Origin of the sequence: Geoalkalibacter subterraneus (assembly GCF_000827125.1) — a bacterium.
Taxonomy (GTDB): Bacteria; Desulfobacterota; Desulfuromonadia; order Desulfuromonadales; family Geoalkalibacteraceae; genus Geoalkalibacter_A; species Geoalkalibacter_A subterraneus.
In genome coordinates, this window is the sequence record NZ_CP010311.1 from 1,088,913 (window position 1) to 1,203,098 (window position 114,186).

Consider the following 114,186-nt stretch of genomic DNA (forward strand, 5'->3'; position numbering starts at 1 on the left):
ACGCTGTGGTGCTGCTGCCGCACGCTGTCGCCGTGGCAGGTGGCGCAGGTGATATTTGGGTCCATCTGCGTGTGGCAGGCAACGCAGTTGAGGTCCGGGTTGGTGGTCAGTGCTTCATGGTGCGGGGCGCGGATGCTGCCTTGGTGACAACCCAGGCAGTCACCGAGTTGCTTTACCCCGGAATGGCATTGCACGCAATCGCCGGCCAGAGCTTCGGTTGTGCCGTGGTGTGCGTTTTGCTGCGGTACAAATGTATGGCAGCTTGCGCAGTCCCCTTCGGTGGTAATGCCGCTGTGGCATTGCCCGCACTCTCCTGCGAAGTACAGGTCGGATTCATGGTGGTTGTTGTTGGAATGGCACTGCGAGCAGCCCTGCTGGGCAGCGAGGATCGATGCCGGCAGCATGAATATGCTGATGAGCACGATCGTCGCCAAAGCAATAAAGCGTGTTTGTGTCATGGATTGCCCCCATCTAGATATGTAGAATGACTCCCTTGAAACCTGTAAAAGCAATAGCAGTGATGCTGAAAGTGGCAGTTTTGGAAAATATTGATGTTGAAAAATTTAAGTCAGTTAATGGTCCGATGATTTGATCGTAATTTATTCGAAATCGCGCGATGCGAAATTATTGCAATAATCACACCCGGCAATTAACCTTTTGATTTGTAACCGAAAGGGTTTGACGGAAATCTGTCCATTTAGCAAAAGGGTTGCTGAAAAATTATTTTTTTTTCAGGTTTTCCCCCAAGTAAAAGGCTTGTTTTTATCATTAGAAAAATAGTCTTATGGCGGAATCGAGCCAATAGGATTTCGTTAAATGCCGTAATTTGTCCATGACCTTTTTATGGCAGGTTTTTGTGAACAATTCGTGATTGGATGTGAGCCAGTAAGGGAGCGATGTTTTGATACATGAACCTATGACGGTGTTGACCGATTATCTGCTCGGGATGTGGGTGCTGTGGCTCGGGGGGCGTCTGTGGCGGCAGGGGCGAAGACTCCATGACCGGGCGATCGGTGACTGGAGTCTTGTGTTTATCTTTTCCGCAGTGGCGGCGTTCTGCGGGGGGACCGTCCACGGTTTTCCAAACCTGTTGGGCGGAATCGGCAGTGCGTTGCTGTGGAAACTGACCGTGCAGGCGGTGGGAATCGCCAGCCTGTGTTTTCTGGCCGCTATGATCCGCAGCATGTTCCGCGGGCGGGTGCGGCGCATTCTACTGGCGGCGGCGTTTGTGAAATGGGCGGTTTACGCCTGGTGGATGACATCTCACGACGCCTTTTTGTATGTAGTGCTCGACTATCTGCCCTCGCTGCTTTTCGTCGGCGGATTGCAGGCCTGGTGCTGGTTGCGGCAGGGCCGGGCGGCCGGGCGCTGGATTACGCTGGGTGTGGTGATTTCACTGGTTGCCGCGGGCATTCAACAGTCCGGTTTCAGTCTCCACCGGCATTTCAACCACAACGACCTTTATCATGTGGTGCAGATGGCGGCTTTTTACCTCCTTTACCGGGGAGGGATACTGTTGCGGCAGCTCCCCTGAAATGCATCAGTCGTCGCGGTAGCGCCGGGTCAGATCGCCGTAGGCGTCGATGCGGCGGTCGCGCAGAAAAGGCCAGATGCGGCGCACCGACTCGCTGCGTTGCAGATCGACAGTTGCCGTCAAAACCTGCTCCTTCCCATTATCTGCCCGCGCCAGCCACTCGCCCTGGGGGCCCGCGACAAAGCTGCTTCCCCAGAAGAGAGCGCCCGGTGATTGATTGCCCGGGTCGGGTTCGAATCCGACCCGGTTGACGCTGATCACCGGCAGGCCGTTAGCCACGGCGTGGGCGCGCTGAATGGTCAGCCAGGCTTCCCGTTGGCGCTGCTGTTCATCCTCCGGGTCGCGCGGGTCCCACCCGATCGCAGTGGGATAGATCAGCATCTGTGCACCGGCCAGGGCCATCAGGCGGGCCGCTTCAGGGTACCACTGATCCCAGCAGACCAGAACGCCCAGGCGACCTACAGAGGTGTCAATCGGAGTGAATCCCAGATCGCCGGGGGTGAAGTAGAATTTCTCATAGTAGCCGGGATCATCAGGGATGTGCATTTTGCGGTAGCGGCCGGCGATGGAGCCGTCCTTTTCAATGACCACGACCGTGTTGTGATAAAGACCTGGTGCCCTTTTCTCGAACAGGCTGGTGACAATGACTACTCCCAGCTCGCGTGCCAGCTTGCCGAACCGCTCGGTGGATGGTCCCGGAATCGATTCTGCCAGGTCGAAGCAGTCCGTGTCCTCGATCTGGCAGAAATAGGGGCCGGTATGCAACTCCTGCAGGACCATAAGTTGTGCGCCCTGGGCGGCGGCGTCCCGAATCCCCTCGATGCTTTTGCGGATATTGGCTTCACGGTCGAGGCTGCAGGCATGCTGTATCATGCCGACGGTCAGAGTACGGGCTGCGGTCATGGCAATACTCCTTTGGGCAGCTGCATGGTGACACAGTGCAGGGAGCCGTGCTGAAGGATGAGGGGGGAGCAGTCGATACCGATGATTTCTCGCCCCGCAAAAGCCTCGGCGATGCGCGCCATTGCCTCATCATCTCTCGGGTCGTTGTAGGTGGGCACCAGCACGGCATTGTTGATGACCAGGAAGTTGGCATAGGTTGCCGGCAGTCGCTGGCCTTCGTCGTCGAAGTAGGGGCGCGGCCAGGGCAGGGGAATGAGGCGGAACGGGCGGCCGTCGCGGGTGCGCAGCCCGGCCAACTCCTCGCCCATGCGGCGCAGCTCCTCATAGTGCGGATCTGTTTCATCGTCACACATCACATAGGCAATGGTATCGTCCGGGCAGAGTCTCGCCAGGGTGTCAATGTGCGAGTCAGTGTCGTCGCCTTCAAGGTAGCCGTTTTCCAGCCACAGGATATGATCGGCTCCCAGATTTTCCTTTAGAGCGGCCTCTATCCCCCGCCTGTCGAGGTGAGGATTGCGGTTGGGCTCAAGCAGGCAGGCGCTGGTGACGAGCAGGGTGCCGCAGCCGTCGCTTTCGATGCTGCCCCCCTCGAGAATCAGGCCGGGGGTATGCAGCGCGGTTTCACCGAAGGTGCCGGCACGTACCAGATTGCGGGTGACCTGATTATCGAAGTTGCTCGGGAATTTCAAGCCCCAGCCGTTGAAGCCGAAATCCAGCAGAACCGGCCGGTTGTCCCGATATATGGTAATGGGCCCGAAATCCCGCGTCCAGGTGTCGTTGGTCGGGATTTTGAAAATTTCGATTCGATCAAGACTTACCGGGGTGTCTTGCAGGGCGGCCCTGGTTTGATCCGGTTCCGGGGTGACAATCAACACCTTTTCGTAGCGGCTGATCCTGTGGGCCAGATTGCAGAAAACGGGGACGACGCGATCAAGGATCGGAGCCCAGTCGGTCTGTGCGTGAGGCCAGGCCAGCAGCACGCCGTCCTGATCCTCCCATTCTGCAGGAAGTCGAAGAGTCATGGCAGCCGTTCTCCAGAGTAAGGATTGTAAAGACGCGCATCCTAATGCAGCCGCACGCTTTGAATCAAATCAAATTTTACAACATGTCACTGTTTCTTCAGCCCAGACGCACAATCAGCAGAGTGATGATTGCCGCGGTGGCCAGCAGAGACAGCAGCAACAAAGCAAATCGGCGCCTCGGGTTGTTGCGGAGAGTATTGCGACGGTCCGTATGGGCGGGAGAGGAGATCGATTTTACGGCGATTTCCCCTGCGGTTATCAGCGCGGCAAGCCAGCATCCGCCCAGGACCAGACCGCCCAGAACATCGCTGAGCCTCTGCATGCCGAGGTAAATGGGGCTGAAGGAGATCACCAGGACAAAAAAGCTGCCACCGAAGACCAGATAAAAACGGTGCTCCGCCGCACGCAAAGATCCGAGCAGGAAATAAACGACAAGCCCATAAAAAACCAAGCTGTTAAAGGCTGCTGCGCTAGGAAAAACAGAGATCGCAGCTTCGAAGCCGAAGCCCGTTTCCTGAAGCGGCGGGCGCTTGAACAGCCACTGCAGCACCACCAGGAGCGCCTGTCCGCACCCCAGCCCCATAATCAGCAAAAAGGCGAACAGGCGCTTTTTACCGATCAGCAGCCAGAACAGGCACAAAGTGCCAAGGATCACGACCGCTGAGACACCACCAAACTGCACGATCCCCTGGAAAAAAAGATCGGCTTCAGGCTCCCTCAGATCCTGCAGCATTTTGTGGAGGGCCAAGTCGCTGCGGGCAAAGGGAGTCTGCGTCAGGACCGCACGACTGATCCAGAAGAAAAGAGAAGCGAACGTCAGCGTTAGAAAAAATCCTACCGAAAGAGCCAGCCCCGCTCTATGCTGGGTGGAAAAACGGTTGTAGATGAATCGGTAAAGCCGCGGATGGCTCTGCTCCCATTGCCGTGTGACGGCTGTCTCCGTCAGCCGATCTGAAACACCGAGTGCAGAACGCAACAACCGTGCAGCCGACCGTTGCAGCAGCGGAAAGATATTTCGCCAGAACAGATGGTTGAATACAAGAAGTACCAGCAGCAGAAGAAGAATCAGGCTGAACCGACCGCTCCAGACCTGAACCTGCCGCCAACTGGCCGCGAAGAAGTATCCCAGACCCGGGTAGGCGATTCCCCAAAGGATGCCGCTGATCACGGCGTAGGCGCTGAAGCGCGGTGGGGACATGTGTGCACTGCCGGCGATCAGGGGAATGAACGGACGAAGAAAGCCGAGGAACCGTCCGAAAAAAACGCTCTTTCCTCCATGTTTGACAAAAAAATGCCGTGCCCTGACAACCAGATGCTGTCTTTTTACCAGCGCCGGACGTTGCAACAGCGTCGCGCTGAAGCGTGCGCCCAGCCAGAAACTGACCAGGTCGCCGATAATGGCGCCCAGGCCGGCAAAGATCATGATGGGTGCAATGGCTCCCTGGCCGTTAGCCGCAAGAAAACCAGCCACGACAATCAAAACACTGCCCGGCATAAAAATACCGACGATTGCCAGCGACTCCAGCAGTGAAATGAGGCCGAGCAGCAGGTAGTAGGGCGCACCGCTCGGCAGCCAGTTGATTGTCGTCTCGATCCAGGGCTCCATCGGGCATGTTACCGCAGTGTTCCAAAGGATTTGATCATATCCTTGAATTGTTTCTGATATGTCGCAAACTGGTCCGGTAAGGCTGAATACAGGATAATATACCGTACGAAGGGATCGCCGAGCAGGATAATGCGATACTGCCGGAGGGGATTTGTGCCATAGAGGTCTTTCCCTTCCAGCCCCGCGACTTCGATGTCCGCTTCCTTTCCGGGAGTGAACCCATCAACGTGACGCGCGATTTCAGCTTTTGCCTGGGAGAAATCCAGCTTTTCGTGGGGGATAATCACCGCCATGCGCGCAATGGGGGCGCTGCCCTCTGTCTCGGGCGACTGCCAGCCCACCGCGTCGGCCCCGGGCAGTGTGTCTGAATCCGGATCCAGAAATTTCTCCCAGTCGCCGGGGAACTCCACCGCGAAGTTGCGTGTTGCGTCGATGTACATTTTCTGCGGCGGGCCGTCGGCCCCCGATATCTTGCCCATCATGCCCGAACACCCGGAAAGCAGCACCATCAGAGTGCTACAGATAAAAACTGCCGTCCCGATTGCTTTTCTTTGCATCATCATGAAGGCTCCTTTCCGGGGGTGAGTTCTGCCGGCTCATTGGTTATCGAATGGATGAAAATGATCACAGCCGGTACAAGAACCAGTATCATGACTATTCCAAGAAACAAGAAAGCGGTGTTGAGTCCCCACCGGTCGGCTGCCATGCCAGCCAGGGGGCCGGTGCAGAAAAAGAAAAACCGGAACAGGAAGGATTTGATCGACATGATGCTCGCTCTTGTGCCGGTTCGACTCTGCTGCTGAATACAGTTTTTGAGCATTGGCCCCTGCAGGCCGCGCATGGCGGTGAGCAGGTAGTAAAAGAGAAAGCTCAGGCTCGCAGCAGTCAACGCCAGCCCCAGGTACCCCGCCAGGACGAGACCGACCAGGGTTATCGCCATCATGCGTGTGCCCAGCACAAACGCCACGCGGTGGCTGAGCCAGGAAAAAATCGCCACTGTGAGGTTGGCCCCGGCCCAGATGGGGCCGAACCAGGTCAGAGGCACGCCGGTTTCCTGCATGAACGGTTGAATCAGCCACACAGGGTAAAAAGAGGCGAGACCGAGAAAAACAGAAAACAGCAGGGCCGCCCGCAGTCGCCGGTTCTCCTTGAGGGCATGGCGAATTGTGCCCCATGCCTGGCTCAGATGCGATCCGCCATGCGGGGCATGTGCCCGCTGCGGCTCACGCAGGGAAAAGGTCAGCAGCAGAATCAGAACCCAGATCGCCACCTGGATAATGAAGGGCAGCAAGGGAAGAAACGCATAGAGGGTGCCTGCAAACAGGGCCCCCACCGCTTCGCCGGTCTGGGCCAGCCCCAGCATGCGTCCCTCGAACTGTGAATACAGATGGGCCCTGTTTTCGCTGTCGAGAGTTTCGTAGAGCAGCGCGCTGTCGGACCCGCTGATGAAGGCGAAAGAGGCTCCGAGGATCAGCTCCGCCAGCAGCACCGTGCCGAAACTGTCCGCCCTGAGATAAAATCCCCAGCCGATGATGCCCAAAACCGCCGCCATATTGAGGCACAACTTGTAGCCGAGCAGGTCGCTGAGATAGCCGGAAGGGTATTCGAAGAGCAGTGTCGCCAGGGAAAAAAGCCCCTGGATAAAAAGAATCTCGGTCAGGCTCAGGCCGATGTGGTCCTTCCAGAACAGGGTGATGATCGCCATGGGAAACAGGGTCATCTTCAGGAAGGAGAAGGCGTACAGGGCGCGGATGTTGCGGGAAAGAGTCACCGTCGGCACCGAAAATCAGTTGGGGAAGGGGGGCGGCGATGCGTTTCGCAGCCCGACCTCAGGACCAGTAAATACAGGCGACCGGGCAGTTGTCCATCGCCTCTTCGATCTTTTTCGCCGGTGCCCCGGTCGGGTTGTAAACCACCGATTTGTGGTCATGACCATGGCCGGAACCGGCCACTTCTTCCATACGGAACACTTCTGGACAGATCTGGGTGCAGACCTCGCAGCCGATGCAGGCCTCCTGATCCACGACGGGAATGGATGACATGAATAATTTCTCCTTGAGATGGATGAGTCGGGTTGAGATTCGCCACTTATACCAGCAAACTGCGCTTTTGCCAATTTCTCAGAAAGGACGGCCTGTTGATTTACCGGGGTACCGTGTTGAACCCGGGCGACCCAGCGGGTCGCTCCTACGGCCCGATATTTATCCGCCGGTGTGGTAGGGGCGCACCGCGTGCGCCCTGGTCCCGTCATCCATCCCGCTTCTCTGGAATCGCCCATGAAAATCATGGCGTTGCAATACCAGATATGCTATTAGTTTAAATTAATTACAACGTCAAGCGAGGACAGCAGAAATGATCATGGGATTGCGTGCCCAGATCGTACTTACCACAACCCTTCTGGTATGTGCCGGTCTGCTTCTTTCGAGCGTTTTTCTCCTCAAGGTACTGGAGGAATCTCTGCGACAGGAGAGGGTGGATCGTGTGGTGACCCTCCTCAGGGTAGTGTCCTGGCAGGGCCTGACGGAGAGCGCCGGCAGGCCCCCTGTCGACAATGTGCTGCAGCGTTTTTCCGGGGAGATGGATCTGCTGGAACATGGCCTGTTCGACTCTTCCCTGCAGAAGCGCAGCGGCGGTTTGTCGCCCGGTGAGAATGCTACAGATCTACGGCACGTCCTTGCGTCCGGTACAATGATGACCCGCATCGAGACGCCCCGAGGTCTGCGCGCCCTGATGCCCGGTGCGACCGGCGGATTTTTCGATGTGATTCTGCCCCTGCACGGCGATCAAAACGGCAGGAGCGTCCTGTCGGCCCGTTTTTCCCTGGACGGTGTCGCGCAGCGCGTGGCCTTGGCTCGCAACGCGGCTCTTTTGCTGGTTGCGGGTTTTAGCGTAGTTCTTGTCGCCTTCGGTGTCTACTTGATCGACCGGTCGGTGATCGGGCCCACCCGCCGTTTGATGGAGGCGACTTCGGCAATCGCAGAAGGCCGCCTTTCCCACCAGTTGGATGTGCAGGGACCCCGTGAAATCGCCCAATTGACCTCCTCGTTCAATTCCATGACGGAAGCGCTCGAGCACAGCCGTCGCCAGGCGGACCAGACCATCGAGTCTCTGCATCAAGCCAACCGCGAACTCTCCGAAACACAAGGTCATCTCGCGCGTTCGCAGAAGATGGCTGCCGTCGGGCATCTGGCTGCCGGAATGGCTCATGAAATCGGCAACCCCCTTGGCGCGGCTATGGGGTATTTGGGGATGATCAAAGGCGAATCCGCTGGAACGCAATTCCTGGACCTCGTCCAGTACACGCAGAATGAGCTGGAGCGCATCGATAAGCTGGTGCGCGATCTGCTCGATTTTGCCCGTCCGGGTGAGGACGCCTCGCAGGCCATTTTCGATCCGAGCGACGCTGCCCATGAAGCCGTAACCCTTTTAACCCACCAGGGGCTGTTCAAGGGATCGATGAGGTTGGTCGATGAAATCCCCGAGGAGCTGCCTCCCGTGCGAGCCCAGCGGCATAAACTGGTGCAGATTTTCACCAATCTGCTGCTCAATGCTCGTGATGCATGCAGCAACGCGGGAACTGTCGCTGTGAAAGGGCGAGTTGAGGCATCCTGGATCGTTTTCGAAGTCGAAGATGACGGACCGGGGATGAACGAAGAGGTGGCGGCACAGATCTTCGACCCGTTTTTCACCACCAAGGAGCCGGGCAAGGGGCGGGGACTTGGCCTGTTCTTCTGCCATAAGGCTGTTGAGCAGATGGGTGGGCGCCTCGATGTGGTATCCGAGACAGGTTGTGGCAGCCGGTTCGTTCTGAGGCTGCCGGTACACGGAGAGGAGGGGGCTGCATGACTGAACCGCTGCACATCCTTGTCATCGACGACGATGCCTCCATGCGTCACATGCTGCGTTTGATGCTTGAGCGCGCGGACTACCACGTGAGCGAGGCCGTGGATGGACGTGCCGGCCTGCAGCACCTGAAAGATGAATCCACCGACCTTGTCCTGTGCGATGTGCGCATGCCGGAGCTGGGGGGGATGGATTTTCTGCAGGCGCAGGCCGAGATTCCCCATGACGCCACCATCATCATGATGACAGCTTATGGAAGCCTTGATCTGGCGATGGAGTGTCTCAAGCTTGGGGCCTACGATTATCTCTCCAAGCCCTTCAAGCCGGACGAGGTGGTGCTGACGCTGAAAAAAGCACAAGAGCGCCTCGGCCTCAAGCGAGAGAACAGGCGCCTGCACGAGGCTCTGGAAGCCCGGGATCAATCCTCTGAGCTTGTTTTCCGCAGTGAGGTCATGGCCCAGGTCATGCGTTTGGTGGCACAGGTCGCCCCGGCCTCTTCTCCGGTTCTGATCAGCGGCGAAACCGGCACCGGTAAGGAACTGGTGGCGCGCGCCCTGCATCGAAGAAGTTCAAGAGCGGACGGACCTTTTCTGTCCCTCAACTGTGGAGCGATTCCTGCGGGTTTGATCGAAAGCGAGCTGTTCGGGCACGTTCGTGGCGCCTTTACCGGTGCGGCACGTGATCACCAGGGGATGTTTCCCGCCGCTCACGGCGGGACCCTTTTTCTCGACGAAATCGCAGAGCTGCCCATGGAATTGCAGCCCAAGCTGCTGCGGGTTCTGCAGGAGAAAGAAATCCGCCGGGTCGGAGAAACCCGCAGCCGCGCCGTCGACGTGCGCATCCTGGCCGCGACCGCCGTCGACCTCAAACAGGCGGTGGAGCAGGGGCGGTTTCGGGAAGATCTTTACTACCGGCTCAACGTCATCGATATTCACCTGCCGCCTCTTCGTGAGCGACGAGAGGACATTGCCCCGCTGGTTTCCCATTTCCTGGCGCACTATGCCCGCAAGGAGAAGCGCCCGGCTCCGCAGATGGATCAGGAAGCCCTTGAACGGCTTGAAGGCTACGATTGGCCTGGCAATGTGCGTGAGCTGGGCAATTTTATCGAGCGCACGCTGATTTTCTGCCGCAGCCCTCGCATCGGATTGAAAGACCTGCCCTGGGAAGTCCGTCGCCGCAACCGAGATCAGCTGGACGATTTGTCTTTAAAGAAAGCCATTGTTCGCATGGAGCGTGAATTCATTCAGCGTGCCCTCGCCCGCACCGATGGAAACCGCACCCATGCCGCAGAGTTGCTCGAAATCAGCCTGCGAGCGCTTCTTTACAAGATTAAAGAATATAACCTGCAGGGATGAGGGGTTGTGAATTGACGTAGAGTATGCAAAATTTGCACGGTTTTCGACGCTTGAGCTATGCGGTGCCCACTGTTTCCTCGTTGGGACCCGTGGCGTGAGAATTGCTTAAGTATTCCTGTGTTTCTAAGGAGGTTCACTGGGAAAATGGGTATCTTTGATTTTATGGCGGACTGCAAGTGAATAAAAAATCCTTCTTTTCGATAACAGGCAGCCCTGCAGGGTTCACTCTGCTTGAACTCCTGATTGCCGTCACCATCTTTGCCGTCGGTCTGCTGACGGTGGCCGGCATGCAGGTCACGGCGATGCAGGCGGGGACCACGGCACAGACCCAGACGGTTGCCACCGCTCTGGCCCAGGGGGTGTTTGAGGAGTTGATGTCTCGTGATCCGGGCGATGCACTGTTTAATGACGTTGCCGACGAAGAAGAGTATGCCATCGATCAGGATATTCTTGATCAATTGAAAGGGGGAGATAATTATCAGGCGATTTACAGTATCACCCCCGACACCCCCGCCAGCGGACTGGCGCGCGTCGACGTGCGTGTCACCGGCAACAATCGCACCGTGCGGCTCTCAGGGTTCAAGAGAACGCTATGAATCAGTTCAGTCGCTATCTGAAAGACTCCCGGGCCTTCACCCTGATCGAGTTGCTGATTGTCTCCGGCCTTGTCGGTATTGTCATGGCGGCGGTGTTGGGGTTGGTCGTGACCACTCAACGGCACACCTATACCTCGGAAGAAGTGGTTGATGTGCAGCAGAACCTGCGGGTGGCGCTCGATTTCATGAGTTGCGATCTGCGGCATGCAGGGCTGGGGGTTGCCGCTGATGCCATTATTCTGGAAGCGCCTGCGGGGTTGCGCTGTGAAGATGGAAATGGTGACGGAGATTGTCTGGACTCAGGGGAAAGTGATTTTCTGCATTTTCAAACAGTGACCGCCACCGGTGAGATCGCACGAATTGGTGTTGACGGTGGAGTCACAACAACGTCTGATGAACAGACTATTGCCCTGTCCGACCAAAAAAGTGCGCGATTGTTGCTTCCGGAGGGGGAGGATTCGGCGCCGGTGTATGTTCGCATCTTCAGGCCGTCGAACCGTACTCAGCCTCTGGATCGGGTTTTTAAAGTCAAAGCTGTTGACCACGAAGCGGATCCGCCGACTCTGACGGTGACCGGTTTTATCGAGAGTACAGTGCTGCGCCCGGGGGATCTGCTGGTCAGGGTTGACGATCCCGACCTCGACGGAGACGGCGACCCCAATACAGACCCGCCCCAGCATCCCAATCAGGTTGATTACCGGTTGGTCAAGGCGGATACGGATGATCCCGATCAGTTTGACCTGGTGCGCGTGCCCACCGGAGTGGACCCCGATGACGAAACGACCTTTCAGAGGGTGGCCGGTAAAATTGTCGACGTCCAATTTCAATATCTGCTGGAAGACGGCAGTGAAACCGCACCGGCCGTTGGCAGTGACCTTGAGCGGATTCGTGCAATCCGCATCACGCTGGTCGCCGCCACAGACGCCACTCGCACCGGCAATGCCAATTTCAACCCCGGTCAGGGTGACAATGTCAAAACGCGTACGCTCTCGACCGTGGTGGAGTTGCGCAACCGCTGATTTTTGTGAACCGACAGGGAGCCACATATCATGCGTAAATACGTTTTTGCCCCAATGACCAATCAGAACGGTGCGGCGCTGGTCCTGGTTCTCACCATGCTGGCAGTGCTGATGATCCTGTGTTCCTTCGCCCTGGATACCTCAACCCTTGAAGTCAAAATCGCCAACAACGACCGGGCCGCCCGGCAGGCGCTTTATGCCGCGGAGCGCGGTGTGTTTTATGCGCTCGATAATTTAAACGACGGCTTGAACTTAAATGACCATGTAGCACCAAGCGGTAATACGTATGCAGAGGATATCCGCATTGACCGCAGCGCTCTCTTTAACCCCGATCCCGATGAGGATGAAAAGAGTGGGGCCACAATTCTCACCACCGGGCCACCCCCAACAGGTTCGGGGATGGATGCCACCACCGCCAGTGGTTTTCAGATGGTGTACTATGCGGTCGAAGCCTACGGGGTTTTTCCTGAAGGTGCGCCCAACCCGTCGCGTGCCGGGGTTGAAATGCAGGTGGGGCGCATCATTTCAAAATAATCGGAGACCTCTCGCTTTTTTGTTGTGATAAGGATTCGGGAAGGTGGATTTCATGTTCAGACTTTCGGCAAAAATAATCGCACTTCTGATTCTCGTTCTGTTGTCTTTGAGCGGGTCGGCTCTGGCCGCGGATAGGGCTGCTGCGTTGAAAGATTATGATGCGGGGCGGGTTTACGTCGGACAATACCCGGCGGACGGGCTGTTCATGCGGCGGTCGGTGAAAAAGGCTTATGCCCCGCACCACGCCCTGGCGCGCCTTGATCAAGTCCACTGCCCGGAGGCGCACCGGTCTCTTGCGGAACATGGGCGGTGGCAGGGCAACCTCAACGTCAATGGGTCTTGTGGCGATCCCGCGGACCCCGCTGTCTGGGTCGTCGGCAACTATCTCAATTTCATGACAGGTCGCTGAACTCGGTCCGATTCAGCGAAGGGGGTTCGATGAAGTCATTTTCCCGGTTTATAATCTTGATCTGTGTTTTTCTGGTCATTGCTTTGGGTCCACTGACCGTTGCCGCCGCACCGGACGATTACGTGGGCGACAGCGCCATTTTTGGCGGAGCCACTGCCGCGGTCAGGCCCAACGTGCTGATTATTCTCGATACTTCGGGCAGCATGAACGACCATATCGAGGTGACCCTGACGGACAGAGGGGAGATCGACACCTATGACTCGACCACCAACTACCGCGACACCGATTCCTGCGGGAGCGATCGCAATGACGACTGCCGCCGCGATACGATCTATAAGTGCTGGGAATGGGACGGGTCCCGCTGTGAAGAGTGGCGCACGACCAGCGCCACTCTCAACTCTCTCGAAAATTCCTGCGGCAACGGCCCCGGGGTGCTTTCCTCCGAGGGCATCTGGCAGACGTCCCAGTATGATATCGGCGACAGGGGAAGCTGTACGCTGAATATTTTGGCCAACAATACCTACGCGACGGGAAACTATATCAATTGGCAGCGCGGTGGGGGGGCCTCTGATGACAATGTGGTCAGAATGGCCAAGATCGACATTGCCAAGCGCGTCCTTTCCGACCTGATTGCCAATACCGCCGGCGTTGATTTCGGGTTGATGAAATTTCACTACAAGCGCAACGCTCGGGGGGAAGATGCCGCCAAAGGCGGTGAATTCGTCTCCGATGCCGGTTATGTCACAACGATCAAGGATATGGACGCCACTCATGTCCCGCCGCGCACCAACCGCGAGAAATTCCTTGAGGTTATCGGACGCATCACCGCTGAGGGATGGACGCCCCTGGCCGAATCCCTTTATGAGGCTGGGCGCTACTTCCGTGGCGAGCCCAGCGCTTTCCATGACAATGTCAGCTACAGCTCACCGATCAGTGCGCGCTGCCAGGCCAATTATGTCATCGTCGTTACCGATGGGATGTCGCGTCACGACCGCCACCCTGTGCTTGCGGAAAATATCGGCGATCAGGACAATGACGGCTTTGAGCCCCGCAATGACCCGGATAAGGATTACGGTTCCTACCGGGCCGAAGAATTATATGGTTCGGACTACCTCGACGATGTCGCCAAGTACCTGTTCGAGAATGACCATTCCGATCTGCCGGGAATCCAGAATATCATCACCTACACCGTCGGTTTCGGGGAGGTCGGCGCCGACGCCGGGGCGGTTAAACTCCTGAACGAAACCATTTTTCACGGTACCGGCGGAGCGCTCAGCCAGGCTTATCTGGCGATGGACATGGCAGATCTGAAAAAGGCCCTTACGGATATTCTGACCGACATTAAAAAGGCCAATACAGCTTTCGCGGCCCCCGTTGTTCCCGCGGCCCCGCAGAACCGCAACGCCAGTGGACAACGGGTCTATTTTGGACTGTTTCAGCCGACCAATGACGGCCGCTGGCACGGCAACCTCAAGAAATACGGCATCAACCAGAAGGGGCAACTTCTGGAGAGCGATGACAGAACAGTCGCTGTTGACGCCGATGGTCGGATCAGGGACAACGCTACATCCTTCTGGAGTCATTCCGCCGACGGACGGGAAGTTGCCGAAGGCGGCGCCGGGCATCTGTTGCCCTTGCGCGACCTGACCTCCAACCATCCTGTTGACGGTCGCCGCCGAATTTTCACCAATCTCGGCGACAGCCCGTTGCTGACCGATGCCGCAAACGCTTTTGAAGTCGCAAACCCTAATCTGCGAGAGGAGCTATCTGCCCTTGGAGATGCGGATTTTTCCAACCTGATCCGGTTCGTTCACGGTGTCGATGTTTTTGATGATGACGATGATGGTCAAATCACCGACAATCGCCCCTGGATTCTCGGTGACATTCTGCATGCCTCACCGGCTGTCGTTCATTACGCCGATTACGAATTTACCCTCGCCAAAGAAGCTGATCCAACCCTCAACAAATCGGTTATTTTTCTCGCTGCCAACGACGGCCAGCTTCATGCTTTTCGCGACGCGGACGGCAAGGAGCTCTGGTCATTTATTCCCAATATTCTCCTGAAGGATCTTAAATATCTGCGCGACGGGCATCACACCTATTTCGTCGATATGGCCCCTTCCCTGTTCATCTTCAATCCCGGCGAAGATGACCTTTCAGTGGATGATGGAGATAGAGTGATCCTTCTGTTCGGGCTGCGTCGCGGGTCAGGCAAGGACAACCTGCTGGCAGCTCAGGAGAGAGGCGCCTATTATGCGCTGGATGTCTCGGATCCGACTGCCCCGCGCCTGCTCTGGGAGCTCACCCGCGACGACAGCGGGTTCGAAGAACTGGGCGAAACCTGGAGTCAGCCCTCGCTGGTGCGGATGCGGATTCAAGAGGACACTGTTGTCCGTGATTTGTTGGTCGCGGTATTCGGTGCTGGTTACGACAACAATGAGGATTTGCGTTTTGGGAGCACTCAGGGCTTCCCCATTGTGGATGATGACACGGACACGACTCTTCCCACAGGTGATGCCGGCGATGTGATCAGCAGCGCAGACGGCGCTCAGCACAATCCGAGAGGTCGTGGGTTGTTTGCGGTCACGGTAGGAACATTCGATAGCAATGCTGTCGGTGCTTTTTTCAATCCGGCGGAATCGGTTGAGAAAATCTGGAGCCACACCTTTGCCGAAAATGAAGAGATGACTTTCGGCATCCCATCTGAAGTGGCTGCCCTCGACGTCAACCATGACGGCTATGTCGATCGTTTTTATGTCGGAGATACCGGCGGGTTTCTCTGGCGCATCGAAGCCCGCAATATCAACCCTGATGCCTGGCGGGTTGACCGGATTTTCGATGCAAACGGGGCAGACCCCTCCGAAGTGGGGCGCAAATTTTTCCACCGCCCTTCCGTGACGGTGGAACGCAACGGCCAGGCGATGATCTTCATCGGCAGCGGCGATCAGGCCCATCCACTCAATGAGGGTGTTGTCGATCGGCTTTACGCCATCAAAGATCCGGTCCCTTCAGTGCCCGATGCAGACCACATCTATACCCGGGATGAATCTGATCTTGTGGATGTGACCAAGAACCTGCTGCAGGAGGATGACCCCGACGTCCCCGTCACCGATATTCTGACCGCCCTATACGCTGAAGACGGCTGGTTTATCCGTTTGAATGAAAACGACGGTGAGAAAGTGCTCTCTTCCCCGCTGGTGTTCAATCGCGTCGCCTACTATACGACCTTCGCCTCAGAGGCCCCGGTGGCCGATGACCCCTGTGACACCGGCAATCTCGGTGTCGCCCGCGTCTACGCCGTCAATTATCTCACCGGCGAGGCGGTTTTCAACTATGATCTGAACAATGACATAGATGAAGATATGGTTAACAATGACCGTGCGCTGAATTCCGCCGGCGAGGTGTTGCGACGTTCGGATCGGGTCAAAACCCTCGGGTCCGGCATCCCCAGCGGGGCGAGAGTGATGATCACCGAAAGCGGAGAAGTCAAGGTCGTTATCGGCACCGATGGTGGACTTCAAATTGAAGATACCTTGCCGGGCGGTGGCCTCATTCCCCTTTACTGGAGACAACGGTGAGGAGCCAGGAGCGATCTTTAACATGCTGATACGTCGCCGGGGAGGTTTCGCCCTCATCGAAATGATCGTGGTCGTCGGCCTGATCTCGCTGCTGACCTATATCGGCTATCCCTATTACAAGGTTTTTATGCGCAACGCGGCGTATCGGTCCGCCGCACGTGAGGTGGCCTCGTCTATGCGTACAGCGCGCACCGAGGCAATTACCCAGAATCGTGAGCAAAGCCTGGCAATCGATCTAGGAAGTAACCAAATCCGATATCGGGGAAGCGAGAAAAAGGTTTCCTCCCTGGTTGATCTGCGCGCGGCCTCAGACCCCGGCGATGAAACAGACTGTTCACAGACGGACGGAGAGATCACTCTGCGCTTTTATCCCAACGGAACGGTCAATCGTGCTGCCTCCATCTGTATTCTGAACAAGGCCAAAGACCCCGACCACAAATTCACCACCCGCCTTCTTTCCCCGACCACCGGCAGTGTAGAGGTTGTTCGCCCCTGACCCTGCCTCCTGACAATTCCTGTCTGATCACTTCGCAAGACCGCGCAAATTTTGCATGGTTGCCTCCTCCCCAGGAAAAAATTTTTGTTTGTCTTAAAAATAAATGCGTATTTTCGACATGTTAAGAGCTTCTCTGTCTGTGGAGCTTATTTTGCATAAAATGTTTTAGCAGCATGTTTTGTCGTACATTGCGGGAGTCTTTTATGAACCAGAACGGTTTTACCCTTGTCGAGATGTTGGTGGCGGTGACCATCCTGGCCGTCGGTCTTCTGGCATTGGCGGGGTTGCAGGTCACGACCATCCAGAGCAACAGCCAGGCTGCCGACCTAGTTGAAGCGACCAGCCTTGCCCAGGCTGCTATGGAGCGGTTCCAATCCATTGACGGAGATCGGCCGTGGCTGAGAGCGGAGGACCTGGAAAATGTTGCACTGGATGATCTGAATGATTCTTCCCTGGATGATCTGATCCAGATACTCTCCGACAGCGGCTACCAACTCACACTGGACCTTACAGTTGATGCAGATGGTGTCGATCATGTGTCGCGTATTGACATGCGTGTGGTGTCTGATCAGTTCAGACAGAGGGTCGGCGGCCGGCATGCACCGCGAGCCGTCAATGTCACGGTTCTGAAACGCTACTTCTGAGGATTTGTTTAATGATCGCTGATGTTTTACGAAATGAACGCGGTTTCAGCCTCCCGGAATTGATCGTTGCTGCAACCGTCATGCTGGTGGTGATGAGTGCTTCCATGACCCTCTATATCGGCAGTCATCGCACTTCAAAGGTTGAAACCGATTTCGGCGATGTTCAGGCCAATTTGCGGCTGGCGCTGGATCAATTGAGTAAAGATGTGCGTATGGCAGGTTTTCTAACCGTGGAACCGCCGATTATCGATATTTCGCCCACGGAGTTCACTATCAGCACAACATCACCTTCACGTCGCTATGCGCGCATCACAGGTCCTGATCCCTCCATAGGAGTACAGAAGACCTTTGTTATCTACTCTTCTTCAATGGCGGAAAGATTCAGCACGGGTGATACCGTTCGTATTATCCGGCCGCCGAACCAGGAGCAACCGGGCGAAGGGAATGTTGCCGACCCATCCGATCTGGTATTTACCGTGCAGTCGGTAGACGCGCAAACCGACCCTGACAATCCCGAAATAACCCTAGCAGGGTTCAATGGGGGGATTGATTATTCCTATGCGGCCGGCGACATGATTGTGCGTGTGGTGGCTGGGGCGCCGTTGGTGAACGAGGTCCGTTATCGGTACCTCTCTGCCCCGGACAACGCTTTGCAGCGCATTGTCAATAGCGGGCCTCCCCAGACGCTTGCCCGTGGGTTGAAGGATGTTGTGTTTGACTACACGCTCAACGATGAAGATTTGGTCGTTGCGGTCAATATGAGGATCGAGGGTATTGCGGGGCCTGACCCCGATACCAACCCAGAGGCTGCCAAAAAGATTAGACCTCGGCAAAAAACTTTCCGCACCAGTGTGGCGGTGCGGAATATCTGAGTTCGCAGAAAGAAAGATGAGGTGGAGCATGGATTTAAAAAAAACAGGAACTAGTGCTTCGCGATCGCTTGGGGTGCGACGTCTTCTACGTACCCGTTTGTCCGATGAACGTGGTATGGCGCTAGTCCTGGCTGTTTCCATGCTGTTGATCCTGACGGTCCTTGGCATGGTGGCGTGGAATTCATCAACCAGGCAGCTTGTTCCGGCAGGGCTTCAGCAGGCGGAATACCAGGCTTTTTTTGCTGCCCAGCGTGGCATTGAGTACGCCCTCAATCGCGACATCCTGCTGAACATGAGCGGCTCGGTTGATCTCGCTTCGAATGCCCATAAGCCTTATATCGACGCCGGCAACACCAAGGCCGCCGGTCGGGGTGAGATTACGGAGGGGGAGATTGCCGATGGCGGAGCCGGTGTGGTGCCGCTGCGATTGAGGTCCCGCTACGGTTCAGAGTTTGGCGCCAATTACTACTTCATCTCCGTGCGTGGCGAAGGGCCGGGCGGACGGAGTCAGGACGTAGAAACCCAGGTGGTGCGTATGTACCGCCATGACGACGATTCGATTTTCCGGACCTCCGGGGGAGGCTGATGGTTATGGTCAGACGTTTATTCTTCGTGTTTACCGCAACTTTTTGTCTGGTGACAGCAGCAATCACATGGGCCGGAAGCGACACCTACCTTGGCGACACAGCCATCTATACTGGCGATCCGGCCAAGGTCAAGCCCAACATCCTGTTCATCATTGATAACAGCAAAGCGACACTGAATAAGGCTGCAGGGCAGGAATATTTCTTTGACGCCGATTCCCCCTATCCAGATCCCGACACCGGGGTGCAGGGCTCCCCATGGGATATCTATGAGGGAGACAACCAGGGTAATTTCACCGCTTTGCTTCTGAGCAATGACAGTGTCGTTGAAAGTGGCGGAGAAGTTGTTAACTTCAACAATCTTGCCACCTTCAGCAACTGCCCCGACGTTGTTGCCCACGACTTGGTCGCCTACGGGACCTATACCGCCGACGGCACGGCAGAGCGACCGATCATAAAAGCCAACCAGAATAAGTGCGTGACGGCGCCCAAGGGGAGTGTCTATGCCCTCAATAACTATATCTACTACACCAAAACTCCTCCAGATACGCCCGTAGTGGAGGTGGATGGGGAGCATTACAAGCTTTTGGCCGAGCACACATCGACTGAGAGCAACAAGCCCGGCTTTGGCGATGAGTGGCAGGACTATTGGGCTGTGACCGATTTCGAAGGAGCCGCCGACGCCTGGGCCGTTGCCATTGAATATTCTCTCGGGGGCGATGCCCTGAACCAACGCGAAATCATGTACAACGCACTGGAGCAGGTGTTGAAATCGACTTATCATCTGGCCAATTTCGGAGCCATGATTTACGGCGCCAACAACAAGGGCGGAACGATTATTCAGGACGTCACCGATTTCGGATCGGATTCGACCGATAGCAACAACAACAAAATTCCGGATGTGATCGAGGATTTTCTGGCTGCGCTTCCCGGTCCGGGGGAGAATGACGGCCCGGCAGCAATTACCGCCGGACCTCAACGACCTCAGTCCGAAGCGTTGTATGACGCTGGCGCCTACCTGGGTGCCGACTGGACTCCAATTACGGAAACCAGCTCAATCCCGGCAGATCTGGCAATCGATTGCAATACCCATGTGATCTTTCTGACCAACGGTTTATCCAATTCGGAGGGCGATCCCAAATTAGCTGCCAATATTGGCGATGCCGACAACAACATTGAGATTACTTATCGAGGAACGGTTTATCCGGATGTGGATGACGAAGGCGTCTATGGTCTCGGGGTGCATTACCTTGACGACGTGGCCTTTAAACTCTGGAATGAGTATGAAGTCGCTACCCACATGATTCTGGCGTTTCAGAAACAAGATGGATTGATCGTGCGTGCCGCAGTCAACGGCAAAGGCGAATTTCACAATGTCTTCAACGCCAATGAATTGGTGGCGGCGCTGCAGGGTTTGATTTTCCGAATGGTGCTTGAAGAAAATACCTCGTTCGTGGCGCCGGTAGTGCCTGCCAGCACCACCAACCGTACCCTGAGCAGCGACCGGGTGTATCTTGGCCTGTTCAAGCCTCAGCAGGGAAAACCTTGGCTTGGAAATCTCAAGAAATACAAAGTCAATGATCAAAACGAGCTTGAGGATATTAATAGCGATTCCGCAACCGAAGAAGATGGTGATTTTATCACGGCCACCAATTCTTTTTGGGGCGTCAACAATGCTGGAGATATTATGGCGCTGTCCAACAGTGATAATGGCGGTCTGGCAACCCGTCCGGCCAGTTCCGGTGATGGCGGTCTGATCGATGCCGGCGGTGCCGCAGGCACCATGCTTGCCCGTAAACTGGCGGGCGAAGATCGTAAGGTAGTGACCTATCTCGGCCCCAGCACCAGCCTGAATCACACTGACAATAAGATCGACACGGCCAACCTCACCGCAGAAAATACCGGGATTGCCGATTCCGAAGAACGTGACGACCTGATTGCCTATCTATTGGGCGACCTCGATCTTTTCGACCACGATGATGACGGCATCATTGACGAACCCCGCCCTTGGTTGATGGGAGATATTCTGCATTCTCGACCGGTCGTGTTTCATTATCAGGATTTTGACGCAGATAAAGAGCAGATCTGCTATCAGAGCGATCCCTCCGGCAATCGCAGCTATATTTTCGTAGGCAGCAATGAGGGGATGATTCACGCCATCCGCGACTGTGATGGCTCTGAAGCCTGGGCGTTCATCCCGCCCAATCTCTTGCCGAAATTAAAGCATTTGCAGGACCCCGCCCATCAATACATGGTCGATTCTTCGCCGACCCTTTATGTGCACGATCATAATGAGAATGGCAAAATCGAAGAAGGCGATTTGGTTCTTATGGTGATAGGTCAGGGGCGCGGGGGTGGCTCGAATCGTCTTCTGGAAGACGATTCTCGCGGAGCCTACACCGTTCTGGATGTGACCGACCCTGAGGCCCCGGTCTTTCTTTGGGATATCGACAATACTCTTGGTGCATTCTCTGAAATAGGCGAAACTTGGAGCCAGCCTCGGCTGACCAAAGTCAAGGTAAATGATGGCGGTACGGAAAAAACCAAAGTTGTCGCATTTGTTGGAGCCGGATATGACAATAATGAGGATCTGCGTTGGGGAGCAACGCAGACTTTCCCTGCCTCTACAGATGACACAACCGATCTTAACGGAATAAGCGCCGGAAGCGCCAATGTGACCTCCAGTAATGGTGCCGCCCCCCACAACCCGAAAGGACGGGGACTTTATGCTTTTGAAGTGGCGACGCTGAACAAGAACATCAATGGGCAATACGTTCCCAGCGTTCCAAGCGAACCGACCCTTATCTGGGCTTATACACCAACTGAGAATTCTGATCTGACCTTCTCGTTTCCGACGGACCTGGCTGTGCTGGACGTTAACGCCGATGGTTATGCAGATACCATCTATGCAGGAGATACAGGTGGGCGCATGTGGCGATTCAAGCTTGCGGGCAATAATCCAGCAACCGATTGGACCGGCAATATCATTTTCAATGCCAATACTGGTGCTTTGGATGTCGGGCGCAAGATTTTTTATCGCCCTTCGGTGACCTTCGATCGCGTTAAAATCCAGGAGGGCGATCAGGTGGTAAATCGTATTCGGCCGATCCTGTATTTTGGAACGGGGGATCGCTCACATCCCCTCAATACTGCGGTAACCGATCGGCTCTACAAAGTCGTAGACAAAGGGCAGGCGACAGCTGATGCCATCAACCATACGGATTTGATGGATGTTACAGGGAACGAACTCCAACTGGCCGACACGACTCCGGACCAGGCGCAGGCCATCCTTGATGGAATGAACGATGCGAACAATTATGGATGGTATATTGACCTGGAAGATGACGGAGAAAAAGCACTGGCGGGAACGGTGGTGTTCAACAATATCGCTTTATATACCACCTATACTCCCAACAATCTGATCGCGCCGGATCCATGCAACCCCAACCATCTCGGTACTGCCCGGGTTTACGGCGTCAATGCCAAAACCGGTGAAGCGATTCTCAACTGGGATCCCGACAATGACGGTGAAAATACCGATGGGAATGAACGCGCTGAAAACACGGATGGATATGTTCTGCGCAAAGCCGACCGTGTCAAAACCATCGGGCAGGGGATTCCTTCAGGGATTGTCACCCTGATCGATGCCAGCGGTCAGGCGACCCTTATGATCAGTTCGAGCAACCGTGTCAACACCATCGAAGGGATGGGTGCTCGGCTTATCAACCCGGTTTACTGGATGCAATGGTAAAGCAGGAAAACTGAACAAGGACAACAGCGGTAAGGGGTAGGGGCGCAGCATGCTGCGCCCCTGCGTTATCCTGCCCTCCAGAACCGCCGCCAAACCTCCCGGATACTCCCCGTTCCGAACTGTGCCGGCAGGCGACAGCGCATCTCTCCTTCCACCAGCGTCTCAAATTCAGGGATCAATGCCCTGCACTGCTCCGGCCTGTCCTCAGGTGGCAGCCGACAGCCGTGTGCCCCCAGATGAACGCAGCCCCATGGGGCGAATCGCGGAGTAGGGATCGGTACGCCCCGCACATCGCGCAACTCCATACCAAGAAAGGGCAGGGTGAAGCGCAACTGTTCGGGAGTGACTCTCTCCCCGCCGAAATAGCGCCTGACAAACCCCTCCGGGTCAGAGTAAACTCCCGGATGCCCTTGGCAGCACAAACCACGACACTGGCGGCAGATCTGCGGATCGCTGGGGAAATCACCCATGTAGCCCTCCCGGCTTCGACCTTCTGTTTGATTTTACAGTTTTTTTATAACCTGAACGATGTCATCTGCAAAAATCTGGTGGTATTTTTCTCCCGTGTAAGCCCCTTCACGCAATGGCTGACCAAAACCGGCATCCCCAAGCAGTGGTTTGATTTTTTTTGCGGTCACCCGCCATTGGGAGGCAAGAACCAAAGGCTCTTGGTTGATCAAGCCCGGGTTGGATATCTCTATCCAAAGAATCTCAAGAGCCCGGAACAATGCAATGGACTTGACCCATGGAGTCGGCCCTTGAGGCCGCAGCAACTGGTCGAGGATTCCAGGCGTCAAGGCATAGAATTTTTCGCGAGCATCGCTGCGCACCTGTATTGCGCCGGAATGAACCATTTCCGCCAGTATGTTTTGCGTTGAGCGCGGGCCGAAGCCCGTCACTTTTGCGATTTGTGACGGATGCATTTCGTCTGTCGAGCCGAGTACGCTGAGAATTTCACAGCGGTGGCTCACACCAAACAAAGCTCGCAAGCGAAGCAGTAACGGCGGCATGCCGTTGCGTGGGAAAGGTCTGGAGAGCTTTCTTCTCTGATATGGGGGGCGTAACAGCCCATGGCGGCGAAAGATTTCGTCGCATTCTTTTGGAGCCGGCAGAGGGTTTCCGTTTTGCTGGAAAAAGAGAGGTTCTTCCTCCTCGCAGACGTATTTTGTTGCTAGTTTCTTCCATTTAAGGGCGACTGCAGTTTTTTGCCCCAGTATTTCGGCGACGGAGCTGAGCGCTGGTCCACATTGGAATTCGAATTTTTGGGTAATGTTCTGGAGTCGCTGTATGTTCAGGAAATCTCCGTTGAGTTCAAGCCAGTCCATGACCTGGTCGAATAAACGGGGGTCGTAGCGGGCAACCGTTAATGTGAGCAGAAGGAGTGCTTCCGGATCGACAACTTTTGTTTCCTCCGAACTGCCGTATCCGGAAACTCCGATCGCCGTCCATTGACGCCACAGAAAGTCGAGGAGCTTTTCCAGTACAATCTGTTTAAATTCTCTCAACGAGGTGCTCATATCCAAACTCCCTGAAAAACATCATGAGGCCTTCCAGGTAGCCCTGAGAAGGATCGTGTGTCCGGGTCCATGCTGCTGCATCGAGCAACTCCGTATCTGTCGGTTTGAGCGCCTGAAGATCGGCCGCATGGTAACTGCCGAATTGATCTACTGCTGCATAGAGCTTAAAGAAAATCTGATCTCTTCGCCCGATAAAAGCAACGGTTAATTTGTCCCCGAATCTGGTCCACTCCAGACGGTCAATGAATCCTTGAGGGAGCCCGAGACGAAAGAGTCCGCCTTCTCCCTGGCTTGGTCCATTATTCAACCAGTCTTCTGGAAGATTCAGGTCTTCGGCCACCTGCAGTGCTTCTTGAATCAAAGGAGGCGGCAGAGGTGCAGGATCGATCAGACAACCCTGATCATCGGCTAAAGCGACGACATCGACATCTTTGGTGACCCTGTGAACAAGACCGGTGGCGATTAAAGCTGTCCCGCCGCAAACTACGAGATTGTAGTTTGGCGCGTTACTGATGGCGAGTCGCCGGTCCAGCAGATACAACGCACGAGAAAATTGTTCATATTGGTACGACATTGATCCCCCTTGTTCGCTTTGCGCGAACTATAGAATGCATTATTGGGTTTTTCAAGAAATTTCCTCTCTCCCTTTCCCAAAAACAAACACTTGATCCAATCTGAGTGTCCGTTTAGGATGAGACTTCCGAAAATTTCCTCTCAAGGAGACTTCCGATGGCTAAAATCGCTCCCTTTCGGGCGCTGCGGTACAACGCCGAAAAAATTGCTGATCTCAATAACGTCATGGCGCCCCCCTACGATGTGATTTCCCCGGCGCTTCAGGGCGAACTCTACCAGCGCGATCCCCACAACGTGGTTCGCCTGATCCTGGGCAAAACTGACGAAAAGGATACCGAGGCCGACAATCGCTACACCCGCGCGGCGCAGGATTTTTCTCAATGGCGGCAGGAAGAGGTTCTGACGCGGGATGCCGAGCCGTCCATCTATCTTTACGACCAGGAGTACCCGCTGGAGAACGGGGAGGTCGTGGTTCGCCAGGGATTTATGGCCCTGACCCGCATCGAGGACTTCTCCTCCGGCATGGTCAAGCCGCATGAAAAGACCCTCTCCGGGCCGAAAACGGACCGCCTCAATCTCACCCGCGCCTGCGGCGCCAATTTCAGCCCCATCTTCTCTATTTACAGTGATCCCTGCTGCGCGCTTGAATCCCTCAGCCGCAAGGAGCGCGAACGCGCACCCGACGTGGCGGTGACCGATGATGATGGCGTCAAGCACCGCCTGTGGCAGCTGTCCGACCCGGATCAGATCGCTAAAATCCGCAGCCTGATCGACAACAAGCCGCTGTTTATCGCCGACGGACATCACCGCTACGAGACCGCGATCAACTATCGCAATGAAATGCGCGAAAAGCACCCGGATTACAGCGGCAAAGAGCTTTTCAACTACGTGCTGATGTATTTCTCCAACATGGATGACAAGGGCATGCTCATCTTTCCCACCCATCGCCTGGTGCACGGTCTGCAATCGTTCAACCTTCCCGAACTGCTCGATGGACTTAAAACTTATTTCGAGGTCGAGGCGGCCGATTTCAACCCACTGGATACCACCGAGCGCCGCCGGGTTCGTGAGCGGTTGCAGGAAAAAGGCAAGCAGGCCCATGCGCTGGCGCTTTTTTCCGGCGGCGGCAAGGTCTATTACCTGACCCTGCGCGATGAGAGCATTATGGATGAATTTTTCGACGAGAAAAGCCCCAAGGCTCTCCGTACCCTGGATGTTTCGATTCTGCACCGGCTGATCTTTGAAAAGCTGCTGGGGATTGACCCGGAAGCGCAGGAAAAACAGACCAATCTCAAGTACGTCAAAAACTTCGATGAACCTTTTGAGTCCGTTGTGTCGGGGGAATTCCAGGCTGCTTTTCTGATGAATCCGCCGCGCATGTCCGAAGTTCGCGACGTGGCCAATGCCGGGGAAAAGATGCCGCAGAAATCGACCTATTTCTACCCCAAGCTGTTGACCGGCCTGGTAATCAATCCCATTGAAGAAGATGAAACGATTACCGAATAAAGACCTCTCTGGTATTCTGTATAAAAAACCCCGGCATGGATCTCTCCACCGGGGTTTCACCGTTCCCTTCATTTAAGGTCGGAGAAGGTCGTTATGAAAGTCACCGCACAGGAAGTCATTGATTTTTTCTCGGGTCGTGCTCGTCTGCCCCTTACGCCCGCAGAAATCGCCAGGCAGCTCGATGTGCCCAAGGGCGAGCGCAAGAAGCTTATGGCTCTTCTGGACGACCTTGTAGCCCAGAGCGCTTTGGTGCAGCTCAAAGGGCGGCGTTACGCCCTACCGCGCAAGGTCAGCCTGGTGACCGGCACGATCAGCATCCACCGTGACGGCTACGGTTTTGTGACGCCGGAGGCCGAGGAGGATGAAGAGCGGCGCAAGGATATCTTCATCCCCGCTCGTTTCGCCCGCGAGGCCATGCACGGCGACCAGGTTCTGGTCCGGGTGGAGCGCGGCGCCCGCACCGGCAAGCCTGAAGGGCGCATCGTGCGGGTTGTCAATCGCGCCCATCACACCGTGGTCGGGCGCTTTGAGCAGAGCCGCAAAATGGCGTACCTGATCCCCTCCGATCCGCGTCTGACCCAGGATGTCTTCATCCCCCGTGCCGCGCGGGGCAAGGCGAAGACCGGTCAGATCGTGGTGGCCCGCATCGATTCCTTCCCCAGCAAGAACCGTAACCCTGAAGGAACGGTGATCGAGGTGCTGGGCGAGGCCGGCGATCCGGAAGTCGAAGTGATGACCATCATCCATCAGCATGGCCTGCCGCATCGCTTTCCTGCATCGGTGCTGGCGGCGGCGCAGGAGATTCCGGACCAGGTCTCGCCGGAGGAGTTTGGCGGGCGCGAGGATCTGCGCGAGTTGATCACCATGACTATCGACGGTGAAACGGCCAAGGATTTCGATGACGCTGTTTCGGTGCGCGATGAGGGGGGAGGGCGGGTCCGCCTGTGGGTTTCCATCGCCGACGTGGGACATTACGTCAAACCGGGCAGCGAAATCGACCACGAAGCCTATGAACGCGGCACCAGCGTCTATTTCCCCGGCCGCTGCATCCCCATGCTGCCGGAAAAGCTCAGCAACGGCATCTGCTCCCTCAACCCGGATGTTGAACGTCTTGCGATGACGGCGGAGATGCTTTTCGACGGGTCCGGCAACCGCATTGAAAGCCGTTTCTATCCCTCCGTGATCCGCAGCGATGCCCGCCTGACCTACACCGAGGTGCGCGCCGTTCTGGAGGAGAACGGCTCTGAGGTCCTCAAGCGACATCCCGGCATCGAAGGGCCGCTTGCAATCATGAAGGTTCTTGCGCGGCGTCTGATGGACCGGCGCCGCAAACGCGGCAGCATCGACTTCGACCTGCCCGAAGCGGAGATCATTCTCGATCTGCAGGGGCGCATCGAGGATATCGTGCGCAGCGAGCGACATTTCGCCCATCGCTTGATCGAGGAGTTCATGCTGGCGGCCAACGAAGCCGTGGCGGGCTATCTCAGCGAGCGCGAACTGCCGCTTCTGTATCGCGTCCATGAAACGCCCGATCTTGAAAAATTGAAAAACTTTCAGGAGTTTGTGCGCCATTTCGGATTTGATCTCAGCCTGCGCGACGAGAAGGTTTCGCCGCGCGATCTGCAGAAAGTTCTCGACGCGGTGGAAGGGCGCCCTGAAGAGCGCATGATCAACCAGGTTCTGCTGCGCTGTATGAAGCAGGCCCGCTACGCACCTGAAAACGTCGGTCATTTCGGCCTGGCCGCCGACGATTACTGCCATTTCACCTCCCCGATCCGTCGCTATCCCGATCTTGTCGTGCATCGCATCCTGCGCGATGCCCTGGCGCCCGGCGGCCTCAGCGAGAAAAAGCGCGGCAAGCTCGAGCGCAACCTGCCGCGCATCGGCGAGCAGACGTCCGCCCGCGAGCGCAGAGCCATGGAAGCCGAACGCGACATCGTCGATCTGAAGAAATGCCAGTTCATGGTTCAGCATACCGGCGACAGTTTCGAGGGGATCATTTCAGGCGTGCAGGCGTTCGGGTTCTTCGTTGAGCTCAAGGAGTTCTTTGTGGAGGGGCTGGTTCATGTGTCTTCCCTGCACGATGATTTCTACCATTTTGAAGAAGAGATCCACCGCCTGTTGGGCGAAAACCACCGGCGCGTCTACCAGATCGGTTCCGAGGTGCGGGTGCGCGTCGAGCATGTGGACCTGGAGCGCCGTCAGATCGACTTTGTTCTGGATGCAGACGCGACTAAGGACGCGGACGCTGCGGACGATGATAAACCCTCCTCATAACAACGGCTGTTCACGATGAAGACCATTACTGATTTGTCCCGCATTAAAGAGCCGTTCCCCAACGCTGTGGTGACTCTTGGCAATTTCGACGGCGTTCACCTTGGGCACCGGGAAATTTTCCATCATGTGATCGATAAGGCGCGCGAAGCCGACGGGACCGCGATTGTATTCAGTTTCCATCCGCATCCTCTCAAGGTTCTTGATCCCCGGCGGGAGTTGAAACTGCTCAACACCTACGACGAGAAAGTACGCCTGGTCGCCGCATCCGGGGTTGATGTGCTGATCTGCCCGACCTTCACCAGGGAATTCGCGGCCATGCGCCCGGAGCAGTTTGTTCATGACATCCTGGTTGAACGCATCGGTGCGCGCCGCATCGTGGTCGGCTACGATTACCGTTTCGGCCGTGGGCGACAGGGAGACGCGGATTTTCTTGAACAGCTCGGGTGTCGGCTCGGCTTCGAGGTGGATGTCCTCTCGCCCATCTCGCGCGACGGTGTCATCTACAGCTCCTCGCGAATCCGCGAAATGATCGCCTGCGGCGAGGTGGATCAGGTCGTTGCTCTTCTTGGCCGACAGTACAACCTGGAAGGGCAGGTGGTCCATGGCGACCACCGCGGAAGAGAGCTTGGCTTCCCGACCGCCAACCTGGTGACGGAGAAGGAGATGCTTCCCGCGCCGGGTGTCTACGCGGTGAAAGCGCGCCATGGCCGGCGTCTCTACGATGCGGTGGTCAATATCGGTCGTAAACCCACCTTTGAAGGTTCGGCTCAGACCATCGAAGTGCATCTGCTCGGTTTCGAAGGCAGCCTTTACGGGGAAAGGCTGCGGATCTATTTTTTCCAGAGATTGCGCCCGGAAAAGAAGTTCTCCGGTGTTGACTCCCTGATCGAGGCCATTCGCCAGGACGTCGCTCACGCTCGTGAAGTGTTGAAGAATGAACGGGTTATCGGCTACCGCGAATATCTGAGGCGCGAGCGATGAACGGGACAACCGAGGAGATCTGCATTCGCGGAACCACCCGCGTTTTCGGGATATTCGGGGACCCTGTCGCTCATTCGCTGTCTCCGGTCATGCAGAACGCCGCTTTTGAAAAGGCCCGGATCGACGCGGTCTATGTGCCTTTCCACGTGCGGCCACACCAGCTTGCAGCTGCGGTGGCCGGTTTGCGGTCCCTCGGCATCGCCGGTCTCAACGTGACCGTTCCGCATAAGGAGAAGGTCCTTGACCTGCTGGATGACGTGGATGCCAACGCGCGGCTGATCGGAGCGGTCAATACCATCCTCCATCGCGACGGTCGGCTTTTTGGCTATAACACGGATGGAGTCGGATTATTGGAGGCTCTGCGCACGGAACTCGATTTTGATCCTGCGGGCAGCCGCGTGTTGCTACTGGGGGCCGGTGGAGCCTGCCGTGCTGCAGCAGTGGCCCTTTGTTACGCCGGAGCAAAACGCATTGACTGGGTTAATCGCACCGCACAACGGGCACAGAAGCTGGCGGATGAATTCTCGGCGCATTTTCCAGGCACAGCATTTGCAACATATCCCTGGGATTTTCAGGAACCGTCGACATTCCCGGCGGCGGCCCTGGCCGAGGTCGATCTGGTGATCAACACCACGACTCTCGGCTTGAAGGGCGAGCGCATCGCGCTGCCCTGGCATCTGCTGTCCCCCCAGGTCCGCATTTACGATATGGTGTACGCTTCCGAAAAGACGCCCCTGTGCGAGCAGGCCGGTCTCCATGGCTGCCGGGCCGCTGACGGATTGAGCATGCTGGTGGGGCAGGGCGAGCACGCATTTCGGATCTGGACCGGCGTCCCCGCGCCTGCCGGCGTCATGAAAAACCGGCTTTTGGCGGTGCTGCATGACAAAAAGCATCCGTCTTGACAGTTGACAATTAAAAATTTATTATAATATGTCGAAAATTCAAAGAGGGGCAATTTTAGATTTATGACCCGCAATCGACTTGGAGAGCTTCTGGTTCGCAGCCAATTGATCACCGACGATCAACTGGCTCAGGCCATCGAGGATCAGAAAAAACAGGGAGGGCGCCTCGGCTCCTGCCTGATCAAGCTCGGTTTTATCCAGGATGATGAACTGGCCTCCTTCCTTTCGAAGCAGTACGGGGTTCCTTCAATCAACCTCGAAGAGTTTGATATCGACCCCGTCATTCTGCGCCTGATCCCGCCAGATGTTGCGCAGAAATACCAGGTCATTCCGGTCAACCGTGCCGGAGCCACCCTGATCGTCGCCATGAGCGACCCTTCCAACATCTTCGCCATTGACGATATCAAGTTCATGACCGGCTATAACATCGAAGTCGTGGTGGCGCCTGATGCCGCCATCAAGGCGGCGATCGATCAGTATTACGATCAGAGCGCCACCCTGGCCGATGTTATGGAGGGTCTCGACGATATTGATCTTGAGGTGGTTGATGAAGATGACAAGTTCGATGTGCGCGAGCTTGAAAAAGCGACCGAAGATGCGCCCGTCGTCAAGCTGGTCAATCTGATCCTCACCGACGCCATCAAAAAGAAGGCCTCGGATATCCATATCGAACCCTACGAAACAGTCTTCCGGGTGCGCTATCGCATTGACGGTGTGCTGTATGAAGTGATGAAGCCGCCCATGAAGCTCAAAAACGCGATTACCTCCCGCCTCAAAATCATGGCTGAGATGGATATCGCCGAGCGGCGTCTGCCCCAGGACGGCCGCATCAAGATCAAGCTGCCCGGCGGCAAGGACATGGATTTCCGGGTCAACTGCATGCCGACCCTCTTTGGGGAAAAGGTTGTCCTGCGTCTGCTTGACAAGGGCAACCTTCAGCTCGACATGACTAAATTGGGCTATGAGGAGAAGGCGCTTAAATGGTTCAAGAAAGAGATCCACAAACCGTTCGGCATGGTTTTGGTCACCGGGCCGACGGGTTCCGGCAAGACGGTTTCTCTTTATTCTGCGCTGAGTGAACTCAACAAGGTCAGCGATAATATCTCGACCGCCGAGGATCCGGTGGAATTCAACTTCGCCGGTATCAACCAGGTGCAGATGCATGAGGAGATCGGCCTCAATTTCGCCGCGGCGCTGCGCGCCTTCCTGCGTCAGGACCCGGACATCATCATGATCGGTGAGATTCGCGATTTCGAGACCGCCGAGATCGGGGTCAAGGCCGCGCTGACCGGTCATATGGTGCTCTCAACCCTGCACACCAACGACGCGCCGAGCACCATCAACCGTCTGCTGAATATGGGGATTGAACCATTCCTGGTCGCGTCGGCGGTTAATCTGATTACCGCACAGCGCCTGGCGCGACGGGTCTGCCCCGAGTGCAAAGAGCCTGAGGATATCCCCAAGCAGTCCCTTATCGAGGCGGGTGTCCCCGGTGATGAAGTCGACGGCATCGTCTGCTACCGGGGCATGGGATGCTCCCACTGCAACAAGACCGGCTATCGCGGCCGGGTTGGCTTGTACCAGGTCATGCCCATGTTCGAGGAGATTCGCGAAATGGTTCTGGCTGGGGCCAATACCGCTGAAATCAAGCGCGAATCCATGCGGTTGGGGGTCAAGACCATGCGGCAGTCGGCATTGACCAAGCTGCAGGAAGGGGTGGTTTCTTTTGAAGAGGTCCTGCGCTGCACCATTGCCGATGACTGATGGCGTCGCAAAAATTCCGCCCTACGGCGTTACGGCGTTTTTTCAGGACCTCGACATACTGATGTATGCCTTCGCCCCTGAAAAAACACCAGGCCTTGCAGGACGAAATTTTTGCTTAGCCATTTTCTGAATTTTCGTGAGTACATCATGATTGATCGGGGCCGTATTGATCAACGCCAATCTCCCTCACCCCGGCCATCTCCCGCTGGGAGAGGGGGAAGTGCGGCAGGGGCGAACGGGAGAGATCACATTCATTCAATGACACAGGGAGTGCCATGTCCGCCAATATTCATCAATTGCTGAAAACCATGGTCGAGCAGGGCGCGTCGGACCTCCATATCTCGACCGCGACCCCGCCGCAGCTGCGCATCGACGGCAAAGTGATGCCCATGAAATTGCCGCCTATGACGCCGGCGGAAACCAAGCAGTTGTGCTACAACATTCTGACGGATGCCCAGAAACGCAAATTCGAGGAGGAAAGCGAACTCGATTTTTCCTTCGGCGTCAAGGGATTGTCCCGTTTCCGCGGTAATCTGTTCATGCAGCGTGGCGCAGTGGCGGGCGCGTTCCGCATGATTCCCTACAAGATCCTCACTTATGATGAACTCGGCCTGCCGCCGGTGGTCAAGGAGATCTCGCGCAAGCCGCGCGGACTGATCCTGGTCACAGGCCCGACCGGCAGCGGCAAGTCGACCACCCTGGCTTCAATGATCGATCAGATCAACGAGGAACGCCAGGATCACATCATCACGATTGAAGATCCCATCGAGTACCTGCACTCCCATAAGCGCTGCCTGGTGAATCAGCGTGAGGTCGGTGCCGATACCGACTCCTTTAAAAAGGCCCTCAAGCACATTCTGCGTCAGGATCCGGACGTCGTGCTGCTGGGGGAGCTGCGGGACCTTGAAACGATCGAGGCCGCTTTGACCATTGCCGAAACCGGCCACCTCTGCTTCGCCACCCTGCACACCAACGGCTGCGTGCAGACCATCAACCGTGTGATCGACGTCTTCCCTACCAGCCAGCAGACCCAGGTGCGCGCACAACTGTCGTTCGTACTCGAAGGCGTCATTTCACAGACCCTGCTGCCGAAAGCCTCTGGCCGCGGCCGTGCTCTCGCATTGGAAATCATGGTGCCCAACGCGGCGATCCGCAACCTGATCCGCGAGGACAAGGTGCATCAGATCTATTCGCAGATGCAGATGGGGCAGGAAAAATACGGCATGCAGACACTTAATCAATCCCTTTTCATGCTTTATCACAAAAAAATCATCACTCTCGATGATGCTCTGAACAGGTCGTCCGATCATGAGGAGCTGCGCCAGATGGTGGCCAACCCCGCCTCCGTGCTCAAACGCATGGGGCCCGGCTCCGCACCGCGGGCGAACGGATGACGACAACATCGATCATCATGAGGTCGGACAATGGCTAAATTTGCCTGGGAAGGAAAAACACGGGCCGGACAGGTCCAGAAAGGCGAAATGGAAGGGCCGAATCAGGCCGCCGTTTCTGCAACCCTGCGTCGCCAGGGGATCATGCCCTCCAACATCAAGGAGCGCGGCAAGGGACTGGACCGCGACCTCAAGATCCCTGGTATGGAGCCCAAGGTCACCACCAAGGACCTGGTGGTATTCACCCGCCAGTTCGCCACCATGATCGATGCAGGTCTTCCGCTGGTGCAGTGTCTCGATATCCTGGGACGCCAGCAGGACAACAAGACCTTCAAGAAGATGCTGGTCCAGGTCAAGGAGGATGTCGAAGCCGGCTCGACTTTTGCCGATGCCTTGAAGAAACATCCCAAGGCATTCGACGAATTGTACGTCAACCTGGTGGCGGCCGGTGAGGTCGGCGGTATCCTCGATACGATTCTCAACCGTCTGGCGGCTTATATCGAAAAAGCCCTCAAGCTCAAGAAACAGATCAAGGGAGCGATGACCTACCCCGCGACCGTTGTAGGAATCGCATTTGTCGTGATTGCGGTCATCCTGGTATTCGTTATCCCGACATTCGAGCAGATGTTCGCCGATTTCGGCGGCGCGCTGCCTGCCCCGACCCAGTTCGTCATTAACCTGAGCAATTTTGTGCAGGATTATATCCTCGCGATCATCGGAGGCATCATTATTTCGATTTTCGCCTTCAAGAGGATCTACCGCACCCAGAAGGGGCGTGCGAAGATCGATGATTGGGCCCTGAAGCTGCCGATCTTCGGCCCCTTGATCCGCAAGGCGGCGGTGGCTAAATTCACCCGCACCCTGGGCACCATGATCAGCTCAGGCGTGCCGATTCTCGACGGCCTCGACATTGTGGCCAAGACCGCAGGCAACAAAACCGTTGAAAAGGCGATCTACAAAGTGCGCCAGAGCATCAGCGAGGGCAAGACCATTGCCGAGCCTCTTGAGCAATCCGGCGTCTTTCCTCCCATGGTGTGCCAGATGATCGCGGTCGGCGAGCAGTCGGGCGCCATCGATACCATGCTCAACAAGATCGCCGATTTCTACGACGATGAAGTCGATGATGCCGTTTCGGCGCTGACCTCCATGCTCGAACCGCTGCTCATGCTGTTTCTCGGCACGACGGTCGGTGGCCTTGTCATTGCCATGTATCTGCCGATCTTCAAACTGGCCGGCACCGTCGGTGGTTGACAGCGGAACCTGTCATGGATGATGCGGTCCTCGCGACGGGTCGGCCCGGGCCGACCCGTTCGCAGTTGAGCTGGTTTCTATTTCTGCGCGTTGTCGTCATCTCGCTATTTCTCGGCGGGATGATCGTTTATCAGCTCAGCGCCCGTCTTGCCGTCGACCATCCCACTCTTGACATCCTGTTCGCGCTGGTGGGGCTTTCCTACCTGCAAGCCATCGTTTCGGCACTGCTGCTGACCCGTGTGCGCCGTCTGACGACTTTCACCCAGGTGCAGATCGTCTGGGACCTGCTGTTTGTGACTGCCCTGATTTATCTCAGCGGCGGGCAGGACAGCATTTTTTCATTTCTGTATATCCTGATTATCATCGGCAGTGCGTTCCTGATGGCACGGCGCGACGCCTTTGTGGTCGCTTCCGCCGCCTCTATTCTTTACGGCAGCCTGCTCGATCTGCAGTATTTCGGCTACCTGCCGGAGCTCGGCGGGCTGCATTTCCCCGCTCAAGGGGACGGCCGCCAGATTTTTTTCGCCCTGTTCGTCAACGTCGTCGCGTTTTTTCTGACCGCTTTTCTGGCAGGTACTCTTTCGGAGCGGTTGCGCCTCAGCCAACAGGCGCTGGTGCGGCGCGAGATCGATTATGAGGAACTGGAAAACCTCAACCGCGCCATTCTCGCCAACATCGGCAGCGGATTGCTGATGGTCAACCGCCAGGGGCGGATCCGCTCCTTCAATGCGGCGGGCACGCGCATTACCGGCTATCGGCTGGAAGAGGTCTATGACCGGGATGTTCGCCAGGTCTTTCCAGCCCTCGACGTTTTTACCGGCGAGATCAAGCCGGTCACGCGCGGAGAATGCCTTTTAACCGCTAAAAACGGCAATCGGCATACCATCGGCTACGATGCCGCCTACCTGCGTGATCGCAGCGGGGCGATCCTTGGTCTGCTGGTGACCTTTCAGGACCTGAGTCACGTCAAGGAAATGGAAGCCCGCCTGCAGCGCGCCGATCGGCTGGCGGCGGTGGGGCGGCTGGCGTCGGGCATGGCCCATGAGATTCGCAATCCCCTGGCTTCCATCAGCGGCTCCGTGCAACTGTTGATGGAAACCGAGGGCCTCTCCGAGCCGGACCGGCGGTTGATGAGTATCGTGGTGCGCGAAGCCGACCGCCTCAGCGGGCTTCTGACCGATTTTCTTCATTATGCCCGCCCCGGCAACCCGCTCAAAGAAAAGGTCGATGTGGCGCAACTCTTTGATGAGTTGGCCGATCTTCTCATGGCGGATGAGCGCTTTTGTGATATAGAGATTGACGGGCAGTATCCCCGGCCTTGTTTTTTTGAACTCGATGTCAAACAGATGCGCCAGGTGTTGTGGAACCTGAGCGTAAATGCCAGTGAAGCCATGGAGCGACACGGCCGGCTCACTTTTCTGGCTGATTCGGAAAAAAGCCTGATCGCTATCGAAGACACAGGCCCAGGCATCCCGCAGGATATTCGGCAGAAGATCTTCGACCCCTTTTTTACCACCAAGGATTCCGGCACCGGCCTCGGCCTGGCGACCGTGCATGCCGTGGTGGAGAGTCACGGTGGAGAAGTGTTGGCACTTGAAGGGAAAGCGGGCGGCGCCCGCTTTGAAATTCACCTGCCGCAGAGAACCGGGCACGAAGCGAAACTGTGAATTCAATTCCACTCTCAGGGTGGTGTCATAAACGGAGACATAACTTTTGGAAAAGCAGCAGTACCGCATACTGGTCGTAGATGATGAAGAAAGTATTCGTGAAGTTCTTTCCATCATGCTCCATCGTGAAGGGTATGGTGTCGACGCCGTTGCCGATGGTGCCCAGGCGCTGGCGCGACTGGCCGAGCAGAGCTACGACCTGATTATCAGCGATGTCAAAATGCCCAAAGTGACGGGTTTTGAACTGCTCGCCCACGTCCGCGAGACCATGCCCGATACGGTTGTGATCATGATCACCGCTTTTTCCTCCACGGAAGAGGCGGTCGAGGCCATGAAAAAAGGGGCCTACGACTATATCACCAAGCCTTTCAAAAATGAGGAAATCCGCCTCATCGTCAAGAATGCCCTGGAGCGCAAGGCTCTGCGCCAGAGCCGCAAAGCGGGGGCCGCACAAGATCGTCGAGACGGGTTCGGCAACCTGGTCGGGCGCAGCCGCAAGATGCAGGCGCTCTACGACCTGATCGAAAAAGTGGCCGGCACCCGCGCCAACATTCTGATTACCGGGGAAAGCGGCACCGGCAAGGAAGTGGTCGCCAAGGCCATTCACTACAACAGCGACCGGCGCGACATGCCGTTTATTCCCATCAATTGCGGCGCCATCCCCGAAAACCTGCTGGAAAGTGAGCTGTTCGGCCACGAAAAAGGCTCGTTCACCGGTGCCGTCAGCCAGAAGCCCGGCCTGTTCGAGATCGCCAATCAGGGCACGCTATTTCTGGATGAAATCGGCGAATTGCCGGCCATGATGCAGGTCAAGCTGCTGCGGGTCATTCAGGAGAGAGAATTCCGAAGGGTCGGCGGCACCAAGGATATCCGCTGCAATGTGCGAGTGATTGCCGCGACCAACAAGGATCTGGACGTTGAAGTTGCAGACGGCCGTTTCCGCGAAGACCTTTTTTACCGCCTCAATGTCATCCGCATCGAACTGCCCCCCCTCAGGGAGCGCCGTGATGATATCCCGCTGCTGATCACCCACTTCTATCACAAGCTGACCGGGCGGGAAAATCCCGAGATAGAGGAAAAGGCCATACGCCGGCTGGTGGAATACCACTGGCCGGGCAATATCCGTGAACTTGAAAACGTCATCGAGCGCTGCGTGGTGCTAGGAGGCTCCGAACGCTTAACCGCCGATATGCTGCCGTCCCAGTTTCAGGGTGGAGTCGTCCCGGGCAGTGGCACCGGCGGGGGAGGGCGCCTGTCGGAAATCCCCGATTCCGGGTTCGATATCGACGCCTACCTGGGCGAAATCGAAAAGGACATCCTCCTCAAGGCCCTCGACAAAACAAACGGCGTACGCAAAAAAGCCGCCGAACTTCTCGGCATCTCCTTCCGCTCCATCCGCTACCGCCTGGCCAAATTCGGTATATCGCCGGATGATGAGGGTTAGGGGGGAATCCCAAAAACCTGAAAAACCTTGAACCGTCCGTTCACATCGTTCACTCGAGAGCGCAGAGCACGCGGAGGAAAGCAGAGGAGGGTGGGGCAACATTTGGTAAGGGCGCAGCATGCTGCGCCCTTACATCCAAATACGCACCGGCGGGTCGCCCTTTTCGGTTATGCACCCCGTTTCCGTCAACCGTGCCATGCGGTGCCCTGCCGACATGGCCTGTTGATTCACCGGGATACCGTGTTGAACAAGGGCGACCCAGCGGGTCGCCCTGTTCCCGTTATGCACCCCGTTCCCTTTTCTGTGATTATATGGTACTGTTTCTGGTACCTTATTTTAAAATCCGCAAGGTCCACAAAGGAGTCTCGGTATGAATACCGTCCCTGCTCAGGAAGTCAAACGGCGAGGGTTTGCCGCTGTCGATGAACTGCTGGAAAAGGGTGACGTGCATGTCATCCGGAATAACAAGCCGCAGTATGTTGTCCTGACGGAAGAACGCTATCAGGAGTTGGTCGCGGAGGCGCAGGAAGCCTATCTGTCACGCGTGCGTGCCTCGCTGGAAGATGTGAAAGACGGGCGCGTCCGCAAGTTCGCCAACACGGATGATCTGCTGCAAGCGCTGGATACCGAGGAGGATTAGGGTGTACACCATTGTGACCCCGAAGCAGTTTCTGCGGCAGGCGCGAAAATTTTTCAAAAAGCATCCCGATCTCAAGCCAAAATTTGCCCAGGTTGTTCAAGACCTTCAAACTGACCCTTTCAATCCCCGCCTTGATCTGCATCCCCTAACAGGCAAGCTTTCCGGTCTACATGCCGTGCGGCTCAACTATAGCTACCGGATAACACTGACATTGCTCGTTTTGGAAGAGGAAATTGTCCTGCTTGATATCGGCAGTCATGATGAGGTTTATCGTTAGGTTGCGCTGGGGCCGGGCTGAAGGAGGGCGCAGCATGCTGCGCCCTTACGATGCAGAAAAGGTCTTTTCCAGAAACTCCCGGGGAGTCAGGATTTTTGTCCCCGGCGGAGGGTTTTCAAGAAGCAGTCGATCCCCGGTCACCAGCGTGGCATTTGGATGGCAGGCGAGGAGTGCCCACAAGTGGTTGTCGCCGGGGTCGGGCGCTTTGGCCTCCTTGTCGGGTTCGCGCCAGACGGCGCCGGCAGCCAGGTCTTCCAGAAGATCGTCAACCTCCTCAATCGAAAGACCATGTCGTGAGATTATGGCAGGGCGCAGAAGAACCAGGCGGTATTCAGCGAGGAGATCGGGCGACAGAAGATAAATGAAACGCCCGCTGAGCATACTATCCAGGATTCGAGCCGGGGGTGATTGATTGCCGGCGGTAAGCAGTCCGGCCACAACGACATTGGTGTCAATCACGACCGAGATCATTGGGGTCGCCGGACTTTGCGGGTCTCCGCGATCGCCAGATCCATCGCGTCCTGCTCTCTCATCTGCGCCTTCTGCCGTGCTTTCTCAACCAGTTTGGCCGCCGAAGCGCGATCACGGATTCCCCGGAAAATCAGGCTCTCTTCGATAATGGAATTGATTGAGCGCCCCTGGCGCGCAGCCGTCTCCTTGAGGGCGCGGTGCAGGTCGTCATCGAGGGTGATCGTTAGTCGGGACATGGCAGAACTCCTTTTTGTATGCACATAAACACCATAGCACATTTGTGCATAAACGGAAAATATCAGAATGGACAATCTCTCTTGCCATTGACAAATGCATCAATTGTAGGGGCGCAGCGTGCTGCGCCCTGTTCCCGTTACCCGATGGCTGTCGTGCCGCATTGATTTACCTGGGTGGCATGTTGGATCAGGGCACGGCGGTGCCGTGCCCTGGTTCCGTCATGTACCCCATTTCCGTCAACCGTGCCATGCGGTGCCCTGCCGACATGGCCTGTTGATCCACCGGTGTACCGTGTTGAACCAGGGCGACCCACCGGGTCGCCCCTACAATCCGGTATTAGCCAAGACGGTGACGTAGGGGCGCACCGCGTGCGCCCTTTTCCCGTTATGCACCCCATTCCCGTCAACCGTGCCATGCGGTGCCCTGCCGACATGGCACGTTGATCCACCGGGATACCGTGTTGAACCAGGGCGCACGTCGGTGCGCCCCTACGATCCGATATTCGAACCGGCAGTACCGTAAGGGCGCAGCATGCTGCGCCCCTGCATCACGGTCGGTGACAAATTGCGTCACCTCAGGTTGTCGCAAAATGTTTCCCGTCACCGTCTGCCGACACCACCGTTTCCCCGCCTTATCCTCTCTAAAACCCCTATCTCCCCGAAACACCACAAAAAAATATTATTTATGAACCTCTCCTTACGCCTTGGCACACCCATTGCTGATAGGTAAACCAGTATCGCAAGCAAGGATCGAGGTGCTCCGGACGCCTCGGGCTTTATTGGACGCAGCATTTAACAGCAGGACGGATTTTCAACCCAGAAAGGAGTTCAACCACATGTTGAAGAAATTCAGACTCAACAGAAACCAGAAAGGTTTCACTCTCATCGAGCTGCTGATCGTCGTCGCGATCATCGGCATCCTGGCCGCCATCGCCATCCCCCAGTTTGCCAGTTATCGTGAAAGGGCGTTTCACTCCGCTTCGCAAAGCGATTTGCGCAATTTCAAGACATCGATGGAAGCGTATTATGCTGAAAATCAAGAATACCCTGCCGCTTTTGTTGATGGGGCCAACTAAAAGAATTCAAACTACAAAGTGCTGGAGGTTATTAGTATGAAAAAAACATTGTTTTCCATAATTACGCTAGGGCTGCTTCTCCCGGGTAGTGTTTTTGCAGTAACACATACTATTGGGGGGGATGGTGATAAACAGTCCGCATATCTTGGCGATAAGACAGGTGAGCTGTTCCGGGTTTCCACCAATGTGGTCCTGGAGATAAACTCTACTACAGCAGATTACGCCGCTACTTCTGGACATTTGCAGGGCACAAAACAATATGGCACTACCAGTAGATTTAATGCCATCTTTGAAGGTGCGAAAGACAAAGGGTCCGGGCCAACAGAACCTAAAAGCGAGGTTGCCCTAGATACCTCTGTATTTACGGAATTCCCACCTGAAACTGATACCAACGGGGAATAACTAATTGAATGCTGGCAAGGTAAAGTTTATTTTCACGAATCCTAGATAGATTATTTCAAAAAACCCCCTGTCTTCACAGACAGGGGGTTTTTTGAAATTCTTTGTGGTATCGAATTTAGTTGGCTTTACTTAAACTTGGTGTAGCATTTTTTGATCCTAGGAAAGAACCTATGCCGCACATTGATTTTTTGCGCGTACATAAAACCTATAAATCCGGCTTGTTTAAAAAACCTGTTCAAGCGGTCACAGGCTTAACTGTTTCCATCGCACGGGGTGAAGTTTTTGGGCTTGTTGGGCCCAACGGTGCCGGGAAAAGCACAACAATTCGTATGTTGCTCAATTTAATTCGGCCGGACCATGGTGAGATCAGGGTCAACGGCGCGGCGACTGGACCCCGATCTTTTTTGCGTGATGTAGGCTACCTTCCTGAAAATCCATATTTGTACGATCACCTCACCTTACGCGAATTGCTTCTGTTCGCCGGGACGACAAGTGGGCTGAGACGATACCAGTCAGTCGAAAGGATCAGAACTCTGCCGCAGAAAATCGGTATTGGGTATGCGCTAGACAAACCATTACGAACTTTCTCAAAGGGAATGAGGCAGCGCGCGGGCTTATGTTTTGCACTTTTACATGATCCCTCCCTGATCATCCTTGACGAGCCGATGAGTGGGTTGGATCCGCTGGGCCGGCGGATGGTATGCGAACTTATCCTCGGGTTGAAAGAACAAGGCAAGACCATTTTTTTCTGTTCGCACATCCTGAGCGATGTAGAACGATTGTGTGATCGTATTGCCATTCTGGATAAGGGGCGGTTAGTGCGCAGTTTTACCGATTTAGAAATGGCGGTCTTTCGCAAGGGGGAGTCTGATTTGGAACAGGCCTTTGTAGAAATTGTGTCCGGGGGAGGGGGGCAATGATGCGGCGCGTATTTGCTTTGGCTGTGGTGACCTGTCGTGAGGGCCTGCGTGACCGGTCGCTGTATGGTATATTGCTCTTTTTACTGTTTACTCTTGGTTTGAATATCGCTGTCGCCGGGTTCTTTATGCGAGATTTAGGCAAGGTGACAGTGGACATGAACCTTGCGGCACTCTCGTTCGCCGGACTTCTGATTGTATTTTTTATCGGCATCAATCTGATGGCGAAGGATATTGACAAAAAAACCATTCATCTTGTGCTTTCCCGGCCTTTTTCGCGCGGGGAGTACATCTGGGGCAAGTTCGTCGGCCTTGTACTTCTGGTGCTGGCAGCCCTGGGGATTCTGCTTGTCTTTTCCATTTGCACCGTGGCGGTCGTGCGTGGATTGTATCCGGATTATTTCGGGGGTTTTACTTGGGCCATTTTCTTCTGGGCTGTTTTCTTCATTGCGATGCAGTTGGTTCTGCTTTGCGCCATCGTTGTTTTTTTCAGCGCAATTACAAGTTCTTCTTTTGTCACGCTAATTTTTTCCATGGCCAGTTACCTGGTAGGTATCTCGCTAGAAGAGGTTTTGTTTTATCTGAAGTCTCAGTCCGCCCAGGAACTCGAGATCTCAGAAAACCTTTTGCGGCTGCTGGAGGTGGTGAGTTGGCTAGTGCCAAATTTTGCCGCTTTTGATTTTAAATTAGAAGCAGCGCATGGATTGGGGCTGGAGTGGGCACGACTGGGAGTCAGCTGCGCCTATGGCTTGACCTATGTTGTGGTACTTTTGACTTTGGCTGCCATGCTTTTCAATCGGCGGGAGTTTAATTGATGCGTTGGCGCGGAACTGTTTTTGCTTTGTTGTTTCTAACGTTCATCCTGCCTATATATTTTGCTGCACAAAAAGGTTCCTGGAAACAGCAGGCCGAAGAGCGGCGCAGCATACAGGCAGGCTATGTAGTGCCGTCGGCTTTCAGCAGAATTCTGGCTTTTGGCTACCAGGGGCTGTTGAGTGATTATCAATTTTTGCGCACGATGTCTTTTTTTGGCACACGTGCAGTTGATCAGCAGCAAATGAGTGATGAAGACTGGGATTATCTTGCGGCTAGCCTTGATACGGTGACCGATCTCGACCCCTATTTTCTCGACCCCTACGTTCTGGGACAGGGGCTTCTGACCTGGGATGCGGGGCGGGTCGAGGCGGCCAATCGGCTGCTGGAAAAAGGGATGGAGCACCGCACCAGCGATTGGCGGATGCCGTTTTATGTCGGCTTCAACCATTTCTATTTCCTCGAAGATTACGCTAAAGGCGGCGAATACATCATGCGCGCCGCTCGCATGGAGGGCAGCCCCGGTTATCTGCCGACCCTGGCCGGGCGCCTGAGCTACTACGGCGGCCAGTCCAAAACCGGCCTGCTGTTCCTGCGTGAATTGCTGGCCGAATCCAACGACCCGCGCATGCGGGCGCGGCTCGAGATGCGGCTGACCGCGCTGGAGCGGGCGGTGATGCTGGAAGAGAAGCTGGCGACCTTTCGTGAAGAGCAGGGGCGTGCCGCCCGATCCCTCGACGAGTTGGTGCAGATCGGCTATCTCGACCAGCTCCCCCCCGACCCCTATGGAGGCCAGTGGATCATCCTCGAGTCCGGACGCGTCTTCAGCACCAGCCGCTTCGTGCCGATCGAGAAGGAATAACTGTTCCGATCCGCCTCCCCGCGCTTGACATCCCTCCCCAGCCCCTCTAAATTCAGTCCAACAGGCTGATTCCATTGCATCTTAATTCTAAATCTTAGCTCTTTCTATGCAATCTGCTCAGCTCAATATCTGAGCATGATGTGAAGGATACCCCCCAATGCCCCACATGACCCCGTTTATACTGTCCTCCACCGCGTTCGTCTTTATCCTGGGCGCTGTGGTGGGTTCGTTTCTCAACGTCTGCATCTATCGCATTCCCGCCGGGCAGTCCATCGTTTCGCCCCGTTCGCGCTGCCCGCGCTGTGAAACGCCGATACGGTGGTATCAGAATATCCCTGTTTTGAGCTGGCTGCTATTGGGGGGCAAGTGTGCCAACTGCAAAGAGCCCATCTCCTGGCGCTATCCTTTCGTTGAATTGCTGACGGCTCTCCTTTTTGCCGGCATTTTTCTGACGTTCGGTTTTCAACCGGCTACGCCGATTTACTGGATTATGGCGGCGATTCTTGTCACTGTCACCTTCATCGACCTCGATCACCAGATCATTCCCGACGTCATCAGCCTGCCGGGGATCGTGGTCGGCTTTCTCAGCACCTTTTTTATTCCCTGGATTACCTGGTTCGACTCGCTGATGGGCATTGTCGCCGGCGGCGGGAGTTTGTTGCTGATTGCCCTGACCTACGAATTCCTGACCAAGAAAGAGGGGATGGGCGGCGGAGATATCAAGCTGCTGGCGATGCTGGGGGCGTTTCTCGGCTGGCAGGCGATTTTTCCGGTCATCTTCATCAGTTCCATGGTGGGAACGGCGGTGGGCGTTCCGCTGATGCTGTGGCGCAGGGCCGACTCCAGGCTGGCGCTGCCCTTCGGGCCGTTTCTGGCGTTCGGGGCGATGTTCTATCTGATCTGGGGGCGGGCGCTGGTACGCTGGTATGTGGACCTGGCTTTTCCGGTTGGGTGACCTTTTAACGGAAAGACGGAGAGGGGAGGGAAGGGCACGGAGAGGAAGACCTCGTTTTTGTGTAAACCCTTATAAATCCTTGACATTTGCAGTATTTAACCTATACTTCTTCTAATTTTTCGTTTTTTTGAGTAAATTCATTGAAAAAATCGCCACAGGCGGGCATAGTCTGATTCTGAATTCCAAGAAAGGGTGATTTTTTTGTTATTAAAATGGCCTGTTGGTATGCGGGTTGCTAGAAAGACAAGGCGGGCGCGTCTTGATGATGCGATGACATTCAACCTTTCAGGGTGATCAGGAATCGGACCCATGCTCTTCAAAAGCAAAAAAGATATTGTCGGCATCGATATAGGTTCCAGCGCCGTTAAGCTGGTGCAGCTGCGCGAGGTCAAGGGCGGGTATCAGCTGCAGAATATGGGTATCGTGCCGCTGCCGCCCGAAGCGATCGTTGACAATGCGATCATGGATTCCACCGCGGTTATGCTTGCGCTGCGCAATCTGGTGGAAAGCCTTAAACTCAAGACGAAAAATGTCGCCACATCCATCTCCGGCCATTCGGTCATCATTCGCAAGATCACTCTCCCCATCATGACAGACGAAGAGCTCGAGGCTTCCATTCAATGGGAGGCTGAGCAATACATTCCTTTCGATATCAACGACGTCAATATCGATTTCCAGATTCTCGGCAACGACGATCAGGACCCTTCCCAGATGAACGTGATGCTGGTGGCGGCGAAGAAAGACTTTGTCGATGATCATGTCGCGGTCTTCACGGAAAGCGGCATGAAGCCCGTCGTCATGGATGTCGACTGCTTCGCCGTGGAGAATATGTTCGAGATCAACTACGGCGGTGCGCCGGAGGATATCGTCGGACTGATCAACATCGGTGCCGGGGGGATGAATGTCAATATCCTCAAAAAGGGCGAGTCGGTGTTTACCCGCGATATCCAGGTGGGCGGCAACATGATCAACGAGGAGCTGCAGAAGCGGTTGGGGCTCAGCGGTGATGACGCCGAAAGTCTCAAGCTCGGCGGAAAGGTCGAGGATGTCGACCCTGACGAGGTGGAGGCCGTTCTTTCCGACGCCTCTGAAAACCTTGCCCAGGAAGTACAGCGTTCTCTTGATTTCTTTTCCGCGACATCGGCAGATGAGAAGGTTCAGAAAGTTTATCTCACGGGCGGCGTCTCCAAGTCGGAGCGCATTCTGGCTGCCCTGGAAGACCGGCTGGGCATTCCCATCGAGGTGATTGACCCTTTTGCCGCTGTTGCGGTCGATGAGAAGGATTTCGATTCCGACTACGTCAAGGCGGTTGGCCCCCTGATGTCTGTTGCTGCCGGTCTTGCTATGAGAAGAGTGGGGGATAAATGATACGCATCAACCTTTTGCCGGTCAGGGCGGCTCAGAAAAAAGAGGCGCTGCGGACCCAGGTTTCGGTGGTCATTCTCTCGATCGTGGCGATGCTGGTGGCCTGTGGCGCCGTTTATTTCACTCAGTCGATGAAGATCGCTGAACAGAAGGATGAACTGGCGCGCATCGATCAGGAAATTCAGCAGTTGCGCAAGCAGATCGGCGAAGTCAGAAACTACGAAAAACTCAAAAAAGAGCTGACCGCCAAGCTGGACGTGCTCGACCAGTTGAAAGCAGGGCAGAGCGGCCCGGTCCGTTTGCTCGATGAACTGAGTGTCGTTCTGCCGCAGAGGCTGTGGCTCACATCGTTCAAGGAGTCCGGCGGATCTGTGGCGATCAACGGAGTCGGCATCAACGAAAATGCCGTTGCGCGATTTATGCAGAACCTGGAAAGCTCGCCCTTTTATCGTGGCGTTGAGCTGCAGGTGACGGAGCAGGTGAACCAGGACGGGATGAAGCTGCAGAAATTCAGCGTGTCCGCGGCTACGGATGTTACGGCCGGAACATCTTCCCCGTAGCGAGGCGCCCGGTAGGGCGCACCCACAGTCGAAATCCCCTTCAACCCATGGCGAAGGCGTGAATTCATGAATGCCCGCATTGAAAAAATTTTCAGGCTCCCACTCTACCAGCGCTTGTTGCTGCTGGTGGTATTGCTGGCGTTGATCGGCGCAGGGTTCTACTTCCTTTTCTATGCGCCGCAGCTCGAGGAGTCGGCTCGGTTGCAGCAGGATATCGAACAACGCGAAGTCCAGCTTCTCAAGGATCGTCGCATCGCGCGGGATCTTCCCAAGTACCGTGCGGAGTACGAGGCATTGCAGGCCCAGTTGGAAGAAGCGCTGGTCGAGCTGCCCAATGAAAAAGAGATTCCCTCACTGCTGACCAATATATCAAACCTCGCCAAAGAGCAGGGGCTTGAGATTCTTCTGTTCAAGCCGATCCCTGAAATCAATAAAGGGTTTTATGCCGAGGTGCCCGTCGATATGCGCCTGCTCGGAACCTATCACGATGTCGCGATGTTCTTCTATCAGGTCGGCCGGTTGCCTCGTATTGTCAACATCAGCAACGTGCAGATGGAAAATGCGCGCAAAGAGGGGAAATCATTGCTCAATGTCAACTGTCGGGCGACCACGTTCAGATTTGTGGAAAACCCTCCGGAAAATAAAGGACGTTGATTATGGCCGCGAGGTATTTTCGATTGTTGTCTCTTGCGGCGATTCTGATGCTGGGACTGTGCGTTGCCGCACTTGACGCTTCTGCTGAGGATTCGCCGTCAGCGAGTGTCAGCGGCTCCGCATCATCGGCAACGGATTATGTTTATGATCCGGCCGGCAAGCGCGACCCGTTCCAGAGCCTTCTTGAAATCCGCAAACCTGTGGTTCCCGACGAGCCGCAGACTCCATTGCAGAAATTTGACCTCGATCAGCTGAGGCTGGTCGGCACGATCGTCGGGATGAAGGAACCCCGGGCTATGGTGTCGGCCCCGGACGGCAAATCCTATATCGTCAAGATTGGAACCAAAATAGGCAAGAACAACGGTGTGGTGGTTAAAATTTTGAATGACCGGATCGAGATCAAGGAATCTTTTTATGATTTTACCGGAGAGGTTCGCACCGGCATCCAAACCATTCAACTTCCGGAGCGGGAGGGAGTCTAATACAATGCGTTGCGCTGCGAGCAGATTGGCACGTTTCGGTTATCTGATTGTTGTCTGTGCGGTTTTCTGCGGCTTTTCGTTCCCGCTGAATGTGGCGCGAGCCGAGGAGCAACCGGCTGAAAACAGTGACGTCAACCGGATCGTTTCAGTGACGGTGGATGCTGACGAAAAGAATCCCAAGGTCAATATTCGCACCGAGAACCCGGTCGGCTACCGCTATACGGTTTATGATACGACTGACCCCGCCCGGGTCGTCATCGATTTTCCGCGTATGGATGTCTCCGATATCGAATCGCCCCTCCCTGTAGATGTCGGTCCGATCCAGGAGATCCGGGCGGTCTCGTTTGATCTGACTCTTGGGAAGCTGGGGCGAATCGAAGTTCTGGTGGACCGCAAGACCGATTATCGCGTCAAAATCGACGGCAACGATTTTGTGATGACTTTTGCCGAGCCTTCGGCACCGGTTGAAGCCCCGGCGGCACCGCAACAGGTTGAAAAAACCGAAAAGACCGACAAAACTGAGCCGGTCGCCAGGCAGGATTCCGTTTCCCTACGTGCTCCTGCCCCCGCTCCTGCCTTGGCAGATGCTGTTCAGGTGACTGCCGTTGAAATCCGCGATGGGCGCGCCGCTATTTTGACCAACGGTCCCATCGACAAGTATCGTTATTTCAACCTCAGCACCCCGCCTCGCCTGGTGCTCGACATTTTTGGCGTCAAGCCTTCTTTCCGTGAACGCGAGCTGCCGGGGGCCAGAGGTTTCGACCGTGTCCGTGTCGGCACCTATGACGACAAGACCCGCTTTGTATTTGACGCAGGAGGCAGTGACCTGCCTTCCTACGAAGTTTCCCCTGCAGATGAGGGGCTCATGGTGACCTGGACTCCCGATGAAAGGGTGCCCATGGCGGAGCAGCCTTCTCCGGAGCCGGAAATCGAAATGGTGGAATCCACCCGGGAGCCGCAGGCGGCGCAAAGCAGGCCTGAGCCTGTTGCTGCTCCGACAGAGGAGCCTGAGCCCAAGTCTGAACCTGTGGTGTCATCCGAACCGGAGGTGGGCGAAAATGACGCTCCGAAAGCAGAGCCAAAACCGGTTTCCGCGCGTCAGGTCGCGGAGGTTGAGGTTAACGCCAAACCCGCTCCGGTGACCGAACGTATGACACAAGCGCCGGTACAGGTAGAAGATATCTCTTTTGCCATCGAAGGAGATCTTTCCGTCCTGACCGTAGATCTCTCCGCCCCCGCCCAGGTCAGCAATCCCATCAAGCGCGGCAATGTCGTCCTGTTCGGCCTTGATCACGCTACCATCAAGCGGTCTCTGCGCCGCGTGATCGACACATCTGCGTTCCCCAGCGCACTTGAAATGATCACGCCCTATACCGTCAATCGCGGAACGGTACAGGATGTGCGATTTGCCGCCCGTCTCAAAGGGGATGTGCCCTATCGCCTCAAACAGCGTGGGGATCAACTTATTTTCGAAGTTGAGAACGGTGAATTTGCGAAGACGGGCGAGGCGGCAGCTCAAATTGAATTGAAGGGGGCGCAATCGTCCACCAGAGTTGTGGCCGCCCATGCGCCTGTCCCTGCAATTGACAGCGGGGAGAAGACGGCCCCTAAAAGCCTCGCAACCCAGGCTCTTTTCGGGGAAGAATCACAGGTTTCTGCGCCGTCTTACAGCGGCGACCGGATCTCCCTGGTGTTTGACAACGCTGATGTACGCAATCTGCTGCAGCTTATCGCCGAGGTTAGCGATCTCAACATCATCGCCTCTGAAGAGGTCAGCGGCAACGTCAGTATCCGGCTCATCGACGTTCCGTGGGACCAGGCCCTCGATGTGATTCTCGATATCAAGCAGCTCGGGATGATTCGTGAAGGCAATGTAGTGAGGATCCTGCCGAAGAGCAAGATCCGCGAGATGGAAGAGGCGGTGCTCACCGCCGCACGCAACAAGAGCGAACTTGAACCGCTGGTGACCCGGGTTTTCAGTGTCAGCTACACTGACCTTGCGAATGTAGCTGCCCCCTTGCGCGATGTCATGAGTGAGCGGGGCCGATTGACCCAGGATCCACGCAACAAGCAGATTATCGTAAAAGATACCCCTTCGGTTATGGAAGAGATTGAAGGTCTCGTTGAGATCCTTGATACTCCCGAACGCCAAGTGATGATTGAGGCGCGGATTGTTGAGGCCAGTTCCGATTTTACCCGTGATCTTGGAGTCAACTGGGGAATCAGCAGTGCAAGTAACCTCGACCCTGGAATCAACCGTGAATCTTTTAATGCCGGGATCGGCGGTAATTTCCTTGTGAATCTCCCGACGGCGGGTGATCCTTCAACAACCGCAGGTCTTGGCGTACGATTCGGTGAAATTCTGATCGATAATACGGTTATCGATTTACGCCTCAGCGCCCTTGAATCCTCGGGGCACGGCAAGATTATCTCCCGCCCGCGAGTATCAACCCTCAATGGTCAGGAAGCGGTGATTACCCAGGGGACGACGATCCCTTACCAGACTTCAGGTGCTGATGGGCCCAAGACAGAGTTTGTTGATGCCACCCTCGAACTTAAAGTAATCCCCGTCATTAATCCTGATAACAGCATCATTATGGAGATCGAGGCCAGCAACAGTACTCCAGGGCAGACCTTTACAAATGCCGATTTGCCTGGGATCAACAAAAAAGAGGCCAAGACCAAGGTGCTGGTTTACGACGGGGACACCACGGTATTGGGCGGGATCTTTGTTGAAGACGACAGCGAAACCGAATCCGGTGTCCCTTGGTTGATGAATGTGCCGTTTTTAGGACGTTTTTTCAAATCGACCAATGTCGAAAAGCGTCGCTCGGAATTGCTGATCTTCATCACCCCGCGTATTCTTGAATAGGGCCGACCGGCATCTTTTCGCATACGCGATAAAATGACAATACAGAAACAGGACAGGTCCTCCCCTGTCCTGTTTCTGTATTCAGAGATCAGGATACAAATGTCTTCAACCAGAAGGGAAAATCTTTTTTTGATCGGATTTATGGGGGCCGGCAAGACCACCGTCGGGAAGGTTCTTGCCGAGAAGCTGGGTTGGTGTTTTATGGATCTTGATCAGGTCATCGAGCAGCGCTCGGAGAAAAGGATTTCGGAGATTTTCGCCGAGCAGGGCGAAAGGTTTTTTAGAGACATGGAGTCGCAAGTGTTGTCCGAGGTGTCGACAAATGCCCATACCGTGGTTGCGACAGGCGGTGGCGTGATCGGTCGTGAAAAAAACAGGCACCTGATGCGCAATACTGGTATTGTGGTTTTTCTCGATGTGCCCTGGAAGCAGTTGCTTGAGCGCATCGAAGAAGGGCAGGGGCGGCCGCTTGCCGAGGGAGAGGATGCCATGCAGCGATTAACCTCCCTGTTTGAGCAGCGCCTCCCCCTTTATCGGATGGCCGACCTGGTGATCGACTGCAGCGGGCAATCGCCGCAGGATCTGGCGGAGGGGATTGTTTCCCGGCTGAACGAAACGAAGTTATTCCTGAATTGATGTGATGGGTTGATTCGATGTCGAATGATAACGGAGTAAAATTGATCGAAGTTGGATTGGGGGAGCGGTCCTATCCGATCTGGATCGGAAGCGGTGTCCTTCCGAGGCTGGGCGAAGCTTTGAAGCGGGTTTCTTTTCCCCGGCGGATTGCGGTGGTGACCAACGAAACCGTCGCCCCGCTTTATGGTGAGCAGGTCCTGTCGGCATTGCGCCAAAGCAGCTTCGCCGCGGAGTTGATTGTCCTGCCGGATGGGGAAGAGCATAAAAATCTCGAATCGCTCAATTTTATTTTCGACGAACTGATTACGCGCGGCTTTGATCGAGGAACCGGCCTGATCGCCCTGGGGGGCGGCGTGATCGGCGATCTGGCCGGCTTTGCCGCCGCCACCTACCTGCGTGGTATCCCTTTTGTGCAGGTGCCGACCACGCTTCTGGCTCAGGTCGACAGTTCCGTGGGCGGGAAAACCGCCATCAACCACCGTCTCGGTAAAAACCTGGTCGGCGCCTTTTACCAGCCGCGTCATGTTCACATCGACGTCGACACGCTGGCAACTCTGCCGGAGCGCGAGTTCAGGGCCGGTTGTGCGGAGATCGTCAAGTATGGCGTGATTCGCGACGGAGACTTTTTCGAATGGCTCGAAGACAACGCGCAGCGTATTGGTGAACGCGATCCTGCCTGCCTGATCCATGCCGTTCGCATTTCTTGCCAAATAAAAGCGGATATTGTAGAAATTGACGAGAAAGAAGGCGGTCTCAGGGCGATTCTCAACTACGGACATACCCTGGGGCACGCCGTCGAACTGCTCAGCGGCTATGGAAAGGTGCGGCACGGCGAAGCCGTGGCCATCGGCATGGTCGCGGCGGCGACGGTCTCATCCCGGTTGGGGCATTGCAGCTCCGCGGATGTGGAGCGAATCAGGCGGCTCCTGAGCGCTCTGGGTCTGCCTGTGCGCCTGCCTGATTTTGCCGCGTCCGATTATCTGGCTGCGCTTTCCCGCGACAAGAAGGTTCAGGACGGCAGGCTCCGCATGATTTTCAATCGTGGTATCGGTGACTGTCTGATTGAGGATGTCGCCGACCCTGAACGGACAATCGCTCCGGTTCTCGACTCCCTCAGGAACGAGGTGGATCAATGAGCACACGCAGCATGGAGGAAAGCTGGTTCCAGGAACTGGCTCGCAAGCTGGTGTCCCTGGCAGATAACCCGGATGATGCATCTACTTTTGAGAGCCTGGCAGAAAAGCTGGTCGAGGTGGAGTGTCGGAAGGAAGCGTTGGAACTGACCCGCGCCGGATTGACCCGCGTCCCGCAAAGCCCTGGACTGGCATTTCTTGAAGCCCGGCTGCTTTCTGAAGAAGGGGATGTACAGGGAGCCTGGAACGCCGTGGGGCGCTTGCTCGAGATCGATCCGAAGAATACCCGGGGGCTTTGGCTGAAAGCCCGGCTGGGCCTTCGCCTGGAGAAGAAGGATGAGGCGATTCGGGCAGCACGAATGTTGCTGAGCCTCGAGCCTGACCACCCGGAAGCCCGCGCCCTGCTTTCGAAGATGGCTCCCGAGGAGCATGAAAAAAATGTGGCTGGGGGCAAGGGGGGCGCTGAAACGGGGCGCCGCACCATTACCACCGCAACCCTGGCCGAAATCTATGTCAAGCAGGGATATCTGAATAAGGCGGTTCATGTCTATCGTGAACTGTTGGAGGCCGAGCCTGGCAACGAGCGGTTGGCGCAGCGGCTCAAGGAGTTGGAACTGCAGATCGCCGGACCGGCTCCGACCAGCCCGACGGAACCTTCTGAGCCGGCGCCTCCGGAACTTTCCCGGGAGGAGAAACTCCTGAACGTATTTGAGAGCTGGCTTACCGCTATTGGCCAAAGGAGATCGCATGTTCACTGATATGCTGCGCCGGTTCGTCGAGCAGTGTCCCGGAGCGGTCGGGGCCGTTCTGATGGGTTATGACGGTATCGCCGTCGATCAGTATTATCTGCCGGTGGAGAGGGTTGATCTGGGAATGGTGGCTGTGGAATACGCCAACGTTCTCAAGGAGATCAGAAATGCCGCGGAAATTCTGAAGACCGGAGAGCTGCGGGAAGTTTCCATCGTCTCTAAATCCTACCAGGTTCTGATTCGCACCCTGGGGGATGAATATTTTATCGGGTTGACCCTCAAACGTGAAGGCAATGCCGGCAAGGGGCGCTACCTGCTGCTGCGCGACGCACCTGAAATCCAGGCCGCCCTGGCTTGAAAAGAGATGGAATCCAATGAAAATTCTTGTCGTCAATGGGCCTAATCTCAATCTCCTCGGCACTCGGGAGCCTGAAATCTACGGGACGAAAACTCTCGATGATGTGATGGAGAGTCTCCAGAAAACCGGCCTTGACCTGGGGGCTGAAGTGCGCTGGTTTCAATCCAATCACGAAGGGGCCTTGATTGATCGCATTCAGGCTGCACGGGATGATGGAACAGAGGGGCTGATTCTCAACCCCGGCGGCCTGACGCACACAAGCGTCTCTTTGCGTGACTGCATCTCTGGCGTCAGCCTGCCGACGATCGAGGTCCACCTTTCGAATATCCATGCCCGCGAAACCTTTCGCCATCATTCTTTCATTGCTCCGGTCGCTGCGGGTCAGATCGTGGGACTCGGAGCACTGGGTTATGAACTGGCACTGCGTGCATTGATCCAGGGCGTACGTTAATTCTTTGCCGGACAAGGCCGTTTCATGATAGAAAACAGAATCCTTTCTCTTCGGCAGATACTGCGTGATGAGGGGGTTGACGCTCTTTTGTTGTGGAGTCTGCCCAACATCCGCTATGTCACCGGTTTTACCGGTAGCGACGCGGTGGTTGTGGTGACTGCGAAGAGTGTTTTTTTTCTGACGGATTCGCGCTATGTTTCCCAGGCTCAACAGCAGGTCAGGGTCGATGAAATCCGCGAGTACAAGGTTAAAACCGACGGCGTCGGTTCTCTGATAGCAGAGATTGGCTGTCCCCGGGTAGGCTTCGAGGGCGAAGCTGTTTCCGTCGCAATTTTTAACAAGTTACGCAGCCAGAGCGCTGACAACCTGGCATGGGTTCCTCTGGATGAGCGCTTTTCCCGTCTGCGCGGGATCAAGTCTTTATCTGAGCTTGAGTTTCTTGAAAACGCGGCAGGGCTTCACCAGGAGGCGCTGGAGGAGATTCTGCCCCGAATCCGTCCGGGTGTCACCGAGCGTGATGTTGCCTTTGCGCTGGAAATCGCCCTGCGCCGCCGTGGAGGCGAGGATCGGGCGTTCGATTTCATTGTCGCGTCCGGCCCTCGAGGGGCGTTGCCCCATGGCGTTGCGAGCGACAAACAGCTGGCGTCCGGGGAGCTGGTGACGATCGATTTCGGTACACGTATCGGTGGTTACTACTCGGATGAAACAGTGACCCTTGCTCTTGGCGAGGTCGACCCGAAGCTGCGTCGGATATACGATTGCGTACTCGAGGCTCATGATCGCGCCATTGAAGCCATTCGGCCCGGTGCTGAACTCAAGGTTATTGACGCCGTTGCACGCGAGTATATCGCCGAGTGCGGTTACGGCGACTATTTCGGGCATGGTCTTGGCCACGGGGTCGGTTTGCAGGTGCACGAATTTCCCACTCTGTCGCCGCGATCGCGCGACCGTGTCGAAGAGGGAATGGTTTTTACCGTAGAACCCGGTATTTATGTGCCGGATCTGGGTGGGGTCCGAATCGAGGACATGGTGACGGCGACGGCAGGCGGTTCACGGCGGCTGACGCGCATCTCCAAAGAATTTCGGACTCTGCCTTTCGACTGACCGCTTTTGCGGAATCTATTTTTTTCAAGGAGGACGTGTGGATGGAAATTAAAGATCTTAAAGCTTTGATCAAGATGATCACCGATACCGACATTACCGAGTTCGAAATGGAGAACGAGGAAGAGAAAATACTGATCAAACGCGGCAAGGAGCAGGAAGTGATTCATGTTTCAAGTCCCGCCGCGCCTCAATATATGCAACCCGCTCCACAGGCACCTGCGGCACCCGCTTCGGCTGCCGCTCCTGTTCCTGAAGAGGCCGCCTCTGCGGCTAAGGACGCATACGAAGCGATCACCTCTCCGATTGTCGGGACCTTTTATCGCGCACCTGCGCCGGATGCCGATCCTTATGTCGAAGTCGGATCCATTGTTGAGAAAGGGCAGGTGCTCTGCATTGTTGAAGCGATGAAGCTGATGAATGAGATCGAGGCCGAGTTCAAGTGCAAGGTGATCGAAATCGCCAAGCAGAACGCCGAGCCGGTTGAATTCGGAGATGTCCTGTTCCGGGTGGAGCGACTGTAGGCCGTGAGCAGTCAGGTCTAACCTCCGTGTGTCATTGATCACTGGTCAACGGGAGACTCCAATGTTCAACAAAATACTGATCGCTAATCGCGGCGAAATCGCCATCCGTGTGATCCGGGCCTGCAAGGAACTCGGCATCAAAACAGTGGCCGTTCACAGCGATGTCGATAGCGAATCACTGCATGTTAAGTTGGCCGATGAGAGCATCTGCATCGGCTCTGCACCCAGTGCGCATAGTTACCTCAATATCAAGGCCATTATCAGCGCGGCCGAAGTCACAGACTCCAGTGCCATTCATCCCGGCTACGGGTTTCTGTCTGAAAACGCCGAATTCGCAGAAATCTGCGGGAATTGCGGAATTACCTTTATCGGTCCGTCGCCTCAAAGCATGCGGCTGATGGGGGATAAGATCAGCGCCCGGCAGACGGTGACCAAAGCGGGCGTGCCGATTCTGCCCGGCACGACCGAAGGGGTGAAGTCGGCAGATGAAGCGAAGAAGATCGCCGCCGAGATCGGTTACCCGGTCATTATCAAGGCCACTGCCGGCGGTGGCGGACGCGGCATGAAGGTGGTTCATTCGCCGGCATCCCTGCCCAATGCTTTTGCCACGGCTCGCGCTGAAGCGCAATCCGGCTTCGGTAATCCGGACGTCTATATCGAGAAATTCTGCGAACGTCCGCGCCATGTTGAAATCCAGATCATGGCCGACAAGCACGGCAACGTGATTCATCTGGGCGAACGCGACTGCTCCATTCAGCGCCGCCACCAGAAACTGATCGAGGAAGCGCCCTGCCCGGTGCTGACCGCCGACTTGCGCAAGCGTATGGGCGATTGCGCTGTGGCGGCGGCCAAGGCGGTGGATTATTCCAGCGTCGGCACCATCGAGTTCCTGCTCGATCAGGACAAAAACTTCTACTTCATGGAAATGAACACCCGGGTACAGGTTGAACATCCCGTGACCGAGATGGTGACCGGGGTCGATATCATTCAGGAACAGATTCGCATTGCCGCCGGTCAGCCTCTGCGCTACAAGCAGTCGGACATCAAGATCAAGGGGCATGCGATCGAATGCCGCATCAACGCGGAAGATCCTGAAAAATTCACCCCCTGTCCCGGCAAGATCGACGGCTATCATCCCCCCGGGGGGCTTGGAGTGCGGGTGGACAGCGGCGTGTACGACCAGTATAAAGTGCTGCCCCATTATGATTCGATGATCGGCAAGCTCATCGTTCATGCCGATACGCGCGAAGAGGCCATTCGCCGCATGTCCCGCGCACTCGATGAGTACATCATCGACGGGATCAAGACCACGATCCCCTTCCATCAGAAGATCATGAAGAGTCGTGAGTTTATCGAGGGTGATGTCGATACGGGATTCCTCGAACGCGTGATCCTGTAACATTCGCAGAACAATTAAGGGCCGGCACTGCCGGCCTTTTTTTATCGACGAGGTTCGCTTTTGCAATCATGGCGGCTGATTCGCAATGAACCCATGAGCGGCGCATTGAATATGGCCGTTGATGAGGTGCTGCTTGATGAGGTGGCACAGGCGCGCAGTGCACCGGTTGTGAGGCTCTACCGCTGGCAGCCTGCGGCGGTCAGCCTGGGCTATGCTCAAAGGGGTGAAGGGCAGGTGAGTTTCGAGGCCTGTCGTCGGCACGGCATCGATGTGGTCAGGCGCCTGACCGGCGGACGTGCCGTCCTGCATCAACGGGAAATCACTTATGCGGTGATCGCGCGAGAGGATACGCCTCCATTCTCTTCCTCGATTCTCGATAATTATCGTTTGATTGCTGATGCTCTTCTTGCTGCTTATAGGAGCCTTGAGGTCCAATGTACCCTTGAACCCAGGCGTCGACGGACCGAATATGTGCGTGAGGCGTCCAATGTCTGTTTCGCGGCCCCATCAAGCTACGAAATTGTTCGCAGCGGGCGCAAATTGACCGGAAGTGCCCAGAAGAGGCAAGGTGGCGCTTTTCTGCAGCATGGTTCGCTGCCCCTGGAGATGGACCTGGATTTGCTGTGGGAGGTTCTTTCCCCTGCGGAGCAGGACCCAGACTCGGGAGAAAAGGGGCGCAGGGTTCTGGAAGAAAGTGTGGACTGGATCAATCGTCTGCGCAGCGAGCCTGTCAGCGACACACAGGTTGAAAAGGCACTCATCCATTCATTTGTCGATTGCCTTCCCATTCGGCTGAAGGAAGATTGCCTGCGGGAGCATGAATGGGCGCGTGCCGGCAATCTCGCTTCAACAAAATACGCAAAGAGCTGGGAATGAAAAATACTTTGAAAAAGCCCTGTCGCCCGCGCTATCATTTTGCGGTTGAACTCTCAACCTTTCTCTGGTGAACGCGATCTGTTTGATGCCCGCAGAGCTTATGATGACGCCCTCGATCAGATTGCGCTTCTGGTCCGTTATGACCAGCCAGTTGCCCCGGAGGATCCCGAATTGGAACGAAAACCTGTTTATTTCAGTGAAGAGCCGGGCTTTGCCGCTGCTGTGCGGCAAAGCCCGGAAATTATGCAGCAGCTGCGGCGCATCGAACGGCTCGATATCGAGGGGGAGGTGGCGCGCAACCAGGTTCTGCCCCGTGTGGACCTGGCCGCCGAATATTCTCATCGAGGGTTTGATGAACGCTACGCCGATACGGTCGGTGATCTGGCCGATGACGATCTGGCCAACTGGCAGGTCGGGGTTGAGTTGTCCTGCCCGGTTGCCAATCGCGCGGCCCGTAATGAATTGACGCGGGTCCGTCTGCTTAGAAGGCAGCAAAGCGTGCGGCTCAACCAACTCAAGGAAGAGGTTCGCACCGAAATCCGCGCCGCGCTGGCCGACTACAACAATGCTGTGACCGATTATCTGCGGGTCAGCGGTCTTTTGCTTGAGCAGGCGGGGGTGCGTTTTATTGCCCAGGTTCGCAAGGATGAGGATGGCCCGCTGCTGGGAATGGAGACACCATGACCCTCAACGTCGGGCACATCGCCTATCTCAACTGCGTTCCTTTCTTTCATTACCTGCGTGAGGTCGGTTTCGACGGAAACATCGTGCAGGGCGTCCCGTCCCAGCTCAATGCCATGCTGGCTGAAGGAAAGCTCGATCTCAGCCCTTCGTCCTCCTTTGAATACGGACTGCACTGGCAGAAGTATGTGCTGCTTCCCGATCTGTCCATCAGCTCCAAAGGCCCCGTCCAGAGCGTTCTGCTGTTCTCCCCATGCTCCCTGGAAGAATTCGAGGGCTGTCAGGTCGCTCTAACCGGAGAGTCGGCCACCTCCGTCAACCTGCTCAAAATTCTTCTCAAGGAGTTCGTCGGTCTGCGCGAAGTCGATTTCCAGGTGCCGCAAAAGCCGGTCGAAGAATGCATCCAACAGAGACAACCGGCCCTTCTCATTGGCGACCGCGCCCTGAAGATGAGCAAACGCTGCCCACCGGGGTGTCGGATTTATGACCTGGGTGAACTCTGGTATCAGTACACAGGCAAGCCTTTTGTCTTCGCGCTGTGGATCGTGCGGCGCGAAGCGGTGGAAAACAAGCGCCGGGAGTTGAATCTTTTAAAAGAAAAATTGAAGAGATCCCTTGAAAAATCCCTGAAAGACAAAAAGCCTCTGGCGATGGCTGTCTCCGACAACTTAAGTTTGACCGTCTCTGAAATAACCGAATACTGGACAATCATGGATTACAGGCTCGAAAAAGACCATATCGAAGGGCTCGAGCTTTATTTTGATTTGTGCCATTTGCATGGGCTTTTGCCGGATAAGCCTCAGATTGATTTTTTCTGCTGACTACAACAGGAGCAAAAAATCTCAAACTCCTTCATTTTGAAAATCTTTTTCTGTAATCCTCCAGAATCTGCGCATGGTCAAAACACAACGGTGCGGGCAGGTCATCAAGGGAAAACAGCCTGGCCCTCGCCGCATCGTCTCCTCCATAGGGCGTGCCCTGCGCATCGGCAATAAAGACGAAAGAGATGTTGTGCTGGCGCGGGTCGCGCTGCGGGTCGGAATAGGCGCGAAACTGTCGGAGATTCTCGACCTTCAATCCAGTTTCCTCCAGCGCCTCGCGTTCAGCAGCGGTCTCGAGACTCTCACCGTAATCGACGAAACCGCCCGGCAGCGCCCACCCTCGCGGTTCATTGGCACGTTCTATGAGAACAATCTGGTCGTCGATGCGGATAATGATGTCCACGGTCGGAAAGGGGTTGCGAAAAGTCTTAACCGCTGCACCACAATTCGGGCATGTCAAAATTTCACCGGCCATGCTCTATTCTCCTCATTGTCAGGTTTTTTGTTGACAGTATAAAACCAATCTGGTTCAAATAACACCCTGTTGGGCCCGGGTGGTGGAATTGGTAGACACAAGGGACTTAAAATCCCTTTCTATTATTAGAGTGCGGGTTCGAGTCCCGCCCCGGGCACCACCGAATAAAGCAGAATCGGACACTTAGCTGGTTCTGCTTTTTCTTTTTTAGTTTGAAGTAGAAACCCACACCCTGTGGGTGTGGTGATGTGGACTGGCTACGCCGGTCCCGAATGGGTATGGCTGAAAGCCGCTCACTGTTATTCTTTCTTTCGAGTTGTGCCGCAACATCGAAAAGAAAGGAGAAAACAGTGAGCAGCCGATTTCGTAAGTTATCACACTCGATATGGCACTGCCAGTATCACATCGTTTGGGTCCCAAAGTACCGGTTTCGGATTTTGCAGGGAAAAGTGAAAGAGGCCGTTGAATCAGGTATTCATGCGATATGTGGCTATTCCGGTTGTGAAGTCGTGGAGTTGAATGTTCAGCCCGATCATGTCCATCTGGTTGTGATGATCCCGCCCAAGGTGTCGATCTCGAACTTTCTGGGGCGGTTAAAAGGGCAGACGTCGATGAAACTGTTTCAGCAGTTTCGGCATTTGCGGAAGAAACCCTATTGGGGCAACCACTTTTGGGCCAAGGGCTATTGCGTTGATACCGTCGGCATGGATGCGGACATGATACGCAAGTATGTCCGCTATCAGGACAAGCAAGAGCGGCAAATGGAGCAACTTCAGTTGGGAGATTGAGGACAGGACCGCGGCACAACTCCAGCCCGCCCCCTTGGGGGCAGGGCCAGCCCCCCTATGGGGGGCGAACTACAAAGCCACGTCCTGTGGGCGTGGATTCTTTACTTATTCAATTTTAACCACAAACCCCGAAAAGCGCCGCGATTGTACCCCGTAGTGTCCCAAAATTCCCCCCCATTATTTCTTGTTACTTTCTATTAGCACCCCACTGCGGCCCAAAATTCAGATACTTACAGACATGACACATGGTCAACGAAATCTGACTGAAGAACAGGTTGGCGGCCAACCCGACTGTGGTGATATGCATCAGGATAATCATGCCGGGGATGTAGGTCCCGATCGAGACCCAGAGCAGATATGAAAGGCGAACCTGTACGGGAAAGGCGTCAAACCGGAAGCGGAACAACCCGAGGAATAAGAGAGCGTGGAAAGTTGAGAGAAAAACCACCCAAGGATAGAAAGAGCGGTCGAAGAGACCACCGAGGAGGAGGAGTCAGGTGAGCAGCCAGGGCGGAGCATAAAATTGCTTGAGCCGGAAAAGTTCACCGTTCTTCCCGGCAAAGGCGTCGATGCCGTAGTCGGGGGCAAAGAAGTCACCATAGGGAATCGCTCCATTCTGAACGACCATGGCATCTCTCTGGATTCCTCTTTTATCAACCTTGTCGATCAACAGAACGAGGCCGGCCGCAGCGTGGTGCTGATGGCGATGAACAAAAAGGTGGTCGGGGCCCTGGCTCTGGCCGACAGGTTGCGGCCCGACTCCCGGGAAATTGTGGCACGTCTGGCAGGGTTCGGGAAAAAGATCTCCCTGTTGACCGGCGACTCGCAGGCGATCGCAGGGAAGATATCTCGGCAGGTCGGCATCGATGACTACTGCGCCAACCTTCTGCCCGAAGGCAAGATGAAGGCGGTTGAAGAGTATGAGAGACCAGGCCAGAGGGTCTGCATGGTGGGGGACGGCATCAACGATGCGCCTGCTCTGAAGGCGGCAAGCATCGGTATCGCCATGGCAGGAATCGGCAGCGACATCGCAGCCGATTCCGCCGACATTATCCTGGTCAAGGATGACCTCTCCAAGCTGCCTTACATCACGGCGCTGGCCACGGCGGTTTCGCAAAAAATAAAACAGAATATCGTCCTGTCGCTCAGCATGAATTTCGGTGCCATTGCCCTTGCCGCCGTCGGCATTCTCGGGCCGGTCAGCGGTGCGCTGATGCACAATGTCAGTTCCGTGCTGGTCGTGCTGAATGCCGCCTTGCTGTTGAAAGGCGTTAAAGAAGTCAAGAACACGAAAGAAACCCGCCTCGCGCCGTGTGCGACCTAAGAAAACATAATCCAGGAGTCGAAAATGAAGGATATCCCGCAATGGGTGCAGAATATCCTTCAATGAAAACTGTAAGGAACCAAGATATGTTTCTTGGCCATACCTTACAGAATCGCTTTGATTTCTGGTTGTGAGCGATTAAACTCTTTTTCAGGCCAATTGGCATATATTGTGTTTGTTGATCTGGTAGATCGGCTTTGCAGGAGAAGAGTTTTCTTTTATGGATAACGGGACAACCAACCCTCCAAAATGGATTGAACCACTGCTGTTCGTGGCGGCCTCCGTTCTTCTTGGCGCAGTTGCATTTGTTCTCATAAAAGGCGGGTCCGAAATCGACCACCAGGGCGGACCGATCGCGGATATCACCGTCAACCTCAACGGAGAGCCTGTGCGCGAACACTGTGTGACCTGTCACACCGAGGGCGGAAGACCTCTGCAGGAAAGTGGGGTGCGGGCCAGTGCCCCGCACCCGGATATCGCCCCTCACAGAATCGATCTTCTTGGTTGCACAAGCTGTCATCTTGGCGAGGGGATGGCCCTTGACGAGCGCATCTCACACGGGCTGCCCGGTTTTGGCGCAAGAAAGATTCTTTCTGGTCAGCAACTGCAGGCGCGCTGTTTTGCCTGTCATCCTCTTAAGCCGTTGCCTGGCGCTGATGAGGCCTGGAGCGGATACGTTCTTTTTCAGGAAAAGGGGTGCGGCCTGTGCCACCGTATCGCTGGTGCACAAGCCGGCGGGCGGTTCGGGCCGGACCTGAGCGACATTGGATCGCGTTTTGGGCTGGAAAAACTGGCTGAATCCATCAAAGATCCCGACCTCTCGCCGCCCAATTCCATCATGCCGCGCTTTCCCCTCTCGAGTTCTCAGGTGCGAAGCCTGAGCTATTTTCTCAAGAGCCGGATCGCAGACCCGTATTTGGGCAGGTGCGGCCATGAATCGCAGGCAATGGCTGCAACGGTTTGCACTCTGGACCATGGCCGGCAGCGCCTTTGCCATCCTGGGGGGCATCCTGCTCGATGTCTGGCGGGCTGCGGGTCTCTTTTCGACCAGCCACTGGCGTGAAGTGGGGCGTCTTGCCGATTTTCCCCGCGACGGCACCTATCCCCTGCCTGCCGAGCGCATCGCTGTGGTGCGCAAGGGCGGACGTCTTGCCGCCATCAGCCTCGAGTGCACTCATCTCGGCTGTCTGGTCAATGCCCTGGAGAGCGGATTTTTCTGCCCCTGCCATGGCAGCGAACCGGGACGCTGGTTCGCGGGGGACCGTCTCTGGCTGATTCTTATTCTTGCCGCCATCCTGGTCAGCCAGGCGGCCTTTATTGTTATAGGCCAGTATCTGCGCGGCGAAAACTGGAAGTTCGTTATCCCCTTCTGAAACCAAAAGGAGTCAACACCATGAAAAAAATTATGCTTATCCCGTTCTCCCTGTTTGTCGTTGTCTTGTTTTTCGCCCTCGTTCAGACCAGCTTTGCCGCCCAGAACGATGAGGCTTTCACCCGGGTGCTCAACACCTCCATGGCAGATCTGACCGAAGAGGCCCGACAGATATTGGAAAATCGCTATCCGGACGAAACCTGGGAGCAGTACGACTTTCCCTCTTACGTCTATACCAGCGATGCGGTGGAGACAGGATACGGGATTGCCGTCAAGGAGCCCGAACTGCTGTCCCACTTCAAATGCTACTGCTTCTGCGACGCCATGGGGCATCAGAGCCTGTTGTGGTGCTTTCTCAAAGAGGGGAAGCTGGAGAAAGGTTTCGACGCTCACGGCGCCGACTGTAATGTCTGCTACGGCCAGGCGATGATGGCCCTGCTCTGGGATGAGGCTGGAATCCCTGTGGAGCGGATGCAGCAGGGATACGAGAAAAAATTCGAGCGGTTGATCGAGCAGTTCGGCAAGTGAGCCGAGCCGCGACCAGGTGCTGCAATTGGGCTGCTGCGAGTTGCTGTTCAGCCTGTCTGTGCTACTTGTTGTGTAGGTAGGCGCTGAATTTCCCGAATGTTCTGAGGAGGAGCTGATGAAAGATCCTGTCTGCAACATGGACGTTTCGCCTGACGATGCCGCCGCTTCCTTCGAATATGAAGGGGAAACCTATTATTTCTGCTCCGAGAAATGCCGGGACAAATTTCAGAGTGATCCCAAGGCGGTTCTCGAAAAAAAAGAAAAGAAGAAGGAAGAGGAGAAAAAAACGGCCGGAGATGACGAGCGTGAGTATACCTGCCCCATGCACCCCGAGGTGGTACAGAAGGGACCCGGATCGTGCCCTGAGTGCGGGATGGATCTCGAGCCTAAGGAGGTCACCGCTGACGAGGAGCAAAGCCCCGAGCTCAAGGCCATGACCCGGCGTTTCTGGGTCTGCCTTGCTCTGACACTGCCGGTGTTCGTCCTCGCCATGTCCCACGCTATTCCCGGTGTCACCCTGCACCAGATCCTCTCGAAGACCGCGCAGAACTGGGTTCAGCTAGTGCTGGCCACGCCGGTGGTGCTCTGGGGCGGATGGCCCTTTTTCGTGCGCGGCTACAAGTCCATCGTCACCTGGCGGCTGAACATGTTCACCCTGATCGCCATTGGTACCGGTGTGGCCTGGGTCTACAGCATCGTGGCGACCCTGGCGCCGCAGATCTTTCCCGATGCCTTTCGGGGCCCGCAGGGCAATGTCGCCGTCTACTTCGAGGCTGCCGCAGTCATCGTCACCCTGGTGCTGCTCGGCCAGATGCTCGAGCTGCGCGCCCGTCATCGCACCAGCGGCGCCATTAAGGCTCTGCTTGGCCTGGCGCCGAAGACCGCCCGCATCGTGCGCGAGGACGGCAGCGAGGACGATATCTCCCTTGAGGAGGTACAGAAAGGCGATCGCCTGCGGGTGCGCCCGGGAGAAAAAGTCCCGGTGGACGGCATTCTCCAGGAAGGTTCGAGCTCTGTCGACGAGTCAATGATTACTGGCGAGCCCATGCCGGCGAAGAAAGGCGAAGGCGACCAGGTCACCGGCGGTACGTTGAACAAGAGCGGCACTTTCATCATGGAGGCCGAACGTGTCGGACGCGAGACCATGCTCGCGCAGATCGTGAAGATGGTCTCCGAGGCGCAGCGCAGCCGAGCGCCTATTCAGGGGCTGGCGGACAAGGTCGCCGGCTGGTTCGTCCCCGCCGTGGTAGGGGTCAGCATCCTGACGTTTATTGTCTGGACTCTGGTCGGTCCGGAGCCGCGGCTGGCCCATGCGCTGGTCAACGCCGTGGCGGTGCTGATCATCGCCTGCCCTTGCGCCCTCGGCCTGGCCACGCCCATGTCGATCATGGTCGGCACCGGACACGGTGCGACCCATGGAGTGCTGATCAAAAATGCCGAGGCCCTCGAAACCATGGAGAAGATCGACACCATCGTTGTCGATAAGACCGGAACCCTGACCGAGGGAAAACCCCGGTTGACGGAGGTTGCGGCCAGCGCCGATTTTTCCGAAGACGACGTGCTGCGTCTGGCGGCAAGCCTCGAGCAGGGCAGCGAGCACCCTCTGGCCGAAGCCATCGTGGCCGAAGCCAAAGAGCGGGAACTGGAACTTTCATCGGTGGACGATTTCGACGCAAAAACCGGCAAAGGGGTTATCGGCAGGGCAGGCGAGACAAAGGTCGCCGTCGGCAACCTGAAGCTGTTCGAGGAATTGTCCATTGACGCAGGCGATCTTGTCGAAAGAGCCGAAAATCTGCGCAAGAAAGGGGCCACAGTCATGTTTGTGGCCATCGACGGCAAACCGGCAGGCCTTCTCGGGGTCTCAGACCCCATCAAGGAAACTACCCCTGAGGCTATCAAAACATTGCAGGAGCAGGGCATAAGGGTGGTCATGCTTACCGGCGACAGCCGCACCACAGCCATGGCGGTAGGGCAGAAGCTCGGCATTGATGAGATCGAGGCTGAAGTTTCCCCTGACCGTAAAAATGAGATCGTCGCCCAGTTTCAGGACGAGGGGCGCATGGTCGCTATGGCCGGCGACGGCATCAATGACGCCCCGGCACTGGCGCAGGCCCATGTGGGTATTGCCATGGGCTCGGGAACCGAGGTGGCCATGGAGAGTGCCGGCATCACCCTGGTCAAAGGCGACCTGACCGGAATCCTCAAGGCGGTGAGTCTGAGCCGCGCGACGATGCGCAACATCCGCCAGAACCTCTTTTTCGCTTTTATTTACAACAGCCTCGGTATTCCCATTGCCGCCGGCCTCCTCTATCCCTTCTTCGGTATTCTGCTCAGCCCGATGATCGCTGCGGCGGCCATGAGCATGAGCTCGGTATCGGTGGTGGGCAATGCCCTGCGGCTTCGGAGGCTGGAGTTGTAAAGTCGAGCCGCCACCTGGAGCAATCCCAAGAAAAGCACCCGTGAGCAAATGATTAGATAAAGGGGCATTGCGGCGCTCCTTGGTTGTTTTTGGAAAAAACAAAGGGCGAAAAGATTTTGATGTCTTTTCGCCCTTTGAAGTGATTGATGTCAGAATGCGTTTAGTTGATCTGGTGCTGCTGCTGCTCGCGGCCGAAGCTTTTAGCGACGCCGAAGAGTACCAGGAATGCCGGGACCAGTTGGGCGACCACGATCAGGCCGAAGAATCCGATGAAGGCCCAGACCAGCAGTCCGCTGTGTTCCGTTGCGCCGGCGGCGGCGAGGGCGGGAGAAGCAATACCGAGCAGGGTCAATGTGGTCAACAGAGTCGCTTTCATGATGTTACCTCCTTTTCAGGGTTATCCGTGAGTGGCAAAGTCCACTGTGTTTTTTCGTTGTTGTCTTTCTATATAGCATCAGCGATGCCAAGTATTGTTTTTCGTGGAGATATCCTATTAAGTTGCCGTAAATTCTGCATAAATTTTTTAACCACGAGCTGGTTTGCCCTATGTGCTCCCGATTAGGATAATATTTTTTTTATACACCCACGAAGAGATTTGAGGGCCGGGTAAATGCTTATTTTTCTGTTAAGCGTCTGAAATGACAACAAAAATATTGGAGTTGTTTCGTGTATGAAAACGATATGCGGTCAATAATAAAAACATTGGGCTGAAGATTTCGGAGCGGATGATATTCTTTTTGCGGGTCGCGATGAGTGCGAAGCCTTCCAGGTGTAGATCCGAATATCTTTGATAGAATCTCTGCCATGCTGACAGATGTTTCAGGCGATTGACCTGCACGGGATCAGAACCAAATCTTTTTGTGAAAATGGGAGGGAAAAATGGCGAAAGGTCGAAGTGGTCGAAGATTCCTTCCAGGGCAACGAAGTGGAAGGACGTCCGGAGGATGTCATCAGGGCGATCCGTGACAATTTCAAGGGGGCCTATATCGCCAACGGCAATTATTCGGCCGATGAAGCCCGGCAGCGGATCGGGGATGGTCTCTGCGATCTGGTCACCTTTGGGAGATTGTTTATCTCCAATCCTGACCTGCCGGAGAGATTCAGACGCAATGCAGCTCTGAATGAATATGACAAAGACACATTTTACGGTGGGGATGAACACGGATATACGGATTATCCCGCACTTGGAGATCGATAAGCACGATACGACCGAATCGCTGCCTGTTTTCGATTCTCGTCGAAAATTTACTGGGGGCCTCGTTCCCCGCCGGGTTTGTTCATATTGGCGATGTCATCGACTTCGGCGCGGACCCGGGGGAGGCATTCGGGGTAGTTGGATTGAAGCCAGGACAGCAGCTTCTCCCTCACGGCACAGCGCAGGTCCCAGGCTGTCCCGGCATCATGGGCGCTCATCAGGGCGCGCAATTCCATCGTTTGATTGTCGGTCCCTGTGACCTGCAGCCCCCAGACTTTGCCATCCCAGCCTTCGCAATCCTTCAGAATCACGTGCAGTTGCTCGCGAAGCGCCTCGACCGGCAGGCGGTAGTCGGCATAAATAAATACAGTCCCCAGGATGTCCGCACTGACCCGGGTCCAGTTCTGGAATGTGTTGTCGATGAAATAGGTGATCGGGACGACAAGCCGGCGCAGATCCCAAATGCGTACGACAACGTAAGTCAGGGTAATCTCCTCGATGCGGCCCCATTCCCCTTCGACAATCACCACATCGTCAATGCGGATCGGCTGCGTCAGCGCAATCTGGATGCCGGCAAAAAGCGTCGCCAGACTTTTCTGCGCGGCGAAGCCCACGATTATCCCGGCAATCCCCGCTGAAGCCAGGAGGCTGACGCCGATCTGGCGAATTTTTTCAAAAGTCATCAGCATGGAAGATGCGCCGATGATGCAGATGATCACCACCATGATTTTAACCAGAACATTGACCTGGGTGTAGATCGTTCGCGCCCGCAGATTGTCGCTTTTGTCCAAGCTATGGTTGTGCAGGATCAGGTCGCGCGTGACAAAAACAGCCGAAACCATAAGCCAGCTCAGCCCGCCGATGAAAAGAAGGCTGAAAATGTGCCGCAGAATTGCGATGACCTCATCGGAAAGTCGCAGAGAGGGGGTAATCAGCAGGAGAATGGCCAGGGGCAGCAGCAGCCGCGCGGGACCTTCGAGATTGCGGACGATGCTGTGAAGCCAACGGTTCTGGGTTTTCGCCGCCAGTTTGTCCAGAATCTTGAACAGGATCTTATGCAACGCACCGCCGACGATTGCTCCTAGAATCAGGATCCCGACAGGGATCAGTACGTTGAACCATTCCCGGATCTCAATATCCATGGGATCTCCTCCAGATGGGAATTCAAAACTTCCGACCAGTTTGTATCATCACCATGATAGCGGTTGCGTATGATTCATCAAGCGGGATGGCCCTTCGTTGGGTTTTATGGGCCACAATTATGCGTGATCCAGCATTGAATCCATCCTGATTTCACGCCAGGGTGGACAGATTCATCCAGCGATAAAAATCGCGAATGCATGGGGCAGGGCGCGGCCAATATCGCCTCAGGGTTTCTCGGCGGCATGGCCGGCTGCGTGATGATCGGCCAGTCGGTCATCAATATCAAATCGGGTGGGCGTGGGCGCCTATGGCCACTCCCGCATACGTCATCTGCTCATCGGCAGTACCACCACTGAAATGCTGAAGAAAATCGAACGTGTCTTTGCTGCTGCTACGGTAAAAGTCTGCCGCCTGGATTTTCTAAATCTCCAACGCGGTCTTTTTTCGGGTGTTCAGAGTCTGAAAATCGGATTGCTGGACAAGATAGAGATTGTTTGCTCTGCGGTGTTCCTCCAACCCTGGAAGGAACATCGCAGAGCAGTGATGATCGGTTTTCTCTTTGGTTTATTTTCGCAGGACCTTGATCACCGCCGAGAAATCTTCCTCGCCCAGACCCTGCTCAAGTGCCTGTGAATAGATCTGGCTGACCGCGTCTGCCGCGGGGAGCTTGAGACCTGCTTTTTCTCCCGCCTCCCGGGCAAGCTGCAGCCCTTCGTAGACATATTTAAGTGCCAGGTTGCGGGAGAAGTTACCGCGTGCGATGGAGCGTGCCTTGGCGTTGAAGAGGGGGGAGGCCGCGCCGCCCGAATCAAGGACTTCGATGATCTTTTCGGGGCTGAAGCCAAGCTTTTCACCCAGGGTCAGCCCTTCGGCCAGAGCCTGCATCAGTTCGGCCTGCACCACGTTGGCGACAAACTTCATGCGAGTGGCATCGCCCACATCGCCGACGTGAATGATGTGAAGACCCAGCAGAGAGAACGGTTCGTGGCAGCGGCTCAGCAGCGTTTCATCCCCGCCGGCAAGAATGGTCAGAAGCCCGTTGGCGGCATGTTCCTTGGTCCCCCATACGGGCGCCTCAAGAAAGAGAGCCTTGCGCTCTTTGGCGGCCTTGTCGAGTTCCAGGGTCACCTCGAGGCTGTGAGTGCCCATGTCGACCAGAATCGTTCCGGGCTCGAGGGCATCGAGAAAAGCCCGGTCGCCCGAGAGCATTTCCTCTGTCTCCTGGCGCTCGGGGAGGATGATGATGACCATATCCTTGTTGCTTGCGACATCATGGAGCGTTTTGGCCTCCTTGGCGCCCAGACGGACAAGGTCTGCGACGGCATCGGGCTGCCGGTCATAGACGGTCAGGTTGTAATTGCCCTTCAACAGGTTCATCGCCATGTGGCGACCCACAGTTCCCAGGCCTATAAAGCCGATTTCTTTTACCATTTTCACCTCCGGGGTTGCTGTCAATATACGACGGTTGCCGAAAAGCTCCGATTAAATACATGAACCCTAACTATAGCAAAAGGTAAATTGTGCGCTACTTATAAATTGCGGAAAGTTCCTTTTGATCTCCGGTGGCGATGGGCACCAATCTTTAAGTGGTGGTGGGAGGCGTGGGGATATTTTTGCCCCAACCGACCCGCAAATGTCATATAATCGAGCCTTTCCGGCATTTATGCAGGCCTGTAAGGAATAGTCGATGTCGTACAATTATGATTTCAAACGATGTAAATTCTGCGGAGAAACTGCAGCTGAGCCGCTGTACCGTCTCGACGGCGGCAAAATCATATACCGCTGTACGGCTTGTGATTTCCATGCCATCGACTTTCTCGACCTTCCGGCCGATACTTCTTCTCCCGATGCGGGCACGCCTCTGGATGAGACTTCACGAGCTTATATGGAGGAGCGGCTGCGAGGGTACGATCCGCTGCCGACCCAGCGTCTCGATCTGATAAAAAGGTACTTTGGTCTGCAGGGAGCCTCCTGCCTCGATATTGGAGCGGGGGTGGGGCAGTTCATGGTGCTCCTGGCCGGGGAGGGGGCGGAGGTCCATGGTCTGGAGCCGAGCCGCATGCGCCGCGAGTTCGCCCGTCTGAAGTTCGGTCTGGATCTATTCCCGCATACGATCGAGCAGTTCGGCCAACAGGAGGAAAATGCCGGCCGTTTTGATCTGGTGACCCTGTGGGATGTTATCGAGCATGTCAACTTCCCGGTGGAGACCATGGAAGCGGTGCAGCGTGTGCTGAGACCCGGTGGGATGCTGTTTGTCGATACGCCTTCGCGGGAGGCGGGGTCGTACCGCTTCAGCGAATGGCTTTATCGCCTCACCGGCGGGAAGATTTCTCTGTATCTTGATTCTTTCTATTCCGCGGCGCCTTTCGGCCACAAGCAGATTTTTCGTCCCCGCCAACTTGCACAGCTTGCCCAGAAAGCGGGTTTTGATGTCGTCAGCTTGAAATACGGCTATGAAGACAGAGCCGGGTTGTCCGCCTTTGTGCGCCCCCGCAATCGGCTTGTGCTTGTCTGCCGTCGGCCGTAGAATGTCGACCATGGATCGTGCCTCCCGCAACCGCCTGACACCCCAGTTATCGGATCGCTTCAGCGGTTCTACGCTTTTTGATCGCGTCGCGCGTGCCGGCTGCCTGCCGCGCAAGGAGCTGTATGAAGCCTGGGAGGTGGCACGCCGGGTGCGCCGTGCCGGGTATTGTGTCCATACCCAGACGATCCCCGGGGATATTACGCCCCAAAATCGGTTATTGCTCGCTGAGTCTGGCGGGAAAATGCCTCATACGGCTTTCGGGACGGAAGTAAAATGAACGGGTGATCAAAGGATATGAGTCAGCAACGAAAAAATTATATGACCCCCGGCTGCGCCGCGCGCATGCGGGCGGAACTCAAGGAACTGCTCTACAAGGAGCGCCCCGCGATGGTCGACACGGTAGCCTGGGCGGCTTCCAACGGCGACCGTTCCGAGAACGCGGATTATCAGTACGGCAAAAGGCGCCTGCGGGAGATCGACCGCAGAATCCGCTTTCTCACCAAACAGCTGGATGCGGCGGACATCGTCGACCCTCTCGATCAGAAGGCGCGCGCCGGCGACCGCGTCCTGTTCGGCGCTACGGTGACGGTGGAAAACGCCGACGGCGTGGAGCGGGTGCTGAGCCTGGTGGGCGGCGATGAAATGGACGCCTCGCGTGGACGTATCAGCTGGTTCTCGCCGGTCGGTCGCGCGCTTCTCAATGCGCGGGAAGGGGATGAAGTCACCGTTGTGACCCCCGGCGGCCGCGAGGAGCTGGAAATCGTCAAGGTCGACTATCTTCCGCTGGACTGAAGTTGCGCGTCCCACCCGTCGCTTCCTTCCCCATGCTGAACTGTGACATTAAACTTTGTTTGGAGAGATCATGATCCAGATCGGTTGTACCAATAAACTTAAAATTACGACCATCGACGATGAAGGCGCCTGGTTTGAGGATGAGCAGCTGCGCATTCTGCTGCCTGCCCGCGAAGTGCCCGGCAGTGCCGCGCCGGGGGATGAGCTGGCTGTTTTTGTTTTCATCAATACGGTGGGGCTGCCGGTGGCGACCCTTAAACGCCCCAGGGCACAGGTCGGGGAATTCGCCCAGCTTCAGGTCAGCGATGTCACCAAACACGGCGCCTTTCTCGATTGGGGGCTGGACAAGGAGCTGCTCGTGCCCTACAGCGAACAGCCTGAGCGCATGCGCAAAGGCCATCGCTACCTGGTCAAGGTCTGCCTTGACGACCGCAACCGGGTCGTGGCCACCGCTCGCGTGGAAAAATGCCTGGAAGAGCCGCCTGGGGAATTAAAGGTCAACGACCAGGTGGATGTGCTGCTGTGGGATTTTACCGATCTCGGCGTGAAGGTCATCATCAACGATCTTTATCCGGCGCTGCTTTACGGGGATGAGGTGCGCCCCGGCATGAAGCGGGGGCAGCGCTTCAAGGCCTACGTGCAGAATATCCGTGACGACGGCAAGATCGATGTGACCCTGCGCCGCAGTGGGGCTGCGGGTGTGGTGGATGCGCGGGACAGGATTCTCGAAGCGCTGCAGCCGGAAGGCTTTCTGCCGCTGCACGACCAGAGTTCCCCGCAGGAAATCTTTCAGCGCCTGGGGATGAGCAAAAAGGTCTTCAAAAAAGCGGTAGGCGGATTGTACAAGGAGGGTCGCGTTGAACTGGCGCGCGACGGCATCCGTTTGAAGGATCAATCGAAGAGTTGATGAGGAGAGGATGATCCGGCTTGAGACAGTCTGTCACATTATGGAGCGCTCCTGAGACATCATGAACTGCAGTTCGATTCTGGATGAGATTGTAAGTCCTTTATTTTGCATGACCTTTTAAAACGTTTACGGAAATTCAGGAAGGGTGGCAAACCCTTTGCACTATCTGCAGAGAAAAAAATGCAGTGACCAACGAGTGCAGAGGAGGATACCCATGGCCAGAGTCAACGAAAACCCCAAAAAATTCATCATTTCCTGTCGAGTCAACCATCGGGAAATGCGCGAGCTGCAGGAGCGCGCGCAGGAATCGGGGCTCAGCATCACTGCGTTGTTGCGTGAGAGCCTCGATCTGTCCGACGAAGCTCGCCGCGATGCCAATCGGTCCTGCGCCTGAAGGTCAACCGGGCGAAGCCGGAGCGCGGAGGGAAAGGTTTGCGCCAGGGTGCGTTCAGGCCGTTGGAGGGGTGTCCCTGCTTTGCGTTTCCACGAATTCCATTTCCAGCAGATCGACAATCAGAGTGCGCCCCCGCAACGGCGTGCCGCGTCCCAGCAGAACCTTGCAGACCTCGGCAGCCTGCAGGCTTGCAATCACCGCGGGAGTGAAAGAAGGGTTGCCAAGCTCCTTCTCAATTCCACGGCCGTTCTGCGGATAGTTCTCCTGCACGGTTCGTTCGCCGGGGAACTGGGTCGTGACTTGCCCGTACCAGCCGGCGATGGCGCCGTGAACCATGGTAATCCCCAGGGCTGAACTGATTTCCGCCAGCTCAAGACGCCCCTCGATATTGTCCAGCGCATCCACCGCGACCGTGCTTTCGGACAGCAACTCCATGCCATTATTCCGGCCGAAAGCCTTTTGGTGGGTGATGACCTCCACTGCCGGGTTGATCTCCCTCAGACGTTTTTTCGCGACATCCACTTTGGGCGTGCCGAGCAGGGCAGGGGTGGCCAGCAATTGCCGGTTGAGATTGTGTTCTTCAAACACATCGGGGTCGATGGCGACAATTCGTCCAACGCCAAGCCGGCCCAGTTCTTCGAGAATATAGCCGCCCAGCCCACCACAGCCGATGACAGCCACCCGGCTTTCAGCCAGCCGCAGTTGATCGGCGAGGGTCAGCATGTTGCGGTTGCGTTGATAGCGTGCAGGCAGCAGATTTCTTTCAAGGGCCAGTCGTTCAATCCGGGCCCAGCTCAGGCCGGACTGTTCGACCGCTTGCCCCAGAGCTTCTTGAGAGAGCAGGCCGTCGCGGGATTGGGCCGCCAGAAAAGAGCAGACATCTTCCATTTCAGCCTCCTCCGACCAGCGGAAAGAGCGCAAGCGCATCTCCTTCCTTGAGTTCATAATCCAGTGCCGCGTGACGGTAGTTGACCATCACCACCCCCAGTTGATCTTCCGATAAGCCCAATTCTTCCACAATGCGGCGGACAGGCGTTCCAGGTGGGTAGTCACGATCCTCGACTTTGAAGCGCCCGACCCGGAACGAGGCGAAGAGTTTAACGGTGATCTTCATGCTGCAGACTCCCCGTGGCTGGATGAAAAAAATCCCGGTGTGGTTGAAACGGACCACACCGGGCATGGAGAGAAATGGACAGAAAGATGTTAGAAGTTCCAGAACTCGTCGATTTCCTCGTCACTGAAATCCCAGACCACATTGTGCGGCGGCACGGGTTCGGTGTTGAAGAATTCCGGCAGGCGGTCGTGACTGCTGTTGAAACCGGCTTCGGTGTTGAACTTGCGCTCGAGTTTCAGGATGCTCTTGCCGAGATCGGTGACATCGTCACCGGTGAGGCTGATGCCGAAGCGCGCGTTGATCATGTCGATGAGCGCCGGCAGGCATTCGGGGATATCAAGTGCCGGGAATGCGACGAAGATGCACATGCCGGTGGAATCGACGGCGGCGGTGGCGATCTGCAGGTTGCGTGAGAGTTCCACCTGGCCGTCCTTCTTCAACGGGTCGACCTGGCCGCCGACTCCGAGGATGTTGGTGGCGATGCAGTAGCCGGCCGTGTGGTCGGCTCCCATGGTCGAGGTCGCATAGGTGATGCCGATCCCCTTGATGGAGCGTGGATCGTAAGCGGGGATCGCCTGGTTTTTGACGACCGGAATGCGAGTGAGGCCGTAAGCCTTGCCGACGCTGGCGGTGCCATTGCCGATGATGCGCCCCAATGGTGTCCCCTTGGCGACTTCCTCGCGCAGAAGGCGTTTGATTCCGGCGGCGTCTCCGAAGGGCAGCACGCCGGCTTCCATGGCGACGCCCATGGCGACCGCCGTTTCAATGGAATCCACGCCGATATCGTCCATGATGTTGTCGATCTCGGCCATGGCGTCGAGGTCGCTGATGCAACAGTCGGCGCCCAGCCCCCAGATCGTTTCGTATTCGAAACCTGAAGAGAGATATTTGCCGTCTTTGTCCACGTAGACCTGGGAGCACTGGATAATGCATCCGGCATGGCAGCCGTGCTTGAATTTGCCGCCGCGCTTGGCGATGGTTTCCTGCATGGTCTCGCCGGAGATCTTGTCGTGTTCCTTGTACTGGCCCTCTTTGAAGTTGCGGGTCGGCAGGCCGCCTGCTTCGTTGATGATGTTGACCAGCACGTTGGTGCCATAGGTGGGTAGTCCTTCGCCGCTGACCGGATGATCGAGCAGCGCCTTGGCGAAGGTGCGTGCAGCGGTTTTGAATTTTTCCGGATCGGCGACAGTGACGCCGGGGGCATCCTTGTCGTCGATACTGATGAATTTAATCCGCTTGGAGCCCATTACCGCCCCCATGCCGCCGCGGCCGTGGCTGCGCATCTTGCTGTCCGGGTCCTTGACCGAGATGTTGGCCATCTCCATCTTCATTTCGCCGGCCGGGCCGATGGTGATCAGTCCTGTTTTCTTGTTGAAGCGTGCTTCGACCGCGTCGACCACCTCGAAATTGCCTTTGCCTAACAGTTCTTTTTCTTCCTGGAGCGTGGCTCCGTCTTTGGTGAGGTGTAGATTGTACCACTTATCCTCCTGGGGCTGCCCTTCGATGATCAGGGCCTTGATTCCCATGCGGGCGAACTGCTGCGCGGAGGTGCCGCCGGCGTTGCTCTCTTTGATGGTACCGGTCAGCGGGCTCTTGGCGCCGCAGGACATGCGCCCGGAATTGGCTGCAGCGGTACCGGAGAGCAATCCCGGTGCGAAAACCAGCTTGTTGTTGGGACCCAGAGGGTGACAGGTCGGGGGCACTTCGGCCGCGACGATGGTGGAGGTCAGCCCGCGGCCGCCGAGCCCGGCCCAGGCTTCGGGGACCTCTTCAACCTGGCAGGTCAGGTTCGACATATTGACGCGAAAAATCTTATCCATATTTTCCTCTCCCTTTTCGTGAGGGGGTAGACAAAAAACGCATCTCCTTTCCGAAAGGGAGGCTGCGCCGTTTCCAACGCAACCCGTCGGCCGGTCGCCATGAGAGATTTCCGGTAGGCGGCAAGGCTCGGAGAGCAGGGTAAGAATTTACCAGTATAGCACTTCATGGCGGTGAAGCAGGGGAAGGGGTGATTTTACCTCCTCCCCTGCTTCACATTCGATAATCCCATGAAGGCAGGAAGCCGGATTACATGGCCGCTTTGTAGATGCCGATGACGCAATCGAGGGTCGCGACCCGGGGATTGGTCAGCATGCATGCGTCTTTCATGGCGTTCTCGGCCATGATGCGCAGGTCGGTTTCTTTTACATCGAGATCTTTCAGTCCGGCGGGGATGCCTATGTCCCTGGAAAGCTTGCGAATGGCGGCGATGCCTTTGGCGGCTGCATCCATATCGGAGAGCCCTTCGATGTTTTCGCCCATGGCCACGGCAATATCGGCGAACCGTTTGGGATTGGAGATCATGTTGAACTCGCACACCGCCGGAAGCAGGATGGCGTTGCACACTCCGTGGGGAAGGTTGTAGAAGCCGCCGAGCTGGTGAGCCATGGCATGGACGTAGCCAAGGCTGGCATTGTTGAATGCCATGCCGGCGAGGTATTCGGCATAAGCCATTTTGTCGCGGGCTTCAAGGTTCTGGCCGTTGGCGACGACCGGGCGGAGGTAGTCGGAGACAAGTTCGATGGCCTTGATGGCGCAGGCGTCGGTGATGGGGGTTGCAATCGTTGAGACATACGCTTCGACGGCGTGGGTCAGGGCGTCCATGCCGGTGGCAGCGGTCAGGGCGGCGGGCTTGCCGACCATCAGCACGGGATCGTTGATCGCGATATTGGGGGTGCAGCGCCAGTCGACGATGGCCATCTTGACCTTTGTGTCCGTGTTGGTGATGATGCAGAAGCGGGTCATCTCCGAAGCAGTGCCGGCGGTGGTGTTGATGGCGACAAAGGGGGGCATGGGTTTGGTGCTTTTGTCGACGCCCTCGAAGTCGCGGATGTTGCCGCCATTTCCGATGACCAGGCCGATCCCCTTGGCGCAGTCGTGGGAGCTGCCACCGCCGAGGGAGATGATGGCGTCGCAGTTGTTCTTTTGGTAAGCTTTGACGCCGTCATGGACGTTGGTGTCGGTCGGATTCGGCTCGGCGCCGTCGAAGATCACCACCGGAACGCCGGCTTTTTCCACCTGCTTTTTGATCTGGTCGGCCATGCCGATCCCCGAGATTCCCTTGTCGGTAACCAGCAGAGCCTTGGTCGCGCCCAGTGCTTTGGCCTGGTCGCCGGCTTCTTTGGAAGAACCGACGCCCATGAGAGAAACAGTGGGGATGAAGAATCCGAAAGTTTGATCTGCCAATGCCATAATCTTCTCTCTCCTTTTTGTTGCAGCCCGGGCAACGGTCCGGGCCGGAATGTTGTGCCGGGGGAGGAATCTTCTCGGAAAACCCATAGCCCCAAGCGGTAAAACGTTGGTTTGATTTGCAGGTATACAGCAACAAGAGTGCCATTTTGTGAGAAAAGTCATATATTGCTGAAATGATTAAAATTATTCTTTTTTACGATGCGTCAACAAAGATTGGGATTATGGCAGGCGTTCCACTCTGGCACGCATTGCTCTCTTGTGAGACAATGTGTGCCAGGAAAAGGAGGAGGGGGCTTTGTCTCTTCGTGAAGAAAGTCGCGAACCGAAATCTCCTTGTTCTCAGGTGGGGCGATATGATCCATTCTGGAACAGCCGGTGGGGCATTTTGTACCGACCATTGGCGCTCCAATCAGCTTCATCTCTGCTCATTCTCTTTTGAAAACAGTGGGATAGGTGTTTGCGCACGGGAATTGCTTGTATACCATCAAATAAAATAGAATCTCCGAGCCGTTGCGCCTGAGGGGATGCCTCCCCATGGCATGCGGCCAATGGGTACAGTTGGAAACGGCTGTGCCTCCCGGTATGGAAAGGAGACCTCAAGGCTCGGTCTGTGGGCGATGCTGCACGCAGATGAAGCAGATAGAGGCTTTCCCTTTTCGGGCAAGCCTTTTTTTGTTGCTCAAAGCAGGGGGGGCAGCCTGCAAGGTGAACAGAGCGTTTTCATTTTTCCCGAAAGGATTTGTACATGAACATTGTGCGCTTTTTGAAAGTTTCCCTGCTTCTGGTTTTATTGACGGCTCATACCGCCCCGGCGGCAGAGCGGCTACGCATGTCGACCACGACTTCCACCGAAAATTCCGGCCTGCTCGACCAGCTTCTGCCCCCTTTTGAAGAACTTCATGACTGTCAGGTTGCCGTGATCGCCGTTGGAACGGGCAAGGCTTTGAAGATTGCTGAATCCGGCGATGTCGACATCGTTCTGGTTCATGCGCGCGCCCTGGAAGATGCTTTTGTGGAAGCCGGCTACGGTGTGAACAGGCGTGATGTCATGTATAACGATTTTGTCATCCTCGGACCGTCAGACGACCCGGCCAACGCCGCCCAAGCCTCCTCCGCGGCGGAGGCGCTGGCAATCATTGCAGAGGCCCAGTCTGCCTTCGTCTCGCGCGGCGATGAGTCCGGAACCCACCAGAAGGAAAAGCAGCTGTGGAAACAGGCCGGCATTTCCCCGGAGGGGCAGTGGTATATCGAATCGGGACACGGGATGGGAGAAGTGATCGTCATGGCGACCCAGAAGGGCGGATATACGCTTGCCGATCGCGGAACCTATATCGCTTTCCAAAAGGAAAAGACCGATCTTGAGATCGTTTTTGAGGGAGAGGAAGGGCTTTTTAATCCCTACGGCGTGATTGCTGTCAATCCCCAAAAGCATCCTCATGTCAAATATGACCTGGCCATGAAATTCGTTGAATTCATCACCGGCCCCGTCGGACAGAAGATTATTGATGATTTCAAAATCGACGGGGAGCAGGTCTTTTTTCCCGTGAACCTCTCACGCTAAGCCTCGCGAGATCGTCTTGGATTTTCTGATCGAGTCGTTGCGCTCGGCTCTGGGGCTGGTTTTTACCGCCGACCCGGATGTGGTGCACGCGGTGTGGACTTCTCTCTATACGTCGGTGACTGCCATCATTTTTTCGGCCGTGGTTGCGATTCCGGCGGGGGTCGGCATCGGGTTGGGGCGTTTCCCCGGTCGCAGGGCAATATTGACCGGGCTCAACACGATGATGGCTCTTCCCACTGTCGTCATTGGCCTGGTTCTGTTCGGTTTTTTCAGTCGCCAGGGGCCGCTGGGAAGCCTCGGGCTGTTATTTACGCCGATGGCTCTAATCGTTGGACAGATGGTGCTTGCCTGGCCCATTGTCGCCAATTATACCGTAGCTGCGGTGGCCGGGGCCGACCCGCGCATCATGCCGACGGCTCTCACTCTCGGGGCGGGGCGCATGCGGGCGGTCTGGCAGCTTCTGCTCGAGATCCGCTTCGGCATCATCGCGGCGATTGTCGCCGGATTCGGCCGGGTGATCGCAGAGGTCGGCGTCGCCATGATGCTCGGCGGCAACATTCGCGGCTATACCCGGACCATGACGACCGCTATCGCCCTTGAAACCAGTAAAGGGGAATTCGCCTTCGGTCTGGCGTTGGGAATCGTCCTGATCACAGTGGCGCTGATGGTCAATCTCTTTCTCAACCTGCTTCAACAGCATTAGGCCTATGGACCCTATATTCTCAATTCGTCATCTGGAATTCCGGCGCGGGGAGAGCTTCAGCCTGGCAATCGAGCAGATCGATTTCCAGGCTGGCCAGATTTACCTCCTGGCAGGCGCCAACGGCGCCGGCAAGAGTACCCTGCTGCAACTGCTGGCCCTGCTGATCGCTCCCGACCGGGGTGAAATCCGCTTCGACGGGAATACAGTCAAAGGGGCGGCGGGACGTCACAGGTTTCGCCGAAAGATCACCCTGGTCGATCAGTCCCCCTTTCTTTTCGATACCACGGTATATAATAACCTGGCGTTTGGTCTGCGCATGCGCGATGTAAATGGCGACCTGCAGCGCCGCCGTATTCTCAAGGCGCTGAACTCCGTCGGCCTGGAAGGATTTGAAAACCGTCGTGCCCGTGCGCTTTCCGGTGGTGAGAGCCGGCGTGTGGCCCTGGCCCGTGCCCTGGTCATCCGCCCCAAAGTCCTTTTATTGGATGAACCGACCGCAGGCCTTGACGATGACTCCCTTTCGCTTTTTGAAACCAATCTGGCCGCGCTGTCGGAAGCGGGTGTGACGGTAATCATGTCCACTCACGATGGCGGTCAGGCCCGCCGATTGAACGGCAAAGTTTTCCGGCTTGAAAACGGCAGGTTGACGGGGGCTGTCGAGACCTTATCTTCTGAATATTGCCCTATGGAGAATGTTTTATGAGCATCTGCTTTGAAGATGCACGCGCGATGATTCTGGAAAATGTCCCCACTCTCGGTGTAGAGCGAGTGCCGCTGCTTGATGCCTGCGGGCGGGTTCTGGCCGAAGACGTGATTGCGCCCTGGCCCATGCCGCTGTGCGACAATTCCGCCATGGACGGCTTTGCCGTGCGGGCTGCCGACTGCAGGGAAGGTGTCACCCTCAGAATCTCCGGCTATATCCCGGCCGGCGGACGTCCTGAACCGTCCGTGGAGCCGGGGTGTGCGGTGAAGATCATGACCGGTGCGCCCATCCCCCCGCAGTGCGATGCCGTGGTCCCCTTCGAAGAGACCGAGGAAAGCGGTGACAGCGTTAAACTCACCGCTCCTGTGGCTCTGCGTCAGCATATCCGCTTTCACGGTGAAGACGTCTCTCCCGGGGATGTCATCATTCCGGCGGCAACCGTGCTGCGTCCGCCCGAGATCAGCATGCTGGCCTCCATGGGGATGGTCATGGTTCCGGTTCATCGCCGCCCGCGGGTTGCCATTCTTTCCACCGGTGACGAGCTGATCGAGTTGGGCCAGCCGCCGGCGGAGGGGAAGATCATCAATTCCAACTCCTTTTCACTGGCGGCGGCGGTCAGGGAATGCGGCGGCGAACCGGTGATGCTGGGCATCGCGCTGGATACGCCTGAGGACCATCGCCGCAAATTGACCGAGGGGCTTAGCTGCGACGCCCTGATCACTTCGGCCGGGGTGTCGGCCGGCGATCGCGATTTTGTGCGCGATGTGCTGGCGGATCTCGGTGCCCGGCAGCTGTTCTGGAAGGTGGCCATCAAACCGGGCGGTCCAACGGCGTTCAGTCTTAAGGGTCAGACCCCTATTTTTTCCCTGCCGGGTAACCCGGTGTCCACCATGATCACCTTTGAGCAGTTCGTGCGGCCGGCCCTGCTGCGCATGATGGGGCATCAGCGGGTGGTGCGCCCCTTCGTCAAGGGCGTTCTGAAGGAGGATACAAAGAAAAAGCCCGGCAAGGTCAACTTCATCCGGGTGCGGGTAACGATTGAGGACGGCCGCTACACCGCCTCCACCGCCGGTGATCAGCACACCGGCATCCTGCGTACCATGGTGTGCGCCAACGGCCTGGCGGTTCTGCCGCGCGAGGCAACTTTTCTGCCCGCCGGCACCGAAGTGGATCTGCAGATCCTGCGCGACGAAGTGACGATGCTGCCGTAAAACAGGGTCGCCCTCGATTGCAGGGGCGCAGCATGCTGCGCCCTTACACCGGACGGTGTGATGACAGGATAACCAGGGGATCCAAACAGGAGACCCAAACAGGAGAAAACGTGAATATCAGTAAGTTCGTCGCCCCTGAAATCATTTTCGGACAGGGGTCTCTCAGTCAGATCGGCGAAAGTGCCGTGCGTCTTGGCGCCTCCAAGGTTTTCCTCGTCAGCGACGAGGGGGTGATCAACGCCGGCTGGGCCGACCTGGCTCTGCATTATCTGCGCGCCGCCGGCCTGGAGGCGGAGGTTTTTAGCGCTTTGACCACAAATCCCAAGGATTTTGAGGTCACCCAGGGGGTGGAGCATTACCTGGCCTCCGGTTGTGACGCCCTGGTTGCGGTGGGGGGCGGCAGCCCGACGGACGTCGCCAAGGCGATCGCCATTCTTGCGACCAACGGCGGCAAGCTTCAGGACTTTGAAGGGATCAATAAAATCACCCACCCGCTGCCGCCGATGGTCATTGCCCCCAGTACCGCCGGAGCGGGTTCCGAAGTCAGCCAGTTCGCCATCATCGTCGACACCATCCGTAACCTCAAGATGTCCATTATCTCCAAATCCCTGGTGCCGGACATCGCAATTGTCGACCCGGAGCTGCTCAAAACCAAAGATGCCCTGCTGGCGGCCGCGACCGGTCTCGACGCCCTGACTCACGGCATCGAATCCTATGTTTCGCTGGCGGCGACGCCGTTGACCGATATTCACGCTCTCAAGTCCATCGAACTGATTTCGAGAAACCTGCGCCGCCTGGTGGCCGATCGCACCGATATGGAAGCCGGCACCGATATGGCCATGGCCAGCCTGACGGCGGGGCTTGCCTTCTCCAACGCGATTCTTGGCGCCACTCACGCCATGACCCACCAGGTGGATGGCCAGATCGACCAGCACCATGGCGAAACCAATGCATCGATCCTGCCTCATGTCATGGCGTTCAATCTGCCTGTCTGCCTGGAACGATTTCGGGATATTGCGGTGGCTATGGGGGAGGATACTGCCGGCTTGGACCTGGAATCCGCAGCACGTCTTTCCATCACTGCGGTTGAGGCCCTGATTGCCGACATCGGACTGCAAAAGGGGTTGGCTCAAATAGGGCTTGAATCAAAGGATATCCCGATGCTCAGTGGGAACGCCATGAAGGATGCCTGCCTGGTGACCAACCCGCGCAATGCGACACAGGAAGATATCGAGGCGATCTTTCATAAGGCCATGTGAGGTGAAAATGCGGATTCACCGCAGCTTTCAGGGGGGATGATGGATAACAGGGAAAAACTGCTTGAGCAGCTGACCGGTGTCAACTCCTCAAAGCTCAACTACTACGTCGAGTTGAAAAAGCGCAACGAGGAGGTACTGAAACAGAATCGGCGCCTTGAAGTTCTGCACCAGCTGGCCCGGGACATCAACATCGATATGTCCATCGCCGACATCGTTGAACGGGCGTTTTCCAAGCTGCCCCAGACTCTGCCCTGTGATTTTTTCGGGCTGGTCACGGTCCGCAACGATAAGCTGGGGCTCAAAGCGCTGATGCCGCGTGATTTCTGCCGGATTGACGATTTCCCTGCTCACTCCCCATCCCTTAAAGTGATCCGCGAAAAAAAGGCCGGTATCTTCAATCTTCCCCCGAATCAATTACGCCATGTTGAAATCAGCAACGGACATCATGGGCCCCTGCGCAGTCTGGCGGTGGCTCCCCTCTTCAAACGCGACGAGGTCATCGGTGCCCTGATCGTTGCCAGCGTCAATTCAAGTGCCTATCATCCCGACGATCTCAGCTTCGTGCAGCACCTTGCCGATCAGCTGGCTATCAGCATTCAGAATGCACGTCTCTACAAACAAGTCTCACGGGCGAAGAAAGAGTGGGAGGAAACCTTCAAAGCGGTGACCGACCCGATTTTTCTCATCGACACCGACTACAACGTGCTGCTGCACAACGATCGTCTGCCGCAGGAAATGGTCGAGTCCTGGAACGAGGCTCTGAACAACAAGTGTTTTTCGCGCCTCCATGGTCGTGATGAACCCTGCACTGACTGCCCTATCGAGGATATAAAGCGCCGGGGCGAGCCGGTTTTCCAGCGCTGGCAGACCGAGAACGGACTCGCCCTCGATCTGTCCTACTATCCGGTTTTCAACGAAGAGCGACAGTTGGTTGCGGTCACCATTTTCCTCAAGGATGTGACCCAGAAAACCAAGCTGGAGGCGCAACTGGTTCAATCAGCGAAGCTGGCTGCGCTCGGTGAAATGTCGGCCGGAGTCGCCCATGAACTGAACAGCCCGATGACGGTGATTATCGGCACCGCTCAGATGCTGAGCCGTGAACTCAGACACGATGGGTTGGGAGAAAAGGCCGATGTGCTGGCGGACATCATTACCTGTGGGCTGCGTTGCAAGCGTATCATTCAGAATTTGCTGACATTCTCGCGTCAGGACCAGCTGCCGGTCACCGATACCGACCTCAACCTCGAGGTGGAGCGGGTTTTGAGCCTGATCCAGTATCAGATCAATCGCAGCCAGATCCGGATTGTTGAAAAACTCGACCCCAACCTACCCAAACTGACGGCTAATGGACCACAGATACAGCAGGTGCTGACCAACTTCCTGGTGAATGCCAGGGACGCGCTGGCCGGAGTCTCGCGCACCGAAAAGCGCATCGAGGTCAGTACGGCGTTGAGAGTCACGGGTGGGAAGACATGGGCAATTCTGGCCGTCAAGGATAATGGCACCGGCATTGAGCCGAACAACCTGGGAAAGATTTTTGCTCCCTTTTACACCAGCAAAGAAGCCGCCAAAGGAACCGGACTCGGCCTTTCGGTCAGCCTGGGGATCGCCGAATCTCATGGCGGCACTATCGAAGTCGACAGCTCTCCCGGAAAAGGCAGCACCTTCTCCTTGCTGCTGCCGGTGGACGGGCACGGGTGAAATGAAGCTCAAGTCTGAGGCAAACAAGATGTCTCTATTCGAGACTCTGGATGGAACGGATACGATTTCAAAGGGGTTAACAGCGTGACGCAGGCCAGAATTCTGATTATCGACGACGAGACCGAAGTCTGTACATTTTTCAGGCGACTGCTGACCAGCTCCGGCTATCAGGTGGTGACCGCGACCGATCAACCCGAAGCTGAGCAGGCCCTGGAAATGAACACCTTCGATGTTGCGCTGGTCGATCTCAAGCTGCCGGATACCGACGGTCTCACTCTGCTCCAGCTCATCAAGGCGTGCCAGCCCGCTTGCGAGGTGATCCTGATGACCGGTTACAGTACGGTGCGCACCGCGGTGCAGGCGGTTCAGCTGGGAGCTTATGAATATCTGGAGAAACCCTTCGATGATATCGATGAAATTGAGGCCCTTATTGCCAAGGCCGTCAGCTACGGCAAGCAGCGGGGCCAGGTGTCCGCGGCGGCGGAAGAGTGGGATGAAGTGGCCAGGGCCGTGGGATTTCAGGTCGGCAACAATGCGGCCATGCGGCGCCTGGTTTCTCTGGCTTACAAGATCGCGCAAAAGAATATTGCCGTTCTGATCCAGGGCAAGACCGGTTCCGGCAAAGAAGTGCTGGCCCGCTTCATACATGCGGCATCCGGTCGCGCAGATCAACCCTTTCTCCCGGTCAACTGTGGTGCTCTGCCGGAAAATCTGCTGGAGAGCGAACTGTTCGGGCACGAGAAAGGTGCTTTCACCGGCGCCAGCCAGACCCGGCGTGGCATCTTCGAGCTGGCCCATCGGGGAACTCTGCTCCTCGATGAAATCGGCGATGCCAGTCCCCTGATCCAGGTCAAACTGCTGCGGGTTCTGGAAACCGGCGAGTTTACCCGGGTCGGCGGCGAGAAGCCGATCCGTACCGACGTGCGTCTGATTGCCGCTACAAACGTCGATCTCGAAGAGGCCATCAGGGAGAGAACCTTCCGCGAAGATCTTTTTTACCGGATCAATGTGGTGCGTCTCGAGATTCCACCGCTGCAGGCACGGTCCGAGGATATTGCGTCGCTGGCCGAACATTTCGTACATCAGTTCAACCCTGGACTCAAGCTTTCAACCGCCACCCAACGCCTGCTGGAGAATTATTCATGGCCGGGAAATATCCGCGAGCTGGCCAATATCATGCGGCGTGCGGCGGTCCTCTGCCCGGGGGAAACCATCGAGCCTGAACACCTGGGCGGGACGCTGCGTTCCGCGAAAGATACAGAGGATGCAGCTGTTTCCCCATCGCAGCCGAAGAGCGATCAGATTGTCTCGCCGGAAGTTTTCCGGGATTATTACAGCCAGCCGGAGGTCCTGGAGCGGATGGCGCCAACCGAGCTCAACCGCATGCTTCATGCACTGCAGGGCCTGGAATCCGCGGTGCTCTCCGTTCTGCGCGGCAAGGGCAGCTGCACACCGGGTACGACGGACCTCAGGGCGACAGAAGAAGAGATGATCCGGCGTTCTCTGGAGCAACATCGTTGGAACATCACTGAAACGGCCCGTGCATTGGGCATTGCCCGCAACACTCTGCATCGCAAAATTAAAAAGCTCAATCTGCGCAACTCCTGACAGGAGGCTTAATGGACAATCGCGATTCCACTGCACTTGAAACCGCAGCCGGACCGGCACTGGGGGGCTATCCCGCCAAGCTGTTTATCGAAACGACGACCTTCTGCAACATGACCTGCGACATGTGTGTCAAGCAGGCTCCGGAGAGTGGTATCGCCAATGGGCACCTTTCGACAGCACTGTTTCAAACTCTAGAGCCGGCCTTCTCTTCGCTTGACGCCCTGATTCTCAACGGGGTCGGAGAGCCTCTGCTTCATCCTCACCTGGAGCGGTTCATCAGAGACGCCCGTAACGAAATGCCCGATCCCTCCTGGATCGGTTTTCAGAGCAATGGCCTGCTCCTGGATTCCGCGCGGGCCCGGACGCTGAACGAAGCCGGCCTGGACCGTATCTGCCTTTCTCTCGACTCCCTGTCTCCGGAAACTTTCCGGCAGGTTCGACGCGGCGGGGAGGTCGATGCTATTCGTCGTGCTTTCCTGGCGTTGCGTGAGGCGCGCAGGGATTATCCCCAGGGGCGTTTGCGTTGGGGAATTCAGTTTGTCGTGCGGCGTGACAACCTGCATGACCTGCCCGAGGTTCTGCGATGGGCGCGCCGCGAGGGAGCCGATTTTGCACTGGTCACCCAGTTGATGCCCTATGAAAGGACGCAGTTGTCGCAGACCGGTTACGACACCGGCACCGATGCAGCGGTGGAGATTTTCGAGCGCTGGCGGCGGGAAGGGATACGTCAGGGAATAGATGTCACTGCTTATCCGCGCCTCGCCTGGCGGGCGGCCGATTCCGAAAGCCGTAAGGTCATGAAGTTGGTCGAGCGTATGAAAACTGAAGCCCGCTGTCGCGATGTCTTTTTCGATATCAAGCAGCTTCTTGGTCGCGATGTGGAGTTCCACAAGCAGGCGGCGGAAGTTTTTAGCACTGCTGCCGAGGTCGCACGTCGCGACGGTCTCGAACTCCGGCTGCCGGCATTGCAGCCGCGTCAACAGCGGCACTGCGCCTTTGTCGAGGAGGGAGGGGCGTTTATTTCATGGAACGGCGAAGTTCACCCCTGTTACAATCTCTGGCATGGCTACCGCTGTTATATCAATGGTTGGGAAAAGCCGGTGCGGCCAAAGGTATTCGGCAATCTGGCCGACCAGAGTCTGGTGGATATCTGGAACAGTGAAGAATTCGTGGATTTTCGGCGCAACGTCCTCGATCACGAATACCCTTTCTGTGCAAGCTGTGCCGTCGCTCCCTGCGATTATGTGCAGGAGGAGAATTTCGCTCAGGACTGTTTTCTGAAATCCGAGCCCTGCGGTGCCTGCCTCTGGGCAACCGGATTGCTGCAATGCCTGCAGTGAGCGTTAAAGCTTAAAAATCGCAGTCAGGAGGAGCGATGAGTACATCACCTAATACCCGGGTCCGCCTGTTCGGCAATCTGCACACTTTGAGACGGGAGCGTGGATTGCCGACGACTGCCGAAATCCATCTTCCCCGGGAAGGGCGCTCTGCCCTGGAAGTTGCAGAGGGCCTTGATCTTCCCCTTGACCGAATCGAAGGTGTCTTCTGCAATCACCGCGCTTACGGGCTCGATCACGTCCTGCACCCCGGCGATGAAGTCGCCTTTATTCCGACCGGCGTTCCCGGACCCCATCGTTTTCTGCTCAGCATTCATGCCGCCGGCAAAAAATCGCGCCCCGACTGACACTTCTTTTCTCTGATAAAAAACAAAGGGCGAAGATCCTTTACAGGTTTCCTCGCCCGGGATGGCATGTTTAGTTGCAACTGTTCAGCATGGGCTCGCAACTCCCATGACAAGGACCACTTTTCGCCATCCCTGGCCGTTTGATTGGCGCCATCCCTGGCGCCAAACATCCTTGTCATGGGAGTTGCGAGCCCCGCGAGTTGAATAGTTACGTTCAGTTTTCAGTTCGGGTCAGTTGATCTGATGCTGCTGCTCGCGGCCGAAGCTTTTGGCGACGCCGAAGAGTACCAGGAATGCCGGGACCAGTTGGGCGACCACGATCAGTCCGAAGAATCCGATGAAGGCCCAGACCAGCAGTCCGCTGTGTTCCGTTGCGCCGGCGGCGGCGAGGGCGGGAGAAGCAATACCGAGCAGGGTCAACGTGGTCAACAGAGTCGCTTTCATGATGTTACCTCCTTTTCAGGGTTATCCGTGAGTGGCAAAGTCCACTGTGTTTTTTCGTTGTTGTCTTTCCATATAGCATCAGCGGTGCCAAGTATTGTTTTTCATGGAGATATAGTTTTAAGTTGCCGAAAATACAGGTTTATTTTTTGTAATTTTAGTGAACCCTTTTGGAGGGCTGGCGGGGAAGGATATTTTTTTTATACATTGAGGAAGAGATTTTTGGATCGGATAAACACTTATTTTTCCGCCAAAATCATGAAATTATTGCATGATTTTCTATTTCGGTTAATGTATGAAAATAATATGCGGTGGATAATAAAATCATTGGCGGAAGAAAATCGTCTGAATCCGGTCTCCTGAAAACAACCTCTTTGTAGGAGGACAGTCTTTGAAGACCCTGGTCGAGCGCCTCTCCCCATCACGCCTGGTGCTGCTGGTCTGTACGGCGGAAATCCTGAGCATGACCGGCTTTGCTACCTACCCGGCATTGCTGCCGCGGCTGCGGGCCGAGTGGGATATGAGCAACTCGGAGGCCGGACTGATCAGCGGAACTTTTTTCGTGGGTTACATGCTCGCCACCCCTTTCCTGGTCGGATTGACCGACCGCATCGACACCCGCCGTATTTATCTTCTTGCCACCATGCTGGCCTGCGCGGGCAGTCTCGGCTTTGCCCTGTTCGCCCAGGGTCTGCTGTCGGCCGTCTTTTTCCAGGTCCTGGTCGGTGCGGGACTTGCCGGAACCTATATGCCGGGCCTGCGTCTGCTGACCGATCATTTTCGCGGTGCGGTCCCCAGTCGCGGGGTCGCCTTCTATACCGCCACTTTTGGCCTTGGTACAACCGGCTCTTTGCTGCTGGCCGGCGCTCTGGAACCGGTCGGCTGGCAGTGGGCGTTTTTCGCCGCAGCGGTGGGGCCTTTTATCGCCGGACCGCTCATTTTCTTCTCTTTCCCTGCGCGACCGCCGCAGGGCAGTGACGCCCCGCCCGTTCCTGTTTTCGATTTCCGGCCGGTGCTGCGCAATCGCGAAGCCATGGGGTATATCCTCGGCTACGCGGCGCACTGCTGGGAGCTGTTCGGCCTGCGTTCCTGGCTACCGGCATTTTTTGCGTTCAGCCTGGGATTGACCGCCACTGAGGGCGGTTTCTGGTTCGGTGCAGCATCTCTGGCTGCCTGGGTCAACATGCTCGGGCCCCTGGCCAGCATCTTCGGCAACGAGGCGGCCGTCAAACGGGGGCGCCGCCGCCTGATCCTGTCCGCCATGACAGGCTCGGGGCTTCTTGCCTGCCTGGTGGGGTTCAGCGCACCGCTTCCCATCATCCTCGTCTTTATCCTGACGACTCTTTACTTCCTATGTGTCATGGGAGATTCCGCCGCCCTGACCGCCGGAATGGTAGCCGCCTCCGAACCGGGCCGCAAGGGAGCGGCCATGGCGCTGCATTCTCTGATGGGGTTCGGCGCAGGCTTTCTTGCGCCGCTGGCATTCGGGAGCGTGCTTGATGCCGCCGGCGGCAACGAATCCGTCACCGCCTGGGGGCTGGCTTTTGCGGCGCTGGGGGTCTGGTCGTTGGTCGCTGTGGGGTTGATGGTGCTGCGGAAAATTTTCTCTTCCAGCTAAACTGAAACCCCAGCCCATAAATCTGCGGTTAACCTGCTGCTGTGGCCCGAGTTGCCGTATAAACCGACCGGTCCGAATCGACCTGCCCGTCCCTGAGCGATATCGTGCGCTGGAAATATTCCGTGTTTTCCTGGTTGTGAGTCACCATGACGATGGTCTGCCCTTCCTGGTTGAGATGGGCCAGCAGGTCCATGATCTCTTTGCTGGTCGTGGAATCCAGGCTACCGGTAGGTTCATCGGCCAGAATCAGCGGCGGCTTGTTGACCAGCGCCCGTGCAATGGCGACGCGCTCCTGTTCGCCGCCGGAGAGCTGGCTGGGCAAGTGGGTGGCGCGGTGTTCGAGACCAACTTTGGCCAGTACTTCCCGGGCGCGGTCGCGCTTTTGGGGGGTGGGCATGCGCTTAATGGCCAATGGAAGCATGACGTTTTCCAGGGCGCTGAGGTAGGGCACCAGGTTGAAGGACTGGAAAACGAAGCCGAGATATTCGCGCCTGAAGTCGGCGAGCTTTTCACCGCCGAGAGCATGAATATCGATGCCGTCGATGACGACACGCCCATCACTGGGACCGCACAGCCCACCGAGAATCGACAGAAATGTGCTTTTTCCTGACCCCGAGGGGCCCATCACGCCGAGAAAAGTTCCTTCCGATACGCTGAGGTTCAACCCACGCAACGCTTGTACGCAGTCGTTGCCGTTCTGGAAATTCCGGATCAGATTTTCAATTTCGATAAATGACATGGGGCTCGATTCCTGTTCTCGCAGGGTTGAAAAACGTTGTAAATCTACAGTGCGCGCAGGGCTTCGGTGGGCTCCATGCGGCTGGCATGCAGGGCCGGATAGATCGAGGCCAGAGAGCCGACCGCGACTGCCAGCAGCAAAGCGCCGCCGAGCAGCAGCGGGTTGAACGCCAGGTGCGGGTGCTCTTCGGCCAGGAAAGGCAGGGCTGCCCAGGTGGCGGCCATGCCGGCCAGGTAGCCGAGGGCTCCGGCGATGAAGCTGACCGTCACCGCTTCTGTCATGATCAGGTGCACGACGTGGGTGCGGCGGAAACCCAGCGCGCGAAAGATGCCGATCTCTCGGGTGCGCTCATTGACCGAGCCCATCATCGTGACGAACACGATCAGAGCGCCGATAAAGACCACCACGGCGGCGATGCTTAAGGAAAAGACCCGGAACTGCTCCAGCGCGTGCATGCGCGACTTGACGACCTGCTGCAGGGCGGTGACGCGGGTGGCGGGCAGTGCCGCGGAGAGCTGCTCCACCAGATCCTCGATGGGGCAGTCGGCGCACAGGGCGGCTATTTCAACCAGGCTCACCACGCCTTCGCGCCCGAGGATACTCTGAACCCTGGGCAGAGTGGCAATAAGCAATCGATCGTCCTGCGATCCAGTCGGCTGCAGGATTCCCGTCAGGGTGAAAGTCTGTCCTGCGATTTTCACCTCATCGCCCAGGTTGAGTCCCAGCGCTTCAGCCACGGCGCTTCCGGCCACCAGCTCATCGGCGTTAGCCAGGGGGCGGCCATCGATCGTCCACCATCTTTTCAGGTTGAACTCGATTTCGGGATCGACGCCCATCATCACCACGCGGCGCCCGCCTATTTCCACCGCACCGACAATCTTGGGAGCCACTGCTGCAATATTGCGGGCGTTGGGGATCGTGCGGATGCGCTCCAGTTCCTCCATGCGGATGGGGTCAGGTTCGACGGTCACCCCGGCGACGTTGACCCCGCCATAGGACAGGGAAAGGTCGTCGCTGACCGGTGTGATCAGGATGTTCGCGCCAAAGCTGTCGATTTTGTGTTCCGCCTCCATGGTCAGCGCCTCGGACAGCGAAATCAGGGTGACCACGGTGGCGATTCCCACCAGCAGCCCCATGACCAGAAAGGCGAGACGCGCCTTGCGGCGGCGAAGATTGTTCAGGGCGATCGTATGCAGATTCATTCTTCGGAATTCCTCTATTTCGAGTCGGCAGGGAAGTATCTCGCTCCTGCGGCCAGGTCCGCGGCCGCGATGATCAGAGTGCCGTTACTGACCTGACGATCGATCGGCGCCGGATTGCAGCCGCCTTTAACTTCGTTGATGCGGTCGGAAGAAAACTTCTGCCCGCAATTTCTACAGACCATGACATCGCCTTCCTGGAAATATCCCCTCTTTTCGCGGTAGCAGACGTCACAGGCATCAAAAGCCGCCCGGATCACCCCGTCATGACTGCGTAAAACGAAAAAGTCGACAGGGCCGGTTGCTGCGCGATAACTGAAAAAATGGGCCTTGCCGTCATTAACTTCGATGACCGGGATCTCAATCCGGCCATTTTGGGCCTGCACTTCCGGATACCCTGGGCGCTGTTTGCCGAAGTAGGACAAACCGCCGACAGTTGCGGCCACAGCAACCATCAGTGTCACGACGACATAGACGATGAATTGTGAACTTTTATGGTCCTTTGTGTCATCCTTGCTGAATTGTCCTTTCTTTGCGTTCCGATCGGTCATTTCTCAACTCCAGTTTCGTGGGGAATCCTGAAGCGAAGCCGCAGAATTCCAGAGAGTCAACAGTGTGATGCCCACGTTTTTCACCGTGCGCCTGGTTTTACAAACTGAATTACAGGGATATCAGTTTTTGTGCCAAACTGTTGGTTAGTGTAACTACTTGAAAATAAGGGATTTTAAGTGGAGTCAGAGAAGGGGCGGGTGTTGGATTTTCTAAAATGGGTGTGGAATATTGTACATTTTTAGGAAGGCGGGTGCGCCGAAAAAAGGTCAAGTGGTCAGCGCCCCGCCTGTGGTATGAGGGTCAGCGGGTGGTGTGCCGGTTGAGCAGCTCCAGTATCTCGGGCTTGCTTGCGACGGGTGTGATCACCTTGATCTCGAGTTTTTCCTTGTCGACATAGAATTTGTCCTGAGGGATGCCCGCTCCAAGAAGGTCGTTGACGGCATTCTGCATGGCTTCTTTCGAGGCATAATCGACCGTTACGGTTTCATTCATGGTCTGTCCCCTTTCTGTTTTTGTTGTTTTGCTGGAATTTCCAGCAAGATACGCGTCGCAAAACGCGTGCTGAGTGGTAAAAAATTCGCTTTAAGGATGTTGAACGTGTTGTTTTTTCGACTCTTTTCATTTTATCAGGTTCTGCGAGGTGTCAAGGAAGTCGCTTTGTTGCGGTCTTGACCCTGAAGGAGGGGACAAGGTAGGCTGATCTACAAAGAAAGGATTTCAAGATAAATGAATAGACCGTTGAAGATTGTGGTTCTGACATCCTTTGGAGTTGCCGGGGGTGCATTGCTCGGCTACCTGGGACAATGCGCCGGCAGCACCTGAGGCACCCTTGCCAGCCCCTGGTCAGGGGCGATATTTGGAGCAATTGTCGGGTTTGTTTTTGGGGTGCTGCCGAATGAGAAGAAGACCGACAACCGGGAGGACTTTCCGCGGGAATAAGGTATGGCCATTATTATTATTTCTCGATTTGAGGCTTTAGTTTGATGGGAGGGATTGATATGGCAAGTCCAGTTTTTCTGGCTGATCTTCGTGCCGGCCATCGTGAGAACCTGCTCGACAAGATCGAGCGTCTGCTTGCGGATGGCGGCCTGGATGGAATCGTCGCGCGGGACGATCTGGTTGCGGTGAAGGTTCATTTCGGCGAACGCGGCGGTCACGGTTATGTGCGCCCCGTTTTTCTGCGCCGGGTGGTGGAATGCATCAGGGCCGGCGGCGGCAAGCCCTTTCTGACCGATTCGAGCACCCTCTACCCGGGAGAACGCAAGGAGGCGGTTTCCGCCCTGTCCTGCGGCATCGAAAACGGTTTCGCCTACGCTGTCGTCGGTGCGCCGCTGATCATGTGCGACGGGCTGCGCGGACATTCGGCGCGGCGCGTGCCGGTCAGCGGGGAGTTGCTCTCCTCTGTCGATATTGCGTTGGGGATTCTCGAAGCGGACGCCCTGGTGACCGTCTCCCATTTCAAAGGGCACGACCTGACCGGTTTCGGCGGCGCCATCAAGAATCTCGCCATGGGCTGCTCAAGCCGTGAGGGCAAACTTGAACAGCACTCCAATGTGGCCCCCGAAGTGGCGGAGAAGTACTGCACCGCCTGCGGCGCCTGCTACAAGGCCTGCGTGCATGACGCGGTGGCCATCATCGAAGGGACGGCAGTCATCGATGCGGAAAAATGCGCCGGCTGCGGCCGCTGCATCACCGTCTGTCCGGAGAAGGCGATCAAGATTCAGTGGAACGAAGAAGCTCCGCTGGTGATGAAGAAAATGGCCGAGTATGCCACGGGGGCGGTGGAAGGAAAATCCGGCAAATCCCTCTATTTAACCTTTGTCACCGACGTCTCTCCCTCCTGCGACTGCTACGGCCACTCCGACGCGCCCATCGTGCCCGATATCGGCATTCTCGTCTCCACAGACCCCGTCGCCATCGACCAGGCCGCTGTCGACCTGGTCAACCAGGCCACCGGAATTCCCGGCACAGCGCTTCAGACCGGACACGAACCAGGCGGCGACAAATTCCGCGGCATGCATCCGCAGATCGATTATGAAGTGACTCTGGAACATGCCGAGAAAATGGGACTGGGTTCGCGCAGCTATGAGCTGGTGCGGCTGGAGCCGAAAGGCAAGGGGTGGTAGTAATGGAATAATTGGTGCTATCGGAACAAAAAAAGCCTTGAAGTTCAGGATGCTTACAAATATGATTCTTCCCCTATGTTCCCCTATGTTCCCCTGAAAAAGCGCTGTTTCCTGCAAAAAAGTGGCACCCAAAGTGGCACCCAAATTTGAAGTGAATTATGGCAAGTAGAGACGATCTGATTAAATCAGACACTAAAGGAATTTTTGTGGGCTATAAGATAGCACAAATAATGAAATGTTTCAGCAACTTACATGCATTCGTGAAAAAGTTTTACGATTGTAATCTCACGGAATCAGGTTCATATTCGGGTAAATTATTTGGTGTCTTCCTGCTTGACTGCAGGTGCTTGCTGTGGGTAAATAGTGTTAAGCACTACTTTTAACGGGGGAGGTTTCCATGGAGAACATAAGTGCGAGCGATGCAAACCGCCATTTCTCTAAGGTTCTACGCCAGGTATCTCAGGGAGACGTTGTAACTATTACCTCGCGTGGCAAGCCTGTAGCATCCATAATTCCTGCGCACAGGCAGCAGGCCCAGCACAGTGCTGCGCGTAAATCTCTGCTTGAGCGTTTGCGTCAGCAGAAAATTACCGGTGAGCGCAACTGGACCAGGGACGAACTATACGATGATGAATGCGGGGAGTAGATAGGTATGAGGGTTGCCCTGGATACCAATGTCCTTGCCTATGCAGAGGGGCTTGGCGATCAATCCAGATGTGCCAGGGCCATGGAACTGGTGGAACGCCTGCCCCTTGGTGAGGTAATTATCCCGGCCCAGACGTTGGGAGAGCTGAGTCGGGTGCTGCGCTCCAAGGCGAAGAGAAGCGCTGAAGATACGCGCTCAGCGGTACTGAGCTGGGCAGATACCTTCAGTGTAGCCGACTCAACCTGGCCTGCATTTCAGGCTGCGCTGGATCTGAATGTGGATCATAAACTCCAGATCTGGGATGCACTGATTCTCGCAGTAGCTGCAGAACAGCACTGTCGCATACTTCTGACTGAAGATATGCATGCTGGATTTACCTGGCGTGGAGTTACCCTGGTAAACCCTTTTGCACCTGAAATAGATCCCCTTCTGGAACAACTATTGGCCTGAAGACCCAGCTAGAAGTCCCACGCCAGAGCTACCGTGCCATGGGGCGTTGCCTGCTGGGCATCCTCAGAGTGCGCATCTTCTGCAGAACCGTTCTGTTTCTGTCCCTGCTTCTTCTCCGGCAGAGCATCTCTAATTTCCATGAGTCTGGGTATGCGGCTGTGACTGGCGTACATCCCTGTGCTGATGCTCCTGTTGTGGCTCTCCCGGATGGAACAACTCCCTTAAGAGCCGGTTCAGCCTGTCGAGCCTATACCCCTGAATGGGGCCGGTGGGAGGTATGCTATCCAGGGTCTCGAAATGACAACCGAAAATTGACCACCTGTGATCATCGAAATTTGACCACCCCCGTTGGTTGAAAAATTACATCAAATGTAATCCGCTGGGTGTTATTTGGAAAATTTTGTGCAGATAAAACAGAATAAACTACTCCCACCAAGCCTAACGGCTACGGGAGGAGCAACTGCGCAGCTTTTTTTGGTAGATGTTTGATCAATAATTTGTGGTGGGCTATTCTCCATCCCCCCCTGTTTGGTGTAGACCCAAAAAGTGGCACCCAACCACCCAAAACAAAACAAGCACCTACAGGAAAAACCCGTAAGTGCTTGTTTTTTATGGTGGAGCTAAGCGGGATCGAACCGCTGACCTCTTGAATGCCATTCAAAAGTTTGCAGTTTCACACGGCAACACAAGATGACACGAAAAGCCTTGCATATAGGGGCGTTTAGGGGTATCCTAGTATCACGTTGCATCACTTAAAAAAACACTGTTTACCTCAAAATCTTGTACCCCATCTTGTACCCCATCTTGTACCCCAGGAGACTTCCAGATGGCTAAAGACAATCTCAAGCCGACAGGTCGCAAGGGCGTTTTCTTCATCGAGCACCCGACAAGGCGCAATGGAGTCAGAAAGGATCGCCAACTTGTCTTGCGCTACACCATTGATGGGAAGACAAGGAAAGAGGTCTTTGGGTGGGAGACTGAAGGGAAGACTGCCGTTGATGCTGAGCGGAAAATCCTGGAGCTTAGGGCGAACGCCAAGAGTGGTGAAGGGGTAACGTCGCTTGCAGAGGAGAAGGCCCTCCGTGAAGCGAAGGAGAAGGCTCGCCAAGCAGCAGCAAAGAGGGAGGCTCAGCGCAACACCACCCTGGCGGATTATTTCAACGGGGATTATCTCGAAGCCGCCCGCACCAATAAGAAGCCGCGCACTGTTGGATCAGAGAAGGCTTTGTTTGAAAAGTGGATCAATCCCGTCATGGGGCATAAGCCTATCAGAGAGATACTCCCCTTGGACTTCCAGCGGCTGCAAAAGACGGTCCTTAAGGGTGACAAGCGCAAAGACGCCAAGACGGGCAAGGATGGCTTCGTTGCACGATCCCCGCGAACGGTACATTACTGCGTGTCCATCGTAACGCAGATATGGAATATGGCCTTTGATAACGGCGTGGTTGATATTCAGCCGCCGCGACGCAAAAAGCTAAATCTCCCGATGATCGACAACGAGCGCACCCGCGCATTCACACCAGAGCAGGCAGAAAAGTTCTTTACAGAAATGAAACAGCGGTCTGTTCAATGGCATGACATATCAATGCTGTCATTGCTGGCGGGCCTTCGCGCCTCTGAAATCTTCCGTCTCGAAATCAAGGATCTTGACGAAGAACGGGGAATGATCTTTCTCAAGACTCCGAAGAAGCAGAAGTCGCAGCGGCTTGTTTTGGGTGAAGCAGCTTTATCGTTGCTTGCCCGGCTCAAAGAGAACCACCCGACAGGGAAGGGGCTCTTTTTCACAAACAGCAAGGGCCACCAGATAGCGGAGGTTTCGGATACTGTTCAGCGGGTCATCGATCATCTTGGCTTCAATGCCGGAATTACCGACCGGCGCGACCGGCTGACCTTCCACAGTTGGCGGCATACTTACGCGACCTGGATGCTTGACAGCGGGGTGGACATTTACACCGTAAATCAACTTCTGCGGCATTCGTCCCTGAAGATGACGGAGCGATACGTTCACCCGCAGGAGCAAAAGCTCAGGCTGGCCGCCGGGGGTATTGAATCTTCCTTCAAAAATAACGGGTCTGAGAAGGCCGGGTAATAAATAATCGCCCCCGCCTGATAGTGAAAGTTAGTGAAAGTATCTGGCGGGGCATACTTTTAGGGGCGCCAAAGGGAGGCGCGAATGATTAACAAGCGGCAGGCGCTGGAGCAGATAGGTCGGCTGAAAGACGAATTGCGAGACCAGTTGATCGAGGACGAAGAACTCCGACATATATTCCTGGGGTTGCACCGTCCCGAGCAGCAAATAGCGGACATCTCCGAAAGAATCAACTCAGGGTGCGTTGAGGGTGCCACGGAATATGGCCTCAAATCTTATTTCAGTCTTCTTCTGGCAGAGACATTACTTTATGATGACGAGGCACACTTCGACATTGCGCGATACAGCACGCTCTTAGCTGGGGCGGCGCAGGCAAAGATAATATACTCGTCCGAAACCATGATCGGCAGGACATATGCGCCCCTTGCAGACTATGCGGTCCAGGTGCAGCGCGAACGCTCTAGAGGGGGGAGAAACTCAAGAGGGGAGGAGGTTGACCGGGAAACGCGAAATCGTCTAATCGTTGAAGAATACGACCGTCTATTTTCCGCCGGCCGGCTGGAGAACAAAACCCACAACCAAATCGCCTTGATTATCAAAAACAAGATCGCCCCCACCCTGCGAGACGAAGCCCCCGGCCAAGAAAAATTCGGGCCCAAGACCTACCTTCGCACACTCAAAGCCCACGGAAAATTTTAGCCACACACAAAAACCGTGACAACACTACAGTTGTCATCGTCATAAGTTGTCATTCTGAAACCACCTAAAACAAAGGAGGCTTCAGACATGGCAGAACACTTCGATTTCGCTCAGCTTTCCGAAAAATGGCAATCCCCCCTGGTGGCACGCTCGGAGGTCAAAAATTTCTCCGGCGGGCTTCTCAATGGTCGCACACTGGCAAACCTGGATTCACAAGGTCGCGGGCCTCGCGGCAAGGTGGTTGTAGGTAGGCGCGTGGCTTATACCGCGAAGTCCCTTGTCGAGTTCCTGGAAGAACGCGCAAGGCGCAGGGGGTGAGTATGGCCACAAAAAACAAAACCCGGCTGGCGGGCCGGGTCACATCAAACTCACAATTTCAGAATACCCCAAAACCATCGAAAAATCAAGCCGTTCCGTTGCCAGGCACCGCATTGTGCGCCTTTCTGCGACGCTACCGAAACGACTTGCTTGAGGCAGATCGCACCGGCGAACTTTCGCTGCTGCTTGACTGTGTTGACGGGTTGCTGCTGGCGGCGGAGAGGGGGGCGCAATGACCTCTCTCGCAGATGCTCAAGCAGCCCTCCAACACATTCCCCCACATGATCGGGAAACATGGGTTCGCCTCGCAATGGCGGTTAAGTCTGAATTTGGCGAAGCCGGTCGTGAGACTTGGGAATCCTGGAGCCGGGGCGCAGAGAACTACCGCGCGGCAGATGCGGCGGCTGTTTGGAGAAGTGCAAAAGAGTCCGGCGGCGTGACCATCGCAACCCTGTTTCATACGGCGAAAGAAAACGGCTTCGATCCTGCCAGCGTTGCACCCCCGAAACCACCGACACCCGCTGAAATCGCACAGCGCAAGGCCCGCGCCGAAGCCGAGCAAGCGAAGATCGAAAAACGGCAAGCAGAGGCCGCAGGGCTGGCGCTTCGCACATGGGCCAAAGGTAGTGCAGCCGATGGACATCCGTATCTTATCCGTAAAGGTGTTCAACCCACCGACACCATTAGGAAATTACCCGCTGAGCGTGTCGCAGAAATCATTGGCTACCACCCGAAGTCGAGCGGGGAACCGCTCACCGGCGACGTGTTGGTTATTCCGGTGAAGGTCGAAACCCTGACTACCCTGGAGATGATTGACGAAACAGGACGGAAGGCAGCTCTATATGGCGGCAAGAAGTCCGGCGGGTTATGGAGTCCTGCGAAGCTCCCAAAAGGCGACGGCGATGGGCTGACGCTTGCGATTGCTGAAGGCGTCGCGACCACCCTTTCAATCCACGAATCCGGCGAATTCATATCCATTGCCGCGCTGAGTGCTGGAAATCTCCCAGCCGTTGCGGCGCGTATGCGCAATAAATTCCCAGCCGCACGAATGGTTATTTGTGGCGAACCTGGTGGAGGTTTGAAACATGCTAAGCGGGCTGCACAAGAGAACGATGCAGCACTGGCAGTATGGCCCGGGGGCGACGCAAACGACCTGCATCAGGCGCAAGGGCTTGAAGCTGTCCGCCAGTTGATCGAAAAGGCGAACACTGCCGACGATTGCACCGAGGATGGCGCAACCGTGGCAATTCCCCCTCAGCCTGGAGAGGATTTCAACGATATGGCCTCCCGTGCAGGGCTTGAGGCTGTTAGGCAGTGTCTTGGACCCGGCGTGGCAAGAGTCGCATTAATATGCGCCGCAGATATTAAGCCTGAGCAGATAAGGTGGATCTGGCCGGGATGGTTAGCCGCCGGGAAACTTCACGTTCTGGCGGGCGCACCGGGGACGGGGAAAAGCACCCTGGCCTTTTCACTTGGGGCGACCATATCAAACGGCGGGAGGTGGCCTGGTGGTGAACAAGCAGAGCCGGGAGATGTTGTTATATGGAGCGGGGAGGATGACCCTAAAGATACCATTGTCCCCCGCCTGCGTGCTTGTGGTGCCAACATGGGGCGCGTTCACATTCTTGGCGGCATGACTGGCCCCGATCCGCGACCATTCGACCCCTCACAAGATATTCCCGCCCTGCGTTATGCACTAATGGGACGCAATATCAGACTGCTGATTGTTGACCCCGTAGTGTCTGCCGTTGCAGCCGACAGCCACAAAAACACCGAAGTTAGACGCGCATTGCAGCCCCTGGTAGACATTGCCACCGCTACGGGATGCGCTGTGCTGGGAATCAGTCACTTTACGAAAGGCACCGCCGGAAGAGATCCGGTTGAGCGCGTGACCGGCAGTCTTGCCTTCGGTGCCCTGGCCCGCGTCGTGATGGCAACCGCCAAGCTGCCCGAAGAAGAACACAACGGGGCGCGACTTCTGGCCCGAGCAAAAAGCAACATTGGGCCCGATACCGGCGGTTTTCACTACAACCTCGATCTGGTCGAAATTCCCGATTACCCCGGCATTGTCAACACCCGCGTGCTGTGGGGCAAGGCGGTTGACGGAGCGGCACGCGATCTTTTAGCAGACGCTGAGCGCGACCGCGACGAGGGAAACACCGCCACCGGCGCAGCTATGCAATGGCTAACGGATATGCTGAGTGCAGGCCCGGTGAAGGCCGCCGAAGTCACCCGTGAAGCAAGAGCGGCAGGTATTGGTGCAAAGCCCCTTCGGAGCGCCAGAGAAAAACTCGGAGTCAAGCCTCATAAGGTCGGATTTCCCGGTCAGTGGTGGTGGAGCCTCGAAGATGCCCCCGGCGAAGATGCCCCGAAGATGCCCACACACGCTGGGAGGGCATCTTCGGAAGAAGAAGAACTCCAAGATATTAATAATACTGGTGTTTTACGAAGATGCCCTGAAGATGCCCTGGGCAAGTCGAAGATGCCCTCCACCCCCGAAGATGCCCTCCCACAGAGTATGGGCACCTTCGGGGCATCTTCGGAAATCGAGGATTGCGTCACTTTAAGCGAGGACGATTTATTCGGAGGGCAGCAATAATGGTTTATGAGGTGATTATTCCGGTAAAGACGAAGCGCGGAACACTTAAACCAGGACAGCGTATCAATGTTACGGAGAGTGTCGCCGATACGCTGGCGGATAAGGTGCGGCCTCTCACCTTCGACAAACTTTCCCCTTCGGAGCGTGGGCGCTGGTGCCTAGATCATGAGTTGACACAGCCGGGATGCCGCTGTCCGCATAAAGGTAAGCTCGACGGCTGTGTTCTCTGGCGAAATATCACGCGGCGGGAGCGTTTTCGGAGCGTCACCCGTCACCGATGGGAGATATAAGCCAATGACCAGACGCAGAGAAAAGATAAGTATGGGAGCCGCCGGTGCAAAATTAAGCGACAGGATTTAGCAGCAGCTGGTCAGAGACTGCTGGAGTCCGTCGCCAGTGGTGAACTGCCACCCGATACCGGAGCGCAGCTAATGCAGGCACTCGGAACCTTGGCGCGAGTCAAAGAGCTGGTCGAGCTGGAGCAGCGCCTGACCGAACTCGAAAGGAGCCTGAAAAAACGAATCGAGCATTTAAGCGGCGACTTGACGAACTCGAAGCCCGGCACAGCCCCACGGAACCGATGGCAATATTTATAACGGCGGTCAGCAAAGAACACGGCGACCCGAACGATGGCTGGCGCGACCGATGGCAGCAGCGGCAAACCGAGTACGTGAAGCTGATATGAGACGCAAGCCATTAGCACGCTATCTGGATTTTCGGCACCGCGTTGAAAGCGGCGACCTCCGGCCCGAGACGATCAGCGAGTTTATCAAGGCTGCTGCGTGCCTTGACAGCGAGTTGAAGGCAGAGGCTGAGGAATACGTCAGACAGGTTAAGTCAGCAGCCTAAACAGATCATAGCGATAAGTAGCAGAGACCCGGCCACAGCGCCGGGTTTTTGCGTCTGGGCTTCAGTATTTGGCCTGTGAGCGGCTTTTCCTGTTCGTGAAGGGTAAGCCAAGGGCGGCGGGAGTGTGTAGCACAGAACATACTCACTCGACTTTGCCGGATATATTCTTGAGTTGACGCACAGCAGGCAGGAAGTGGGATTGATTGACATGGTGCGTTCATTGCTTTTTGAGTGATATATGAGTACCCCCCGGCGAGACATCATCATATATGCAGCAGGATTATCCCCGGAACTGGTGGAAACCTACCCTCTGCACAAAAAATAGCGGCCCTGGAATCAACAACTTACACATCAACCACCTACCCCAATTTTACCCCAAGGCGACAGTAGCCATTGCCAGGACCTGCGAACGCTCAGCGGCAAGGTTACGGCAAGGGGTACGTCACGGACTGCTCACCCAAAAGGGCGAGCAAAACGGCAAGAAAACATGGCAAGGTTTCATGTCGAATGTATCAAGGATACGTCAAGGATTGCTCCCCCTTTTTGGGAGCGGTGGAAAATCAAGACTTTGTGGTTGTTGCCCAAACTGGCAAAAATTCCAAAGGCGGGCGTCCCTCCATCGAATACCGCCTGACCATCGACATGGCGAAAGAAAACTGTCAATGGCCGAGCGCAACGGCAAGATCGCGGCAATGTCTTTCTGGAAGAAGACATAGCAGGTTTATAGCAAGGTTGCGAGGTGACAGGCGCTTGCTGTTTTTTAGTATGCGGGGGCTTTCTCGGAGGATTCCGAAAAACTGTGCAGGAATGCACAAAAAGGCTGGCCGGCGGCAGGGATTTTTGCCCCTTCTGAGATAGTACAAAAATAAAACTTGTACCCTTTCTTGTACCCCAAGAAGAGGGACAAATAAAAAGGGGCCACACCCTGAAAGTGTAACCCCTTGATATTTCTTGGTGGAGCTAAGCGGGATCGAACCGCTGACCTCTTGAATGCCATTCAAGCGCTCTCCCAGCTGAGCTATAGCCCCGTGAAGTGAGGCCTGTTTATAGCAAAGGCCGCATGTCGAGTCAATAGAAAATTTCGGTCTGATTTCATCTCTCTTGTTTGTGAAAATTAATTTCCTGCCGATACGGTTTCTGCCCCACAGACAACCGACTGTAAAATCGCATTTTCTTCTATTTAAAATAAAAAAGACAATCTTTGTAATCAAAATGAATAAGGAGATTCCCTTTGTTTTTTGTTTTGACACAGGATTGCTCGTTGTGTTAAATCCCTGATCTGTAATTATTTAATGAGTCTTTGACGGCTTGCTTTGTTCAAAATTTGGGGGTTTGGAATTGATTGTTTTTTTTATTGGATTGAACTTTTGGGGGATCTCTTCGCCGCATTGCGGCGCATTCTGCCTATATATCCCATCAGTCCAGCACGCCAAACCATCTCCTGCTTCGGTATAACTCCTCCTCCCGCTTGTTCGGGTTTCGTCCGTGATGCGGCCCCTTTCGGTGTCGCTTGTGCGATATCGTGTGTCGAAAAGGGTAAATCTTATGGCGAAACACAAAAAAAAGCCAAACTGTTCGTCCGTCGGCATGGTTCGCAGGGATGAGCAGACAACCCTGCAGGCGAACTACCGTCCATCGCACCGCACGGGCACGGCTCTCATTTCGGGCGTGGCTCGATTGATCGAAGGTCTACGCTGTTTTGCCGACGAATTCGGTTTGTCGCCGCGCAGAATTCTGGGTGAGGCGTGGGAAGAATTTCAGTGCGGCAACGCCGAAGATGTTCTGCGAAATTGGCTGCGTGACGGAGATGATGGGGCTCAGCGCATTGAGCGTCTGTTTAACGATCTTACGGCGCACCAAGTGGCTCTTTTGAGCGGGGTAGACGGTGTGGCGCGCGAGGCGGCCCGGCGTTTCAATCCTCAGCATTTCAAAATGCAAACCCCGGGCCTGCTGGGAATTCGCCCCCGGGCGTGGCGCAATTACTGCCGCTACTATCAGGAATTGACCGCCTCCGAACAGCACCTGCACCGCACTCTGGTGTTGCCCGGGTTTGTCTCTGCCTATATCCAAACGCGTGAGGCATGTTGCAGGGAGTCCTCATCGCAGCTCCGTAAACCCCATGAATCTGCACGAAGGGAACCCTGATGGTGCGAAATCTTCTCTCATGGCTCTGTTTTCTGCTGGTCGTCGCTCTACTGGTGGGCTGCGCCGAACCGCGAGTGCGCATGGGGTTGTCATCCACGGCCAATCTCAACCTCAATGATTTTGATGAACCTCTGCCGGTGGTGGTGCGTATCTACCAGCTCAATGACGACGCAGATTTTCAGTCGGCGGAATTCATGGACCTGTGGAAGGACGACCTCAAGGCCCTCGGCAACTCCTTGCTGACCCGCGACGAGGTGGTGATGAACCCTGCTGCGCAGATGACGCTGGAATATCCCCGCCACGAGCAGACCAGGTTCGTTGCAGTGATGGGCGTGTTTCGTGAACCGGGAGAGAGCAGCTGGCGGGATATCCGCTCACTCTCTGAAGGTTATTTTGCACGCCGCTTCGGCGGAAAGATTGTCGTTCACCTCAAAGGCAGTGCCCTGGAAATGGTCGATTAAAATGGGAATGAACGGTCTGCGAAAAATTATCTGGACTGAAGGGATGTTCCTTGGCCCACAGCATTTTCAGCAGTGGGACCGTTACCAGGAGCAGGTTCAGGGGCTCTTCACCCGCACCCTCAACCCTCTGGCCTGGGGGTTGCTCGATCTGCGGATTGATCACCGGTCCCTGGAAAACGGCCACCTGCGTATTGAGAATTGTCTGGCCCTGTTCCCCGACGGGCAGTTGGTTGCCTATGACGCTGCTGTCGATCCTCCTTTAGGCTGCGAACTGGAGGGGCGCGGCGGCGACAGTGTGGATGTCTATCTGGGGCTGCCGGCAAACCGCTGTGTCGAGGGGATTTCCGGCTATCCCCAAAGGCGGCTCCTGAGCGGCTGGCAGGCGGAATATCTTGAAATTGCCGATGAGTACGACACCGAACGCGGCCGCGAAGTGCTGATGGCGCGCCCCAATCTGGTGCTTTTGCGTGCTGACCAACCCCGCGATGCCTTTGCCGCGCTGCCGGTTGCGCGGGTCCGCAGCCAGGGGGATGGCAGCTTCAGCCTGGTACGGGAATTTATCCCTCCTGTTGCGAGCATCAAAGCTTCACCCCGCCTGGAATCTCTGCTGAGTGGGATGGTGGAGATCATCGCTGCCCGCATGCGCATGCTGAATGACCGCAAAAATGCCTGTGGAGGCGGTGCAGGCGAGTTCGTTCAGAGTGATCCTCTCAATTTTCACCTGCTGCAGGTTCTCTCCGGTGCCTGGGGTTCGCTCAAACATTTTCAGCATCACCCCGAACTGCACCCTGAAATTCTTTATCGGCACCTGAGCGCTCTTGCAGGAAGCCTGCTGGCTTTTGCGAAAGGGGATGCCGACGAGATCCCACGCTATCGTCATGAGGCTCTGGATCAGGTTTTCCCTCCGCTGGCGCAACTGCTGGAACAGCTGATGGAGGTGCAGACCCGCCAGCGCAGTGTGGAGATGGTCCTTGAACGTGAAAACGACTGCCTGTGGCGGGTTGAGGGCCTCGCCCCCGAGCAGCTGCGGGGAGCGTCCTTTTTTCTTGAAGTGGATCATGCCGCCGACAGCCCCGACTGGATCACAGACTTTACCCGCCAGGTGAAAGTCGGAGCGCGCAGCAGCATAGAACAGATGGTGGCTTCGGCGCTGCCGGGTGTGCGCCTGGTCCACACCCAGCGTCCGCCGGCGCGCATGTCGGTGCGCAGCGGCTGCGAATATTTCCGCCTGGAGGCGCGCGGCGATGCCTGGAAACGGATGGTGGAGGAGGGGACGATCGCCGTGTTCGTCTCTCACCCTTTTGCCCAGGCGTCGCTGGCCCTGGCCAGGGTACAGGAGTCTTAAGAGATGGAGTCTCAGGTCAGAACCGGCGAGGTTAATCCTCTCCTTGAGTGCAGTCAGACGCTTTTCAGCCTGGTGGCGCCGTTGCGCGGCAGCGATGACGGCAAGCAGCCGGATGAAGGTTTTCGCGACCGAATCATGGCCGGTTTCGATCAGATGGAGCGCATGGCTTTTGAACGCCAGATCGGCATGGTCATCCTCAAGGACGCAAAATACGCCCTGGCCGCGTTTGTCGACGAGGCGGTGATGTGCAGTCGTTGGCCGGGGCGCACCGCATGGATGAGCCGCCCCCTGCAACTCGAAATGTTCGGCGACCATGTGGCCGGCGAGGGTTTTTTCGAGCGCCTGGCGCAGCTTCGTCAGGGGGGCGAGGCCAATCTCGACCTCATTGAGCTGTATTACATCTGTCTGCAACTGGGGTTTGAAGGGATCTACAAGGTGCGGGGTCTGGAACAGCTCATGGCGCTGCAGGTCGACTTGCGCAGTCAGATCGAAGGATATCGCGGCGTGGTCGATCCACGTCTTTCGCCGGCGGGTGTTCCCCGGGACGGGTTTTTCAACCGGGTTCGGCGTGAAGTGCCTTACTGGGTGGTCACGGTGACAACGGTGGCGGTGATTTTTTTCGGATATGTGGGCTACGCCTACACCATCAATCGGATGGCGACTCACAGCGTCGTTGAGATGGAGGCCGAAGGCCGCATCATCAACCAGCTGGCGATGAACCAGCGGCGGGCTCCTGTCACGCCGGAGGAGGTCGAACCGTGAAAAGCTTTCTGCTGCTGTTGCAGGGTTATCTGCTAGGGCGCACCGGCAGCCGGGTCATCGGTATCCTGCTGCTTTTCTCCCTTATCTGGTGGGCTGGGCCCTATATCGGACTTGAGGGAGAAAACCTGCGTATCGGGATTATTCTGGTCATCATTCTCCTGTTGCTGCTGGCGTGGGGAGTGCGGCTGCTTCTGTTGCGTCGCCGCGCCGGCCGTTTTCATGCTGAACTGCAGTCCAGCAGCGGTGCGGGTGATGACGACCGCCGGCTTGAGATCGAGGAGCTGCAGAAAAAGATCGATGAGGCGGTCGCCACGCTCAAATCTTCGGAGCTGGGCGTGAATCATCGCGGCAGCGCGGCTCTTTACGCCTTGCCCTGGTTCATGATCATCGGGCCGTCGGCGGCCGGCAAGACCACCCTGCTACGCCACTCGGGACTGCACTTTCCTTATGCCGATAAGGGCGATATCGATATCCGCGGTTTCGGCGGCACCCGCAACTGCGACTGGTGGTTCTCCAATGAAGCGGTTTTGCTGGACACGGCCGGGCGCTACACGACCGAGCCTGCCGACAACAGGGAATGGAAGGCGTTTCTCGGCCTGCTTCGCAAGCATCGCCGCCGCATGCCGGTCAACGGAGTGCTGGTGGCTATCAGCCTTGAGGATCTGCTCACCGGCGATGAGGACGCCATCGCGCAGCACGTCAAGATCATCCGCGACCGACTCGACGAGTTGACCACCGGTCTGGGGTGCCTGGTTCCCGTTTATCTGGTGGTGACCAAGTGCGATCTGCTGCACGGCTTCGTTTCTTTCTTCGAAGATCTCGGGGAACACGACCGCAATCAGGTCTGGGGTGCATGGCTGGGGGAGCAGAACGACCCGGAGACCCTGGTTGCTGACTTTGAAAAACATCTTGATGATCTCTATGAGCGCCTGTGCTCCATGCGTCTGCGCAAGCTTTCCATGCAGCGCCGCTTTTCCGCCAAGGCGCAGATTCATGAATTCCCAGCCGAGTTCAAAGAAGCTGCGGCACGTTTCGGCGAGTTCACGCGCCTGCTGTTCAAGTCCAATCCCTACCAGGAAACCCCGCGTTTCTGTGGCGTCTACCTGACCAGCGCGACCCAGGAAGGCACTCCCCTGCAGCGTATTCTCGGCAACATGCGGCAGGCTTTCGGTTATGTCGAGGATGGATCGTCGGCCAAACCTGAAATCGTGCGCAGCTACTTCGTCAAAAAAGTATTCCAGGACATCATTTTTGCCAATGCGCAGGCAGGGGTGAAGACCCGGCGGCGTGAGATTGCGGCGCGGCTTCTCAAATCGAGCTGGATCGCGGCATCGCTGGCGTTGATCGCCGGCAGCTTCATGGTGCTGAGCACTTCGCTGACCAGCAACACGCTGCTGGTGAAGCGCGGTAGTGCTGCGGCGGAGCATGTGCGGACAGTATTGGCCGCCGCCGACCCACAACCGGAGCAGGTGCTTGGCTCTCTCGAGGAATTGTACTCTCATTATCGCAATCTGCAGGCGTATGAACACAAGCGCCCCTGGCATCTGGTGCTGGGAGTTTATGAGGGCGGGGCGCAGCTTGCCCCTACCCGCAGGATTCTGCTTGAAGGGCTGGAGCTGAGCTTTTTCCAGCCGGTCGCGCGGGCCCTCGAGTTTCGCCTGGAGAACCAGATTCGGCAGTGGGAAGCCCTGGACGAAAAAGGGCGAGAGAAGATGCGCGCGGGTTTTTACCGTGATCTGAAAACCTACCTTATGCTCACTGAGCCCGGGCGGTTGGACATTGAGGCGGTGAGCCCTCTGTTGTCTGAGCTCTGGCAGGAAGAGCTGATGCGCAGCCGGGTGCAGGATTCCGAAGATTCGTTATTTGCCGACCATCAAGCGCAGACTCTGGTCGGATTTTATCTCGATCATCTGAAGAAGGACTCACCGCCCTGGAGGGTTGCCGCCTGGACGGCGCGTGAGGGACTGGTGGAACAGGCCCGCGGGCAGCTGCGAACTCCGCCGGACGCACAGCGCCTCTATGCGCAGCTTGTCGACCGGGGATGGGATCAACTGTCGGAACTCACGCTGAAGGATCTGATCCGCGGCTACGATTTCGGCCTGTTGAGCAGTGATTTCATTCTGCCGGGCGTGTTTACCGAGAAGGGCTGGCGCGAATTTGTGCGTCCGGAGATCGACCAAGCTGTGGACGACGCCAGCCGTGGCGATTGGGTGATCGGAGCGCGCCCGGAACTTGAGGAAGAGGAATCGGGCGAGGCCGCCGGTTCCGTTGGTCATTATGAGGATGCTGAACTGGCGCAGCGGCTGGAGCGGGAGATCCGGCGGATCTATTTCGCCGACTACGCCGAAGCCTGGTTCGCCCTGTTGGATTCGGTGCGGGTTGCGCCATTTTCATCTGTGGATGATGCGGCACGAAAAATTCTCATCCTGTCACGCAGCGACGGGCCCATCGGCGAACTGATGCGCGTGGTTTCCGGCAATATCAGTCCCCTGGACAGCCCCGCTGCGTCGGCGGCCGCGCTGGCGGAAAAAGCGGCGGATATGCCGGGCGATGCGCGCCATACGGTCGCCGAGTTGGAGGGGCCGTTGCGCGATCTGCGTAAATTCTGCGACCCGGCCGACAAGATGAGCGTCAGTCTGCTTGTCAACCAGTACCTGCTTGCCGTCTCCGCCATGCAGAGCGAGATCGAGGCCCTGGGGGCGGCCGCCGATGTGCCCCGCGAAGCAGGCGAGTATGCCGCCAATATTTTGACCGGCGGCGGCGCCCGTTGCGAGCTTTATAAGAGCTGGGTCTCCACCACCAGACTGCTGGGCGGCATAGAAGCTCGCACGCGGCGCGTGGCAGGCAACCTGCTGATGGCTCCGCTGCGCCATGCCTGGCAGGCGATTCTGGCGGAAACCCGCAAAGATCTGCAGAGAGCCTGGAAAAACAATGTTCACGCCGCTTATGGCCGCAAAGTCGAGGGACGTTTTCCTTTCGTCGCCGATGGGCAGGATGCCGCCCTGGTGGATGTGACCGATTTCTTCCGCCCTCAAGACGGTGTGCTCTGGTCATTCGTCAACCACAACCTGTCTCCCTTCCTCACACGCGAGCGTAACGGCTGGCGCCAGAAGACCTGGCTGGGGCAGGGGCCTGGCTTCAACCGTCATCTACTGCAGGGATTGGAGCAGGCGCGGCTGATCAGTGACGGTCTTTTCCGGCGCGGCGGCGACGAGCCCGAGGTGCGCTTCCATCTCTACCCCATGCCGGTGCGCGGCTTGAGCGAAATGTTCCTGGAGTGCAACGGCGGTTCCTACCGTTATCGCAACGAACCCCAGGAGTGGCGCCAGTTTCATTGGCCGGGAGATATGCAGAGCCCCGGAGCGCGGGTGTACGGCATAACCGGTTTGGGAACCGGACGGGCTGAGCTCGAATTCGACGGCGTCTGGGGGCTGTTTCACCTGCTGGAGAAAGCCCGGCTGACGGCGGAAAGCGGTACGCAGTATCTGAGCGTATGGGAGCTGAATGCCGATCACGGCATGCCGGTCGCGGTGCAGTTTAAAATCCGCGCCGACCGCGAGAACAATGTCTTCGAGCGCGGGCTGTTCTCAAAACTGCAGCTGCCTTACACCATCTTTTAAGAGTTTTCCGGATGTTCGGACTTTTTACACGCAGCGCCAGAAATCCTGTCGCCCGCCGCGACGTCGACCAGCACGGTTGTTTCGGCAAGATGCCGATTCATCCTGACTTTATCCGTCATGGCGTGCGGGCCAGGGAGGTCGTGGCTTTCGAGAATTGGGTGCAGGGGGGCGTCGGCCTGATCTCCCGCCACGGGCAGGGAGGAGAGCGCAACCCCCTGTCCGCTTTTCCGCGCCACCATCTGGTCATGACCGGCGGGGAGCAGGACCGGACCCTGGGCGCGACCCTGAGTGCCAGCCGAGACCGCAGCGGCCGTGCCTATCCTTTTGTCGTGTTCAGGCTGGCCGATGAGCCCCTGTTCCACGAGATGCAGGCCGCTGCCCCGCTGGTTTTTGATGAATTCTACCAGTGCAGCAACGAAATTCTTGACGCGCCCTGGCGCCAGGAGCCGCTTGCTCTGCTGCTTGATCGCATCGACGGTATGGCCGCGCGCGATTACGGTCGGTCCCGCCGCCAGCTTCTTGAACGACAGATCGCCTTGCTCGGCGACATTTCCATGGGCCGCTTCTGGCAGGAAGCCTTCCCGGGACAGGCGCCTGCCCGGCAGGGGTTGTTCGAGGCTCTTTTCAGCGCGCTGCGCAGTGCGGCGCGCAGAGGGCCGGGACGCATCACCTGGGGACTGCGCTTCCCGCTGGCAACCGGTGACCATGTACTGCCGACGGTGGTTTTCTGGGTGCAGATGGTGGAAGCGATTCTTGAAGACCGTCACTGGCGGGCTCACTATTTCTGGCATGAGGGCAATGAGGGGGGACCGGGATCGCTGACCCTGTTTTTCCGGCCGCCGGCTCCCTCCCTGTTTCTGTGGCTGATGCCGGACACTGTTGACGATAGCGGGTTGTTCGATCTGAGGCGGGCCATGCACGAGCGCTCCGATGTGAGTTGTCCCCCGGAGCTTGCGCGCATGTTGCGGGATGACGAGGTGTCCATGCTGGATCTTCTTTACCGCGCAGGCCGGCGGGAGGTGCTGCTGTGAGCGCCCCGGCCGAAGCCGCCGCTCCGGCGCAACTGTCGCTGCTGGAGGCGTTCTGTGCTCCTTTGCCCGAAGGTGGTGAAGACCCGCGTTATCGGGATGAATTTCTGCTGGCCAAGCGGGAAATCGACAAGCTGCATAAAAACGATTACGACCTCATCCATGATCTCTGCTGCGCTCTGCTATCCCGGCAGGGCAAGGATCTCCGGGTTGCAGGCTTCCTGGTGATGGCCTCTCTGGGGCGTGACGGCCTGGTGGGGCTGATCGACGCAACCGAGGGTTACCGCCATCTGCTGGAGCATTTCTGGGACGACTGTCATCCCCGCAAGGAAAGTCTGCGGATCAGCGCCGTCAACTGGCTCAACGGCGCGCGCCTCGAGGCGATGGCGCGGGAGGCGGGACGCAAGGCATCTGCGGACCAGCGGGATCAACTTCGTCGTAAGGTGGATGAAATCAACCGCCTGCTGAGTTCCCGGCTGGGGGATGAGGCTCCACGCTGGCGATCGATGGACGACTGGCTCAAGACCGAGCCGCCTGCTGAACCCTCTCTGCCGGCAGCGGCGGGGGATGTTCAGAATATGCCCGCATCTTTCTCCAAAGGAGGAAAAGATGAAGCTGAGACTGAACCTGAAACGAATTGCGCATTTTCCCGGCAGCAGGCTGACATCGGTTCGGAGCGTGAGGCCTTCGGCATGACGCGCGCCCTGAGCCGCTTTTATAACGAGCAGGGCAACCGTCTTCAGGCTGCGGCATTCAACCGTGCCCTGCGCTGGGGAGGTTTGAACCTGCCGCCTCATGATCAAGGGCGGACCCGTGTTCCGGCCCCCCGCGACAGTGCATTTGCCGCTCTCGAACATCAGTGCAGGACCGATGCTCCGGAAGCGTTGCTCGATCTGTGCGAATCCCTGTTTATGGAACCCGGCGGGCAGTTCTGGCTCGACCTGCAGTATCAGTGCAGCCGGGCCGCCGGGGCGGCAGGGTTGGAGGATCTGCAGCGATTCATCGACGGGCAGACCCGTTTGCTGCTCGAGCGCTTCTCCGAATTGGAATCGTTGAGTTTTGAGGACGGACGTCCTTTTGCCTCGCCCGCGACCCGCAGCTGGCTCGATGAACTGGGGAATACCCCTCCCGGGGAGACGAGCCAGCCCGAACCTGCGGCCCTGGATGGCTGGGACGCGCAATTGACGGAACTGGTAACAAAAGCCCGCAGTCTGGCGGTTGAAAAAAAGCTTTCCCAGGCGTTGAACCTGATCCGTACTCTGCCTGCGCCGAATAAAGCACGGCGTCTGCGCCTGCAGCTGGCACAGGCCGAGATCTGCCTGCAGGGCGGCCGGCCCGATGTGGCGCTGCCCCTGGCGCAACATCTGGAAGAGTTGTCCGCAAGCCTCCAGGTGGAGCATTGGGATCAGTCCCTGGCCCTTGAGATCTGGCGGACCGCTCTTGAAACCTTTCAACAGTGCCTTCGCAGAGCCGCGCCCGAGGAGAAACCCCTGTTCAACGAACACATCCGCTGCCTGCGTGCCAGGATCTGCCGCGCCGATCCGGCAGTTGCGGTGAAATGGCTTTAAAAAGACCATCCGGGACAGAACCTGCCCCGGATTGAACAGTGACGTAAATTCGTTCCCACAAAGGAGATCTGCATGGCTGACAGTTTTCAGAAAGAAATTCCGAAGGCGCGCGTCAATATCGCCCTCGACGTCGAGACGGGGGGCAGCCGCAAAAAGATGGAACTGCCCCTGAAGATGCTGGTGGTGGGTGATTTCACCAACGGCAGGACCCAGGGCAAGGTGGCGGAGCGCGAACGGACCGAGATCAACCGGAATAACTTTGAAGCCGTGCTGCGCGACATGGCTCCCGAAGCGCGTTTTTCAGTGCCCAACGAGCTGGCCGGTGACGGCAGCGAGATTGGGGTGTCGCTCAAATTCGACTCCATGAAAGCTTTTCATCCGGACCGGGTCGCCAATCAGATTCCCGAGATGCACAGCATGATGGCGATGCGCAACCTGCTCAAGGATCTGAAGGCCAATCTGCTGGACAATGCCGGCTTCCGCAAGGAGTTGGAAAAGATTGTCAAGGATCAGCCCGAGCTTGCCGAATTGACCGGGCAGTTGGAAAAAATTCTCCGACCGGTGCCCGTCACCGGCGGCGAGTAGGAGGAACCCCGATATGGCTATCCAGGAAAGTATCCAGAGTAAAAACGTTGTCACCGAGGACTGCACCCCTTCGAGCGCCTATGAGCGGTTGTGCAGCCTGGTCGACATTTCGCCGCTCGACGAAACGGTGGCATTGGACACCTTCGCTGACGCCGGCAAACTTGCCGATATCTCTCTCAACAAGCGGCTCACCGCTGCCATCCAGGTATTTCTCGATCTTGCTGCGCGCAGCAGCAGTGGCGTGGAGCGCATCGACAAGACCCTGCTCGACTCCTATATCGCGCAGATCGACGAAACCATCAGCCGTCAGCTCGACGCCGTATTGCATCACGCCGAGTTCCAGCGGGTCGAAGCCTCCTGGCGCGGTCTGAAACACCT

General features: G+C 56.4%; 109 protein-coding genes, 2 tRNA genes, 5 pseudogenes and 2 riboswitches (2 of these 118 running past the window's edge). Of the genes and pseudogenes, 89 read left to right on the forward strand and 27 right to left on the reverse strand.

All coding sequences use genetic code 11. The features are described from left to right. Positions 1-458, reverse strand: the beginning of a protein-coding gene (locus GSUB_RS04845; RefSeq protein ID WP_040199480.1) for a hypothetical protein. It extends 5,047 nt beyond the left edge of the window; 458 of the gene's 5,505 nt are visible here — the first part of the coding sequence; its start codon is at positions 456-458; the stop codon falls past the left edge of the window. 443 nt (positions 459-901) lie between these two features. On the opposite strand from GSUB_RS04845, the gene GSUB_RS04850 reads away from it, so the two are divergent. Then, entirely contained in the window at positions 902-1,534 is a 633-nt protein-coding gene (locus GSUB_RS04850) for a DUF6962 family protein (RefSeq protein ID WP_144401951.1), read from the forward strand. Positions 1,535-1,540: 6 nt separating this feature from the next. Here the strand turns inward: GSUB_RS04850 and GSUB_RS04855 are convergent, their stop codons facing one another. The 6 genes from GSUB_RS04855 to GSUB_RS04880 all read right to left on the reverse strand — a co-directional run bounded on the left by GSUB_RS04855 (position 1,541) and on the right by GSUB_RS04880 (position 7,107). Next, positions 1,541-2,437, reverse strand: coding sequence for a carbon-nitrogen hydrolase (locus GSUB_RS04855; protein WP_040199483.1), 897 nt, complete (start codon positions 2,435-2,437; stop codon positions 1,541-1,543). Further along, complete coding sequence (locus GSUB_RS04860; RefSeq protein ID WP_040199484.1) at positions 2,434-3,459, reverse strand: agmatine deiminase family protein; 1,026 nt, start codon at positions 3,457-3,459, stop codon at positions 2,434-2,436. Before GSUB_RS04860 ends, GSUB_RS04855 begins: the two co-directional genes overlap by 4 nt. A 97-nt stretch (positions 3,460-3,556) precedes the next feature. Beyond that, positions 3,557-5,065 carry a bifunctional DedA family/phosphatase PAP2 family protein gene (locus tag GSUB_RS04865; protein WP_040199486.1) on the reverse strand — a complete coding sequence of 503 codons (1,509 nt, stop codon included), beginning with the start codon at positions 5,063-5,065 and terminating at the stop codon, positions 3,557-3,559. Positions 5,066-5,073: 8 nt separating this feature from the next. Continuing rightward, positions 5,074-5,628 (reverse strand): hypothetical protein, encoded by a 555-nt coding sequence (locus GSUB_RS04870; protein ID WP_144401952.1) that lies wholly within the window; start codon positions 5,626-5,628, stop codon positions 5,074-5,076. Continuing rightward, a complete protein-coding gene (locus tag GSUB_RS04875; protein ID WP_040202115.1) occupies positions 5,625-6,836 on the reverse strand; it encodes an MFS transporter in 1,212 nt (403 codons plus the stop codon). Before GSUB_RS04875 ends, GSUB_RS04870 begins: the two co-directional genes overlap by 4 nt. A gap of 58 nt (positions 6,837-6,894) precedes the next feature. After that, positions 6,895-7,107: a ferredoxin gene (locus GSUB_RS04880; RefSeq protein ID WP_040199489.1), complete on the reverse strand. Its 213-nt coding sequence runs from the start codon at positions 7,105-7,107 to the stop codon at positions 6,895-6,897. A gap of 310 nt (positions 7,108-7,417) precedes the next feature. On the opposite strand from GSUB_RS04880, the gene GSUB_RS04885 reads away from it, so the two are divergent. The 12 genes and pseudogenes from GSUB_RS04885 (at position 7,418) to GSUB_RS04940 (ending at position 22,746) form a co-directional block, all read left to right on the forward strand. Next, positions 7,418-8,911, forward strand: coding sequence for a sensor histidine kinase (locus GSUB_RS04885; RefSeq protein WP_052464562.1), 1,494 nt, complete (start codon positions 7,418-7,420; stop codon positions 8,909-8,911). After that, on the forward strand, positions 8,908-10,263 hold the full coding sequence (locus GSUB_RS04890; RefSeq protein ID WP_040199490.1) for a sigma-54-dependent transcriptional regulator: 1,356 nt from the start codon (positions 8,908-8,910) through the stop codon (positions 10,261-10,263). The genes GSUB_RS04885 and GSUB_RS04890 overlap by 4 nt, the downstream gene beginning before the upstream one ends. A 176-nt stretch (positions 10,264-10,439) precedes the next feature. Then, positions 10,440-10,859, forward strand: coding sequence for a type IV pilus modification PilV family protein (locus GSUB_RS04895; RefSeq protein WP_040199491.1), 420 nt, complete (start codon positions 10,440-10,442; stop codon positions 10,857-10,859). Further along, positions 10,856-10,951 (forward strand): annotated as a pseudogene (locus GSUB_RS20160) (prepilin-type N-terminal cleavage/methylation domain-containing protein); the annotation flags it as partial. The gene GSUB_RS04895 and the pseudogene GSUB_RS20160, both read left to right, overlap by 4 nt. A 957-nt stretch (positions 10,952-11,908) precedes the next feature. Further along, positions 11,909-12,412, forward strand: coding sequence for a pilus assembly PilX family protein (locus tag GSUB_RS04905; protein WP_040199494.1), 504 nt, complete (start codon positions 11,909-11,911; stop codon positions 12,410-12,412). Between the two features lie 52 nt (positions 12,413-12,464). Continuing rightward, positions 12,465-12,821 carry a hypothetical protein gene (locus tag GSUB_RS04910; protein ID WP_144401953.1) on the forward strand — a complete coding sequence of 119 codons (357 nt, stop codon included), beginning with the start codon at positions 12,465-12,467 and terminating at the stop codon, positions 12,819-12,821. A 29-nt stretch (positions 12,822-12,850) separates the two neighbouring features. Continuing rightward, entirely contained in the window at positions 12,851-16,399 is a 3,549-nt protein-coding gene (locus tag GSUB_RS04915) for a pilus assembly protein (RefSeq protein ID WP_040199498.1), read from the forward strand. 22 nt (positions 16,400-16,421) lie between these two features. Next, on the forward strand, positions 16,422-16,895 hold the full coding sequence (locus GSUB_RS04920; protein WP_040199500.1) for a GspH/FimT family pseudopilin: 474 nt from the start codon (positions 16,422-16,424) through the stop codon (positions 16,893-16,895). Between the two features lie 203 nt (positions 16,896-17,098). Beyond that, positions 17,099-17,539, forward strand: coding sequence for a type IV pilus modification PilV family protein (locus GSUB_RS04925; protein WP_040199501.1), 441 nt, complete (start codon positions 17,099-17,101; stop codon positions 17,537-17,539). 11 nt (positions 17,540-17,550) lie between these two features. Next, positions 17,551-18,411 (forward strand): PilW family protein, encoded by an 861-nt coding sequence (locus GSUB_RS04930; RefSeq protein WP_040199502.1) that lies wholly within the window; start codon positions 17,551-17,553, stop codon positions 18,409-18,411. Between the two features lie 28 nt (positions 18,412-18,439). Beyond that, a complete protein-coding gene (locus GSUB_RS04935; protein WP_144401955.1) occupies positions 18,440-18,997 on the forward strand; it encodes a pilus assembly PilX family protein in 558 nt (185 codons plus the stop codon). A 5-nt stretch (positions 18,998-19,002) separates the two neighbouring features. Then, on the forward strand, positions 19,003-22,746 hold the full coding sequence (locus GSUB_RS04940; protein ID WP_158414042.1) for a pilus assembly protein: 3,744 nt from the start codon (positions 19,003-19,005) through the stop codon (positions 22,744-22,746). 65 nt (positions 22,747-22,811) lie between these two features. On the opposite strand, the gene GSUB_RS18980 is transcribed toward GSUB_RS04940, so the two are convergent. Genes GSUB_RS18980 through GSUB_RS04950 form a run of 3 tightly spaced genes read right to left on the reverse strand, consistent with a single transcriptional unit; the run spans position 22,812 to position 24,837 of the window. Then, entirely contained in the window at positions 22,812-23,216 is a 405-nt protein-coding gene (locus GSUB_RS18980) for a hypothetical protein (RefSeq protein ID WP_144401956.1), read from the reverse strand. Positions 23,217-23,249: 33 nt separating this feature from the next. Further along, complete coding sequence (locus GSUB_RS04945; protein ID WP_040199505.1) at positions 23,250-24,263, reverse strand: helix-turn-helix domain-containing protein; 1,014 nt, start codon at positions 24,261-24,263, stop codon at positions 23,250-23,252. Then, entirely contained in the window at positions 24,238-24,837 is a 600-nt protein-coding gene (locus tag GSUB_RS04950; protein WP_040199506.1) for a hypothetical protein, read from the reverse strand. The genes GSUB_RS04945 and GSUB_RS04950 overlap by 26 nt, the downstream gene beginning before the upstream one ends. A gap of 155 nt (positions 24,838-24,992) precedes the next feature. Here GSUB_RS04950 and GSUB_RS04955 point away from each other — a divergent pair, with 155 nt between their 5' ends. From GSUB_RS04955 to GSUB_RS05005, 11 genes are all read left to right on the forward strand, one after another. Further along, entirely contained in the window at positions 24,993-26,342 is a 1,350-nt protein-coding gene (locus tag GSUB_RS04955; RefSeq protein WP_040199507.1) for a DUF1015 domain-containing protein, read from the forward strand. A gap of 93 nt (positions 26,343-26,435) precedes the next feature. Next, the gene (rnr, locus tag GSUB_RS04960; protein WP_052464565.1) at positions 26,436-28,619 is read left to right on the forward strand and encodes a ribonuclease R; all 2,184 of its coding nucleotides are present in this window, start codon (positions 26,436-26,438) and stop codon (positions 28,617-28,619) included. Between the two features lie 15 nt (positions 28,620-28,634). Next, entirely contained in the window at positions 28,635-29,600 is a 966-nt protein-coding gene (locus tag GSUB_RS04965; protein WP_040199508.1) for a bifunctional riboflavin kinase/FAD synthetase, read from the forward strand. Continuing rightward, the gene (gene aroE, locus GSUB_RS04970; protein ID WP_235269911.1) at positions 29,597-30,502 is read left to right on the forward strand and encodes a shikimate dehydrogenase; all 906 of its coding nucleotides are present in this window, start codon (positions 29,597-29,599) and stop codon (positions 30,500-30,502) included. The genes GSUB_RS04965 and aroE overlap by 4 nt, the downstream gene beginning before the upstream one ends. A gap of 63 nt (positions 30,503-30,565) precedes the next feature. Continuing rightward, the gene (pilB, locus tag GSUB_RS04975; RefSeq protein ID WP_040199509.1) at positions 30,566-32,266 is read left to right on the forward strand and encodes a type IV-A pilus assembly ATPase PilB; all 1,701 of its coding nucleotides are present in this window, start codon (positions 30,566-30,568) and stop codon (positions 32,264-32,266) included. Between the two features lie 275 nt (positions 32,267-32,541). After that, the gene (locus tag GSUB_RS04980; protein WP_040199510.1) at positions 32,542-33,660 is read left to right on the forward strand and encodes a type IV pilus twitching motility protein PilT; all 1,119 of its coding nucleotides are present in this window, start codon (positions 32,542-32,544) and stop codon (positions 33,658-33,660) included. Positions 33,661-33,690: 30 nt separating this feature from the next. Further along, positions 33,691-34,908, forward strand: coding sequence for a type II secretion system F family protein (locus GSUB_RS04985; protein WP_040199511.1), 1,218 nt, complete (start codon positions 33,691-33,693; stop codon positions 34,906-34,908). 14 nt (positions 34,909-34,922) lie between these two features. Continuing rightward, entirely contained in the window at positions 34,923-36,575 is a 1,653-nt protein-coding gene (locus tag GSUB_RS04990) for a two-component system sensor histidine kinase NtrB (RefSeq protein WP_052464567.1), read from the forward strand. 46 nt (positions 36,576-36,621) lie between these two features. Continuing rightward, a complete protein-coding gene (locus GSUB_RS04995) occupies positions 36,622-38,019 on the forward strand; it encodes a sigma-54-dependent transcriptional regulator (RefSeq protein WP_040199512.1) in 1,398 nt (465 codons plus the stop codon). Positions 38,020-38,389: 370 nt separating this feature from the next. Next, on the forward strand, positions 38,390-38,659 hold the full coding sequence (locus GSUB_RS05000; RefSeq protein ID WP_040199514.1) for a type II toxin-antitoxin system Phd/YefM family antitoxin: 270 nt from the start codon (positions 38,390-38,392) through the stop codon (positions 38,657-38,659). Beyond that, positions 38,622-38,936 (forward strand): type II toxin-antitoxin system RelE/ParE family toxin, encoded by a 315-nt coding sequence (locus tag GSUB_RS05005; RefSeq protein ID WP_052464569.1) that lies wholly within the window; start codon positions 38,622-38,624, stop codon positions 38,934-38,936. The genes GSUB_RS05000 and GSUB_RS05005 overlap by 38 nt, the downstream gene beginning before the upstream one ends. Positions 38,937-38,981: 45 nt before the next feature. Here the strand turns inward: GSUB_RS05005 and GSUB_RS05010 are convergent, their stop codons facing one another. Together GSUB_RS05010 and GSUB_RS05015 are read right to left on the reverse strand one after the other, a co-directional pair. Beyond that, positions 38,982-39,407, reverse strand: coding sequence for a putative toxin-antitoxin system toxin component, PIN family (locus GSUB_RS05010; protein ID WP_040199517.1), 426 nt, complete (start codon positions 39,405-39,407; stop codon positions 38,982-38,984). Then, a complete protein-coding gene (locus GSUB_RS05015) occupies positions 39,404-39,643 on the reverse strand; it encodes a ribbon-helix-helix protein, CopG family (RefSeq protein WP_040199520.1) in 240 nt (79 codons plus the stop codon). The genes GSUB_RS05010 and GSUB_RS05015 overlap by 4 nt, the downstream gene beginning before the upstream one ends. Before the next feature lie 836 nt (positions 39,644-40,479). Here GSUB_RS05015 and GSUB_RS19870 point away from each other — a divergent pair. The 22 genes from GSUB_RS19870 (at position 40,480) to GSUB_RS05125 (ending at position 59,330) form a co-directional block, all read left to right on the forward strand. Further along, entirely contained in the window at positions 40,480-40,719 is a 240-nt protein-coding gene (locus GSUB_RS19870) for a type IV pilin protein (protein WP_040199521.1), read from the forward strand. Between the two features lie 36 nt (positions 40,720-40,755). Continuing rightward, a complete protein-coding gene (locus tag GSUB_RS05025; protein WP_040199522.1) occupies positions 40,756-41,121 on the forward strand; it encodes a hypothetical protein in 366 nt (121 codons plus the stop codon). 170 nt (positions 41,122-41,291) lie between these two features. Then, positions 41,292-42,041, forward strand: coding sequence for an ABC transporter ATP-binding protein (locus tag GSUB_RS05030; protein WP_040199524.1), 750 nt, complete (start codon positions 41,292-41,294; stop codon positions 42,039-42,041). Next, complete coding sequence (locus GSUB_RS05035; protein WP_052464571.1) at positions 42,038-42,853, forward strand: ABC transporter permease; 816 nt, start codon at positions 42,038-42,040, stop codon at positions 42,851-42,853. Before GSUB_RS05030 ends, GSUB_RS05035 begins: the two co-directional genes overlap by 4 nt. Beyond that, positions 42,853-43,713, forward strand: a complete 861-nt coding sequence (locus GSUB_RS05040) for a hypothetical protein (RefSeq protein WP_040199525.1) — start codon at positions 42,853-42,855, stop codon at positions 43,711-43,713. The genes GSUB_RS05035 and GSUB_RS05040 overlap by 1 nt, the downstream gene beginning before the upstream one ends. Before the next feature lie 166 nt (positions 43,714-43,879). Next, positions 43,880-44,668, forward strand: a complete 789-nt coding sequence (locus GSUB_RS05045) for a prepilin peptidase (protein WP_040202124.1) — start codon at positions 43,880-43,882, stop codon at positions 44,666-44,668. A gap of 309 nt (positions 44,669-44,977) precedes the next feature. Beyond that, positions 44,978-46,036: a type IV pilus biogenesis protein PilM gene (pilM, locus tag GSUB_RS05050; RefSeq protein ID WP_040199526.1), complete on the forward strand. Its 1,059-nt coding sequence runs from the start codon at positions 44,978-44,980 to the stop codon at positions 46,034-46,036. Next, on the forward strand, positions 46,033-46,593 hold the full coding sequence (locus GSUB_RS05055; RefSeq protein ID WP_040199527.1) for a PilN domain-containing protein: 561 nt from the start codon (positions 46,033-46,035) through the stop codon (positions 46,591-46,593). The genes pilM and GSUB_RS05055 overlap by 4 nt, the downstream gene beginning before the upstream one ends. Positions 46,594-46,659: 66 nt before the next feature. Continuing rightward, positions 46,660-47,247: a type IV pilus inner membrane component PilO gene (locus tag GSUB_RS05060; RefSeq protein WP_040199529.1), complete on the forward strand. Its 588-nt coding sequence runs from the start codon at positions 46,660-46,662 to the stop codon at positions 47,245-47,247. Between the two features lie 2 nt (positions 47,248-47,249). Beyond that, complete coding sequence (locus GSUB_RS05065; RefSeq protein ID WP_052464573.1) at positions 47,250-47,729, forward strand: pilus assembly protein PilP; 480 nt, start codon at positions 47,250-47,252, stop codon at positions 47,727-47,729. Positions 47,730-47,733: 4 nt separating this feature from the next. Next, positions 47,734-50,601 (forward strand): type IV pilus secretin PilQ, encoded by a 2,868-nt coding sequence (gene pilQ, locus GSUB_RS05070; protein ID WP_040199530.1) that lies wholly within the window; start codon positions 47,734-47,736, stop codon positions 50,599-50,601. Positions 50,602-50,730: 129 nt separating this feature from the next. Continuing rightward, positions 50,731-51,237 carry a shikimate kinase gene (locus GSUB_RS05075; RefSeq protein WP_158414043.1) on the forward strand — a complete coding sequence of 169 codons (507 nt, stop codon included), beginning with the start codon at positions 50,731-50,733 and terminating at the stop codon, positions 51,235-51,237. A 17-nt stretch (positions 51,238-51,254) separates the two neighbouring features. Then, complete coding sequence (gene aroB, locus GSUB_RS05080) at positions 51,255-52,373, forward strand: 3-dehydroquinate synthase (protein ID WP_040199533.1); 1,119 nt, start codon at positions 51,255-51,257, stop codon at positions 52,371-52,373. Further along, positions 52,370-53,128 (forward strand): tetratricopeptide repeat protein, encoded by a 759-nt coding sequence (locus tag GSUB_RS05085; protein WP_040199534.1) that lies wholly within the window; start codon positions 52,370-52,372, stop codon positions 53,126-53,128. The genes aroB and GSUB_RS05085 overlap by 4 nt, the downstream gene beginning before the upstream one ends. Beyond that, on the forward strand, positions 53,118-53,477 hold the full coding sequence (locus tag GSUB_RS05090; protein WP_040199536.1) for a roadblock/LC7 domain-containing protein: 360 nt from the start codon (positions 53,118-53,120) through the stop codon (positions 53,475-53,477). Before GSUB_RS05085 ends, GSUB_RS05090 begins: the two co-directional genes overlap by 11 nt. 16 nt (positions 53,478-53,493) lie before the next feature. Beyond that, on the forward strand, positions 53,494-53,928 hold the full coding sequence (aroQ, locus tag GSUB_RS05095) for a type II 3-dehydroquinate dehydratase (RefSeq protein WP_040199537.1): 435 nt from the start codon (positions 53,494-53,496) through the stop codon (positions 53,926-53,928). 24 nt (positions 53,929-53,952) lie between these two features. After that, positions 53,953-55,032, forward strand: a complete 1,080-nt coding sequence (locus tag GSUB_RS05100; RefSeq protein ID WP_040199539.1) for a M24 family metallopeptidase — start codon at positions 53,953-53,955, stop codon at positions 55,030-55,032. Between the two features lie 41 nt (positions 55,033-55,073). Next, on the forward strand, positions 55,074-55,553 hold the full coding sequence (gene accB, locus GSUB_RS05105) for an acetyl-CoA carboxylase biotin carboxyl carrier protein (RefSeq protein WP_040199540.1): 480 nt from the start codon (positions 55,074-55,076) through the stop codon (positions 55,551-55,553). A gap of 61 nt (positions 55,554-55,614) precedes the next feature. Next, a complete protein-coding gene (gene accC / locus GSUB_RS05110; RefSeq protein WP_040199541.1) occupies positions 55,615-56,952 on the forward strand; it encodes an acetyl-CoA carboxylase biotin carboxylase subunit in 1,338 nt (445 codons plus the stop codon). Positions 56,953-57,012: 60 nt separating this feature from the next. Then, positions 57,013-57,828: a lipoate--protein ligase family protein gene (locus GSUB_RS05115; protein ID WP_040199542.1), complete on the forward strand. Its 816-nt coding sequence runs from the start codon at positions 57,013-57,015 to the stop codon at positions 57,826-57,828. 171 nt (positions 57,829-57,999) lie between these two features. After that, positions 58,000-58,512, forward strand: a complete 513-nt coding sequence (locus tag GSUB_RS05120) for a TolC family protein (protein ID WP_158414044.1) — start codon at positions 58,000-58,002, stop codon at positions 58,510-58,512. Next, entirely contained in the window at positions 58,509-59,330 is an 822-nt protein-coding gene (locus tag GSUB_RS05125) for a menaquinone biosynthetic enzyme MqnA/MqnD family protein (protein ID WP_040199545.1), read from the forward strand. Before GSUB_RS05120 ends, GSUB_RS05125 begins: the two co-directional genes overlap by 4 nt. A 31-nt stretch (positions 59,331-59,361) precedes the next feature. Here GSUB_RS05125 and GSUB_RS05130 read toward each other — a convergent pair whose 3' ends face one another. Continuing rightward, entirely contained in the window at positions 59,362-59,805 is a 444-nt protein-coding gene (locus GSUB_RS05130; protein ID WP_040199546.1) for an NUDIX domain-containing protein, read from the reverse strand. Between the two features lie 73 nt (positions 59,806-59,878). Between GSUB_RS05130 and GSUB_RS05135 the strand changes: the two genes are divergently transcribed. From GSUB_RS05135 to GSUB_RS05170, 7 genes are all read left to right on the forward strand, one after another. Then, positions 59,879-59,965 (forward strand) — tRNA-Leu (locus GSUB_RS05135). A gap of 190 nt (positions 59,966-60,155) precedes the next feature. Then, positions 60,156-60,593: an IS200/IS605 family transposase gene (gene tnpA / locus GSUB_RS05140; protein ID WP_040198735.1), complete on the forward strand. Its 438-nt coding sequence runs from the start codon at positions 60,156-60,158 to the stop codon at positions 60,591-60,593. A 454-nt stretch (positions 60,594-61,047) separates the two neighbouring features. Then, entirely contained in the window at positions 61,048-61,917 is an 870-nt protein-coding gene (locus tag GSUB_RS05150) for an HAD-IC family P-type ATPase (protein ID WP_084211766.1), read from the forward strand. A 220-nt stretch (positions 61,918-62,137) separates the two neighbouring features. Next, positions 62,138-62,980: a c-type cytochrome gene (locus GSUB_RS05155; RefSeq protein ID WP_040199547.1), complete on the forward strand. Its 843-nt coding sequence runs from the start codon at positions 62,138-62,140 to the stop codon at positions 62,978-62,980. 1 nt (position 62,981) lies between these two features. Further along, positions 62,982-63,290, forward strand: a complete 309-nt coding sequence (locus tag GSUB_RS05160) for a QcrA and Rieske domain-containing protein (protein ID WP_052464581.1) — start codon at positions 62,982-62,984, stop codon at positions 63,288-63,290. A 20-nt stretch (positions 63,291-63,310) separates the two neighbouring features. Beyond that, positions 63,311-63,817: a PCYCGC motif-containing (lipo)protein gene (locus tag GSUB_RS05165; RefSeq protein ID WP_040199549.1), complete on the forward strand. Its 507-nt coding sequence runs from the start codon at positions 63,311-63,313 to the stop codon at positions 63,815-63,817. Positions 63,818-63,932: 115 nt separating this feature from the next. After that, positions 63,933-66,236, forward strand: a complete 2,304-nt coding sequence (locus GSUB_RS05170; protein WP_040199550.1) for a heavy metal translocating P-type ATPase — start codon at positions 63,933-63,935, stop codon at positions 66,234-66,236. A 160-nt stretch (positions 66,237-66,396) separates the two neighbouring features. Here GSUB_RS05170 and GSUB_RS05175 read toward each other — a convergent pair whose 3' ends face one another. After that, positions 66,397-66,612, reverse strand: coding sequence for a hypothetical protein (locus tag GSUB_RS05175; RefSeq protein WP_040199551.1), 216 nt, complete (start codon positions 66,610-66,612; stop codon positions 66,397-66,399). Positions 66,613-67,125: 513 nt separating this feature from the next. On the opposite strand from GSUB_RS05175, the pseudogene GSUB_RS05180 reads away from it, so the two are divergent. Continuing rightward, positions 67,126-67,434: pseudogene (locus GSUB_RS05180) on the forward strand (oxidoreductase); the annotation flags it as partial. A gap of 47 nt (positions 67,435-67,481) precedes the next feature. On the opposite strand, the gene GSUB_RS05185 reads toward GSUB_RS05180, so the two are convergent. Then, positions 67,482-68,573, reverse strand: a complete 1,092-nt coding sequence (locus GSUB_RS05185) for a mechanosensitive ion channel family protein (RefSeq protein ID WP_040199553.1) — start codon at positions 68,571-68,573, stop codon at positions 67,482-67,484. Positions 68,574-68,738: 165 nt separating this feature from the next. Here GSUB_RS05185 and GSUB_RS18985 point away from each other — a divergent pair. Both GSUB_RS18985 and GSUB_RS20165 read left to right on the forward strand, forming a co-directional pair. After that, positions 68,739-68,882, forward strand: a pseudogene (locus GSUB_RS18985) (SulP family inorganic anion transporter); the annotation flags it as partial. Continuing rightward, a pseudogene (locus GSUB_RS20165) lies at positions 68,872-68,974 on the forward strand (universal stress protein); the annotation flags it as partial. The pseudogenes GSUB_RS18985 and GSUB_RS20165, both read left to right, overlap by 11 nt. 164 nt (positions 68,975-69,138) lie before the next feature. Here GSUB_RS20165 and GSUB_RS05190 read toward each other — a convergent pair. Further along, entirely contained in the window at positions 69,139-70,005 is an 867-nt protein-coding gene (locus tag GSUB_RS05190) for an NAD(P)-dependent oxidoreductase (RefSeq protein ID WP_040199554.1), read from the reverse strand. A gap of 256 nt (positions 70,006-70,261) precedes the next feature. Here GSUB_RS05190 and GSUB_RS05195 point away from each other — a divergent pair, with 256 nt between their 5' ends. From GSUB_RS05195 to GSUB_RS05215, 5 genes and pseudogenes are all read left to right on the forward strand, one after another. After that, positions 70,262-71,101: a class I SAM-dependent methyltransferase gene (locus GSUB_RS05195; protein WP_040199555.1), complete on the forward strand. Its 840-nt coding sequence runs from the start codon at positions 70,262-70,264 to the stop codon at positions 71,099-71,101. A gap of 10 nt (positions 71,102-71,111) precedes the next feature. Beyond that, positions 71,112-71,258, forward strand: a pseudogene (locus GSUB_RS20025) (methyltransferase); the annotation flags it as partial. A gap of 137 nt (positions 71,259-71,395) precedes the next feature. Beyond that, positions 71,396-71,893, forward strand: a complete 498-nt coding sequence (greB, locus tag GSUB_RS05205; RefSeq protein ID WP_040199558.1) for a transcription elongation factor GreB — start codon at positions 71,396-71,398, stop codon at positions 71,891-71,893. A gap of 70 nt (positions 71,894-71,963) precedes the next feature. Further along, positions 71,964-72,800, forward strand: coding sequence for a CvfB family protein (locus GSUB_RS05210; RefSeq protein ID WP_040199559.1), 837 nt, complete (start codon positions 71,964-71,966; stop codon positions 72,798-72,800). Between the two features lie 214 nt (positions 72,801-73,014). Next, positions 73,015-73,194: a plasmid mobilization protein gene (locus GSUB_RS05215; RefSeq protein ID WP_052464583.1), complete on the forward strand. Its 180-nt coding sequence runs from the start codon at positions 73,015-73,017 to the stop codon at positions 73,192-73,194. A 54-nt stretch (positions 73,195-73,248) separates the two neighbouring features. Here GSUB_RS05215 and GSUB_RS05220 read toward each other — a convergent pair whose 3' ends face one another. From GSUB_RS05220 to GSUB_RS05235, 4 genes are all read right to left on the reverse strand, one after another. Further along, entirely contained in the window at positions 73,249-74,082 is an 834-nt protein-coding gene (locus GSUB_RS05220) for a HesA/MoeB/ThiF family protein (protein ID WP_040199560.1), read from the reverse strand. A gap of 1 nt (position 74,083) precedes the next feature. Further along, entirely contained in the window at positions 74,084-74,308 is a 225-nt protein-coding gene (locus tag GSUB_RS05225) for a MoaD/ThiS family protein (RefSeq protein ID WP_040202129.1), read from the reverse strand. A gap of 89 nt (positions 74,309-74,397) precedes the next feature. After that, positions 74,398-76,128: an aldehyde ferredoxin oxidoreductase family protein gene (locus GSUB_RS05230; RefSeq protein WP_040199561.1), complete on the reverse strand. Its 1,731-nt coding sequence runs from the start codon at positions 76,126-76,128 to the stop codon at positions 74,398-74,400. A 27-nt stretch (positions 76,129-76,155) separates the two neighbouring features. Then, positions 76,156-76,273, reverse strand: a riboswitch (molybdenum cofactor riboswitch). 102 nt (positions 76,274-76,375) lie between these two features. After that, on the reverse strand, positions 76,376-77,539 hold the full coding sequence (locus GSUB_RS05235) for an iron-containing alcohol dehydrogenase (RefSeq protein ID WP_040199563.1): 1,164 nt from the start codon (positions 77,537-77,539) through the stop codon (positions 76,376-76,378). Between the two features lie 488 nt (positions 77,540-78,027). Next, positions 78,028-78,148, forward strand: a riboswitch (molybdenum cofactor riboswitch). 136 nt (positions 78,149-78,284) lie between these two features. Between GSUB_RS05235 and GSUB_RS05240 the strand changes: the two genes are divergently transcribed. The 9 genes from GSUB_RS05240 to GSUB_RS05280 all read left to right on the forward strand — a co-directional run bounded on the left by GSUB_RS05240 (position 78,285) and on the right by GSUB_RS05280 (position 87,969). Then, on the forward strand, positions 78,285-79,100 hold the full coding sequence (locus tag GSUB_RS05240) for an ABC transporter substrate-binding protein (protein ID WP_040199564.1): 816 nt from the start codon (positions 78,285-78,287) through the stop codon (positions 79,098-79,100). A gap of 16 nt (positions 79,101-79,116) precedes the next feature. Continuing rightward, entirely contained in the window at positions 79,117-79,803 is a 687-nt protein-coding gene (locus GSUB_RS05245; RefSeq protein WP_040199565.1) for an ABC transporter permease, read from the forward strand. 4 nt (positions 79,804-79,807) lie between these two features. Further along, complete coding sequence (locus GSUB_RS05250) at positions 79,808-80,506, forward strand: ABC transporter ATP-binding protein (RefSeq protein ID WP_040199566.1); 699 nt, start codon at positions 79,808-79,810, stop codon at positions 80,504-80,506. After that, positions 80,503-81,717 carry a molybdopterin molybdotransferase MoeA gene (locus tag GSUB_RS05255; RefSeq protein ID WP_040199568.1) on the forward strand — a complete coding sequence of 405 codons (1,215 nt, stop codon included), beginning with the start codon at positions 80,503-80,505 and terminating at the stop codon, positions 81,715-81,717. Before GSUB_RS05250 ends, GSUB_RS05255 begins: the two co-directional genes overlap by 4 nt. A 110-nt stretch (positions 81,718-81,827) precedes the next feature. Then, positions 81,828-82,976: an iron-containing alcohol dehydrogenase gene (locus GSUB_RS05260; protein ID WP_040202130.1), complete on the forward strand. Its 1,149-nt coding sequence runs from the start codon at positions 81,828-81,830 to the stop codon at positions 82,974-82,976. 39 nt (positions 82,977-83,015) lie between these two features. After that, positions 83,016-84,677: a GAF domain-containing sensor histidine kinase gene (locus GSUB_RS05265; protein WP_040199569.1), complete on the forward strand. Its 1,662-nt coding sequence runs from the start codon at positions 83,016-83,018 to the stop codon at positions 84,675-84,677. Positions 84,678-84,761: 84 nt separating this feature from the next. Further along, positions 84,762-86,285: a sigma-54-dependent transcriptional regulator gene (locus tag GSUB_RS05270; RefSeq protein WP_040199570.1), complete on the forward strand. Its 1,524-nt coding sequence runs from the start codon at positions 84,762-84,764 to the stop codon at positions 86,283-86,285. An 11-nt stretch (positions 86,286-86,296) separates the two neighbouring features. Then, entirely contained in the window at positions 86,297-87,625 is a 1,329-nt protein-coding gene (locus GSUB_RS05275; protein WP_040199571.1) for a radical SAM/SPASM family putative metalloenzyme maturase, read from the forward strand. Between the two features lie 35 nt (positions 87,626-87,660). Beyond that, positions 87,661-87,969: a MoaD/ThiS family protein gene (locus GSUB_RS05280; protein WP_040199572.1), complete on the forward strand. Its 309-nt coding sequence runs from the start codon at positions 87,661-87,663 to the stop codon at positions 87,967-87,969. 231 nt (positions 87,970-88,200) lie between these two features. Here the strand turns inward: GSUB_RS05280 and GSUB_RS05285 are convergent, their stop codons facing one another. After that, positions 88,201-88,413 (reverse strand): hypothetical protein, encoded by a 213-nt coding sequence (locus GSUB_RS05285; protein WP_040199574.1) that lies wholly within the window; start codon positions 88,411-88,413, stop codon positions 88,201-88,203. A 388-nt stretch (positions 88,414-88,801) separates the two neighbouring features. On the opposite strand from GSUB_RS05285, the gene GSUB_RS05290 reads away from it, so the two are divergent. Continuing rightward, positions 88,802-90,028 carry an MFS transporter gene (locus GSUB_RS05290; RefSeq protein WP_040199575.1) on the forward strand — a complete coding sequence of 409 codons (1,227 nt, stop codon included), beginning with the start codon at positions 88,802-88,804 and terminating at the stop codon, positions 90,026-90,028. Between the two features lie 28 nt (positions 90,029-90,056). Here the strand turns inward: GSUB_RS05290 and GSUB_RS05295 are convergent, their stop codons facing one another. The 4 genes from GSUB_RS05295 to GSUB_RS05310 form a co-directional block, all read right to left on the reverse strand. Next, positions 90,057-90,767 carry an ABC transporter ATP-binding protein gene (locus GSUB_RS05295; protein WP_040199576.1) on the reverse strand — a complete coding sequence of 237 codons (711 nt, stop codon included), beginning with the start codon at positions 90,765-90,767 and terminating at the stop codon, positions 90,057-90,059. Between the two features lie 44 nt (positions 90,768-90,811). Next, positions 90,812-91,969 (reverse strand): ABC transporter permease, encoded by a 1,158-nt coding sequence (locus tag GSUB_RS05300; protein WP_040199578.1) that lies wholly within the window; start codon positions 91,967-91,969, stop codon positions 90,812-90,814. Positions 91,970-91,983: 14 nt separating this feature from the next. Beyond that, a complete protein-coding gene (locus GSUB_RS05305; RefSeq protein WP_200890173.1) occupies positions 91,984-92,517 on the reverse strand; it encodes a DUF2318 domain-containing protein in 534 nt (177 codons plus the stop codon). Positions 92,518-92,818: 301 nt separating this feature from the next. Then, positions 92,819-93,010 carry a hypothetical protein gene (locus tag GSUB_RS05310; RefSeq protein ID WP_040199580.1) on the reverse strand — a complete coding sequence of 64 codons (192 nt, stop codon included), beginning with the start codon at positions 93,008-93,010 and terminating at the stop codon, positions 92,819-92,821. 506 nt (positions 93,011-93,516) lie between these two features. Between GSUB_RS05310 and GSUB_RS05315 the strand changes: the two genes are divergently transcribed. The 3 genes from GSUB_RS05315 to GSUB_RS05325 all read left to right on the forward strand — a co-directional run bounded on the left by GSUB_RS05315 (position 93,517) and on the right by GSUB_RS05325 (position 95,740). Continuing rightward, positions 93,517-94,644, forward strand: coding sequence for a DUF362 domain-containing protein (locus GSUB_RS05315; protein WP_040199582.1), 1,128 nt, complete (start codon positions 93,517-93,519; stop codon positions 94,642-94,644). Between the two features lie 397 nt (positions 94,645-95,041). Then, positions 95,042-95,290 carry a type II toxin-antitoxin system Phd/YefM family antitoxin gene (locus tag GSUB_RS20030; RefSeq protein WP_040199583.1) on the forward strand — a complete coding sequence of 83 codons (249 nt, stop codon included), beginning with the start codon at positions 95,042-95,044 and terminating at the stop codon, positions 95,288-95,290. 6 nt (positions 95,291-95,296) lie between these two features. Beyond that, positions 95,297-95,740, forward strand: a complete 444-nt coding sequence (locus GSUB_RS05325; protein ID WP_040199585.1) for a PIN domain-containing protein — start codon at positions 95,297-95,299, stop codon at positions 95,738-95,740. A gap of 8 nt (positions 95,741-95,748) precedes the next feature. On the opposite strand, the gene GSUB_RS19875 is transcribed toward GSUB_RS05325, so the two are convergent. After that, positions 95,749-95,880: a hypothetical protein gene (locus tag GSUB_RS19875; RefSeq protein WP_268747562.1), complete on the reverse strand. Its 132-nt coding sequence runs from the start codon at positions 95,878-95,880 to the stop codon at positions 95,749-95,751. A 686-nt stretch (positions 95,881-96,566) separates the two neighbouring features. On the opposite strand from GSUB_RS19875, the gene GSUB_RS05330 reads away from it, so the two are divergent. From GSUB_RS05330 to GSUB_RS20170, 6 genes are all read left to right on the forward strand, one after another. Next, positions 96,567-97,829, forward strand: coding sequence for a tyrosine-type recombinase/integrase (locus tag GSUB_RS05330; protein WP_040199587.1), 1,263 nt, complete (start codon positions 96,567-96,569; stop codon positions 97,827-97,829). A gap of 84 nt (positions 97,830-97,913) precedes the next feature. Next, positions 97,914-98,528: a hypothetical protein gene (locus tag GSUB_RS05335; RefSeq protein ID WP_040199588.1), complete on the forward strand. Its 615-nt coding sequence runs from the start codon at positions 97,914-97,916 to the stop codon at positions 98,526-98,528. A gap of 87 nt (positions 98,529-98,615) precedes the next feature. Further along, positions 98,616-98,846: a hypothetical protein gene (locus GSUB_RS05340; protein WP_052464585.1), complete on the forward strand. Its 231-nt coding sequence runs from the start codon at positions 98,616-98,618 to the stop codon at positions 98,844-98,846. A 2-nt stretch (positions 98,847-98,848) separates the two neighbouring features. Continuing rightward, positions 98,849-99,082, forward strand: coding sequence for a hypothetical protein (locus GSUB_RS19360; RefSeq protein ID WP_040199589.1), 234 nt, complete (start codon positions 98,849-98,851; stop codon positions 99,080-99,082). After that, on the forward strand, positions 99,079-101,445 hold the full coding sequence (locus GSUB_RS17905; RefSeq protein ID WP_052464588.1) for an AAA family ATPase: 2,367 nt from the start codon (positions 99,079-99,081) through the stop codon (positions 101,443-101,445). Before GSUB_RS19360 ends, GSUB_RS17905 begins: the two co-directional genes overlap by 4 nt. A gap of 1,356 nt (positions 101,446-102,801) precedes the next feature. Further along, on the forward strand, positions 102,802-103,152 hold the full coding sequence (locus GSUB_RS20170) for an antA/AntB antirepressor family protein (protein ID WP_084211768.1): 351 nt from the start codon (positions 102,802-102,804) through the stop codon (positions 103,150-103,152). A gap of 94 nt (positions 103,153-103,246) precedes the next feature. Here the strand turns inward: GSUB_RS20170 and GSUB_RS05365 are convergent. Continuing rightward, positions 103,247-103,322: transfer RNA gene (locus GSUB_RS05365), tRNA-Ala, on the reverse strand. Positions 103,323-103,839: 517 nt separating this feature from the next. Between GSUB_RS05365 and GSUB_RS05370 the strand changes: the two genes are divergently transcribed. The 9 genes from GSUB_RS05370 to tssC all read left to right on the forward strand — a co-directional run. Then, entirely contained in the window at positions 103,840-104,439 is a 600-nt protein-coding gene (locus GSUB_RS05370; protein ID WP_040199592.1) for a type VI secretion system-associated FHA domain protein, read from the forward strand. Continuing rightward, positions 104,439-104,900, forward strand: a complete 462-nt coding sequence (tssJ, locus tag GSUB_RS05375) for a type VI secretion system lipoprotein TssJ (protein WP_052464590.1) — start codon at positions 104,439-104,441, stop codon at positions 104,898-104,900. The genes GSUB_RS05370 and tssJ overlap by 1 nt, the downstream gene beginning before the upstream one ends. A 1-nt stretch (position 104,901) precedes the next feature. Beyond that, the gene (gene tssK / locus GSUB_RS05380; RefSeq protein ID WP_040199593.1) at positions 104,902-106,245 is read left to right on the forward strand and encodes a type VI secretion system baseplate subunit TssK; all 1,344 of its coding nucleotides are present in this window, start codon (positions 104,902-104,904) and stop codon (positions 106,243-106,245) included. Between the two features lie 3 nt (positions 106,246-106,248). Next, positions 106,249-107,007: a type IVB secretion system protein IcmH/DotU gene (gene icmH, locus GSUB_RS05385; RefSeq protein ID WP_040199594.1), complete on the forward strand. Its 759-nt coding sequence runs from the start codon at positions 106,249-106,251 to the stop codon at positions 107,005-107,007. Beyond that, a complete protein-coding gene (tssM, locus tag GSUB_RS05390; RefSeq protein ID WP_040199595.1) occupies positions 107,004-110,627 on the forward strand; it encodes a type VI secretion system membrane subunit TssM in 3,624 nt (1,207 codons plus the stop codon). The genes icmH and tssM overlap by 4 nt, the downstream gene beginning before the upstream one ends. An 11-nt stretch (positions 110,628-110,638) precedes the next feature. Next, positions 110,639-111,658: a type VI secretion system-associated protein TagF gene (gene tagF / locus GSUB_RS05395; protein WP_040199596.1), complete on the forward strand. Its 1,020-nt coding sequence runs from the start codon at positions 110,639-110,641 to the stop codon at positions 111,656-111,658. Then, positions 111,655-113,223 (forward strand): type VI secretion system protein TssA, encoded by a 1,569-nt coding sequence (tssA, locus tag GSUB_RS05400; RefSeq protein WP_040199598.1) that lies wholly within the window; start codon positions 111,655-111,657, stop codon positions 113,221-113,223. The genes tagF and tssA overlap by 4 nt, the downstream gene beginning before the upstream one ends. 72 nt (positions 113,224-113,295) lie before the next feature. Further along, a complete protein-coding gene (gene tssB / locus GSUB_RS05405) occupies positions 113,296-113,808 on the forward strand; it encodes a type VI secretion system contractile sheath small subunit (protein WP_040199599.1) in 513 nt (170 codons plus the stop codon). 13 nt (positions 113,809-113,821) lie between these two features. Next, positions 113,822-114,186: the 5' portion of a type VI secretion system contractile sheath large subunit gene (tssC, locus tag GSUB_RS05410; protein WP_040199600.1), read on the forward strand. Its footprint extends 1,171 nt past the window's final position; 365 of the gene's 1,536 nt are visible here — the first part of the coding sequence; the start codon lies at positions 113,822-113,824; the stop codon falls past the right edge of the window.

Excerpts from the sequence above, each read along its gene's own strand:
- tssB (WP_040199599.1), top strand. The coding sequence starts at position 113,296 with ATGGCTGACAGTTTTCAGAAAGAAATTCCGAAGGCGCGCGTCAATATC.
- GSUB_RS04935 (WP_144401955.1), top strand. The coding sequence starts at position 18,440 with ATGGATTTAAAAAAAACAGGAACTAGTGCTTCGCGATCGCTTGGGGTG.
- GSUB_RS04980 (WP_040199510.1), top strand. The coding sequence starts at position 32,542 with ATGTCCGCCAATATTCATCAATTGCTGAAAACCATGGTCGAGCAGGGC.
- GSUB_RS05250 (WP_040199566.1), top strand. The coding sequence starts at position 79,808 with ATGGACCCTATATTCTCAATTCGTCATCTGGAATTCCGGCGCGGGGAG.
- GSUB_RS05235 (WP_040199563.1), bottom strand. The coding sequence starts at position 77,539 with ATGGCATTGGCAGATCAAACTTTCGGATTCTTCATCCCCACTGTTTCT.
- GSUB_RS04985 (WP_040199511.1), top strand. The coding sequence starts at position 33,691 with ATGGCTAAATTTGCCTGGGAAGGAAAAACACGGGCCGGACAGGTCCAG.
- GSUB_RS05315 (WP_040199582.1), top strand. The coding sequence starts at position 93,517 with ATGGCAAGTCCAGTTTTTCTGGCTGATCTTCGTGCCGGCCATCGTGAG.
- GSUB_RS04890 (WP_040199490.1), top strand. The coding sequence starts at position 8,908 with ATGACTGAACCGCTGCACATCCTTGTCATCGACGACGATGCCTCCATG.
- GSUB_RS05010 (WP_040199517.1), bottom strand. The coding sequence starts at position 39,407 with ATGATCTCGGTCGTGATTGACACCAATGTCGTTGTGGCCGGACTGCTT.
- GSUB_RS19875 (WP_268747562.1), bottom strand. The coding sequence starts at position 95,880 with ATGGAAATTAGAGATGCTCTGCCGGAGAAGAAGCAGGGACAGAAACAG.
- GSUB_RS05005 (WP_052464569.1), top strand. The coding sequence starts at position 38,622 with ATGATCTGCTGCAAGCGCTGGATACCGAGGAGGATTAGGGTGTACACC.
- GSUB_RS05240 (WP_040199564.1), top strand. The coding sequence starts at position 78,285 with ATGAACATTGTGCGCTTTTTGAAAGTTTCCCTGCTTCTGGTTTTATTG.
- GSUB_RS20030 (WP_040199583.1), top strand. The coding sequence starts at position 95,042 with ATGGAGAACATAAGTGCGAGCGATGCAAACCGCCATTTCTCTAAGGTT.
- GSUB_RS17905 (WP_052464588.1), top strand. The coding sequence starts at position 99,079 with ATGACCTCTCTCGCAGATGCTCAAGCAGCCCTCCAACACATTCCCCCA.
- GSUB_RS04915 (WP_040199498.1), top strand. The coding sequence starts at position 12,851 with ATGAAGTCATTTTCCCGGTTTATAATCTTGATCTGTGTTTTTCTGGTC.
- GSUB_RS05085 (WP_040199534.1), top strand. The coding sequence starts at position 52,370 with ATGAGCACACGCAGCATGGAGGAAAGCTGGTTCCAGGAACTGGCTCGC.
- GSUB_RS05220 (WP_040199560.1), bottom strand. The coding sequence starts at position 74,082 with ATGGAAGATGTCTGCTCTTTTCTGGCGGCCCAATCCCGCGACGGCCTG.
- GSUB_RS05185 (WP_040199553.1), bottom strand. The coding sequence starts at position 68,573 with ATGGATATTGAGATCCGGGAATGGTTCAACGTACTGATCCCTGTCGGG.
- GSUB_RS05210 (WP_040199559.1), top strand. The coding sequence starts at position 71,964 with ATGATCCAGATCGGTTGTACCAATAAACTTAAAATTACGACCATCGAC.
- GSUB_RS05170 (WP_040199550.1), top strand. The coding sequence starts at position 63,933 with ATGAAAGATCCTGTCTGCAACATGGACGTTTCGCCTGACGATGCCGCC.
- GSUB_RS04945 (WP_040199505.1), bottom strand. The coding sequence starts at position 24,263 with ATGAGCACCTCGTTGAGAGAATTTAAACAGATTGTACTGGAAAAGCTC.
- GSUB_RS05130 (WP_040199546.1), bottom strand. The coding sequence starts at position 59,805 with ATGGCCGGTGAAATTTTGACATGCCCGAATTGTGGTGCAGCGGTTAAG.
- GSUB_RS05325 (WP_040199585.1), top strand. The coding sequence starts at position 95,297 with ATGAGGGTTGCCCTGGATACCAATGTCCTTGCCTATGCAGAGGGGCTT.
- GSUB_RS05370 (WP_040199592.1), top strand. The coding sequence starts at position 103,840 with ATGGCGAAACACAAAAAAAAGCCAAACTGTTCGTCCGTCGGCATGGTT.
- GSUB_RS05065 (WP_052464573.1), top strand. The coding sequence starts at position 47,250 with ATGGCCGCGAGGTATTTTCGATTGTTGTCTCTTGCGGCGATTCTGATG.
- GSUB_RS05030 (WP_040199524.1), top strand. The coding sequence starts at position 41,292 with ATGCCGCACATTGATTTTTTGCGCGTACATAAAACCTATAAATCCGGC.
- pilB (WP_040199509.1), top strand. The coding sequence starts at position 30,566 with ATGACCCGCAATCGACTTGGAGAGCTTCTGGTTCGCAGCCAATTGATC.
- GSUB_RS05275 (WP_040199571.1), top strand. The coding sequence starts at position 86,297 with ATGGACAATCGCGATTCCACTGCACTTGAAACCGCAGCCGGACCGGCA.
- GSUB_RS05265 (WP_040199569.1), top strand. The coding sequence starts at position 83,016 with ATGGATAACAGGGAAAAACTGCTTGAGCAGCTGACCGGTGTCAACTCC.
- pilQ (WP_040199530.1), top strand. The coding sequence starts at position 47,734 with ATGCGTTGCGCTGCGAGCAGATTGGCACGTTTCGGTTATCTGATTGTT.
- tagF (WP_040199596.1), top strand. The coding sequence starts at position 110,639 with ATGTTCGGACTTTTTACACGCAGCGCCAGAAATCCTGTCGCCCGCCGC.
- GSUB_RS04950 (WP_040199506.1), bottom strand. The coding sequence starts at position 24,837 with ATGTCGTACCAATATGAACAATTTTCTCGTGCGTTGTATCTGCTGGAC.
- tssK (WP_040199593.1), top strand. The coding sequence starts at position 104,902 with ATGGGAATGAACGGTCTGCGAAAAATTATCTGGACTGAAGGGATGTTC.
- rnr (WP_052464565.1), top strand. The coding sequence starts at position 26,436 with ATGAAAGTCACCGCACAGGAAGTCATTGATTTTTTCTCGGGTCGTGCT.
- GSUB_RS05155 (WP_040199547.1), top strand. The coding sequence starts at position 62,138 with ATGGATAACGGGACAACCAACCCTCCAAAATGGATTGAACCACTGCTG.
- aroQ (WP_040199537.1), top strand. The coding sequence starts at position 53,494 with ATGAAAATTCTTGTCGTCAATGGGCCTAATCTCAATCTCCTCGGCACT.
- GSUB_RS04905 (WP_040199494.1), top strand. The coding sequence starts at position 11,909 with ATGCGTAAATACGTTTTTGCCCCAATGACCAATCAGAACGGTGCGGCG.
- GSUB_RS05285 (WP_040199574.1), bottom strand. The coding sequence starts at position 88,413 with ATGAAAGCGACTCTGTTGACCACGTTGACCCTGCTCGGTATTGCTTCT.
- GSUB_RS05335 (WP_040199588.1), top strand. The coding sequence starts at position 97,914 with ATGATTAACAAGCGGCAGGCGCTGGAGCAGATAGGTCGGCTGAAAGAC.
- GSUB_RS05255 (WP_040199568.1), top strand. The coding sequence starts at position 80,503 with ATGAGCATCTGCTTTGAAGATGCACGCGCGATGATTCTGGAAAATGTC.
- aroB (WP_040199533.1), top strand. The coding sequence starts at position 51,255 with ATGTCGAATGATAACGGAGTAAAATTGATCGAAGTTGGATTGGGGGAG.
- GSUB_RS05035 (WP_052464571.1), top strand. The coding sequence starts at position 42,038 with ATGATGCGGCGCGTATTTGCTTTGGCTGTGGTGACCTGTCGTGAGGGC.
- GSUB_RS04965 (WP_040199508.1), top strand. The coding sequence starts at position 28,635 with ATGAAGACCATTACTGATTTGTCCCGCATTAAAGAGCCGTTCCCCAAC.
- GSUB_RS05040 (WP_040199525.1), top strand. The coding sequence starts at position 42,853 with ATGCGTTGGCGCGGAACTGTTTTTGCTTTGTTGTTTCTAACGTTCATC.
- GSUB_RS04990 (WP_052464567.1), top strand. The coding sequence starts at position 34,923 with ATGGATGATGCGGTCCTCGCGACGGGTCGGCCCGGGCCGACCCGTTCG.
- GSUB_RS05100 (WP_040199539.1), top strand. The coding sequence starts at position 53,953 with ATGATAGAAAACAGAATCCTTTCTCTTCGGCAGATACTGCGTGATGAG.
- GSUB_RS05025 (WP_040199522.1), top strand. The coding sequence starts at position 40,756 with ATGAAAAAAACATTGTTTTCCATAATTACGCTAGGGCTGCTTCTCCCG.
- GSUB_RS05230 (WP_040199561.1), bottom strand. The coding sequence starts at position 76,128 with ATGGATAAGATTTTTCGCGTCAATATGTCGAACCTGACCTGCCAGGTT.
- GSUB_RS19360 (WP_040199589.1), top strand. The coding sequence starts at position 98,849 with ATGGCCACAAAAAACAAAACCCGGCTGGCGGGCCGGGTCACATCAAAC.
- GSUB_RS05125 (WP_040199545.1), top strand. The coding sequence starts at position 58,509 with ATGACCCTCAACGTCGGGCACATCGCCTATCTCAACTGCGTTCCTTTC.
- pilM (WP_040199526.1), top strand. The coding sequence starts at position 44,978 with ATGCTCTTCAAAAGCAAAAAAGATATTGTCGGCATCGATATAGGTTCC.
- GSUB_RS04885 (WP_052464562.1), top strand. The coding sequence starts at position 7,418 with ATGATCATGGGATTGCGTGCCCAGATCGTACTTACCACAACCCTTCTG.
- GSUB_RS04855 (WP_040199483.1), bottom strand. The coding sequence starts at position 2,437 with ATGACCGCAGCCCGTACTCTGACCGTCGGCATGATACAGCATGCCTGC.
- GSUB_RS05225 (WP_040202129.1), bottom strand. The coding sequence starts at position 74,308 with ATGAAGATCACCGTTAAACTCTTCGCCTCGTTCCGGGTCGGGCGCTTC.
- icmH (WP_040199594.1), top strand. The coding sequence starts at position 106,249 with ATGGAGTCTCAGGTCAGAACCGGCGAGGTTAATCCTCTCCTTGAGTGC.
- GSUB_RS05055 (WP_040199527.1), top strand. The coding sequence starts at position 46,033 with ATGATACGCATCAACCTTTTGCCGGTCAGGGCGGCTCAGAAAAAAGAG.
- GSUB_RS19870 (WP_040199521.1), top strand. The coding sequence starts at position 40,480 with ATGTTGAAGAAATTCAGACTCAACAGAAACCAGAAAGGTTTCACTCTC.
- GSUB_RS05300 (WP_040199578.1), bottom strand. The coding sequence starts at position 91,969 with ATGAATCTGCATACGATCGCCCTGAACAATCTTCGCCGCCGCAAGGCG.
- GSUB_RS04955 (WP_040199507.1), top strand. The coding sequence starts at position 24,993 with ATGGCTAAAATCGCTCCCTTTCGGGCGCTGCGGTACAACGCCGAAAAA.
- GSUB_RS04865 (WP_040199486.1), bottom strand. The coding sequence starts at position 5,065 with ATGGAGCCCTGGATCGAGACGACAATCAACTGGCTGCCGAGCGGTGCG.
- GSUB_RS05000 (WP_040199514.1), top strand. The coding sequence starts at position 38,390 with ATGAATACCGTCCCTGCTCAGGAAGTCAAACGGCGAGGGTTTGCCGCT.
- GSUB_RS04925 (WP_040199501.1), top strand. The coding sequence starts at position 17,099 with ATGAACCAGAACGGTTTTACCCTTGTCGAGATGTTGGTGGCGGTGACC.
- GSUB_RS05015 (WP_040199520.1), bottom strand. The coding sequence starts at position 39,643 with ATGTCCCGACTAACGATCACCCTCGATGACGACCTGCACCGCGCCCTC.
- GSUB_RS04870 (WP_144401952.1), bottom strand. The coding sequence starts at position 5,628 with ATGATGATGCAAAGAAAAGCAATCGGGACGGCAGTTTTTATCTGTAGC.
- GSUB_RS04880 (WP_040199489.1), bottom strand. The coding sequence starts at position 7,107 with ATGTCATCCATTCCCGTCGTGGATCAGGAGGCCTGCATCGGCTGCGAG.
- GSUB_RS18980 (WP_144401956.1), bottom strand. The coding sequence starts at position 23,216 with ATGGGTGATTTCCCCAGCGATCCGCAGATCTGCCGCCAGTGTCGTGGT.
- GSUB_RS05165 (WP_040199549.1), top strand. The coding sequence starts at position 63,311 with ATGAAAAAAATTATGCTTATCCCGTTCTCCCTGTTTGTCGTTGTCTTG.
- GSUB_RS05045 (WP_040202124.1), top strand. The coding sequence starts at position 43,880 with ATGACCCCGTTTATACTGTCCTCCACCGCGTTCGTCTTTATCCTGGGC.
- aroE (WP_235269911.1), top strand. The coding sequence starts at position 29,597 with ATGAACGGGACAACCGAGGAGATCTGCATTCGCGGAACCACCCGCGTT.
- GSUB_RS05310 (WP_040199580.1), bottom strand. The coding sequence starts at position 93,010 with ATGAATGAAACCGTAACGGTCGATTATGCCTCGAAAGAAGCCATGCAG.
- tssJ (WP_052464590.1), top strand. The coding sequence starts at position 104,439 with ATGGTGCGAAATCTTCTCTCATGGCTCTGTTTTCTGCTGGTCGTCGCT.
- GSUB_RS05295 (WP_040199576.1), bottom strand. The coding sequence starts at position 90,767 with ATGTCATTTATCGAAATTGAAAATCTGATCCGGAATTTCCAGAACGGC.
- GSUB_RS04920 (WP_040199500.1), top strand. The coding sequence starts at position 16,422 with ATGCTGATACGTCGCCGGGGAGGTTTCGCCCTCATCGAAATGATCGTG.
- GSUB_RS05060 (WP_040199529.1), top strand. The coding sequence starts at position 46,660 with ATGAATGCCCGCATTGAAAAAATTTTCAGGCTCCCACTCTACCAGCGC.
- GSUB_RS05305 (WP_200890173.1), bottom strand. The coding sequence starts at position 92,517 with ATGACCGATCGGAACGCAAAGAAAGGACAATTCAGCAAGGATGACACA.
- GSUB_RS05330 (WP_040199587.1), top strand. The coding sequence starts at position 96,567 with ATGGCTAAAGACAATCTCAAGCCGACAGGTCGCAAGGGCGTTTTCTTC.
- GSUB_RS04910 (WP_144401953.1), top strand. The coding sequence starts at position 12,465 with ATGTTCAGACTTTCGGCAAAAATAATCGCACTTCTGATTCTCGTTCTG.
- GSUB_RS05195 (WP_040199555.1), top strand. The coding sequence starts at position 70,262 with ATGTCGTACAATTATGATTTCAAACGATGTAAATTCTGCGGAGAAACT.
- GSUB_RS04940 (WP_158414042.1), top strand. The coding sequence starts at position 19,003 with ATGGTCAGACGTTTATTCTTCGTGTTTACCGCAACTTTTTGTCTGGTG.
- greB (WP_040199558.1), top strand. The coding sequence starts at position 71,396 with ATGAGTCAGCAACGAAAAAATTATATGACCCCCGGCTGCGCCGCGCGC.
- GSUB_RS05175 (WP_040199551.1), bottom strand. The coding sequence starts at position 66,612 with ATGAAAGCGACTCTGTTGACCACATTGACCCTGCTCGGTATTGCTTCT.
- GSUB_RS05340 (WP_052464585.1), top strand. The coding sequence starts at position 98,616 with ATGGCAGAACACTTCGATTTCGCTCAGCTTTCCGAAAAATGGCAATCC.
- GSUB_RS05190 (WP_040199554.1), bottom strand. The coding sequence starts at position 70,005 with ATGGTAAAAGAAATCGGCTTTATAGGCCTGGGAACTGTGGGTCGCCAC.
- GSUB_RS20170 (WP_084211768.1), top strand. The coding sequence starts at position 102,802 with ATGTATCAAGGATACGTCAAGGATTGCTCCCCCTTTTTGGGAGCGGTG.
- GSUB_RS04860 (WP_040199484.1), bottom strand. The coding sequence starts at position 3,459 with ATGACTCTTCGACTTCCTGCAGAATGGGAGGATCAGGACGGCGTGCTG.
- GSUB_RS05280 (WP_040199572.1), top strand. The coding sequence starts at position 87,661 with ATGAGTACATCACCTAATACCCGGGTCCGCCTGTTCGGCAATCTGCAC.
- accC (WP_040199541.1), top strand. The coding sequence starts at position 55,615 with ATGTTCAACAAAATACTGATCGCTAATCGCGGCGAAATCGCCATCCGT.
- GSUB_RS05090 (WP_040199536.1), top strand. The coding sequence starts at position 53,118 with ATGTTCACTGATATGCTGCGCCGGTTCGTCGAGCAGTGTCCCGGAGCG.
- accB (WP_040199540.1), top strand. The coding sequence starts at position 55,074 with ATGGAAATTAAAGATCTTAAAGCTTTGATCAAGATGATCACCGATACC.
- GSUB_RS05215 (WP_052464583.1), top strand. The coding sequence starts at position 73,015 with ATGGCCAGAGTCAACGAAAACCCCAAAAAATTCATCATTTCCTGTCGA.
- GSUB_RS04930 (WP_040199502.1), top strand. The coding sequence starts at position 17,551 with ATGATCGCTGATGTTTTACGAAATGAACGCGGTTTCAGCCTCCCGGAA.